The sequence below is a fragment of the Streptomyces sp. NPDC014870 genome (assembly GCF_043081505.1).
GTDB lineage: Bacteria > Actinomycetota > Actinomycetes > Streptomycetales > Streptomycetaceae > Streptomyces.
Genome location: NZ_JBIBWQ010000006.1, coordinates 62,262 through 177,604, shown reverse-complemented (window position 1 = coordinate 177,604; position 115,343 = coordinate 62,262). Strand labels below are relative to the sequence as shown.

General features: G+C 72.3%; 88 protein-coding genes and 3 tRNA genes (1 of these 91 only partly in view). 51 read left to right on the top strand and 40 right to left on the bottom strand.

Annotation, left to right across the window (positions count from 1 at the left end):
• Both ACF09C_RS18750 and ACF09C_RS18745 read right to left on the bottom strand, forming a co-directional pair.
• On the bottom strand, nt 1–517 hold the 5' portion of the coding sequence (locus tag ACF09C_RS18750; RefSeq protein ID WP_392092533.1) for an ATP-binding cassette domain-containing protein. It extends 461 nt beyond the left edge of the window; only the first 517 of its 978 coding nucleotides appear in the window; the start codon lies at nt 515–517; its stop codon lies off the left edge, out of view.
• Nucleotides 518–554: 37 nt separating this feature from the next.
• On the bottom strand, nt 555–1,226 hold the full coding sequence (locus ACF09C_RS18745) for a DUF4097 family beta strand repeat-containing protein (protein ID WP_392092532.1): 672 nt from the start codon (nt 1,224–1,226) through the stop codon (nt 555–557).
• 398 nt (nt 1,227–1,624) lie between these two features.
• On the opposite strand from ACF09C_RS18745, the gene ACF09C_RS18740 reads away from it, so the two are divergent.
• Complete coding sequence (locus tag ACF09C_RS18740; protein ID WP_392092531.1) at nt 1,625–2,155, top strand: flavoprotein; 531 nt, start codon at nt 1,625–1,627, stop codon at nt 2,153–2,155.
• 122 nt (nt 2,156–2,277) lie between these two features.
• Here the strand turns inward: ACF09C_RS18740 and ACF09C_RS18735 are convergent.
• Nucleotides 2,278–2,350: transfer RNA gene (locus tag ACF09C_RS18735), tRNA-Arg, on the bottom strand.
• A 302-nt stretch (nt 2,351–2,652) separates the two neighbouring features.
• Between ACF09C_RS18735 and ACF09C_RS18730 the strand changes: the two genes are divergently transcribed.
• The 4 genes from ACF09C_RS18730 (at nt 2,653) to ACF09C_RS18715 (ending at nt 8,456) form a co-directional block, all read left to right on the top strand.
• Nucleotides 2,653–4,257: a dynamin family protein gene (locus tag ACF09C_RS18730; RefSeq protein ID WP_392092530.1), complete on the top strand. Its 1,605-nt coding sequence runs from the start codon at nt 2,653–2,655 to the stop codon at nt 4,255–4,257.
• A 6-nt stretch (nt 4,258–4,263) separates the two neighbouring features.
• Nucleotides 4,264–6,048 (top strand): GTPase, encoded by a 1,785-nt coding sequence (locus ACF09C_RS18725; RefSeq protein WP_392092529.1) that lies wholly within the window; start codon nt 4,264–4,266, stop codon nt 6,046–6,048.
• Nucleotides 6,049–6,232: 184 nt separating this feature from the next.
• Nucleotides 6,233–6,754 (top strand): single-stranded DNA-binding protein, encoded by a 522-nt coding sequence (locus ACF09C_RS18720; protein WP_392092528.1) that lies wholly within the window; start codon nt 6,233–6,235, stop codon nt 6,752–6,754.
• A 280-nt stretch (nt 6,755–7,034) separates the two neighbouring features.
• A complete protein-coding gene (locus tag ACF09C_RS18715; RefSeq protein WP_392092527.1) occupies nt 7,035–8,456 on the top strand; it encodes a Cys-Gln thioester bond-forming surface protein in 1,422 nt (473 codons plus the stop codon).
• A 175-nt stretch (nt 8,457–8,631) separates the two neighbouring features.
• Here the strand turns inward: ACF09C_RS18715 and ACF09C_RS18710 are convergent, their stop codons facing one another.
• Nucleotides 8,632–9,423, bottom strand: a complete 792-nt coding sequence (locus ACF09C_RS18710; RefSeq protein WP_392092526.1) for an SDR family NAD(P)-dependent oxidoreductase — start codon at nt 9,421–9,423, stop codon at nt 8,632–8,634.
• A 129-nt stretch (nt 9,424–9,552) separates the two neighbouring features.
• On the opposite strand from ACF09C_RS18710, the gene ACF09C_RS18705 reads away from it, so the two are divergent.
• The 4 genes from ACF09C_RS18705 to ACF09C_RS18690 all read left to right on the top strand — a co-directional run bounded on the left by ACF09C_RS18705 (nt 9,553) and on the right by ACF09C_RS18690 (nt 13,507).
• The gene (locus ACF09C_RS18705) at nt 9,553–10,629 is read left to right on the top strand and encodes an RNA polymerase subunit sigma-70 (protein ID WP_392092525.1); all 1,077 of its coding nucleotides are present in this window, start codon (nt 9,553–9,555) and stop codon (nt 10,627–10,629) included.
• Nucleotides 10,630–10,761: 132 nt separating this feature from the next.
• A complete protein-coding gene (gene ettA, locus ACF09C_RS18700) occupies nt 10,762–12,426 on the top strand; it encodes an energy-dependent translational throttle protein EttA (RefSeq protein WP_362425995.1) in 1,665 nt (554 codons plus the stop codon).
• Nucleotides 12,427–12,431: 5 nt separating this feature from the next.
• Complete coding sequence (locus ACF09C_RS18695; protein WP_392092524.1) at nt 12,432–12,863, top strand: acyl-CoA thioesterase; 432 nt, start codon at nt 12,432–12,434, stop codon at nt 12,861–12,863.
• On the top strand, nt 12,860–13,507 hold the full coding sequence (locus ACF09C_RS18690) for a hypothetical protein (protein WP_362426001.1): 648 nt from the start codon (nt 12,860–12,862) through the stop codon (nt 13,505–13,507). The genes ACF09C_RS18695 and ACF09C_RS18690 overlap by 4 nt, the downstream gene beginning before the upstream one ends.
• A 69-nt stretch (nt 13,508–13,576) precedes the next feature.
• Here the strand turns inward: ACF09C_RS18690 and ACF09C_RS18685 are convergent, their stop codons facing one another.
• From ACF09C_RS18685 to ACF09C_RS18670, 4 genes are all read right to left on the bottom strand, one after another.
• Nucleotides 13,577–14,530 (bottom strand): ABC transporter ATP-binding protein, encoded by a 954-nt coding sequence (locus ACF09C_RS18685; RefSeq protein WP_392092523.1) that lies wholly within the window; start codon nt 14,528–14,530, stop codon nt 13,577–13,579.
• Nucleotides 14,527–17,388, bottom strand: a complete 2,862-nt coding sequence (locus ACF09C_RS18680; protein WP_392092522.1) for an FtsX-like permease family protein — start codon at nt 17,386–17,388, stop codon at nt 14,527–14,529. The genes ACF09C_RS18685 and ACF09C_RS18680 overlap by 4 nt, the downstream gene beginning before the upstream one ends.
• Nucleotides 17,385–20,831 (bottom strand): ABC transporter permease, encoded by a 3,447-nt coding sequence (locus ACF09C_RS18675; protein WP_392092521.1) that lies wholly within the window; start codon nt 20,829–20,831, stop codon nt 17,385–17,387. The genes ACF09C_RS18680 and ACF09C_RS18675 overlap by 4 nt, the downstream gene beginning before the upstream one ends.
• Before the next feature lie 192 nt (nt 20,832–21,023).
• Complete coding sequence (locus tag ACF09C_RS18670; RefSeq protein WP_392092520.1) at nt 21,024–21,428, bottom strand: globin; 405 nt, start codon at nt 21,426–21,428, stop codon at nt 21,024–21,026.
• 143 nt (nt 21,429–21,571) lie between these two features.
• On the opposite strand from ACF09C_RS18670, the gene ACF09C_RS18665 reads away from it, so the two are divergent.
• Nucleotides 21,572–22,567 (top strand): methyltransferase domain-containing protein, encoded by a 996-nt coding sequence (locus ACF09C_RS18665; protein ID WP_392092519.1) that lies wholly within the window; start codon nt 21,572–21,574, stop codon nt 22,565–22,567.
• A gap of 28 nt (nt 22,568–22,595) precedes the next feature.
• Here the strand turns inward: ACF09C_RS18665 and ACF09C_RS18660 are convergent, their stop codons facing one another.
• The 14 genes from ACF09C_RS18660 to ACF09C_RS18595 all read right to left on the bottom strand — a co-directional run bounded on the left by ACF09C_RS18660 (nt 22,596) and on the right by ACF09C_RS18595 (nt 41,489).
• Nucleotides 22,596–23,813: an FHA domain-containing protein gene (locus tag ACF09C_RS18660; RefSeq protein WP_392092518.1), complete on the bottom strand. Its 1,218-nt coding sequence runs from the start codon at nt 23,811–23,813 to the stop codon at nt 22,596–22,598.
• A 41-nt stretch (nt 23,814–23,854) separates the two neighbouring features.
• Nucleotides 23,855–25,183, bottom strand: coding sequence for a VWA domain-containing protein (locus ACF09C_RS18655; protein ID WP_392092517.1), 1,329 nt, complete (start codon nt 25,181–25,183; stop codon nt 23,855–23,857).
• 56 nt (nt 25,184–25,239) lie between these two features.
• The gene (locus tag ACF09C_RS18650) at nt 25,240–26,667 is read right to left on the bottom strand and encodes a PP2C family protein-serine/threonine phosphatase (RefSeq protein WP_392092516.1); all 1,428 of its coding nucleotides are present in this window, start codon (nt 26,665–26,667) and stop codon (nt 25,240–25,242) included.
• A 2-nt stretch (nt 26,668–26,669) separates the two neighbouring features.
• A complete protein-coding gene (locus ACF09C_RS18645) occupies nt 26,670–29,228 on the bottom strand; it encodes a tetratricopeptide repeat protein (protein ID WP_392092515.1) in 2,559 nt (852 codons plus the stop codon).
• Nucleotides 29,222–30,523, bottom strand: a complete 1,302-nt coding sequence (locus ACF09C_RS18640) for a hypothetical protein (RefSeq protein ID WP_392092514.1) — start codon at nt 30,521–30,523, stop codon at nt 29,222–29,224. The genes ACF09C_RS18645 and ACF09C_RS18640 overlap by 7 nt, the downstream gene beginning before the upstream one ends.
• Before the next feature lie 15 nt (nt 30,524–30,538).
• On the bottom strand, nt 30,539–31,600 hold the full coding sequence (locus ACF09C_RS18635) for a glutamate ABC transporter substrate-binding protein (protein ID WP_392092513.1): 1,062 nt from the start codon (nt 31,598–31,600) through the stop codon (nt 30,539–30,541).
• Between the two features lie 11 nt (nt 31,601–31,611).
• A complete protein-coding gene (locus ACF09C_RS18630) occupies nt 31,612–33,117 on the bottom strand; it encodes a hypothetical protein (RefSeq protein ID WP_392092512.1) in 1,506 nt (501 codons plus the stop codon).
• Nucleotides 33,118–33,414: 297 nt separating this feature from the next.
• A complete protein-coding gene (locus tag ACF09C_RS18625) occupies nt 33,415–34,395 on the bottom strand; it encodes an N-acetylglucosamine kinase (RefSeq protein ID WP_392092987.1) in 981 nt (326 codons plus the stop codon).
• Nucleotides 34,392–35,699, bottom strand: a complete 1,308-nt coding sequence (locus ACF09C_RS18620; protein ID WP_392092511.1) for a 6-phospho-beta-glucosidase — start codon at nt 35,697–35,699, stop codon at nt 34,392–34,394. The genes ACF09C_RS18625 and ACF09C_RS18620 overlap by 4 nt, the downstream gene beginning before the upstream one ends.
• A gap of 9 nt (nt 35,700–35,708) precedes the next feature.
• A complete protein-coding gene (locus tag ACF09C_RS18615) occupies nt 35,709–36,605 on the bottom strand; it encodes a carbohydrate ABC transporter permease (protein WP_392092510.1) in 897 nt (298 codons plus the stop codon).
• A gap of 2 nt (nt 36,606–36,607) precedes the next feature.
• Complete coding sequence (locus ACF09C_RS18610) at nt 36,608–37,573, bottom strand: carbohydrate ABC transporter permease (protein ID WP_392092509.1); 966 nt, start codon at nt 37,571–37,573, stop codon at nt 36,608–36,610.
• A gap of 19 nt (nt 37,574–37,592) precedes the next feature.
• Nucleotides 37,593–38,930 (bottom strand): ABC transporter substrate-binding protein, encoded by a 1,338-nt coding sequence (locus tag ACF09C_RS18605; RefSeq protein WP_392092508.1) that lies wholly within the window; start codon nt 38,928–38,930, stop codon nt 37,593–37,595.
• 107 nt (nt 38,931–39,037) lie between these two features.
• The gene (locus ACF09C_RS18600) at nt 39,038–40,255 is read right to left on the bottom strand and encodes an ROK family protein (RefSeq protein ID WP_392092507.1); all 1,218 of its coding nucleotides are present in this window, start codon (nt 40,253–40,255) and stop codon (nt 39,038–39,040) included.
• A 172-nt stretch (nt 40,256–40,427) separates the two neighbouring features.
• Nucleotides 40,428–41,489, bottom strand: coding sequence for a mechanosensitive ion channel family protein (locus ACF09C_RS18595; protein ID WP_392092506.1), 1,062 nt, complete (start codon nt 41,487–41,489; stop codon nt 40,428–40,430).
• Between the two features lie 246 nt (nt 41,490–41,735).
• Here ACF09C_RS18595 and ACF09C_RS18590 point away from each other — a divergent pair, with 246 nt between their 5' ends.
• Nucleotides 41,736–42,299 carry an HNH endonuclease gene (locus ACF09C_RS18590; RefSeq protein ID WP_362006681.1) on the top strand — a complete coding sequence of 188 codons (564 nt, stop codon included), beginning with the start codon at nt 41,736–41,738 and terminating at the stop codon, nt 42,297–42,299.
• A gap of 100 nt (nt 42,300–42,399) precedes the next feature.
• On the opposite strand, the gene ACF09C_RS18585 is transcribed toward ACF09C_RS18590, so the two are convergent.
• The gene (locus ACF09C_RS18585) at nt 42,400–45,507 is read right to left on the bottom strand and encodes a beta-N-acetylglucosaminidase domain-containing protein (protein WP_392092505.1); all 3,108 of its coding nucleotides are present in this window, start codon (nt 45,505–45,507) and stop codon (nt 42,400–42,402) included.
• Between the two features lie 222 nt (nt 45,508–45,729).
• On the opposite strand from ACF09C_RS18585, the gene ACF09C_RS18580 reads away from it, so the two are divergent.
• Genes ACF09C_RS18580 through ACF09C_RS18570 form a run of 3 tightly spaced genes read left to right on the top strand, consistent with a single transcriptional unit; the run spans nt 45,730 to nt 48,356 of the window.
• The gene (locus ACF09C_RS18580) at nt 45,730–45,945 is read left to right on the top strand and encodes a hypothetical protein (protein ID WP_392092985.1); all 216 of its coding nucleotides are present in this window, start codon (nt 45,730–45,732) and stop codon (nt 45,943–45,945) included.
• 60 nt (nt 45,946–46,005) lie between these two features.
• Entirely contained in the window at nt 46,006–48,099 is a 2,094-nt protein-coding gene (malQ, locus tag ACF09C_RS18575; protein ID WP_392092504.1) for a 4-alpha-glucanotransferase, read from the top strand.
• Between the two features lie 20 nt (nt 48,100–48,119).
• Complete coding sequence (locus tag ACF09C_RS18570; protein WP_260226244.1) at nt 48,120–48,356, top strand: hypothetical protein; 237 nt, start codon at nt 48,120–48,122, stop codon at nt 48,354–48,356.
• 99 nt (nt 48,357–48,455) lie between these two features.
• Here the strand turns inward: ACF09C_RS18570 and ACF09C_RS18565 are convergent, their stop codons facing one another.
• Complete coding sequence (locus tag ACF09C_RS18565) at nt 48,456–48,992, bottom strand: MarR family winged helix-turn-helix transcriptional regulator (RefSeq protein ID WP_392092983.1); 537 nt, start codon at nt 48,990–48,992, stop codon at nt 48,456–48,458.
• A 162-nt stretch (nt 48,993–49,154) separates the two neighbouring features.
• Here ACF09C_RS18565 and ACF09C_RS18560 point away from each other — a divergent pair, with 162 nt between their 5' ends.
• From ACF09C_RS18560 to alc, 4 genes are all read left to right on the top strand, one after another.
• On the top strand, nt 49,155–50,099 hold the full coding sequence (locus tag ACF09C_RS18560) for an EamA family transporter (protein WP_392092503.1): 945 nt from the start codon (nt 49,155–49,157) through the stop codon (nt 50,097–50,099).
• Between the two features lie 26 nt (nt 50,100–50,125).
• Nucleotides 50,126–51,109 (top strand): DMT family transporter, encoded by a 984-nt coding sequence (locus ACF09C_RS18555; protein ID WP_392092502.1) that lies wholly within the window; start codon nt 50,126–50,128, stop codon nt 51,107–51,109.
• A 35-nt stretch (nt 51,110–51,144) separates the two neighbouring features.
• Nucleotides 51,145–52,065, top strand: coding sequence for a LysR family transcriptional regulator (locus ACF09C_RS18550; protein WP_392092501.1), 921 nt, complete (start codon nt 51,145–51,147; stop codon nt 52,063–52,065).
• A gap of 86 nt (nt 52,066–52,151) precedes the next feature.
• A complete protein-coding gene (alc, locus tag ACF09C_RS18545; RefSeq protein ID WP_392092500.1) occupies nt 52,152–53,291 on the top strand; it encodes an allantoicase in 1,140 nt (379 codons plus the stop codon).
• A 135-nt stretch (nt 53,292–53,426) separates the two neighbouring features.
• Here the strand turns inward: alc and pepN (ACF09C_RS18540) are convergent, their stop codons facing one another.
• From pepN (ACF09C_RS18540) to ACF09C_RS18525, 4 genes are all read right to left on the bottom strand, one after another.
• Nucleotides 53,427–56,009, bottom strand: coding sequence for an aminopeptidase N (gene pepN, locus ACF09C_RS18540; protein WP_392092499.1), 2,583 nt, complete (start codon nt 56,007–56,009; stop codon nt 53,427–53,429).
• A 150-nt stretch (nt 56,010–56,159) separates the two neighbouring features.
• Entirely contained in the window at nt 56,160–57,176 is a 1,017-nt protein-coding gene (locus ACF09C_RS18535; protein ID WP_392092498.1) for an aspartate-semialdehyde dehydrogenase, read from the bottom strand.
• Nucleotides 57,177–57,378: 202 nt separating this feature from the next.
• Complete coding sequence (locus ACF09C_RS18530) at nt 57,379–60,699, bottom strand: S8 family serine peptidase (RefSeq protein ID WP_392092497.1); 3,321 nt, start codon at nt 60,697–60,699, stop codon at nt 57,379–57,381.
• 197 nt (nt 60,700–60,896) lie between these two features.
• On the bottom strand, nt 60,897–61,439 hold the full coding sequence (locus ACF09C_RS18525; protein WP_392092496.1) for a CGNR zinc finger domain-containing protein: 543 nt from the start codon (nt 61,437–61,439) through the stop codon (nt 60,897–60,899).
• Between the two features lie 119 nt (nt 61,440–61,558).
• On the opposite strand from ACF09C_RS18525, the gene ACF09C_RS18520 reads away from it, so the two are divergent.
• From ACF09C_RS18520 to ACF09C_RS18500, 5 genes are all read left to right on the top strand, one after another.
• Nucleotides 61,559–62,014 carry a VOC family protein gene (locus ACF09C_RS18520; RefSeq protein WP_392092495.1) on the top strand — a complete coding sequence of 152 codons (456 nt, stop codon included), beginning with the start codon at nt 61,559–61,561 and terminating at the stop codon, nt 62,012–62,014.
• A gap of 79 nt (nt 62,015–62,093) precedes the next feature.
• Nucleotides 62,094–62,978 (top strand): pyridoxamine 5'-phosphate oxidase family protein, encoded by an 885-nt coding sequence (locus ACF09C_RS18515; protein ID WP_392092494.1) that lies wholly within the window; start codon nt 62,094–62,096, stop codon nt 62,976–62,978.
• The gene (locus tag ACF09C_RS18510) at nt 62,975–63,457 is read left to right on the top strand and encodes an HPP family protein (protein ID WP_392092493.1); all 483 of its coding nucleotides are present in this window, start codon (nt 62,975–62,977) and stop codon (nt 63,455–63,457) included. Before ACF09C_RS18515 ends, ACF09C_RS18510 begins: the two co-directional genes overlap by 4 nt.
• Before the next feature lie 32 nt (nt 63,458–63,489).
• Nucleotides 63,490–63,957: an NUDIX hydrolase gene (locus ACF09C_RS18505; protein WP_392092492.1), complete on the top strand. Its 468-nt coding sequence runs from the start codon at nt 63,490–63,492 to the stop codon at nt 63,955–63,957.
• Nucleotides 63,958–64,064: 107 nt separating this feature from the next.
• Entirely contained in the window at nt 64,065–65,234 is a 1,170-nt protein-coding gene (locus ACF09C_RS18500; RefSeq protein ID WP_392092491.1) for a serine hydrolase domain-containing protein, read from the top strand.
• 12 nt (nt 65,235–65,246) lie between these two features.
• Here ACF09C_RS18500 and ACF09C_RS18495 read toward each other — a convergent pair whose 3' ends face one another.
• Both ACF09C_RS18495 and pepN (ACF09C_RS18490) read right to left on the bottom strand, forming a co-directional pair.
• Entirely contained in the window at nt 65,247–66,101 is an 855-nt protein-coding gene (locus ACF09C_RS18495) for a hypothetical protein (protein ID WP_392092490.1), read from the bottom strand.
• A gap of 184 nt (nt 66,102–66,285) precedes the next feature.
• Nucleotides 66,286–68,880, bottom strand: coding sequence for an aminopeptidase N (gene pepN / locus ACF09C_RS18490; protein WP_392092489.1), 2,595 nt, complete (start codon nt 68,878–68,880; stop codon nt 66,286–66,288).
• 136 nt (nt 68,881–69,016) lie between these two features.
• On the opposite strand from pepN (ACF09C_RS18490), the gene ACF09C_RS18485 reads away from it, so the two are divergent.
• Nucleotides 69,017–69,652 carry a DsbA family protein gene (locus ACF09C_RS18485; protein WP_392092488.1) on the top strand — a complete coding sequence of 212 codons (636 nt, stop codon included), beginning with the start codon at nt 69,017–69,019 and terminating at the stop codon, nt 69,650–69,652.
• Between the two features lie 139 nt (nt 69,653–69,791).
• Here the strand turns inward: ACF09C_RS18485 and ACF09C_RS18480 are convergent, their stop codons facing one another.
• The 3 genes from ACF09C_RS18480 to ACF09C_RS18470 form a co-directional block, all read right to left on the bottom strand.
• Nucleotides 69,792–70,436 (bottom strand): superoxide dismutase, encoded by a 645-nt coding sequence (locus ACF09C_RS18480; protein WP_392092487.1) that lies wholly within the window; start codon nt 70,434–70,436, stop codon nt 69,792–69,794.
• A 193-nt stretch (nt 70,437–70,629) separates the two neighbouring features.
• On the bottom strand, nt 70,630–72,051 hold the full coding sequence (locus ACF09C_RS18475) for an amino acid permease (RefSeq protein ID WP_392092486.1): 1,422 nt from the start codon (nt 72,049–72,051) through the stop codon (nt 70,630–70,632).
• 115 nt (nt 72,052–72,166) lie between these two features.
• Nucleotides 72,167–73,564, bottom strand: a complete 1,398-nt coding sequence (locus tag ACF09C_RS18470; RefSeq protein WP_392092485.1) for an amino acid permease — start codon at nt 73,562–73,564, stop codon at nt 72,167–72,169.
• Between the two features lie 286 nt (nt 73,565–73,850).
• On the opposite strand from ACF09C_RS18470, the gene ACF09C_RS18465 reads away from it, so the two are divergent.
• On the top strand, nt 73,851–74,444 hold the full coding sequence (locus ACF09C_RS18465) for a biotin transporter BioY (RefSeq protein WP_392092484.1): 594 nt from the start codon (nt 73,851–73,853) through the stop codon (nt 74,442–74,444).
• A 21-nt stretch (nt 74,445–74,465) separates the two neighbouring features.
• On the opposite strand, the gene ACF09C_RS18460 is transcribed toward ACF09C_RS18465, so the two are convergent.
• Together ACF09C_RS18460 and ACF09C_RS18455 are read right to left on the bottom strand one after the other, a co-directional pair.
• Complete coding sequence (locus ACF09C_RS18460) at nt 74,466–75,773, bottom strand: FAD-binding oxidoreductase (RefSeq protein WP_392092483.1); 1,308 nt, start codon at nt 75,771–75,773, stop codon at nt 74,466–74,468.
• 108 nt (nt 75,774–75,881) lie between these two features.
• Nucleotides 75,882–77,345 (bottom strand): amino acid permease, encoded by a 1,464-nt coding sequence (locus ACF09C_RS18455; RefSeq protein ID WP_392092482.1) that lies wholly within the window; start codon nt 77,343–77,345, stop codon nt 75,882–75,884.
• A 184-nt stretch (nt 77,346–77,529) separates the two neighbouring features.
• On the opposite strand from ACF09C_RS18455, the gene ACF09C_RS18450 reads away from it, so the two are divergent.
• Together ACF09C_RS18450 and ACF09C_RS18445 are read left to right on the top strand one after the other, a co-directional pair.
• A complete protein-coding gene (locus ACF09C_RS18450; protein WP_362411226.1) occupies nt 77,530–78,018 on the top strand; it encodes a ribose-5-phosphate isomerase in 489 nt (162 codons plus the stop codon).
• Nucleotides 78,019–78,139: 121 nt separating this feature from the next.
• Entirely contained in the window at nt 78,140–78,949 is an 810-nt protein-coding gene (locus ACF09C_RS18445) for an Fpg/Nei family DNA glycosylase (RefSeq protein ID WP_392092481.1), read from the top strand.
• A 31-nt stretch (nt 78,950–78,980) separates the two neighbouring features.
• On the opposite strand, the gene ACF09C_RS18440 is transcribed toward ACF09C_RS18445, so the two are convergent.
• A complete protein-coding gene (locus tag ACF09C_RS18440) occupies nt 78,981–80,210 on the bottom strand; it encodes a GNAT family N-acetyltransferase (protein WP_392092480.1) in 1,230 nt (409 codons plus the stop codon).
• Between the two features lie 107 nt (nt 80,211–80,317).
• On the opposite strand from ACF09C_RS18440, the gene ACF09C_RS18435 reads away from it, so the two are divergent.
• From ACF09C_RS18435 to ACF09C_RS18415, 5 genes are all read left to right on the top strand, one after another.
• Complete coding sequence (locus ACF09C_RS18435) at nt 80,318–81,463, top strand: PP2C family protein-serine/threonine phosphatase (protein ID WP_392092479.1); 1,146 nt, start codon at nt 80,318–80,320, stop codon at nt 81,461–81,463.
• 120 nt (nt 81,464–81,583) lie between these two features.
• Nucleotides 81,584–82,405 carry an ABC transporter ATP-binding protein gene (locus ACF09C_RS18430; RefSeq protein WP_392092478.1) on the top strand — a complete coding sequence of 274 codons (822 nt, stop codon included), beginning with the start codon at nt 81,584–81,586 and terminating at the stop codon, nt 82,403–82,405.
• Entirely contained in the window at nt 82,405–84,840 is a 2,436-nt protein-coding gene (locus tag ACF09C_RS18425; RefSeq protein ID WP_392092477.1) for an FtsX-like permease family protein, read from the top strand. Before ACF09C_RS18430 ends, ACF09C_RS18425 begins: the two co-directional genes overlap by 1 nt.
• Before the next feature lie 27 nt (nt 84,841–84,867).
• Nucleotides 84,868–85,317, top strand: coding sequence for an HD domain-containing protein (locus ACF09C_RS18420; protein WP_392092476.1), 450 nt, complete (start codon nt 84,868–84,870; stop codon nt 85,315–85,317).
• 186 nt (nt 85,318–85,503) lie between these two features.
• Nucleotides 85,504–85,698, top strand: coding sequence for a hypothetical protein (locus tag ACF09C_RS18415; protein ID WP_352187837.1), 195 nt, complete (start codon nt 85,504–85,506; stop codon nt 85,696–85,698).
• 52 nt (nt 85,699–85,750) lie between these two features.
• Here the strand turns inward: ACF09C_RS18415 and ACF09C_RS18410 are convergent, their stop codons facing one another.
• Nucleotides 85,751–86,152, bottom strand: coding sequence for an amphi-Trp domain-containing protein (locus ACF09C_RS18410; protein WP_392092475.1), 402 nt, complete (start codon nt 86,150–86,152; stop codon nt 85,751–85,753).
• Nucleotides 86,153–86,299: 147 nt separating this feature from the next.
• A tRNA-Gly gene (locus ACF09C_RS18405) sits at nt 86,300–86,370 on the bottom strand.
• Between the two features lie 131 nt (nt 86,371–86,501).
• Here ACF09C_RS18405 and ACF09C_RS18400 point away from each other — a divergent pair.
• The 5 genes from ACF09C_RS18400 to clpX all read left to right on the top strand — a co-directional run bounded on the left by ACF09C_RS18400 (nt 86,502) and on the right by clpX (nt 91,149).
• Nucleotides 86,502–86,578: transfer RNA gene (locus ACF09C_RS18400), tRNA-Pro, on the top strand.
• Nucleotides 86,579–86,739: 161 nt separating this feature from the next.
• On the top strand, nt 86,740–88,125 hold the full coding sequence (gene tig, locus ACF09C_RS18395; protein ID WP_392092474.1) for a trigger factor: 1,386 nt from the start codon (nt 86,740–86,742) through the stop codon (nt 88,123–88,125).
• 252 nt (nt 88,126–88,377) lie between these two features.
• Complete coding sequence (locus tag ACF09C_RS18390) at nt 88,378–88,983, top strand: ATP-dependent Clp protease proteolytic subunit (RefSeq protein WP_392092981.1); 606 nt, start codon at nt 88,378–88,380, stop codon at nt 88,981–88,983.
• A 63-nt stretch (nt 88,984–89,046) separates the two neighbouring features.
• Nucleotides 89,047–89,709: an ATP-dependent Clp protease proteolytic subunit gene (locus ACF09C_RS18385; RefSeq protein WP_362006950.1), complete on the top strand. Its 663-nt coding sequence runs from the start codon at nt 89,047–89,049 to the stop codon at nt 89,707–89,709.
• A 156-nt stretch (nt 89,710–89,865) separates the two neighbouring features.
• A complete protein-coding gene (gene clpX, locus ACF09C_RS18380) occupies nt 89,866–91,149 on the top strand; it encodes an ATP-dependent Clp protease ATP-binding subunit ClpX (protein WP_137989313.1) in 1,284 nt (427 codons plus the stop codon).
• A gap of 63 nt (nt 91,150–91,212) precedes the next feature.
• Here the strand turns inward: clpX and ACF09C_RS18375 are convergent, their stop codons facing one another.
• Nucleotides 91,213–92,160, bottom strand: a complete 948-nt coding sequence (locus tag ACF09C_RS18375; RefSeq protein WP_392092473.1) for a hypothetical protein — start codon at nt 92,158–92,160, stop codon at nt 91,213–91,215.
• A 138-nt stretch (nt 92,161–92,298) separates the two neighbouring features.
• On the opposite strand from ACF09C_RS18375, the gene ACF09C_RS18370 reads away from it, so the two are divergent.
• Together ACF09C_RS18370 and ACF09C_RS18365 are read left to right on the top strand one after the other, a co-directional pair.
• Nucleotides 92,299–94,920, top strand: a complete 2,622-nt coding sequence (locus ACF09C_RS18370) for a valine--tRNA ligase (protein WP_392092472.1) — start codon at nt 92,299–92,301, stop codon at nt 94,918–94,920.
• A 173-nt stretch (nt 94,921–95,093) separates the two neighbouring features.
• A complete protein-coding gene (locus ACF09C_RS18365; RefSeq protein ID WP_392092471.1) occupies nt 95,094–96,236 on the top strand; it encodes a sensor histidine kinase in 1,143 nt (380 codons plus the stop codon).
• 9 nt (nt 96,237–96,245) lie between these two features.
• On the opposite strand, the gene ACF09C_RS18360 is transcribed toward ACF09C_RS18365, so the two are convergent.
• Complete coding sequence (locus ACF09C_RS18360) at nt 96,246–97,265, bottom strand: rod shape-determining protein (protein WP_392092470.1); 1,020 nt, start codon at nt 97,263–97,265, stop codon at nt 96,246–96,248.
• 100 nt (nt 97,266–97,365) lie between these two features.
• On the opposite strand from ACF09C_RS18360, the gene ACF09C_RS18355 reads away from it, so the two are divergent.
• The 12 genes from ACF09C_RS18355 (at nt 97,366) to ACF09C_RS18300 (ending at nt 115,223) form a co-directional block, all read left to right on the top strand.
• On the top strand, nt 97,366–98,892 hold the full coding sequence (locus tag ACF09C_RS18355; RefSeq protein WP_392092469.1) for a bifunctional folylpolyglutamate synthase/dihydrofolate synthase: 1,527 nt from the start codon (nt 97,366–97,368) through the stop codon (nt 98,890–98,892).
• A gap of 5 nt (nt 98,893–98,897) precedes the next feature.
• Nucleotides 98,898–99,269 carry a DUF4233 domain-containing protein gene (locus ACF09C_RS18350; RefSeq protein ID WP_392092468.1) on the top strand — a complete coding sequence of 124 codons (372 nt, stop codon included), beginning with the start codon at nt 98,898–98,900 and terminating at the stop codon, nt 99,267–99,269.
• Between the two features lie 186 nt (nt 99,270–99,455).
• Nucleotides 99,456–99,869: a nucleoside-diphosphate kinase gene (ndk, locus tag ACF09C_RS18345; RefSeq protein WP_362411154.1), complete on the top strand. Its 414-nt coding sequence runs from the start codon at nt 99,456–99,458 to the stop codon at nt 99,867–99,869.
• Nucleotides 99,870–100,227: 358 nt separating this feature from the next.
• Complete coding sequence (locus ACF09C_RS18340) at nt 100,228–101,247, top strand: rod shape-determining protein (RefSeq protein WP_033201091.1); 1,020 nt, start codon at nt 100,228–100,230, stop codon at nt 101,245–101,247.
• 138 nt (nt 101,248–101,385) lie between these two features.
• Nucleotides 101,386–102,483 carry a rod shape-determining protein MreC gene (mreC, locus tag ACF09C_RS18335; protein ID WP_392092467.1) on the top strand — a complete coding sequence of 366 codons (1,098 nt, stop codon included), beginning with the start codon at nt 101,386–101,388 and terminating at the stop codon, nt 102,481–102,483.
• 3 nt (nt 102,484–102,486) lie between these two features.
• Nucleotides 102,487–103,152: a rod shape-determining protein MreD gene (gene mreD, locus ACF09C_RS18330; RefSeq protein ID WP_392092466.1), complete on the top strand. Its 666-nt coding sequence runs from the start codon at nt 102,487–102,489 to the stop codon at nt 103,150–103,152.
• A 19-nt stretch (nt 103,153–103,171) separates the two neighbouring features.
• Nucleotides 103,172–105,364 carry a penicillin-binding protein 2 gene (mrdA, locus tag ACF09C_RS18325; protein ID WP_392092465.1) on the top strand — a complete coding sequence of 731 codons (2,193 nt, stop codon included), beginning with the start codon at nt 103,172–103,174 and terminating at the stop codon, nt 105,362–105,364.
• Nucleotides 105,365–105,368: 4 nt separating this feature from the next.
• Nucleotides 105,369–106,568: a rod shape-determining protein RodA gene (gene rodA, locus ACF09C_RS18320; protein ID WP_392092464.1), complete on the top strand. Its 1,200-nt coding sequence runs from the start codon at nt 105,369–105,371 to the stop codon at nt 106,566–106,568.
• A 105-nt stretch (nt 106,569–106,673) separates the two neighbouring features.
• Nucleotides 106,674–108,188, top strand: coding sequence for a CHAD domain-containing protein (locus tag ACF09C_RS18315; protein ID WP_392092463.1), 1,515 nt, complete (start codon nt 106,674–106,676; stop codon nt 108,186–108,188).
• A gap of 50 nt (nt 108,189–108,238) precedes the next feature.
• Complete coding sequence (locus tag ACF09C_RS18310; RefSeq protein WP_362411137.1) at nt 108,239–110,167, top strand: TIGR03960 family B12-binding radical SAM protein; 1,929 nt, start codon at nt 108,239–108,241, stop codon at nt 110,165–110,167.
• A 310-nt stretch (nt 110,168–110,477) separates the two neighbouring features.
• Entirely contained in the window at nt 110,478–111,254 is a 777-nt protein-coding gene (locus ACF09C_RS18305; RefSeq protein WP_392092462.1) for a TIGR03936 family radical SAM-associated protein, read from the top strand.
• A 234-nt stretch (nt 111,255–111,488) separates the two neighbouring features.
• Nucleotides 111,489–115,223, top strand: coding sequence for a ribonuclease E/G (locus ACF09C_RS18300; protein WP_392092461.1), 3,735 nt, complete (start codon nt 111,489–111,491; stop codon nt 115,221–115,223).
• Nucleotides 115,224–115,343 lie beyond the last annotated feature (120 nt).

Sequence of the window (115,343 nt, the reverse complement as noted above, 5' to 3'; positions counted from 1 at the left end):
GGCGGCTGCGCGGGTCGAGGCCGGTGGTCGGTTCGTCGAGGAAGATGATCCGCGGGTCGCCGACCAGGGTCATGGCGATGTCGAGGCGGCGCTTCATGCCGCCGGAGTAGGTGGAGGCGGGCTTCTTCGCGGCCTCCACGAGGTCGAAGCGCTCCAGGAGTTCGGCGGCGACCCGCCGTCCTTCCTGCTTGGACAGGTGGTTGAGGTCCGCCATGAGGAGCATGTTCTCCTCGCCGGTGATCAGACCGTCGACGGCGGAGAACTGTCCGGTGACGCCGATCGCGGCGCGCACGGCCTGCGGCGCGGTGGCGAGGTCGTGGCCGCCGACGCGGACCTCACCGCTGTCGGCGGAGACGAGCGTGGAGAGGATCTTCACGGCGGTGGTCTTGCCGGCGCCGTTCGGCCCGAGCAGGGCGAACACGGATCCGGCGGGGATGCGCAGGTCGACTCCGTCGAGGACGGTCTTGTCGCCGTAGGACTTGCGCAGTCCGGTCGCCGAGATGGCGAGGTCGGTCATGGGGGTCACTCCTTCTCGAAGGCTGGGGCTCGGGCGCTCAGAGGCTGCGGGCGGTGATGTCGCCGAAGGCGGTGGTCGCGTGGACGGTCAACTCGGCGGCGCCGCCGCCGGAGTTCTGGAGCGAGTTGTGGATCCGGCCGTGGGCGGTGCCGGCGTCCAGGGCGGCGGAGACCCCGCGGGCGGCGCCGACGGTGATCCCGCCGGCCTCGGTGCGCAGGGTGACCGTGCCGCGCACGGCCTCGGCGACCTGGATGTCGCCCTTCTGGGTGCTGATCTCGGCGGAGCCGCCGAGGCGGGCCACCGACACGTCGCCGGCCTGGAGGACGAGCCGGGCGCCGACGACCTCGTCGAGCTCGACCGTGCCCTGCTGGCCCTCGAACGCGACGTCACCGAGCGGCCCGGTGGAGCGGAACTCGCCGGCGGCCGCCTTGGCCTCGACCCGGGAGCCGGCCGGCACCTTGACGGTCACGTCGATGAAGCCGCCGTTGCCGAGCACCCGGCTCTTCGCCTCGGGGACCTCGACCCGCAGGACACCGTCGGCGTAACCGACCTCGGTCTGCTCGGCCGCCTTCACGTCGCGGCTCTTGCCCGGGTCCGCGGGCCGGACCTCGACGGTGGCCTCGGCCTGGTCGGCGGCGACGATCCGGATGACACCGGCGGGGATGTCGAGGACGGCGGTGACGGGGGCGGTGGTGGCGAAGGTCTGCATGGTTCTCTCCTGGTTTCCGTTGCCGGGCCCGTTGCCGGGCTCGTCGTTTCCGATGAGTGAAACACTACGTTGCGTTCGAGGGTGTGGCAACAAGCCTGTTGCGCAAGAAACCGGTAATCGCAGGTAGTTGCGGCAATTTCGTTGCAACGGGATTGATTGCAATGCAACGCACCCCTGTCATAGCGTTGCAATGGAACGAGATTGAACGCTATGCGGGCGACAACGAGAGGGCCCTCCCGGGGGAGGCCCTTCTGGCTGTGCCGCGGAGCCGGTGACTCCCCGGCCGCAACAGACGCTCACGGCAAGGCGCCAGGCGCCTGGTCGCCGGCGCGGCGGCCCCTGACCGGCGACGTACGCTGCACGAACTCCACCGACTGAGCCGCCCACTGGGAGTCCGCGTGACCACACAGCCATTCCTGTATGTCGTCGTCTGCGCCGCGGGCATCGCGGGCGACGCCCACAAGCTGATCACCGCAGCGCAGGAGCGGGGATGGGGCGTCGGTGTCATAGCCACACCACAGGGCCTCGGCTTCCTCGACACCGAGGCGGTCGAGGCGCAGACCGGCTTCCCGATCCGCTCGGCCTGGCGCAGCCCCGGCGACCCGCGCCCCCTCCCACCCGCCGACGCCATCGCCGTCGCGCCGGCCACCTTCAACACCATCAACAAGTGGGCCGCGGGCATCACCGACACCCTCGCCCTGGGCGTCCTGTGCGAGGCGTACGGCACGGGCGTCCCGACGGTGGTCCTGCCGTACGTGAACGCCGCCTTGGCCGCCCACCCGGCGTACCGCCGGAGCCTGGACCAACTGCGAGAGATGGGCGTCCTGGTCGGCTCGTACGAGCCGCATCGACCGAAGGCCGACGGGGGCGCGGAGGAGTTCCGGTGGGAAGAGGCACTGGATCTCCTCGGAGACGCACCGTCTGGATGAGCCGCACCCCGAGCGGGGCGGTGACGCACGAACCGCCGTACCGGGCCACCCGCCCGCCCCCACCGCCCAGAACCGGCCACCACCAGCAAAAAGACCCTCCCGAAGGAGGGTCTCGCGCGGTGCGCCCCCGGCAGGACTCGAACCTGCGGCCAAGTGCTTAGAAGGCACCTGCTCTATCCACTGAGCTACGGGGGCCGGGTGGTGGATCGGTGGCCGGGAGCCCCTGGTGGGTGGGGCTTGGCCGGTTGGGTCAAGGATAGGGCTCTGATCCCCTTGGCCCGGTTGCTTCACCTGCGTGCCACGATGTGGAGGTTCGGTGAAGCGGAACGATAATCGCAGGCAGGTGCGATTCCCGCAGTGTTTTTCACGCCACTGGGCCCGGGTGTTGTGCACTCGTTATGCCTGAGGCTCCCGTCATCCTTCGTTCGGTCGGCGCGCAGGGCCCTTATACGCTTCAAAAAGGCTCCAAAATTGGGCATTCTTCGCATGTGGTGACCTTGGACGAACGGCCTCAGCTGATCGACGCACTCTCCGCCCTGCGCGACTGTGTCGCGGCCGTGCGTCTCCCCCTTCCCCTCCCGGGCGCCCCACGCGCCCGCCAGAGCCGGGCCGAGCTGCTCGCCCAGCTCGACGACTATCTGGTGCCCCGGCTGAAGGACCCCCACGCCCCCCTGCTCGCCGTCGTCGGCGGGTCCACCGGGGCCGGGAAGTCCACGCTCGTCAACTCCCTTGTGGGGCGCCGGGTCAGCGAGGCCGGCGTGCTCCGGCCCACCACCCGTACGCCCGTGCTCGTCTGCCACCCCGACGACCACCACTGGTTCGCCGGCATGCGCATCCTGAACCAGCTCACCCGCGTCTGGCTGCCCCAGCAGGACGAGGAGGCCGCCGAGGAGCCCCCCGAGGAGAACGCGCTGCGCGTCGAGACCTCCTCCGCCCTCACCCCCGGGCTCGCCCTGCTCGACGCCCCCGACATCGACTCCCTCGTCGTCGAGAACCGGCTGCTGGCCTCCGAGTTGATCTGCGCCGCCGACATCTGGGTCATGGTCACGACCGCCTCCCGGTACGCCGACGCCGTCCCCTGGCACCTGCTCCGTACCGCCAAGGAGTACGACGCCACGCTCGTCACCGTCCTCGACCGCGTCCCGCACCAGATCATCGGCGAGGTCTCCCGGCAGTACGAGGCACTGCTCGACAAGGCCGGCCTCGGCGACGTACCCCGGTTCACCATCCCCGAGCTGCCCGAGTCCGCGGGCGGCGGCAGCGGGCTGCTGCCCGACACCGCCGTCGCCCCGCTCCGCGCCTGGCTCGCCCACCGCGCCCAGGACCCCGCCGCGCGCCAGCAGGCCGTCGGCCGGACCGCCACCGGCGTCATCGACTCCCTCGACTCCCGGATGCCCGAACTCGCCGCCGCGGTCGCCGCCCAGTACGCCGCCGCCGTCCGGCTCGGCGGCGCCGTCGAGGGCGCGTACGAGGAGCAGGGCGAACGCGTCCGGCAGCAGGTGCGGCGCGGCGCCGTCCTCGCCGGTGACGCCCGCACCCGCTGGCGCGGCTACCCCCGCGACAGCTCCGCCGACGAACTGCTCGACGCCCTCGTCGAGTCGCTCGCCGCCCTGCTCCAGTGCGCGGTGGCCGCCGCCGACGAACGTGTACGGGACGCCTGGCGCCGCGAACCCGCCGCGGCCGCCCTCGGCCCCGTCCACGCGGCCCCCGACCGCGAGGCGACCGAGCGGATCGAGCTGACCGTACGGCGCTGGCGGCGCGAACTCGACGAGCTGGCCGAGGAGGAACTGCGTACCACCGAGCGGCCCGGCACCGCCCGTACCGCCGCGCCCGACGCCGACACCGTCGCCGCCCTGCTCTCCGCGGCCCTCCTCGGCGGCCGCCGCACCCGCAGCGCCGGCGAGCGGCTCGCCGAACTCCTCGGCGCCCAGGCCGCCCTGCGCCTGCGCGACAAGGGCGGCGCGCTGCTCACGACGTGCCTCGACCGCGCGCTGCACACCGAACGCGACCGGCGCATCGCCCCCCTCGACGCCCTCGACGTGACCCCCGAGCCGCAGGCGGAGCTGATCGCCGCGCTCTCCGTACTGCAGAAGGAGAAGTGAGGACCGGTGAGCAGCAGCACGGTGGACGATCGTTGGGACGACGGGCTCATCGCGCGGAGGGCGGCCGAGCGGGCCGCGCAGCCGCCGGGGGAGGCGCAGGCCGACCCTGAGGAAGACAGCCTTCCGCCGCTCGGCGGGCAGTACGGCGGCTCCCTGCGGACCCGCCTCGACGCCCTCCACGAACTCGTCGGCCTCTCCCGTACGCGCCTGGCGGGCGACACGCTCTCCGAGGCCGGACGCGTGCTCGACGAGGCCGCCGCCCGCCAGCGGCTCTCCGCCCGGCACACCGTCGTCGCGATCGCAGGCCCCACCGGCAGCGGCAAGTCGACGCTCTTCAACGCCCTCGCCGGCGTCCCCGTCTCCGAGACCGGCCTGCGCCGCCCCACCACCTCCGCGCCCATCGCGCTCAGCTGGTCCGAGGGCTCCGCCGGTCTCCTCGACCGCCTCGCCGTCCCCGGCCGGCTCCGCCGCCGCCCCCTGGCGGGCGGGGCGGCCGACGAGGACCTCCAGGGGCTCGTCCTGATCGACCTGCCCGACCACGACTCGGCCGTCACCGCGCACCGCGACCAGGTCGACCGCGTCCTCGCCCTGGTCGACGCCGTGATCTGGGTCGTGGACCCGGAGAAGTACGCCGACGCCGCGCTCCACGAGCGCTATCTGCGTCCGCTCGCCGGCCACGCCGAGGTCACCTTCGTGGTCCTCAACCAGGTCGACCGGCTGGGGCCCGACGCCTCCGACCTCGTCCTGGACGATCTGCGCAGGCTCCTCGACGAGGACGGCATGGCCCTCGGCGAACACGGCGAACCCGGCGCCACCGTCCTCGCGCTCTCCGCGCTCACCGGGGAGGGCGTGGGCGAACTGCGCGAGCTCCTCGGGCGGTTCGTCACCGAGCGGACAGCGCCCGCGCTCCGCCTCTCCGCCGACGTCGACGCGGCCGCGGCCCGGCTCCGGACGGCATACGTCTCCGACGGCCAGACCGGCCTGGGGGAGCGGGCCCGGGAGGACTTCTCGGCCCGGCTCGCCGTCGCCGTCGGCGCCACCGCGGCGGGCGAGGCCGCCGAACGCGTCTGGCGCCGGGGCGCCATCCGCGCCTGCGGCACGCCCTGGCTGCGGCTCTACCGCTGGTACGAACGGCTCCGCGCGCACGGTTCCACCGACCCGCGCCTCCAGGCACCCCTGGAGGACGAACTCACGGCGAGGCAGCGGGTCGAGCAGGCCGTGCGGGTCGTCGCCGACGACGCCTCGCGTGGACTCCCGGCGCCGTGGGCGCAGGCGGTGCGCGAGGCGGCGGCACGGGGCGCCGACGGGCTGCCGGAGGCGCTCGACGAACTCACCGCGACCATCGGCGACCCGGCCGCCCGGCCCCCGCGCCCCGCCTGGTGGCCCGCGGCCGTCCTGGCGCAGGTCCTGATGACGCTGCTGCAGATCTTCGGCGCGCTGTGGCTGGTCGGCCAGATCGTCGGCGTCGTGGAGCCCGGGCTGCTGCCCCCCGTCCTCATCATGCTCGGCGGCATCGTGGGCGGTCCGCTGGTGGAGTGGGCGTGCGCGGCGGCGGTGAAGGGACCCGCGCGGCGGTACGGGCAGGAGGCCGAGCGGAAGCTGCGGGAGGCGGCGGCCGCGTGCGGACGGGCCCGCGTCCTGGACCCGATCGCGGCCGAGTTGATGCGCTACCGGGAGGTCCGCGACCAGTACGTGACGGTGTCGGGGACGCGCTCGGGGGCCCGGGTGGCGCGGCTGGGCGCCGTCGGCATGCGCTGGGGCGGTACGAGGCCGGGGGCGCGGGTGCGGTGAGCCGTCGGCGCCTGCCCGGTCGGACGTCACCCTCCGGGGTGACGGAGTTTTCCCCAACCCGCCCTCCCCGCACAGGCTTCGGCGCGCTTCGCCGTACTGCTCCACCATGAACGCCATGGAGCGCATCGAAGCGCACCGAAGAGCACTGAACCACTCTCAATGGGTGTGAAGCGGGGGGAACGGCATGAACGACACGATGGTGACGCTTGTCGGGAACGTGGCGACGAGCGTGGAGTACCGGGACACGGCGACGGGCGGGGTGGCCCGGTTCCGGTTCGCGGTGACCGCGCGCCGCTGGGACCGGGAGCGCGGCACCTGGTCGGACGGACACACCAGCTTCTACACGGTGTTCGCGTGGCGGACCCTCGGCGCCCACCTCGCGGCCTCGGTCTCGGTGGGGGAACCGCTGATCGTGCACGGCCGGTTGCGGGTGCGGGAGGAGGAGTTCGCCTCCGGGCCCGGGGAGGAGGGCGCCGCCGGGGCGGAGGTCAGGCGCAGGACGTTCGTGGACATCGACGCGGTGGCGGTGGGCCACGATCTGACCCGGGGAACGGCGGCATTTCGGCGGGCGGTGAAGGCCGAGCCACGCACGACGGAACGTCAGGGAAACGGAGCCGGGGGCACGGTGGAGCGCGACCTCTGGGAGGCTCCGAACCCCCCGAAAGCGGCAGCCCGTGCAGCCCAGGAGCTGGAACCCGCGCACTGAAAGGGAGTTGTGGGGGGGGATTTGTCGACACCGCGACCTGTGCATACAGGGCTGTGGGTGCCCGCTGATAACGATTCTGAGTCGGTATGGTTATCAGCTCGTATGGGCGGGCACCGGGGGCTTCCGCGTCCCTAGGATTCCCAGGTACTCATACGGGACTTGAGTAAGCACTTGAGTCGACAGTGAGTCAACCGGGTCTGTGATTCTGCTGGCGATGCGCTCCCCCCACGTGTCATGTCATGACGGACGGCACGGAGCACCTCGCCTGGAGGGGAAATTCATGTTTTCTGTTCGGAGGCGCGGCGTCGCCCGCCTTGCCGCCGCGACCGTGGTCTCTGGCCTCGTCGCGGCCGGCGCGATAGCCGTAGCGGGACCGGCGCTGGCCGAGGATGGGGCTGACGGCACCGGCGGCGCGACCGCCACGCTGGGCAAGCTCACCGTCTTCGACACGGTCAAGATCAAGGGCAAGGGCGAGATCTCCGCCGGCCTGTTCCAGATGCAGGCCACGCCCGGCGGCACGCTGCAGACCTACTGCATCGACCTGTACACCGGCGCCAAGACGGGCCAGGAGTACAAGGAGGTCGGCTGGGACCAGTCGTCCCTCCACAACAACGCGAACGCGGGCAAGATCCGCTGGATCCTGCAGAACTCCTACCCGCAGGTGAACGACCTCGACGCGCTCGCGAAGAAGGTCGGCGCGAAGAACCTGACCGAGAAGACCGCCGCCGCCGCCACGCAGGCCGCGATCTGGCACTTCTCGGACAACGTCGACGCCAAGCCGGTCAACAAGGACGCCAAGAAGCTGACCGAGTACCTGGAGAAGGAGGCGGTGAACCTGGAGGAGCCGAAGGCCTCCCTCAGCCTCTCGCCGTCCTCCGTCGCCGGTAAGTCGGGCGAGCGCCTCGGCCCGATCACCGTCGACACCAACGCCGCCTCCGCCGCGGTCTCCCTCGCCCCGGGCGCCCCCGCGGGCGTCAAGCTGGTCGACAAGGACGGCAAGGTCGTCACCAACGTCGCCAAGGGCGGCCAGGTGTTCTTCGACATCCCGGCCGGCACCCCGGACGGCGCCGCCGAGCTCAAGGTGCAGGCCGACACGACCGTTCCGATCGGCCGTGCCTTCGTCTCCACCAAGGTCAAGAGCCAGACCCTGATCCTGGCCGGCACCAGCACCTCCAGCGTCACCGCCAAGGCCAACGCCACGTGGGCCAAGAAGGGCGCGATCCCGGCCGTCTCGGCCGAGAAGAACTGCGCCAAGGGCGGCCTGGACGTCACGGCGTCCAACGAGGGCGACGAGGACTTCAACTTCGAGGTCAAGGGCCAGAAGGTCACCATCGGCGCCGGCCAGTCGAAGACGGTCACGATCCCGCTCGCCGAGGACGAGGCCTACGACTTCACCATCACCGGCCCGAACGGCTTCGAGAAGAACTTCAAGGGCGTTCTCGACTGCAAGACGGCCACCCCGGGCCCGCTCCCGTCGGAGACCCCGTCGACCGAGCCGTCCGTCTCTCCCACCCCGTCCGCGGGCACGGCCGGTGGCTCCACCACCGGTGAGACCACCGGCTCCACCACCGGTGGCGGCGACCTCGCCGAGACCGGTAGCTCCAACGCCACCCCGATGATCGCCGGCATCGCCGCGCTCCTCGTGGTTCTCGGCGGCGGCGCGGTCTTCTTCCTCCGCAAGAAGAAGACGGCCGGCCAGTAAGGGCCAGTAGGCACAGGTAGTACCCCGCCTCACGGCGGCCGACGGCCCCGACGCGCACTCCGCGCGCCGGGGCCGTCGCACGTCCATCGCACGCCCGCGCCCGTCCGCCGTACGTCCATCGCACGCCCGCGCCCGTCCGCCGTACGTCCGCGCCCGTCCGAGTGCGTGCAAGCCCTCAGTCGTCCAGGCTGCCCATGGTCAGGTTGACCGTCGTCCCCGTCAGTCCGCTCGCGCGGTCGGAGGCCAGGAAGGCGGCGACGCCCGCCAGTTCGTCCAGGCTCATGAGCCGTCGCGGGTGGGTCCGGGCCGCGAGGGACTCCTGCCACTGCTCCCACGTCAGACCCGAGGCCGCCGCGCGCGGTTCGAAGGCCTCGCGGATCGTGCGGGTCTCCGGCATCGCCTGGGGCCGCAGCCCCACCACACGGAGGCCCAGCGGGGCGAGTTCGGCGGACAGGGCGCGGGTGAGAGCCTCCTTCGCCGCCATCGCGGGGCCGTAACCGCCCACCAGGGGGATGCCCGTGCGGGAGTGGAGCGCGGTCACAGTCATGATCACCCCGGATCCCCGCTCGACCATCCGCCGGGCCGCGAGCCGCGCGGTCAGGAAGTACGCGCGGGTGCACGCCGCGATCGGCAGGGCGAAGCGCTCGGCCTCGAGGTCCGTCAGCGGGACGCCCAGGATCTCGGCGTTCGGGATGCCGACGGCGTCGAAGGAGACGTCGAGCCGCCCCGCCCGCTCGGTCACCGACCGCAGGTACCGGTCCACCGCCCCCTCGTCGAGCGCGTCCACAGCCGCGGCCCGGGCGGACCCGCCGGCCGCGACGACCTCCTCGGCGACGGCTTCGACGGGGCCCGCGCGGCGCCCGCTCAGAAACAGCTCCGCGCCCTCCGCCGCGAAGGCCCGCGCGACGGCGCCCCCGATCGCGCCCCCGGCTCCGTGGACCACCGCGACCTTGTCCTTGAGCAGCATGGCCGACTCCCTTCATGAGCGGGTGAGCCCCGAAGAGGCAGACACCGCGGCCGCCGGAAACCGGGCGCCCGCCGACCGCCCGGTTCGCCCCTCCACCGGTGTCCGTACAGGATGGAGGTGGTGGAACCCATGCCAGCCGACCCGACGACAGCCGACCTGACCGCAGCCGACCCGACCACGGCCGCCCCGATCACAGCCGACCTCGTCACGAGGGCGCGGGACGGCGACGGCGAGGCGTTCCGTGCGCTGACCGAGCCACACAGGCGCGAGCTGCACGTGCACTGCTACCGGATGCTCGGCTCCCTCCAGGACGCCGAGGACGTCCTCCAGGACACGCTGCTTGCCGCCTGGCAGGGCCTCGGCGGCTTCGAGGGCCGCGCCTCGGTCCGTACCTGGCTCTACCGGATCGCCACCCACCGCTGCCTCAACGCGCGGCGCTCGGCTAACCGGCGCCGCGCCCGCGCGTGGGACATGCCCGGCGTCGTACCGCCCGAGCCCACCGGGCACGGCGAGGTCCCCTGGCTCGAACCCCTCCCCGACGCCCTCCTCGCCGGGGCGGCCGACACGCCGCTCGGCCCCGAGGCGCGCTACGAACAGACGGAGTCCCTCACCCTGGCCTTCGTCACGGCTCTCCAGACCCTGCCGCCCCGCCAGCTCGCCGTCCTCGTCCTGCGCGACGTCCTCGGATTCCACGCGGCCGAGGTCGCCGAGATGCTGGACACGACCACCGGCGCGGTCGACAGCGCCCTCAAGCGCGCCCGGGCCACGCTGAGCCGCCGCGCCGAAGCACCGACCGCGCAGGCCACCCCCGGCAGCCCCGCCGAGCAGGCACTCGTGACGTCCTTCGTCCGCGCCTACGAAACCGGTGACCTGGACGCGCTGCTCACCCTGCTCACCGAGGACGTCCTCGTCTCCATGCCGCCGATCCCGCTCACGTACGCAGGCCGGCCCGCCGCGGCCCGCCTCTTCGCGGCGATCTTCGCCTCCGGTCGCCGCGTCGACCTCGTCCCCACCCGAGCCAACGGCCAGCCCGCCTTCGCCGCCTACCTCCGCACCGCCACCTCCACCGGCCCCCGCCCCGGCGCGGGCCTCTTCGTCCTCACCCTCACCCCCACCGCCGACCGCATCACCGCCTTCACCCGCTTCGACGCGACCCTGCTCCCCCGCTTCGCCCTCCCCACCGCCCTCCCCGCCCACGAGGCGTGACCGCGCGGTCACCGAACCCGCCCCTCGAAGCCCCAGGTCAGCGGAGCCGGGGCGGACTGGTTTCCGTCACGGGGTGGCGGTCAGGCAAGATGGGGTGTATCTGCCCACTCACTCTTTGCCGGACGGTTTCTCTTGGCTGAGTACATCTACACGATGCGCAAGACGCGCAAGGCGCACGGCGACAAGGTCATCCTCGATGACGTGACGCTGAGCTTCCTGCCCGGTGCGAAGATCGGTGTGGTCGGCCCGAACGGTGCCGGTAAGTCCACCGTCCTCAAGATCATGGCCGGTCTTGAGCAGCCGTCCAACGGTGACGCGTTCCTGTCGCCCGGGTACAGCGTCGGCATGCTCCTCCAGGAGCCCCCGCTCGACGAGTCCAAGACGGTCCTGCAGAACGTCCAGGACGGCGCCGCCGAGATCATGGGGAAGCTGCACCGCTTCAACGAGGTCGCCGAGCTCATGGCGACCGACTACTCGGACGCGCTCATGGAGGAGATGGGCAAGCTCCAGGAAGACCTGGACCACGCCAACGCCTGGGACCTGGACGCGCAGCTGGAGCAGGCCATGGACGCGCTGGGCTGCCCGCCCGGTGACTGGCCGGTCGTCAACCTCTCCGGTGGCGAGAAGCGCCGCGTCGCGCTCTGCAAGCTGCTCCTGGAGGCCCCCGACCTGCTGCTCCTCGACGAGCCCACCAACCACCTGGACGCCGAGTCCGTGCAGTGGCTGGAGCAGCACCTCGCCAAGTACCCCGGCACCGTCGTCGCCGTCACCCACGACCGGTACTTCCTCGACAACGTGGCCGAGTGGATCCTGGAGCTCGACCGCGGTCGCGCCCACCCCTACGAGGGCAACTACTCCACCTACCTCGACGCCAAGGCCTCCCGCCTCAAGGTCGAGGGCCAGAAGGACGCCAAGCGCGCGAAGCGTCTGAAGGAAGAGCTCGAGTGGGTGCGGTCCAACGCCAAGGGGCGTCAGGCCAAGTCCAAGGCCCGTCTGGCTCGTTACGAGGAGATGGCGGCCGAGGCCGACAAGATGCGGAAGCTGGACTTCGAGGAGATCCAGATCCCGCCGGGCCCGCGCCTGGGCTCCATCGTCGTCGAGGTCGAGAACCTCTCCAAGGCCTTCGGCGACAAGGTCCTCATCGACGACCTCTCCTTCACGCTGCCGCGCAACGGCATCGTCGGTGTGATCGGCCCGAACGGCGCCGGCAAGACCACGCTCTTCAAGATGCTGCAGGGCCTGGAGACCCCGGACTCCGGCTCCGTCAAGGTCGGCGAGACCGTCAAGATCTCGTACGTCGACCAGAGCCGCGCCAACATCGACCCCAAGAAGACGCTGTGGGCCGTCGTCTCCGACGAGCTGGACTACATCAACGTCGGCCAGGTCGAGATGCCGTCCCGCGCCTACGTCTCCGCGTTCGGCTTCAAGGGCCCGGACCAGCAGAAGCCCGCCGGCGTCCTCTCCGGCGGTGAGCGCAACCGCCTCAACCTCGCGCTCACCCTCAAGCAGGGCGGCAACCTGCTGCTCCTCGACGAGCCGACCAACGACCTCGACGTCGAGACGCTCTCCTCCCTGGAGAACGCCCTGCTCGAGTTCCCGGGTGCGGCCGTGGTCATCTCCCACGACCGCTGGTTCCTCGACCGAGTCGCCACGCACATCCTGGCGTACGAGGGCGACTCGAAGTGGTTCTGGTTCGAGGGCAACTTCGAGTCCTACGAGAAGAACAAGATCGAGCGCCTCGGCCCGGACGCGGCCCGTCCGCACCGCGCCACGTACAAGAAGCTGACCCGAGGCTGAGCAGCGTGCGACATATCTACGACTGTCCCCTGCGCTGGTCGGACATGGACGCCTTCGGGCACGTCAACAACGTCGTCTTCCTGCGGTACCTGGAAGAGGCGCGGATCGACTTCATGTTCCGGCTCGCGCCGGGCGACGGTTCGCCGTCGTTCTCCGGCGGGTCCGTCGTGGCCCGGCACGAGATCGACTACGTACGGCCGCTGGTGCACCGGCACGCGCCGGTCACCATCGAGTCGTGGGTCACGAAGATAGGCGCGGCGTCCCTGACGATCGCGTACGAGATCAAGGACCCCGACACCACGTACGTACGGGCGTCCACCGTCGTCGTCCCCTTCGACCTGGAAGCCCAGCGGCCGCGCCGCATCTCCGCCGAGGAGCGGTCCTTCCTGGAGGAGTACCTGGACGACGGCATGCGGGGCGGGGCCGCCGCCGCATGATCGCGCCGCTGCACTTCGCCGATGCCAGGGAGGCGGCGGACCTCGCCGCCTTCCTGGCCCGGCTGATCCACTACGACCGCGCCGCCGCCGTCCGTCTCCAGGCCGGTGGCGGCGCGCTCGCCGTGTTCGGACGGCCGCCGTCGTTCGAGGTGCTCGCGATCCGTACGGCACGGCTCGTCGACGCCGTGGATCTGGACGTCACCGTCTCCGCCGGTGAACTCCTCGAAGGCATCGAGGAGTCGGCGGGCAAGGCCGTCGTCCCCGACACCGTCACCGGGCCGCCGTGGGCCGGCGTCCTGCCGCCACGGGGTGGCTGGGAACCGGTCGCCGGACTGCCCGGCGCGGCCGGCCTGCGCGGCGCGGTCGCCGCGGCCGTCGCCGAATTCCGGGCACGCGACGAGGAGTTGCCCGAGGAGCGGCGCACCAGGGCCGAGCGGGACCGGATCGGGCGCGAGATCTGGTCGCGCACGGTCGAGGCGACCGGGCTTCCGCTGCGGGCCGTCCACGCGGCGCAGTCCCTGGGCTTCCTGCCCGGGGAGGGCGTACCGGTGGCGCTGCTCGCCTCGGGACCGTGGCTCCGGCTCCGTACGCCCTACGGCTCGATAGCCGTACGGACCCTCCCGTCCTCCCTGCCCTTCGCCTGACCGGCGGCAGGGGCGAACCGGGGCCCGTGGCCCGAGCCCTCGAAGCCCGTGGCCCCCACGCCCCCCCGCTCAGCCCTTCGCGTCGTCCGGCCACACCCCGATGTGGTCCGGCTCCAGTTCGAGCAGGACGCGGTGTTCCATGCCCAGCGACTCCGTGTACTCCGCCGGGAGTTGCAGTCGGCCCGCGCGGTCGAGCATCGCGTACTCGCGGGACACGAGTGACTCCTGGCCCTCCGCGTCGACCTCCGTGCGGCGCAGCACCTCCGAGGAGGTGCGGCCGTCGCGGATGGCGACCGTGCGGCGGACCTCGGAGGCGACCGCCTGGTCGTGGGTGACGATCACGATCGTCGTACCCAGCTCCTCGTTCGCGCGCCGGAAGGCGGCGAAGACCTGCTCGCCCGTCGCCGAGTCCAGCTCACCCGTCGGCTCGTCGGCGAGCAGCACCGAGGGGGAGTTGGCGAGGGCCACGGCGATCGCCACCCGCTGCTGCTGGCCGCCGGACATCTGGTGCGGCCTGCGGTCCCGGCAGTCCGCCACCTCCAGCATCGCGAGCAGCTCCTCCGCCCGCTCCGCCTTCGCCCTGGACCGCACCCGGCCGCCGCGCAACTGCATCGGCAGCGCCACGTTCTGAGCGGCCGTCAGGTACGGCAGCAGGTTGCGCGCCGTCTGCTGCCAGACGAAGCCCACCACGTCCCGCCGGTACCGCAGCCGCGCCTTCGCGTCCATGGCGAGCAGGTCGCAGCCCGCGACCTTGGCCGCGCCGGCCGTCGGCACGTCGAGGCCGGCGAGGATGTTCATCAGCGTCGACTTGCCGCTGCCCGACGCCCCGACGAGGGCCATCAACTCGCCCTCCTGGACGAGCAGATCGAGGCCCTGGAGGGCCTGCACCTCCACCCCGTCCGTGGTGAAGATCCGGACCAGCCGATCGCAGGCGATCAGGGCGTCGTGCCCGTACGAGGGCCGGTCGCGGTGCGCCGTCGCCCGCTGCTCCAGCTCGGCCAGCGTGGTGTCGGTCGTCGTCATCGTGCGTCTCCTGCCCTGAGTTCCTTGATCGATCCGGTCCGCGCCGACCACCACGCCTGAAGGCCCGCCGCGAGCGCGGCGAGCAGCACCACGCTCGCCGCCGGGAGCACGAGCGACCACGCGTCCGCCCGCAGCGGCGCGCTGTCGAGCGTGGCGACACCCGGCGGCGCCGCGAGCGAGAGCCGCACCAGGTCCACGCCCGGCGCGAGCAGCAGGATCGTGGCCCAGCCGACGAGTGTGCCGCCGGCCGCCGCGAGCAGCGCCTGCGGCAGCGCCTCCAGGCCGAGCAGTCGCCTGCCCTGGCGCCGGGTGAGGCCCATCGTCCGCAACCGGGCGAGCAGCGTGGCCCGTTCCGGCGCGGACTGCATCAGCGACAGGAGCAGGGCGAGGACGGCGTAGCCCGCGCCCGCGGCGATCGCCGCCAGGTAGATCCGTTCCGCGCCCGTCTGCATCGGCGAGTCGACGTAGGCGGCGCGGCGCTCGGTCCGCAGCACCACCGAGAAGTCGGACGAGTTCGCCCTGACCGCCTTCCGCAGCGCCGTCCCGTCAAGGGCGGGCCCCGTGGCCAGCAGCACGGTGGGCTCGCCGCGGGGCAGGTCGGCGCCGTTGACCAGCAGGAAGTCCCGCTCGGGCAGGGCCGGCGTGTTCGTCCGTACCGCCACGATCCGTACGGTGAACTCGCCCGCCGCCCCCGCAAGGTCCCGCGGCTGCGTGCCGAGGCGCTCCGCGACCGCGGGCGAGGCGATCGCCGACAGGACCCGCTTGCCCGAGGATCCCTGGCCGGCCGCGGACGTCAGGAGCTCCGGCGGGAAGGGGCCGTAGCCGGTCCGGTCGGCGAGCCGGGCGTACGACTCCGGGTCCACGCCGAGGAGCGCCGTGGATTTCAGCTCCGGCGACCGGCCCGTACCGCTGGGCAGTTCGACGTCGTACTCGACCTGGGCGGTGGTCACGTCCGTCACCCCGGCCGTCCGCCGCACCGCCGTCACCAGCCCGTCCGTGAGCGGCACCAGGTCCGCGTTCCCCGTCACCCGCGCGTCCGCGCCGGTCTCCAGGAGTGCCGCCCGGTCCCGCGCCTCGGCGACCCCGGAGAGCACCGAACCACCGAACGCGGCCGTCGACAGCGCCACGAGCAGCGCGAGCAGCGGCAGCGCGCCCGTCGCCGACGAACGCCCGGCCCGGGCGACCGAGAGGAAGCCGACCGCGCCGCGCAGCCGCCGGGCCGGCCGGGCCGCCCACCGCAGCGGCAGCGGATACAGCCGTACGAGGACGAGCGCGGCGATCAACGCGACGAGGACCGGCGCCGAACTCACCAGATAGTCCCCGGAATCACCGGTGCCGCGGCGGCGCAGTGCGACGACCGCGCCGACGGCGAGGACGAGGACGGTGAGTTCGGCGATCGTACGGCCCTGGGAGGGGCGGGCGTCCGCCATGTCCTCGCGCCCGCCGTGGGCGAGCGGCCTGCGGTGCAGGAACAGCGCCCGCAGGGGCAGCGCCAGGGTGGCGAGCAGCCCGACCGTGGCCGCGGCGGCCAGCGCGGGCAGGAAGCGGGCATCGGGGAGCGCGAGGGCCGCGAGCAGCAGTCCGAGCGCCGCCGTGGGCAGCGCCAGGACCCCCGTCTCGCCGAGCAGCCGGACGCCGATCCCGGCCAGCGACCCGCCGCGCGCCCGCAGCAGGGCGAGTTCGGCGGCCCGCCGGGCGGCGAACAGACCGCCCGTCATGGCGAGGACCACGGCCGCGACCGTGCCGATGCCGAAGGCGGCGACGGCGACGACCGGCGTGATCGCCGAGCGCATCGCGTCGTACGCCTCGACGATCTCGTCGAGGCCGCTCGATGCCGAGGCGGTCCCGCCGACCGTCGCTCTGATCCGCACCAGGTCGGGGCCCGCGGAGACGGAGGCGAGGGCGGCGGTCAGCCGGGGCGCGTCCTGCGCGGTCAGCTCGCTCGCGTCGGCGGCGAACCGCCAGTACACCTCGGGCTCGCCGGTGCTCGCCAGGAGCGTGGTGGCGGCCGGGGGCGGCAGCAGCAGGCCGGCCTGCCAGTAGAAGTACGTGCCGCCGCCGCTGACCTTCGACGCGAGCACCGGGGTGCGCAGCAGCGGGTCGGCGGACCAGTACGAGCCCTGCGGGCGGCGCGGTTCGACGATCCCGACGACGGTCAGGGCGAGCGGTTCCTTGGCGAAGCGCTCCGGGATGTGGACGACCGAACCGACCTTCAGCTGGAGCGACGCGGCGGTCTCCCGGGTGACGGCGACCTCGCTCGAACGGCCGGCTTCGGCGCGGGTGGGCAGCCTGCCCTCCCGTACGGTCGTGTGGCGGTCCAGACCCGGGAGCGTGGTGAGGGTGAACTCCGGGGGCAGCCCTGACGGTTTGGGGAGCCAGGGGTCGAGCCCGGGGATCCGCTGGGTGGTCCGGACGCCGTGCGCGGACTGCTCCAGGTCGAAGCGGAGCGGCGCGGGCAGCAGCTCCAGGAGCTCCGTCCGCTTCTCGGTCAGCCGCTCCGGGGCGACCACCGTGGCGCGGGCCTCCGGGGGGACGTCCCCGGACGGTTCGGCGGCGGTGATGTCGAGGACCGACGTGCGGGGCGGCGCGGTCACGATGTCGTGGCGCAGCCCCTCGGTCTCGTACCGGTCGACGGTCCGGGGGAGCGCGGCGGCGAGGAACGCGGTGACCAGGACGAGCAGCGCGAAGGCCGCCGCCGTTCCCGGCGCGGTCCGCAGCCTGGTCCGCACCCAGGGGGCGACGGCGCGGGCGGGGCGGCCCCGGCGGGCGGTGGTCGGCTCGCCGGCTCTGCCGTCCTTGCGGGGCATGGTGTCGTTCGCCTTCCTCGCGGATGCCTTGCGGGTCGTGTCGCGCTTCACTGGTCCCCCTGGTGGCGCAGGGTCGTGACCGGGTCCGTGCGGCGCAGGGCGATCCCGGCGACGATCAGCAGCGGCAGCGCGCTGACCCCGGCGAGCAGTAGCGCCACGTGCCCGGGCGGGAGTTCGACGAGGACGCGGGGGACGGGCTGGGCCGCCTGGCCGGTCAGCACGATCAGGGGCACGACGGCCCGGGTCAGGACCGTGCCGAGCGCCGCGCCGACCAGCAGGCCGATGCCCACGAGCAGGCCCTGCTCGGCCGCGATCAGCCGGGCGAGCTGACGGCGCGGGGCGCCGAGCGCCCGCAACACCCCGAACTCCGCCGCCCGTTCACGGGTCGAACCGGCCGCGCTCACCGCGAAGCCGACCGCCGCGAGCGCCGCGGCGGCCACCGCGACCGCCATCAGCGCCGCGTTGGGTCCGGCGCCGAGCGGGTCGCCGAGCAGCTCGGCCGCCGCCTCCTCCCGTACGAGCACCTGCGCCGGGTCCGCGTCGGGCCGGGCGCGCAGGACATCGGCGACCTCGTCGGCGCGGCCGGGCGCGGTCGTCAGCCACCACTCGGTGGGCGCAAGGGACGCGAGGGGGTCGGCGGACAGGAACTGGTTGGCCGCCGCCAGATCCACCAGGAGCGCGCCCCCGTCGTCGGGCGTGGCGGCCGGCGAGCCCGCCGTCACGGCCGTGGCACCGGGGCCGGTGGTCGGCAGTTCGCGGACCGTGTCCGCGATGGTCACGTTCAGCCGCAGGCTGCCGAGGGACACCTCGACCCGGTCGCCCTGCTTCGCCCCCGCGGCGGTCAGGAAGGCGTCCGTCGCCACCCCGCGCAGCGTCGCGGGCGGTGCGGGGCGCGGGGCGGCGAGCCGCAGCGTGTACTCGTGCTCGCCCCACAGGGGGTTCCGTGGCTCCGTCCCGGCGGACCAGCCGACGCGGAACCCGACGGTGTAGGGCGTCGCAGCGGCGGAACGCCCGGTCAGCGCGACCGGCTTCGACGGTTCGCCGTCCTCGATGACCTGGTGGCGGGTGGGCCAGTCGACGAGCGAGCGCACGGCCTCGACCGGCCGTTCGGCGCCGTCCTCGTGCCGGGACAGGAGCGCCTCGACCGCGAAGGTCTGCGGCCCGCCGCTGCCTTCGAGGACCGTGCCGTCGAGCTCGACGCCGGTCAGCCGGAGCGGCCCGAGGGGCGTGGCGGGCGTCCCGCCCAGGTCGAGGGTGAGCCGGTGGCGCTGCCCGTCGGAGGGCAGCCGGCCGGCCGCCCGCCGGTACGGAACGCCGTACTGGTCCTCGACGACGACCGTCACCTGGACCGGCGCCGTGCCGGGCGGCGCCGTGCGCCGCAGGTCGAGGGCGAGGCCGCGGGTGCCCTTCGGCAGCGCGATCCCGGGGAGCGGAGCGTCCTTCGGCCTCAGGGAGGTCAGCAGCGCGCGGGGCGCGGCGTCCGCGAGGTCCTGGCGGAGCCGGAAGCCGTCGGCCGCGTGACGGGTGTCGAGGGCGAGGACCGTCCCGGTGCGGTTGCCCGCGAGGCTCGTCGTGGCGCGGTGCGCGGGGGCGACCGAGCCGACCCCGGGCAGCGCGGTGAACTGCCCCGCCTGCGCCGGTTCGGCGGCGCCGCTGGTGAGGACCCGTACCGCCGTTCCCGTACGGAAGTCGGCCCGGTCCTCCTGCGAACGCTCCCAGGAGGCGCTCTGCCCGATCGCCAGCATGCCCATGGCGACCGCGAGCACGAGCAGCAGGACCGGGCCCGCGCCGCGCAGCGGGCGGCGGCTGAACTGCCAGCCGGCCAGCGCGGCCGGCAGGCCCCGGCCGCTCGCGGCGTACCGCTCGGCGAGCCGGGCCGCGGGCGGCAGCAGACGCAGGGTCAGGACGGTGCCGGCGAGCAGCGCGAGCGCGGGCGCCGCGACGAGCAGCGGGTCGATCCCCAGCGCGCCCGTGCTGTCACCGGTCAGCGCGCCGGAGCCGCCGGAACCGCCCGGGACCACGGATCCACCGCTGTCCTCGGACACGTCCGCCGCGACGCCGCCGGTCTGCCGGTCGAGCTGCCAGTACGCGACGGCCGCGACGACCAGCAGGCCGATGTCGGCGCCGGCCCGCACCGGCGCCGGCAGCGACGCGGCCCGCTTCTTGCGCAGGCTGACCCCCGCCCCGTCCCCGGTGCCGAGCGCGGGCGCCACGACGGCGGCCGCGCAGCACACGGCGACCAGCGCCGCGACCAGCCACACCTGGCCCAGCGGGATGTCGTCGAGCCGGACCCCGAGCGCGCCGAGGGCGGAACGGTCCGCGAGCAGCCGGGTCAGCGGGCCCGCGAGCAGCGGGGCGATCACGGCGGCGGGCAGCGCGAGCAGCAGCGCCTCCACGGCGGCGAGCCCGGCGATCCGGCGCCGCGAACCGCCGCGGGCCCGCAGCAACGCGGTCTCGCCGGACCGCTCGGTGCTGAGCAGCCGGGCGACGAGCAGCAGGGCGTACGCGGCGAGCAGCACCAGCTGCACGGCGACGATCATCAGCGTGGACCGGGAGACGAGCAGCGCCCGCTCGGTCTGCGCCAGGACGGTCGGCAGTGAGGTGCGCGCGGTGACGGTCGTGCCGAACGGAGCCGTGTCGGTGAGGAGCGCTTTCGGCTCGGCCGACGCGGCGGCGCTCAGCGCCCCGATGCGCTCGGTCGTCAGGTCGCCGTAGTCGGCGGAGGCCAGCCAGGACGTCTCGCCGGAGCTGACCCGGCCGGAGGCGAGGACGGCGGGGTCGGCGAGCAGCGGGCCGTAGGTCGTGAAGACCACGGTCCGCACGCCGCGCCCGCCCGCCGGGTCCAGCTGCCAGTACAGGTCGCTCGGGTCGAGCGGCCGGTAGAGCCCGGTCACCCGGGCCCGCACGGGCTTCCCGCCGAGCCGGTCGGTGAGGTCGAGGACGGTTCCTGGGCCGATCCGCAGCCGCTTCGCCGCCTCCTCGGGGACGGCCACGTCGACGGAGGCTGGTGCGCTGCCGGAGGCCGGTACGTCGGTGGAGGCCGGTGCACTGCCCGAGGACGCCGTGCCGCCGCCGGGGCCGGGCCAGCCGCCCGCGACGAGCGCGAGCCGCGACCGGTCGAGGGCCGCGATGTGCGTGAGATCGGGTTCGCCCTGCCGCGCGGCGGGGCTCTGGAGCGTGCGGGGCAGCGCGTACGGGCCCGAGCGCTCCAGCTTCCGTACGCTCACCGGCAGCCCGTCGAAGGTCCGGCCCGCCGACGCGCGCACGGCGGCGTCGGCGCTCTCCCGCTTGTCCGGCGGCACCTGCCCGGCGACGACGAGCGCGGCGCCGGGCGCCGCCCGGCCCTGCAGGGTGCCCCGCAGGGCGGCGTTGCCGACCGAGCCGGAGAAGGCCGCGAGGGCGGCGAGGACGGATGTCGTCAGGAGGACGGCGAGCAGCGCGGCGGCAAGCAGCAACCGGTGCGCCCTGACACGCAGCAGTACAAAACCGGTCACGCATCCCCCTGAACCCCGCCGAACGTTCGTCCGATGTTTTCAGAGGGCACCAGTCGCTGGAAACCGCTTGCAGGCGGACCTTGACTGGATCGTGACCGTTATCCGGGCCTCAGGCTCCGGAATCCGTCAGTCCGCGCTCAGTCCCCGCTCAGTTCGTGCTCAGTCCGCGGTCAGTCCGTGCTCAGTCCGTGCTCAGTCCGCGGTGTTCACCATCGAGGCCGCCGCGTACGTCAGGTACTTCCACAGCTGGCTCTCGTGCTCGGGGGCGAGACCGAGCTCGTCCACCGCCGCGCGCATGTGCTTCAGCCAGGCGTCGTGCGCGGCCCGGTCGACCTGGAACGGCGCGTGCCGCATCCGCAGCCGGGGGTGGCCGCGGTGGTCGCTGTACGTGCGGGGGCCGCCCCAGTACTGGATCAGGAAGAGCACGAGACGCTCCTCCGCCGGTCCGAGGTCCTCCTCCGGGTACATCGGGCGCAGCAGGGGGTCCTCCGCGACTCCCTGGTAGAAGCGGCGGACGAGACGTCGGAAGGTCTCCTCGCCACCCACCTGCTCGTAGAAGGTCTGCTCCTGAAGCGTGCCGCGCGGAATCTCGTTCACCGTTCCATCGTCTCAGATGCTCCGACCGAGGACCGGAGGTCTAGGACCATCGCCGGGACCGCTCGTTGTGGACCGCTCGCGGGAACCACGACCTGGCGCCGGGACCGCTCGCCTCCCCGGCGCCCGCGCAGGACAGTGGAGGCATGGGCGCTCAGCGGGAGCGGGACGGGTTCGCCGGGGACGCCTTCGCGGAGGACGGGGCGCGGGCGCGACGGGCCCTCGTGCGGGAGATCGAGGCGTACGGCGCGCTCCGCGACCCCGCCTGGCACGCGGCCTTCTCCGACGTGCCCCGGCATGTGTTCGTCCCCTCCTACTATGTCTCCGGAACCGGCGGCTACGAACGCCTCTGGTCCGGCGACCCGGACCCCGCCCGCCGGTCCCGCTGGCTGCGCGGGGCCTACCGGGACGTCCCGCTGGCCACCCGGGTACGGGACGGGGAGCTGGTCACCTCCTCCAGCCAGCCCTCCCTCATGGCGCAGATGCTGGAGGCGCTCGACGTACGCGACGGGGACGACGTCCTGGAGATCGGCGCCGGCACCGGCTACAACGCCGCGCTGCTCAGCCACCGGCTCGGCGCGGAACACGTCACCACCGTCGACATCGACGAGGACATCACCGAGTCCGCCCGCACCCATCTCGCCGTCGCCGGGTACCGGCCCGCCGTGCTCACCGGCGACGGCGCCCGGGGCTGCCCGGGGCGTGCTCCCTTCGACCGGATCGTCGCGACCTGCACCGTGCCGTCGGTGCCGTACGCCTGGCTCGCGCAGTGCCGCCCCGACGCGCTCGTCCTCACCCCGCTCTCCACGGGGCTGCTCCTGCTCAGGGTCGCCGACGAGGCGCACGCCGAGGGGCGCTTCCTGGCGACGTCCGCGTACTTCGTCGCCCTGCGCGGCGGCAACGCCCGCTTCCCGCGCGCGCGGCCGATGGGGCTGCCCCGGCACGTCTTCGACGACGACCGCTTCCAGTTCCTGCGCACGCTGACGGAGGAGACCCTCGACGTGCGCGAAGCGCTCTCGCTCTGGCAGCGCGAACGGCGGCCGGAGCGGGAGCGCTTCGGGGTGACGGTGAGCGGCGGCCGGCAGTGGGCCTGGCTGGACGACCCGGCGGGGCCGTACGCCTGGCCCCTGCCGAGCGGCTGACGGGGGCGTCCGGTCCCGGTGGCGCGGGCTAGCCGCGCCGGATCGTGATCGTCGTCCAGGCGCCGACGTGCACCCGGTCGCCGTCCTGGAGCTGGACCGGCACGTAGGGCTGAATCGGTTCCTCGGCGCCGTTGATCGTCGTGCCGTTGGTGGAGTTCTGGTCCACCACCGCCCACGAGCCGTCCGGCTGCTGGACCAGCACGGCGTGCTGGTGCGAGACGCCCGGGTCCTCCGGCGGCACCGACAGGTCGATGTCCGGCGACTCGCCGGTGGAGTGGCGCCGACGGCCGATGCTGACCTGGTTCCCCTGCAGCGGCAGGTGCTGCGCGGGGGAGTACGCGGGCAGGTTCAGGCCCGAGGCCTCCGGACCGCTGCGCTGCATCATCGCCATGAAGTAGTCGCGGTCAGGACCGATGTACGCCGCCCAGCCCCCGGCGGGCCGAGGCGGCTGGTACTGCGGCTGCGGGGCCTGAGGAGCCTGCGGGGGCTGCGGAGCCTGGGCGGGCGCCTGCGGCTGCGAGGGCGGGGGCAGGACCCAGTCGTCGCCACCGGGCGGCGGCGCCTGGTGCTGCGGCGGCACGGGAGGCGCGGGCACCTGCGGCGGGGCGGGCGACTGCGGCGGCGCCTGGAAGAAGGCCGGCGGAGGCGGCGGCGGTGCCTGCTGGAACCCCTGCGGCGGCTGCGCGTGCGGCTGCGGCGCCTGAGGGGGCTGCACCAGCGGCGGCGGGGTGGGGTCGGCGGAGAGCGGCTCGGCCGGCCGGTTCATCTGCGAGGGCCGCGAGCCCTGGTACTCGTACGGATCCGGCTGCGGCTGCGGCGGCTGGGGCTGCGGCGGCGCGGGCCGGGGCGGGTTCTGGAAGCCCGGCGGCAGATTGAGCCCGGGCGGCGGGCCCTGCTGCGGCGTGGCCGGCGCGACCGGGGTGTACGAGGTCGCGGTGTTGGTCAGGAAGTTCCAGCGGCACTCCTCGCAGAACGGCGCCATGGCCTCGCGCGGGGTGCGGCACTGCGGGCAGAGCTCCGCCTGGGCGGTCGCGTTCGGGTCGTAACCCCCGGGACCGGGACCCTGGCCGGGACCGGGACCGGGACCCTGGCCGGGGCCGCCGGGCCCCGGGTAGCCGTACGCGGGCGGCGGCGGGGGAGGCGGCGGTACGGCACCCGCCGGCGCACCCGCCCCGGTCATGCGGTGTCCGCAGACCTCGCACCAGTCGTCGGAGACCGACTGATGTCCGTTCGGGCAGGTCGGCATGTCGGTGCTTCCCCCTCTCGTCGTCCGGCCCCCTGGCCGGGCTACTTCTTGACGCGAACCGTCTTGGTGGAGCGGGTCTCGAGAGTCATCTCGTCCGCTTCCGCGACCTTCGCCTTCAAACGCACAGTACCCGTCGCCGCGTCGACCACGTCCACCACCTTCGAAAGCAGTTTCGCGGTGTCCTCGTTGCCGGAGGCGGCCGCCAACTGCACCGCGCGGCCCAGCTTCGCCGTCGCCCCGTCGTGGTCGCCGGACTTGCGGGCGTCCAGGCCCTGCTGGATGACCCGGGCCAGCTCGGCCTGGCCCGTGTAGTGCGCGACCTGCGGATTGATCGAGGTGGACATCGCCATGTCGTCCGTCCACACGGCCCGCACGAGGCCCTGGCCGAGCGCCGTCGGGGTCCCGCCCAGACGGTCGGGCGCGATCAGCGAGACCCGGGCGGCGAGCATCTCCTGCCCGATCCCGGCCTGCGGGACCCGCACGCAGACGTGGTAGTCGCGGGACTCGTCGCCCCACGAGCCGGTGGGGTAGTCCCCGGCGCGCGGCCCGGCCTCCGTGCGGCGCGCGGTCAGGTCGGCGACCGTCGGGGCGACCTGCTTGACGAAGACGATCTCCACGCCGACCGGGGTCCACAGGCGGAGCGCGACGTCCGCGACCTCCTTGCCCATGGCGTTCTCCATCATCACCGTGAAGTCGGTCGCGAGGCCCTGCGGATCGGCCACGATGTCGGCCGTGCCGAGCAGCGCCGAGGCGATCTGGGTGACCTCCTTGACCTCCCAGTCCGTACCGACGCCACGCGCGTCGCAGGTGAATCGGCCGGCGCTCGCGTCGAGGGCGACCCGCAGGTCCTCGGGGGACTCGTGCTCGTTGCGTCCGTCGGTCAGCAGGATGCCGTGCCGGATCGACACGTCGGCCGAGGCGAGCAGTCGGTCGGCGAGGCGCAGCCAGGTGCCGATCGCCGTACCGCCGCCCGCGCTCAGCCGGCGCAGGGCGTCCTTCGCCTGCCCGCGCGTGGCCGGTCCCGCGACGGCGAGCCCGCCGTTGCCGGGATACACCTCGTTCGCCACGTGCGTGCCGGCGACGACGGCGAAGGAGGTGCCGTCGCGGAGGGCGTCGATGGCGGCGGCGGTCGCGTCCCGGGCGCCGCGCATCTTGGTCGGGGGGTAGTCCATGGAACCCGAGCAGTCGACCATGATCACCACGGCCGCGTCCGCGCCGCCGCCGTTCGGTCCCGCGCCGCCGCTGGTGCCGCCGCCGGTCGAGGTGACCGTGACGATGGCGCTGACGTCCCGCCCGCCCTCGGGCAGGAACTCGTTCTGGTACACGTCCACCGAGAACGGGGGCCGTTGCGGCTTGGAGAAGTTCGCCATGAGTTGAGGCTCCTCGACAAACAAGTGTGAAGGGGGACAAGAAGGCCGGCGACCGCTCAGGCCGATCCTGCCCCTTGTGAAGAGAGGGCGAACGGCAGCAGCGCCACTGTTACGTTGTCGTGGCCACCGCCGTCCAGGGCGTGGCCGACCAGCACCTGGGCCCCGTGCAGCGGCCGCCCCGCGGCGTCCGCGGGGACGACCCGGGCCATCTCCTCGGCGGCCTCGGCGTAGTTCCAGAGTCCGTCGGTGCAGACCACGACCACGCCGGGGCGGTCGGGCTTGAACGCGGCGGTGTGCGGCTCCAGTTCGTACGCGTCGGCGCCGAGCCAGCCGGTGATGGCGTGGGCGCGCTCGTCCGCGTACGCCTCCGCCTCGTTCATCAGCCCCGCCGCGACCATCTGGGCCGCCCAGGAGTCGTCCTGGGTGAGCCGCGCGGGCGGCGCGGTCCGGTCGTCCGGCACCCAGTAGGCGCGGCTGTCGCCGACCCAGCCGACGATCAGCAGTCCGTCGGCGACGACCGCGCCGACGATGGTGCAGGCCGGGGCGTTCTGGTGGCGGTGCGGGTCGTGGTCCGGGGCGTCCTGGCCGGGCTCCTCCGCCAGGGAGTTGACCGCCTCGGAGGCGGCGACGATCGCCTCGTGCATCGCCTGCTGCGGGTGCGTGCCGAGCGGGAGGGCGGTGAGCAGGGCCTGTCCGGCGGCGCGGGCGGCGGCGGCCGAGGCCTCGTCGGGGCGGGTCGCCGAGGAGACGCCGTCGCAGACGATCGCGAGGACGGCGGGGGAGCCGTCGGGCAGCGCGGTGGCCGAGACCGAGAACGCGTCCTCGTTGCGGTGGTGGCGCAGGCCCCGGTCGCTCACGGCGGCGACCGAGGAGAGCTCCTCCTCCATGTGGTCGCGCTCGCGCGGCTGGGCGTGCCCGCAGTTCTCGCAGTAGCCGTCGGGGTCCACGACGCCGGACCTGCAGGCCACGCAGAGCTTGCTCCCGGCGGGCGGGGTGGCGGCCGACTGCGCGGCGGCGGCCCGCGGGTCGGGTGCGGCGAGCGTGAAGTCCCCCTCCGGCGCGGCCGCCTCCGGAGCGGAGGTGGCCGACGGCGCGGAGGCGGACGGCGCGGAGGCGGACGGCGCGGTGGTCGACGGCGCGGTGGCCGGCGGTGCGGCGGGCATCGGCGCGGCGGGCGTCGAGGCGGACGGCTGCGGGAGGTCCGTGCGGACCGCCATCGTCGGCAGGTCGCGGCCGCCCGAGTCGGTGCCCGGGAGGTCGCCCGGGTGCTGGGTGGCCGTGGAGAGCGAGTTCGGGTCGCGGGACGGGGGCTCGGGCCAGTCCACGGGCGTGCCGATGGCGACCGTCGGACGGTCCTGACCCGGAGCCGTCGCCGGTACGGCGGCGAGGTCGTAGCCGCACGCCCCGCAGTACCGGTCGCCCGAGGCCGGCGGCTCCGCGCAGCCCGGGCAGGCCGACAGGTCGTTCTGGGGCATCTGGGACATACTCACACCCACGTCCGGGGGCGGAAACGGTTGGCCCGCTCCACCAGTTCGATCCTCTCCTCGCCCCGCCGCGCGAGCCGGGCGAGCACCCGGTACGAGCGTTCGAGGCCGAAGCGCAGCCCGCGCTCGTCCAGTTCGCTGCCGAGCAGCCGCGCGCCGTCCGGAGCCGCTCCGGGACTACCGGAGAGTACCCAGTCGAGCGCCGAACCGAGGACCTCCGTCGAAAGACGCTCGTGGCGCACCGCGTCGAGGCCGAAGTCCTGGAGCGCGGAGACCTGCGCGGCGGCGGCCGTCAGATCCGCGCCGAGCGGCTCGTGCGCCGCCCGTCGGCGCAGCCGCGCGCGCACGGCCGCGACCCGGGCCGCGGTGTAGTGGATGGACGACTCGGGGACGGACTCCAGGGTCCGTACGGCGCCGGCGCGGTCGCCCGCCGCGAGCCCGACCCGGGCCAGGCCGAAGGCGGCGCTCACATGGCTCGGGTCCGTGGCCCACACCAGGCGGTAGTACTCGGCCGCGTTGTCCAGCTGGCCGAGCACCTCGGCGCAGATGCCCAGGGCCAGCTTGGGCGCGGGCTCGCCGGGGAAGGCGTCGTAGATCGCGTCGAACGACAGCGCCGCGTTCTCGTGGTCGCCGGTCACCAGCGAGGTCACGCCCCGGTACCAGACGACCCGCCAGTCGTCCGGGTGCCGCTCCTCCAGGTTGGCGAGGGCACGGCCCGCGGCGCCGAGGTCGGCCATCTCCAGGCGGGCCCGCAGCTCGCGCAGCCGCAGCTCCAGGGAGGGCGCGGGCGCGCTCTGGAGGGCGCTGATCAGCTCGGCGGGCGCCGAGGCCAGCAGACCGGCGAGGAATCCGGCGTTCGGGTCTCCCGGATCCACGCGCGGCACCGGCAGCGCGAGCGACGCGGCCCGCCCGTCGAGCGGCGCGAGGAAGGGCCCGTCCGGCACGGCTCCCGGCAGCCCTCCCGGTACGGCTCCGGGGGCGCCGGCCTGCGCCGGGATCGGCGCCGGAAGCGCCCCGCCGCCCTGCCCGGCCGGCAGGGCCTTGCGGCGGCTGCCGCGCCCGCCGCCGCCCTCCCGGGCGCCAAGGGCGGAGACGTCCCCCGTCAACTCGGCGAACAACTCCGTGTCGGTGACCCGCAGTTCGATCCCGAACAGCGTCGAGAGCGCGGGGCGCGGGCGGCCGGTCTGGAGGGCGACGACCTCGCGCAGGACGCCCGTCAGCTGCTCCGCCATCTCCTGGGCGGAGGCGAACCGGCGCGCCGGGTCGGGGTCCGTCGCACGGACCAGGAAGCGGTAGAACGACTCGTACGTCCGCAGGACCTCGACGCTCGAAGGGTCGGGCAGCGAGTCGACGAAGACGTTGGTGTAGCCCTGGAAGTCGAAGGTCAGCACGGCGAGCGTGCGCGCCACCGTGTACAGGTCGCTCGCCACCGACGGGCCGACCTCGGCCACCTCCGGCGCCTGGTAGCCGACCGTGCCGTAGATCGCGGACTCGTCGTCGTCCATGCGCCGGACCGCGCCCATGTCGATCAGCTTGAGCTGGTCCTCGGTCTGGATCGCGTTGTCGACCTTGAAGTCGCAGTACAGCAGGTTCCGGCTGTGCAGGTGCCCGAGCGCCTCCAGGGCCTCGATCCCGTACGCGCAGGCCTGCTCCACCGGCAGCGGATCGCGCCGGCCGTCCGGCGTGCGGCGGTCGTTGGCGATCTCCTTGAGCGACTTGCCGCCCACGTACTCCATGACGATGTAGCCGTCGAGGGAGCCGGTGCGCGGGTCGAGGTGCTCGACGAAGTTGTAGATGCGGACGATGTTGGAGTGCTCGATCTCGGCGAGGAAGCGGCGCTCGGAGATCGCCGCGGCCATCGCGTCCTGGTCGCCGGTGTCGAGCAGGCCCTTGAGGACCACCCAGCGGTCGGAGACCGCCCGGTCGACCGCCAGGTAGACCCAGCCGAGACCGCCGTGCGCGAGACAGCCCGCGACCTCGTACTGGCCGTGCACGACGTCCCCGCCGCGCAGCTTCGGCACGAAGGAGTACGGGTGGCCGCACTTGGTGCAGAACCCCTCCGTGCGGCCCGCCCGCTCGCCCCGCGCCCGGCCCACCGGGGCGCCGCAGTCGGAGCGCGAGCAGAATCGCTTCCGCTCGGGAACCTCGGGGTTCGCCATGACCGCCGCGCGCGGGTCGGGGCGCGGCACCTCCGGGATCGTCACCAGACCCGCGCCCAGCCGGTTCCGGCCGGACTGCGCCGTCGAGGAGCCGGAGCTGCGCACCGAGACCGAACGGCCGCTCGTCCCGCCCGACAGCGAGCGCGACAGCCGACCCGAGACCGAGCGGCGCGAGGTCGAGGAACGGGACGAGGCGCGGGAGGAGGACCGGGACGAGGCGCCCGAACCCGTGCGCGCCGAACCGGACTCCTTGCCGGACACGGCCATGCCGGTCGGATTGGACTGGAGCATGCCCCCGGGCGACACCACGGGGGCGAGCCCGCAGGTGTCGCAGTACAGCTCGCCGCCACCCATGTCCTCGTACGAACCCTCGCACGAAGGCCGCTGACAGGTACTCACCACTGACTCCCCCTCGCGTCTCTCGGGCCGGACAGCACCTCGGCCGCCGCCTGCTGGTACCGCAACACCGCCTGCTCGGCGACCCGCAGGTCGCAGGGCGCGCTCCACAGCATCCGTCGCGCCGCGTCGTACCGCTCGATCAGCAGCGGATCCTCCGCCGCGCCGAGCCGGGCCACCTTCGCCTTGTAGGCGTCGAGCCGGCCGCGTAGCTCGGCGCGGACCGCGAGCGGCGCGGTGACGGCGGTCAGGGACGCGCGGGCGCGCTGCAGTTCGTCCTCGGCCTCCACCTCCAGGGACTCCAGGAGCGGCGAGAGCCGGTGCCACTGGGCGTGCCTGCGGTACTCGGCGGCGGTCGCCAGGCGCTCCTGGAGGACCGTCGGCGGGCCGCTCACGGCGGGCACCTCGGAGGCGGCGATCTTGGCGAGCACCTCGCCGCGCGCCGCCCGTGCCTCGGCGAGCGTCCGGTCGGCGCGCGAGAGGACGTCCCGCAGCCGCAGCAGCCGCTCCTCCGAGTCCTGGCGGACCGCCAGGACCGCCTCGATCTCCCGCCGGATGTCCTCCAGGGCGCGCGCCGCCCGGTCGTACCGCTCGGTGTCAGGACGTCCGCCGCCCGGCGCCGAACTCCCGGCGGCGGGCCGCCAGAAGGCCAGCGGGTCGGTGACGACCTGGGACCGCAGCGCGGTCAGCTCCGCCGTGATCGACTCCAGCTCGTCGCCGGCCGGATGCTCGCCGGGCCGGACCCCGACGGAGTGGGCGAGCGAGCGCGTGCGCCCGAGTTCGGCGGCGAGGAGGTCTATCCGCGCGGGCAGCGCGGACCACACCGCGTCGGCCGTCACGACCATGTCGAGCGAGGAGGCGTACAGCTCGTTCATCCGGGCCACGAGCCGCTCCAGGCTGAACCGCTCGGAGAGCCGGGCGGGCCCGGTCAGCGTCGGCGCGGCGGGCGCCTGCGCCCCGCCCGCGACCAGCACGCTCTCCCCGCGCAGCCGGTCGGTCAGCTCCACCAGGTCCTCGCGGCTGGCCCAGCGCCGGCGCGCCCGCAGCTCACGGGCGCCGTACAGGGCGCCGGTGTACGCCTCGAAGTACGTCCAGAGCAGGGTGATCGTGCGCTCGGTGGACTGCCAGCGGTCCCGGGTGGTCCCGGTCAGCTCGGCGCCTTCGAGCAGCCTGCGGCCCGCGTGGTCCTGGAGCGCCAGCAGCGAGTCCTCGATCGCCTTGTGCTCCGCGCCGAGCCGCGCCAGCGCACGGTCCACCTCGTCCCGGTCCATCACAGGGCCGGGGGTGCCCGCGACGCCCATCGATCACCTCTCGCTCTACTTGTACAGGGGTGCGGGCGGCCCGGATATCCCGGGCAGGTCCGCCTTCAGCCACTCGTCGTACGCCGCGAGCCACGCGCTCCTGCGGTACTCGACGAGGACCTGGTTGACCCGGCGCACCAGGTCGTCGTTGCCGAGCTTGGCGGCGACTCCGTAGTACTCGGTGGTGAACGGCTCGCCCTTCAGCTCCACTGCCGGGTCCTGCGCGGCCTGTCCTGCCGCCAGCGCGTTGTCCGTGACGACGGCGTCGACCTCGCCCATCTGGAGCCGGGCCAGGCAGTCCAGCTGGTTCGGGACGGTGAACCGGTCCCGGTCCGCCTTCGTGCCGTCGCCCTCGTCCTTGAACGTGGCGCCGAAGGAGTTCTTCTCCAGGGCTTCGTACGCCGTGGAGCCCTCGGCCGTGCAGATCCGCTTCCCGGTGAGGGAGGAGTCGTACCCGGTGATCGTGGCGTCGTCCTTGGCCGCCAGGACCTGCTGGCCGGCCTGGAAGTAGGCGGTGGAGAAGGCGACCTGCTGGATCCGCTTGCAGTTGATCGTCATCGTGCGGACGACGAGGTCGACCTTGCCCGACTCCAGGGCGGCGACCCGCTGGTTGGTGGGGATCGTGCGGTAGATGATCGCGTCCTCGCTGCCCAGCAGATCCTTGGCGATCGCCTTCGCCAGCGCGATGTCGAAACCTTCCAGCTGTCTGGTCTCGGGGTTGAGGTACCCCCAGTTGTAGCTGTTCTGGTCGACGCCGACGACGAGCTTGCCGCGTGCCTTGATCGCCTGGACCGCCGGGCCGTCCTGGGTGGACGGGGTGAGCGAGGCCTCCGGGTTCTGGCAGCTGTCCGCCTTGACCTGGACGCCCGTGCCGACACCGGGACCGGTCGCCGCGGGCGCCGCCGCGGGGCCGCTCCCGCCGTGCGCGAGCGGCAGCAGGGTCAGCGAGGCCGTCAGACCGCAGGCCACCGCCATCGCGGCCACCCCGCCCCAGCCGCGTGGGCGTGCCAGGGGGCGGCGGCCGCTCAGGAGCGCGGCCAGGCCGTGCCTCCTCGTGCCGTCGACGCTGCTGTGCATCTCGCCCCCTCTCACCGGTACTCCGACAGCCTGCGGTTGATGCCCATGATCGCGCCCGCCGCGCCCAGGACGCCGAGCACCGCCGCCCCGAGCGGCAGGGCGGTCAGCGCACGGCCGCCACCCTCCGCCGCCCGGGTGAACTCGCGCTGCTCGTGGTCCAGGGCCTTCTTCAGGGCCGCGTCGACCCGGTCGAAGGACTGCCCGGTGGACTCGTCGGGTCCGGAACCGGCGTCGTCCGGCCCGACGACGCCGATGCGCGCGCCTTCGTAGTCGCCGGCGTCGTCCTTCTCCCGGGCCTTCTCGTGGCGGGTCTTCCACTCGGCCGTGTGCTCGGCGACCGCTTCCAGCGGATCGCGTCCCGCGTCGTCGTCGGCGAGTTCGCGGGCGTCGGCGAGCGAGTCCGTCAGCGCGTTCATGCTCGCGGTGTAGTCGGTCTCGTACTTGTCGTTCTTGCCGTCGTCGGTGAGGACCGCGCCGCGCGCGACGAGCGTCAGGTTCTCGTTGGCCCGGGCCTTCAGGGAGCTGATCCGGGCGGTGTTGAGGACCTGGAGGGAGCTCTGGCCGTGCGCGCGGGCGTCGTTCAGACCGGCGCGGGCGACGGTGTGCGCCGCCGTCAGCCAGAGCAGTACGACGACGGAGGCGGCCGTCGCGGCGAGCAGACCCTGGTTGAAGACCCGGTTCGTCCGCGCGTACGTGCGGCGCTGGGCCCAGACCAGGACGGCGAGGACGGCGAGCCCGAGGGCGAGCGAGAGGAACGGCCAGTCGCGGGCGTCCTCGTCGTCCCTCGCGAGGCGCGCGGTCTCCGCCTCGTACAGCCGCTCGGCGGCGGGCAGCAGCTGCGTGCTCATCAGCTGGTTCGCGTACCGCAGATAGGCGCCGCCGAGCGGGAGGCCCTGCCGGTTGGCGGCGCGGGCCCGCTCGATCAGGCCGGTGTAGCGCGGCAGCTGTTCGTTCAGGGTCGTGATCTCGCGGGCCGACTGCGCCGAACCGTCGGTGCTCGCGGCCGCCTTCACCAGCAGCCGGGACGCGGTGCCGATGTCGTCCCGGTACCGCTGCGTGAGGTCGGCGGGGTCCCGCTCCTTGGAGAGGAAGCCGCCGGCGGCGGCGGTGTCGGCGTCGGCGAGCGAGCGGTAGATCGCGGCGGCGTCGGCGCTCAGCGGCTGGCTGCGGCTCACCACGTCGTCGGCGGAGCCGGCCCGGTCGGACACCTCGTAGGCGGTGACCGCCCCGAACGCGACGACCAGCAGGGCCAGTACGGCGCCCAGGATCTGCAGCCGGCCCGGCTCCGTCGTCGCGGCGCGGCGCAGCACCACCCGGACCTCGCCCCAGGCCCCGCGCCCGCCGGGCGCGCCCGCGGGCGTGGAGACGGGGGAGCCGGAGGCGGCCGAGGCGCGGGAGACGGAGGCGGTGGACGGCGGCGCGCTCGGCGGCAGCGCCTGCGCGGGCAGGCCGGTCCCCGGGTGCGCGGGCGTGGAGCCCGCGGCCGAGACGGCAGGCGTGTTCGGCGGGTGTGTCAACGTGGCCTCCCCCTCGGTCCGACGTTCCCGGCCAGCAGTATGGCGTCAGGGACCCTGCCCGCACACCAGGATTGACTGGATCTTGTGCCTATCGTGCCCCATCGCGCGCCACCCCCGTGGGCGAATCCCCTGCCATGAATACGCTTTTCGGACGTGATCGGTTCCCTCGCGCGCCTCCCCGAACGGGTGAAGAACAAACGCGTCGCACGACGACCGGGGCGCACGACGAACGGGGCCAACGACGACCGGGGCGCCCCCGCGCAGGGAGCGCCCCGGTGCCACCACGCCTGTGGGACGTCAGGCGTAGTGCTCGCGCAGCCGCGCCACGGCCTCGGGCCCGGCCGCCACGGCGTCCAGGGCGAGGAGCGCCGCGCCCAGCACCGGCGGGGACGTGACCACCCCGATCACGGCCTTCGGCGCCTTGGCCGCGAGGAGTTCGGCGATCCTGCCCTCCAACTCCGGGTGCCGCGCGGCCAGCACGCTGCCACCCAGCATCACCGGCGCCTCCTCGTCGAGCAGTTCGAGCCGCCCGAGCGCGACCGTCGACAGCGCGACGACCTCCTCGGCCAGCCGGTGCACCAGCGAACGGGCGACGGCGTCGCCCTCCGCGCTCGTACGGAACAGCACGGGGGTCAGCTCGTGGCGCCGCTCGAAGGGGATGGTCCCCAGGTGCAGCGCCTCGATCAGCGCGTACATCGTCTCCAAGCCGAAGTGCGCGGGCAGTGACCGTGCCAGGGCCGTCGGCTCGCCGCGTCCGTCCTCCGCCCGGGCGGCGAACCAGAGCGCCTCCTCGGCGAGTCCGCTGCCGCCGCCCCAGTCGCCGGAGATCTTCCCTATCGCGGGGAACCGGGCGGTGCGCCCGTCGGGCAGCATCCCGACGCAGTTGATGCCCGCCCCGCAGACCACGGCGACCCCGCGCGGCTCGTCGAGCCCGGCGCGCAGGATGGCGAAGGTGTCGTTGTACACCCGGACCGAGCGACTCCAGTGCCTGGCGTACAGAGCCCGCTCCAACTCCACCTCCTCCACCGCCAGGTCGGCGTTGGCGAGGCAGGCGGAGACGTGTGCGAAGCCTGGCGGAATCCCCGCCCCGCCCGCGTCCTCCCACGCCCGCCCGACGATCTCCGCGAGCGTGTCGACCGCCGCCTCGACGCCCACGACCGGCGGCTGGAACCCGCCGCCGCGCGCCGAGCCGCGCACGCTGCCGTCCGCGCCCACGACCGCCACGTCGGTCTTGCTGTTGCCCGCGTCGATCGCCAGCAGCGCGCCGTTGAGGTTCACGCCCACGCCAGGTGCTCCCGGTTGTGCGCGACGAGCCGGTCGGTGAGCCCGTCGGCGTAGGCGTGCTGTCCGACCAGCGGGTGCGCGAGCAGTGCCTTGAACACCCGGTCCCGGCCACCCCGAAGCGCCGCCTCCAGAGCCAGGTCCTCGTAGGCGGTGACGTTCGCGATCAGCCCGGCGAACAGCGGGTCGAGCGGGGCGACGGGCAGCGGAACCGGACCGCTCGGCCCGACCGCCGCCTGCACCTCGATGACGGCGTCGTCCGCGAGGAACGGCAGCGTCCCGTTGTTGTACGTGTTGACCACCTGGTACGGCGAGCCTCCCGCGCCGAGGAGCGAGGCCGCCAGGTCCACGGCGGCCTCCGAGTAGAAGGCGCCGCCGCGCTTGGCCAGCAGGGTCGGCTTCTCGTCGAGCGCCGGGTCGCCGTACATCGCGAGCAGTTCCTTCTCCATCGCGGCGACCTCGGCCGCCCGCGAGGGCTTGCTGCCCAGCTCCCGCACGACCTCGTCGTGGGCGTAGAAGTAACGCAGGTAGTACGAGGGGACGACACCGAGGCGGTCCACCACCGACAGCGGCAGGCGCAGGTCCTCGGCGACGGCCTCGCCGTGCTCGGCGAGGAGCCGCGGCAGTACGTTCTCGCCCTCCGGGCCGCCGAGGCGGACGCCGGTCTCCCAGGTCAGGTGGTTGAGGCCGACGTGGTCGAGATGAACCTCGGACGGGGCGACGTCCAGCAGCTTCGCGAACTTCCGCTGGAAGCCGATGGCCACGTTGCACAGGCCGACGGCCTTGTGACCGGCCTGGAGCAGCGCGCGCGTGACGATGCCGACCGGGTTGGTGAAGTCGATGATCCAGGCGTCCGGGTTGGTGCGCCGGACCCGCTCGGCGATGTCGAGGACCACCGGCACGGTCCGCAGCGCCTTGGCGAGACCGCCGGCGCCGGTGGTCTCCTGGCCGACGCAGCCGCACTCCAGCGGCCAGGTCTCGTCCTGGTTCCGGGCGGCCTGTCCGCCGACCCGGAGCTGGAGCAGGACGGCGTCCGCGCCCTCCACACCGGCGTCGACGTCCGAGGTGGTGACGATCTTCCCGTCGTGGCCCTGCCGGGCGAAGATCCGCCGGGCGAGCCCGCCGACCAGTTCGAGCCGGTCGGCGGCCGGGTCGACGAGGACGAGTTCGGTGATGGGCAAGGTGTCGCGCAACCGCGCGAATCCGTCGATCAGTTCGGGGGTGTAGGTGGAGCCGCCCCCCACGACAGCGATCTTTGACGCCCGGGGGTTCGGGGGTTGGCCCCCGATTGACTGCAGCATATCGTTCAGCTAGCCCTTCACTCCGGTCAGTGTGACGCCCTCGACGAACGCCTTCTGGGCGAAGAAGAAGACGAGGATCACGGGGGCCATGACCAGTACGGTCGCGGCCATGGTCAGGTTCCAGTCGGTGTGGTGCGCGCCCTTGAAGGACTCCAGGCCGTAACTCAGCGTGTACATCGCCGGGTTCTCCGAGGTGTAGATCTGCGGCCCGAAGTAGTCGTTCCAGCAGTAGAAGAACTGGAACAGCGCCACGGCGGCGATGCCGGGCTTCGCCATCGGCAGCACGACCTTGAGGAGGGTGCGCAGTTCGCCGCAGCCGTCCAGCTTCGCGGCCTCGATGTACTCGTTCGGGATCGTCAGCAGGAACTGCCGCAGCAGGAAGATCGCGAAGGCGTCACCGAACGCCATCGGAATGATCAGCGGCCACAGGGTGCCGGAGAGGTCCATCTGCTTGGCCCAGAACAGGTACATCGGAATGATGATCACCTGCGGCGGCAGCATCATCATCGAGATGACGAGCAGCAGCGACAGATGCCGGCCCCGGAAGCGGAACTTGGCCAGCGCGTACGCCACCGGGATCGAGGACACCACCACGAGCGCGGTGCCGAGCCCGGCGTACAGCAGGGAGTTCCTCCACCAGTCCAGGAAGCCCGGGGTCTGGAAGACCCGGACGTAGTTGTCCCAGTGCCAGGTGTTCGGGGTCAGGTCGCGGGTCAGCGCCTGCTGGTCGCTCATCAGCGAGGTCAGGAAGACGAAGACGAACGGCAGCACGAAGAACAGGGCCGCGGCTATGCCGAGGGAGTGCACGGCGATCCAGTGCAGCAGCGCCTTGCGGCGCGCCGTCTTCTCGGCGGCGCCAGCGGACGCCTCGCGCACGGGCCGGTCGAGCGTGGAAAGGGAGCTCATGGTCAGTCACCCGAGCCGATCAGTCCGCCCCGCCGGCGCATGAGCAGCGCGGTGAAGGCCATGGAGAGCGCGAACAGGACGAGGGCCACGACGCAGGCCGCGCCGTAGTCGAAGCGGCCGAAGCCGAGGTTGTAGACCAGCTGCGGCAGCGTCAGCGTCGAGTCGTCCGGGTAGCCCGGTTCGAAGGTCTGGCCGGAGCCGCCCATCACGCCGGACGCGACCTTCGCGGCCACGATCGGCTGCGTGTAGTACTGCATCGCGCCGATGATCCCGGTGACGACCGCGAAGAGGACGATCGGCGAGATGTTCGGCAGCGTGACGTAGCGGAACCGCTGCCAGGCCGAGGCCCCGTCCAGCTCCGCCGCCTCGTACTGCTCCTTCGGTACGTCGAGCAGCGCGGCCATGAAGATGACCATCAGGTCCCCGACGCCCCACACGGCGAGGACGGTGAGGGCCGGCTTGGCCCACGCGGTGTCGTTGAACCAGGAGGGCGCGGGGATGCCGACGGCCTCCAGGAGCGAGTTGACCGGCCCCGTGCCCGGGTTGAGCAGGAAGACGAAGGCCAGCGTCGCGGCGACCGGCGGGGCCAGGTACGGCAGGTAGAAGAGGGTGCGGAAGACTCCCGCGCCCAGCTTGATCTTGGTGATGAGCAGGCCGATGCCGAGCCCGAACGCGACCCGGCAGGCGACCATGACGACCGCGAGCCAGAGGGTGTTCTGCATCGCGGGCCAGAACTTCGGCAGGTCGGAGAAGACGTACGTCCAGTTGTCCAGGCCCCGCCAGGTCGGCGGGTTCAGCCCGTCGTACTTCATCAGGGAGAAGTAGACGGTCGAGACGAGCGGGTACGCGAAGAAGACGCTGAAGCCGATCAGCCAGGGCGACATGAACGCCGCGGTGCGAAGCGCGTTGCGTACGCGCTTCGACCGCAGCGCCGCCTGACGCCCGTCGAGGGTGTCGGAGGAGGACATCAGATACCGGTCCCGGGTCCTACTTCGCCTGGGCGATGTCGCGGTCGATCTGGGCGGCCGTGTCCTCGAGGCCCTTCTTCAGGTCCTTGACCTGGCCCTTCTCGTACTTCTGGGCGAAGTCCTGGAAGGTGTCCTGGTACGTCGAGCCGTTCACCGCGCCGTCGGAGGTGGACGACGCGGAGTGCTGGGCGATGTCCAGGAAGACCTTGAAGTTCGCGTCGGCCTTCAGCTTCGGCGACTTCAGCGCCTCCAGGGTGGAGGGGACGTTGCCGATGGCGTTGGCGAACTCCACCACCGCGTCGGTGTCCATGGTCATGTACTTGATGAGTTCCCAGGCCGCGTTCTGCTTCTTGCTCTGCGGCGCGATGCCGATGATCGTGCCGGAGAGGTAGCCCTTGCCGTACTCGGCGACCTCGTCGTCGGCGACCGGCAGCGGCGCGACGCCGACCTCGAAGCCGACCTTGGCCTCCTTGATGAAGTTCAGCCGCCACTCGCCGTCCAGCTGCATGGCGACCTGGCCGGTGTGGAAGGGGTGCTTCGCGCCCCACTCGTCACCGAAGGTGGTGCGGTACTTGTCCAGCTTCGCGAACCCGCCCAGTCCGTCGACCAGCGACTTCTGGTAGGTCAGCATCTCGGCGAAGCCGGGGTCCTTGGCGAGGAGCGACTTGCCGCTCTCGTCGAAGTACGTGTGGTTCCACTGCGACATGTAGTGGGAGGGGACGGTCTCGTAGCCGAGGTAGTTCGGCATGAAGCCGAGCTGCTCGTAGCTGTCGCCCTTCTCCTTGGTCAGCTTCTTCGCGACCTGGGAGAACTCCGACCAGGTCTTCGGCGGGGCGGTGATGCCCGCCGCCTTGAAGGCGTCCTTGTTGTAGTAGAGGCCGTACGCGTCGGAGAGCAGCGGCAGGGAGCAGCGCTTGCCCTCGAACTGGGTGTAGTTCTGCAGGACCTTGGAGAAGGTCTTGTCCAGGTCGACCTTGTCCTTCTCCAGGAAGGGCTTGAGGTCGGCGAACGAGCCGGTGTGGCAGAACTTGCCGACGTTCGACGTGGTGAAGGAGGCGGCCACGTCCGGACCGTTCGAACCGCCCGCGCGCAGCGCCTGGCTGAGCTTGTCGTCGTTGATGTTGCCGACGACCTTCACCTTGATGTTCGGGTGGGCCTTCTCGAAGCGGGCGACGTTCTCCTGGATCGCCTTGACCTCCGAGGGGGCCGACCAGCCGTGCCAGAAGGTGATCGTGGTCTGCGCGTTCGGGTCGTCGCCCGCCTTGTTGTCCGCCGAGCCGGTACAGGCCGAGGCGAGGAGGGCGACGGAGGCGGTGGCGGCGAGCGCGACGGCGGCTCTGCGCGTGCGTGCGGGCATGACGAGGACTCCCTGGGGCGGACGGAGCGGAACTGAGGGGGCAAGGGAAGTGCTGGCTTTTCTCGGTGACGCGGTGACGCGGTGGCTCGGTTGCTGTGTGGTCCGGCCTACCGGGACGTGTCGAAGACCTCGTCGCGGGTGGTCGCGAGGGCGCTCTCGAGGGCCCCGCGCAGGACCGGGTCCCGGTCCACGTCGGCGAGGACGAGCCGGGGGCGGGAGGCGGCGAGCTCGGCCAGTTCGGACTGGACGCGCTCGCGCAGGGGCTCCCCGCCGGCGGCGATCACGCCACCGGAGAGGACGACGAGTTCGGGGTCGAGTACGGCGACCAGGGAGGCGAGACCGGTGGCGAGGCGCTCGGCGTACTGGTCGAGCAGCGCCGCGTACCGGGGGTCGTCGCCGTGCTGGGCGGCGGCGTGGCCGAGCAGCCGGGTCGCGGTGGACACGTACGGCTGCTCTGCGGTCTCGATGCCCAGGGACCGGGCGATCCTGGGGACGGACTGGACGCCGGCGAGCTCCTGGAAGCCGCCGGAGTTGGCCTTGGTGACCTGCCGTACGAGCGGGGTGCCGGGCACGGGCAGGAAGCCGACCTCGCCGGCGCCGCCGGTGAAGCCGCGGTGGAGCCGGCCGCCGAGGACGAGGGCGGCGCCGAGGCCCTCCTCGTTCCACAGCAGCACGAAGTCCTCGTGGCCGCGGGCGGCGCCCAGGCGCTGCTCGGCGACGGCCACCAGGTTGACGTCGTTCTCGTACTCGAACGGCATCGGCAGTACGGCCGCCAGCTCCTCCAGGAGCGTGGGGGAGTGCCAGCCGGGCAGGTGGGAGGCGTACCGCAGGCGGCCGGTGGCCGGGTCGAAGGCGCCGGGGGTGCCGATGACGAGCCGGTGCACGTCGGCGCGGGTGATCCCGGCGTCCTTGACGGCGCCGTCGAGGGCGGTGGTGACCTGGCGGACGACGCCTCCGTCGGGGCCGCGGCCGGGGGTGGGCAGCTCGAACTCGCCGACGACGGTGCCGGTGATGTCGGCGACGGCGGCCCGGATCCGGTGCGGGCTGGCGTCGATGCCGGCGGCGAAGGCGGCCCGGGCGTTCACCGCGTACAGCTGCGCGCTCGGTCCCGGCCGGCCCGCGGTGGTGCCGGTGGCGACGACGAGTCCGGCGGCCTCCAGACGGGCAAGGAGCTGGGAGGCGGTCGGCTTCGACAGGCCGGTGAGCTTGCCGATCCGGGTGCGGGACAGGGCGCCGTGCTCCAGGAGCAGGTCGAGGGCGGCGCGGTCGTTCATGGCCCGCAGGACGCGCGGGGTGCCGGGGGTGCCCGGGGTCGTACCGGCCATCGCGACGCACCGCCTCTCTGCACATGAGGTGCACTGTTAGGAAAGTTTCCTATTCGGTGGGAGGACCGTAGGGCGGGCGTCGCCGGGGCGTCAATACCCGGGAACGCACGGAGCCCCCGAAGGCAACCAAAGCGTTACCTGGGGGGCTCCGTGCGATGACGTACGGGGTGGGCTACTTGGTCAGGTCCGGCTTGGGGAGCGGGCTTGCCGCCATGCCCTGCGGGGACGTCGCCGAGGCGAAGGCCGAGGGCGCCGCCATGCCGGCCGTGGGGTCGGCAGGGGAGTCCTCCGCCTGCAGCGGGAGGCCGCCGACGATCCGGATGCCGGCCTCGTCCAGGCCCCGCTTGATCCGCCAGCGCAGCTCGCGCTCCACGCCCAGCGCCTTGCCCGGCATGGTCTTCGCCGAGACCCGCACGGTCATGGAGTCGATCAGCACCTCGGTGAGGCCGAGGATCTCCACCGGACCCCACAGCCGCTCGTTCCACGGCTCTTCCTTCGCCATGGACGCCGTCGCCTCGTCGATCACCGACTTCACCCGGTCCAGGTCCTCCGTCGGGCGGACCGTCACGTCGACCCCGGCCGTGGCCCAGCCCTGGCTCAGGTTGCCGATCCGCTTGATCTCGCCGTTGCGGACGTACCAGATCTCCCCGTCGACGCCGCGCAGCTTCGTCACGCGCAGACCGACCTCGATGACCTCGCCCGAGGCCACCCCGGCGTCCACCGAGTCACCGACGCCGTACTGGTCCTCCAGGATCATGAAGACACCGGAGAGGAAGTCCGTCACCAGGTTCCGCGCGCCGAAACCGATCGCCACACCGGCGACACCCGCCGAGGCGAGCAGCGGCGCCAGGTCGATCTGGAACGCGCCGAGGATCATCAGCCCCGCCGTGCCCAGGATCAGGAACGACGCGACCGAGCGGAGCACCGAGCCGATCGCCTCCGACCGCTGGCGCCGCCGCTCGGCGTTGACCAGGAGGCCGCCGAGCGCGGTGCCCTCCACGGCCTGCGCGGAGCGGTTCATCCGCTCTATCAGCTTCGTCAGGGCCCGCCGGATCGCCATCCGCAGCAGCAGCGCGACGACCAGGATGAGCAGGATCCGCAGGCCGGTGTTCAGCCAGGTGGACCAGTTCTCCTCCACCCAGCCCGCGGCGTTCGTCGCCTTCTCCGCGGCCTCGTCGAGGGTGACGGGCACCCTCTGCGGATCGTCGGCGGTCGACAAGGCGGACCAGGACACGGGGAACCTCCAGGCGTGGCGTACGCGAGCATCCACACTAACGGGGCACAAGGAGTGCTCCTGTTGTGCTGTTCGAGGGAGAGACCGACCTCACGCGGGGATGTACCCGGAGACGATGCCGATGTGGTCGAGAACACTCCAAGCCCGTTACGGGTACGTGGTGGCGCTCCGACCAGGCATGAGGAGAGACTGAGAGCAGTTCGTCCCGGCGCGAGCCACGCGCCGCCGGCGTATTAGGAGGCATCCGTGCCGCATGTCCTGGTCCTCAACGCGTCGTACGAGCCCCTCGGCGTCGTACCGCTCCGCCGCGCGCTCGTCCTCGTCCTCGAGAACAAGGCACTCTGCCTCGAGGAGTCCGGCGCCTTCCTGCACAGCGAGACCCGCGTCATCCCCGCACCCAGTGTGGTCCGGCTGAAGCGGTTCGTGCGGGTCCCCTACCGGGGGCCCGTTCCTCTGACCCGCAGAGCCCTCTTCGCCCGTGACGGCGGGCGTTGCATGTACTGCGGTGGCGTCGCAACCAGCGTCGACCACGTCATTCCGCGCAGCCGCGGGGGTACGCACGCCTGGGAGAACGTCGTGGCGGCCTGCCGCCGCTGCAACCACGTCAAGGCCGACCGGCACCTGCACGACCTGGGCTGGCGGCTGCGCCATCAGCCCGCCCCGCCCAGTGGCCTGGCCTGGCGGATCATCGGGACCGGACATCGGGACCCACGCTGGCTGCCGTACTTGCAGCCGTACGGCGCGGACGACGTGATGGCCCGGATCGACGCCGTCTCCACCGCCCCCACGGGGGCCGTGAAGGCGGGTTGAGCCGGGCCTTCGTCGTCCGTGCACGGTCCGCACGTCCCAGGGGCGCCTCGCCGAGGCGCCCCTGCTCGTACGGGTGTCCCCGGGCGTACCGGGGCTCCCGCTACGGCGGCCCGGGCCGCTCCGGCGGTTCCGTGCCGGCCGGGGGCTCGGGGGTCTCCGGGGCGGCCGGAGGGGCCACCGCGTACGTCTCCACCGACCAGAGGGAGTAGCCGTACTGCGTCGCCCGCGCGTCGCCCTGCACCCGCAGGAAGCGGGTGTCGGCCGCGTCCATGCGGACGCTCTCGCGGCCGCCCCGGCCGTCGGCGACCGTGGCCGCCGTGCGCCAGGTGCGGCCGTCGGGAGAGACCTGGATGCGGTAGCGGGTGGCGTACGCGTCCTGCCAGTGCAGGACCACCTGTCCTATCCGGGCCGGGTCCGCCAGCTCCAGCTGCCACCAGGCGCCGTCCTCGGCCGGGGAGGACCAGCGGGTGGCCGGATCGCCGTCCAGGGCCGAGACCGCGGGGAAGTCCGGCGTCTCGTCACCGGACGACGAGGCCGTCGCCGTGCGCGCCAGGTCCGGGCCCGCCGTGCGCGGGAACGCGCGGACCGTCAGGACCCGCTCCTCGCCCGCGAAGGAGACCGGCACCACGTACTCGCCCACAGGCAGGTCCGGGGCCACCGACACCTCGAGCGGCACCGTCGCGCGCGTGCCGCGCGGAATCCGGGCCTCCGCGGGCAGTCGCACCTGGATGCCCCGGGGCGCCCGCGCCGTCAGCGCCCCGCGCACCTCGTCGGTGGACCGGCCCACCAGCCGGACGTCCACCCGCTGCGCGGGCCCGCCGATCTCGACGTCCGTCGCGGAGCGGGCCAGCTCGAGCTCGGCGCGCGGCTCGTCCGCGAACCACGGCACCAGGGAGCGCACCTTCGGGGCGGCGTGTCCGGCCGCGCCGTCCCAGACGATCCGGACGGCCTCCGCGCGCAGCCCCTTCACGTCCGTCTGGGTCCAGCCGGTCGGGGAGACCGGGCCGAGCGCCCGCCAGCCCTCGCCGGGCACGTACGCCTCCACGCGCGCGGAGTCGCCCGAACCGGGCTCCGTCATCACGGTCACCGTGTCCACGGGCCGCGAGCGGTCCAGCCGCAGGGTGTACGCGTCCGGTGCCACGGCCACCTCGGCGGGCCGGCCCCCGGTCCGCTTCTCGCGGTCGGCGCCCGTCCAGGCGGAGGCCTCCGTCACCGCGCGCGTGAGGAAGGGGTCGAGGACGCCGGTGCCGACGGTCGCCCCGCTCGCCCTCGCCGCCTCGCGCAGCGGTTCCAGACGCAGCTGCGCCTGCCAGGCCTCCGCGCCGTCGCCGCGGCCCTGGGCGAGCAGCATGTCGACGGCGGTCTCGCCCGCGAGGCCGTAGCGCGACAGCTGCTCCAGCCACGGGCCGACCTCGTCGTCCAGGGTCCCGTCGGCGGTCGCCGCGAGGCGGCGCGGGGCCTCCCGCATCACGGTGAACGCCGCGCGCAGCTCGCGCGCCGCCTTCTCCCGTACCGCCCGGTCCTGGGACGTACGGGTCGTCCAGAAGGCGGTCATCAGCGGCTTCAGGTACGTCGACTCGCCCGCCGGGTCGAGCAGCGAGGAGGCGTCGTTGCCGGCCAGCGCCCGCAGGGCCTCGCGGGCGGCCGGGTCGGGTCCCGCCAGGTCGTCGACGGCGGCCCGCCAGGACTCCTGGGGCCGGTAACCCTTCGGGTTCCAGGCGTAGTCGGCGGCGGTGAAGAGCGGGACGCGGGAGGCCGCGGGCTGCTCCATGGCGTTGGCGAGGAACGCGGCCGAACCGGCCGCCACGGCCGGCTCGCGGCCCAGGGAGGGGCCGAGGAACAGCCGGTCCTGGGCGTAGTCGTTGACGGGGTAGTTGTCCATCGTGACCAGCGGGTGGCCCAGTGCCTGGCGGGCGCCGGCCAGGTCGCGTCCTGTGATGGCGCGCGGGACGGCGCCGACGCCCGTCCAGGCGACCTGCACCCCGGTGTCGAGACCCGCGCCGAGGGCCGTGCGGTAGGCGGTCGCGCCGTCCTGGTAGTACTCCGTCGGCATCAGCGAGAGCGGCTCCGCCTCCGGGTACCGCTCGGCCAGGTGCCGGGCCACCGCGTTCGCCACGCGCGCGTGGGCGGTCGCGCCCGCCTCGGGGCCGCGTCCGAAGGTGTCCCTGTCCTTCGAGCAGTGCCACTCGCTGTAGCTGACGTCCTGGAACTGGAGCTGGAAGGAGCGCACACCCAGCGCCCACATCGCGTCGATCTTGCGGGTCAGCGCCTTCAGGTCGGCGTCCGACGCCAGGCACATGGACTGGGCGGGCGCCACGGCCCAGGCGAGGGTCACGTGGTTGGCGCGGGCCCGCTCGGCGAGCGCGCGGAACTCGGCGCGCTGCGCGGCGGGGTAGGGGTCGCGCCACTGGGTCTGGCGGTACGCGTCGTCGCCGGGCGCGTAGAGATACCGGTTCTGCTTGGTGCGGCCCATGAAGTCGAGCTGGGCGAGTCGCTGTTCATGGCTCCAGGGGCGGCCGTAGAAGCCCTCGGTGAGGCCGCGCACGGCGGTGGCGGGCCAGTCGCGGACGACGACGCCGGGGATCGCCCGGTCCTCCCCGCCGCGTCCCCCGACTCCCTCGACCCCCTTGACTCCCTCGACTCCTTCGACCCCCTTGACTCCCTCGACTCCTTCGACCCCCTTGACTCCCTCGATGAGCTGACGGAGCGTCTGGACGCCGTGGAAGAGACCGTCCGGACCGACGCCGTCCAGGGCGACCGTGTCCCGGCCGTCCACCCGGCCCGTCGCGAGCCGGTAGCCGCCGCGCGGCAGATCGCCCCGGTCGGCCACGCGCAGCGCCCGCAGGGCCCCCTGGGAGGCCGCGGAGCCCACGCGGAAGACCGTCCCGCCGCCCGGCAGGGTGGTGTGGACCGTCCCCACGCCCGCCGTCCGCAGCACCTCGCGGAGCGCGGCGACCGCGTACGGGTCGGCGTCAGGGGCCGCGAGCAGCGTCACCTCGCCGCCGAGCCGCACGGACTGGCCCGCGGTCCGCAGGGACTGCGGGCGCGGCCACACGGCCGGCTCGGCCGGACTCTGCGGCACGTCGGGGGTGGTGACGGGGGAGACCGGGGCGGCCTGGGCCGCTCCGGGGACACCGCCGCCGAGGAGCCCGCCGATCACGGCCGCGGCCACGGCTGTCGCCGTCCGCTTCCTGCGCCCGAGGTGCACGCCGAACTCCTCTCCGCTCCCCCATTTGGTCACGAGTGGGTCACGAGCCCACCACCCGTACGGCGGAGGTGTCAACGTGCGTGGCCGAAGTGCCCGGTTTGCCCGCCGGGCTTTCGGCGAGGTGGCGCCGCCGCGCCAACTTCCGCCGGTAAAACGGGGTGCGGTGGGTAGGGCTTGGTCGTTCCACCTGTCGAGACGAAACCGGGAGTACCCCCCGTGACCATGACCACCCCCCACCTCGCCGAGATACCGGTACCGAAACAGGGCCCGCTGACCAGCGAGCCGCCCCTCGCCGACACCGCGCCGCTGACCAGCGAACCGCCGCTCGCCGACACCGCGCCCCTCACCAGCGAACCGCCCCTGACCCAGGCGGCCCCGCTCACCAGCGAACCCACCGCCCCCTGGACCTCGGGCGGCACGGAGTCCCCCGTGATGTGACGCGGGGAAGCCGGGCCGCCCGGGGAGGCCCACCAGCGACCCAGACCTCTGGAGTGTGAAGTGACCCTGGCCCGCCTCGCCGCCCTCCACGGCGTCGCCACCGCGTACGAGCCGTCCGAGGGCGTCACCGTCCAGGTGCCCGACGCCACGGTCGTGGCCGTGCTCGCGGCCCTCGACGTCGACGCCGGTACGCCGGAGGCGGTCGCCGCCGCCCTGGAAGCCGCCCGGCGGGGCGCGGAGGCACGGCTGCTCCCGCCGACGCTGGTGCGGTGGCAGGACGGCCCCCCCCGGCTCCCGGAGGGCCTGCCGCCCGGCACCCGGCTCCGCGTGACGACCGAGTCGGGCGGGACGGTGGAGGGCGCGGAAGGCGCGGCCTGGGACGCGCTGCCGCTCGGGGTCCACCGGATCGAGGCGCTGGCCCCCGACGGGCGGCGCGACACCGGCACGCTGATCGTGGCCCCCGCGCGCGTGCCCCGGCCCGAGCGGCGGGTCTTCGGACTGCTCGCCCAGCTGTACTCGGTGCTCTCGGACCGCTCCTGGGGCATGGGCGACCTCGGCGACCTGCGCGAACTCGCCGACTGGGCGGGCCGGACGCACGGCGCGGGCTTCCTCCAGGTGAACCCGCTGCACGCGGGCGTGCCCGGGGCGCCCAGCGACCCGTCCCCGTACCGCCCGTCCTCCCGCCGTTTCGCCGACCCCGTCCATCTGCGGATCGAGGACGTCCCGGAGTACGACTTCGTGGACCCGGTCCACCGCGACCGGCTGGACGCGATCGTCGCCGACGCCGCCGAGCTGCGCGAACGCGTGCTGCGCAAGGGCGCGTTGATCGACCGGGACGCGGTGTGGGAGCTCAAGCGGCGCGCCCTGGAGCTCGTGGCGGCGGTGGAGCTCGGCCCCGGCCGGCGCGCCGCGTACCGCGACTTCCTCGCCGAGCGGGGCCGCGCCCTGGAGGACCACGCCACGTACCAGGCCCTCGCCGAGCGGCACGGCCACCACTGGCGGTCCTGGCCCGAGGAGCTGCGCGATCCGCGCTCGGCCGCGGCGGCCGTCCGCGCCGACGAGGAGCTGACGGCCCGGGTCGACTTCCACTGCAGGCTCGCCTGGCTGACGGACGACCAGCTGGCCGCCGCGAGCACGGCCGCGCGGGAGGCCGGGATGGCGGTCGGGATCGTCCACGACCTCGCGGTCGGCGTCCACCCCGACGGCTCCGACACCTGGGCGCTCCAGGACGCGTTCGCCGCGGGGATGTCCGTGGGCGCCCCGCCGGACGCCTTCAACTCGCGCGGCCAGGACTGGGGCCTGCCGCCGTGGCGCCCCGACGCCCTCGCCGCCTCCGGCTACGCCCCGTACCGCGGTCTCCTGCGGGAGCTGCTGCGGCACTCGGGCGCGCTGCGGCTCGACCACGTCATGGGGCTGTTCCGGCTCTGGTGGGTCCCCGAGGGCCGCGAACCGACCGAGGGCACCTATGTCCGGTACGACGCCGAGGCGATGCTCGCGGTCCTCGCCCTTGAGGCCCATCGGGCCGGCGCGGTCGTCATCGGCGAGGACCTCGGCACGGTCGAGCCGGGGGTGCGCGAGGCGCTCGCCCGGCGCGGGGTGCTCGGCACCTCCGTGCTCTGGTTCGAACGGGACTGGTCCGGCACGGGCCGCCCGCTGGCTCCCGAGGAGTGGCGCACCGACTGTGTGGCCACGGCCACCACGCACGACCTGCCCTCCACCGCCGCCCGGCTCTCCGGCGACCATGTCGCCCTGCGCCACCGGCTGGGGCTGCTCACCGGTGACCTGGGGCAGGAGCGGGCCCGTGACGCGGCGGAGGCCGCCGAGTGGCTGGCCTGTCTTGAGCGGCTCGGGCTGCTGCCGGAGGGCCCGGGCGACGAGGAGGCCGAGGTCAGGGCTGTCCACCGGTTCCTGCTGCGGACGCCGGCCACGATGGTGGGGGTGTGGCTGCCCGACGCGGTGGGGGACCGGCGGCCCCAGAACCTGCCCGGGACCTGGGACCAGTACCCCAACTGGCGGCTGCCCGTGGCGGGCCCCGAGGGGCAGCCGATGACCCTGGAGGAGGTGGCCGCCTCGCCCCGGGCGCACCGCCTGTTCGAGGTCTTCGGAACCCTGCGGGAGGCCCGTACGGCACCCCCGGACGCGCGCCCGGTTTAGCTGTTCGCTACGTTTGCACCGTGGACAAGAAGAACGCCCTGCGCGCCGGTGCTGTCGCGGCCGGTACGACGCTGATGATGCTGCTCATGTCGTCCCCCGCGCTCGCGCTGACCCGCGACGACGGTGACGACCCGGCCCCCAAGCTGAGTGTCGTGGAGACCCTCGGCCTGTTCGTGGCCGCGCCGATCGTGCTGTTCCTGGTGATCGCCGGTCTCGTGATGGTGCTCGACAAGTCCGACAGGCCCAAGAAGGCCTGACGCCCCCTTCACTTCGCGAGGGCGCCGCGCCGGGACGCACGTACCGGCGCGGCGCCCTCGTGTGCGTCCAGGGGTCAGGGTGGCCCCTTCACGCCACCGTCACGTCACTGTCGTGGCCAGGAGCTTGCGGAGCAGGCCCGCCAGCTGCTCCGCCTCCTCGGGCGTGAGCGCGGCCTCCAGCGCCTCCCGCTGCTGTGCGAGCCCGGCGCCGACGGCCTGGTCCACCAGCTCCTTCCCGTGCTCGCTGAGCGTCACCCGTAGCCCGCGCCGGTCGTTCGGATCGGGGCTGCGGCTGAGCAGCCCCGCCTTCTCCAGCTTGTCGAGACGGCCCGTCATCCCACCCGTGGTGATCATCAGGGTCGCGGTCAGCTCGCGCGGCGAGAGGGTGTAGGGCGCTCCCGAGCGGCGCAGGGTCGCCAGGACGTCGAACTCCCCGAGCGACATGCCCCCGTAGGGGGAGTACGCCTTGTCGACGCGGCCGCGCATCGCCGCGGCCAGCCGGTAGATCCGCCCGAAGACGGCCATCGGCAGCGTGTCCAGGTCGGGGCGGACGACCGCCCACTGGTCGGCGATGGCGTCGACGGCGTCGTGCGCGGGTTCTTCGCCTGCTCCGTTAGGGCTGTCCGTCGGATCCATGCGGTCGCTGCTGTCGATGCGGTCCATGGCGGAAGCATCTCACGGGAAAGTATCTCAAGAGGAAGCGTCTCACTGAGAAGCCTCTTGCGTGTAAGTAGCTTACTGCTAAGCTACTTACCAACAAGTCGCTCGGAACCACTCCGAACAAGGGGGGGACCTGCCATGTCCCGCAAGGCCGCCGTCGTCGCGCTGACCGCGCTCGCCCCGATCTCCTGGGGCTCCACCTACTTCGTCACCACCGAGTTCCTGCCGCCCGACCGGCCGCTCTTCACCGGCCTCATGCGGGCCCTGCCCGCCGGGCTCCTGCTGCTCGCCGTCACCCGCAAGCTGCCGCAGGGCGCCTGGTGGTGGAAGGCGGCGGTCCTCGGAGCGCTCAACATCGGCGCCTTCTTCCCGCTCCTCTTCCTCGCCGCCTACCGGCTGCCCGGCGGGGTCGCGGCGGTCGTCGGCTCCGTCGGCCCGCTCTTCGTGGTCGGCCTCGCCGCCCTCCTCCTCGGCGACCGGCCGACCGTCCGGACCCTGCTCACCGCCGTCGCCGCCGCCTTCGGCGTCAGCCTCGTCGTCCTGAAGGCGGGCGCCGCTCTCGACCTGGTCGGCGTGCTCGCCGGACTCCTGTCGGCGCTGTCGATGTCCGCCGGCACCGTGCTCACCAAGCGCTGGGGCAGGCCCGAAGGGGTGGGCGCGCTGGCGCTCACCGGCTGGCAGTTGACCACGGGCGGCCTGGTGATCCTGCCGATCGCCGCCCTGGTCGAGGGCGCCCCGCCGGCCCTGGACTCCACCAACCTGCTCGGCTACGCCTACCTCGCCCTCGGCAACACCGCGATCTCCTACTTCCTCTGGTTCCGGGGCATCGAGCGGCTCAGCGCCTCCTCCGTGACCCTCCTCGGTCCGCTGTCGCCGCTCACCGCGGCCGTCGTCGGCTGGGTGGCCCTCGGTCAGGCGCTCGGTCCCGTGCAGCTCGCCGGCATGGCGATCGCCTTCGGCGCCACCCTCTTCGGCCAGCTGAACCCCCGTACCCCGGCGAGGAAGGTCGAATCGTTCAGCTCTGCTGAACGGATCGATCGGAAAGTTTCGATGGACCTGGAGGTTTCCTCGGTGCGACGGTAGAGGCCGCACCGACCGAAAGGATCACCGTGGCCCTCCTGGACCGTGTCCGCACCGTCCGCACCGCCGAGCGCACCACCACACCCACCGCCCCCACGGGCGAGCCCACCACCGAACCCACCGCCCCGCGCCTCCTCGCGCGGGGCGCGGGCGTCGGGCTCCTCCTCGCACTCGTCGCCACGGTCGTCTGGTCCGGCAGCTTCGTCGCCACCCGGGACATGGCCGACTCCGTCCCGCCGATCCAGGCCGTCTTCTGGCGCTGGGTCATCGCCCTCGTCGCCGTCGCCCCCCTCGCGGCCCGCCAGGCATGGCGGCAACGGCACCTGATCCGCCGCCACTTCGGCTACGTCGCCCTGGCCTCACTGTTCGGCGTCGCCCTCTACAACACCCTCGTGCACCAGGCCGGACTGACCACCTCCGCCTCCAACATGGGCATGATCATGGCCGCCTCCCCGGTGATCATGGCGCTCTTCTCCCGCCTGGGCGGCGAACGTCTCGGCGCCCGCCGCACCGCCGGGATGCTCCTCGCCGCACTCGGTGTGCTGCTCCTGGTCGGCAAGGGCTCCCTCGCCGTCGACCTCACCGCCGGCGACCTGTGGATGTTCGCGGCCGCCCTCTCCTTCGCCTCGTACAGCGCCCTGCTCAAGCGCAAGCCGACCGAGATCGGCGCCCTGCCCTTCCTCTTCACCACCTTCGTGCTCGGCGCCCTGATGCTGCTCCCCGCCTACGGCGTCAGCCTCGCCGTCCAAGGCGGCTTCGAGCCCACCCCCGGCTCCGTCGGCGCGCTCCTCTACGTCGGAGTCTTCTCCTCCGCCGTCGCCTTCTTCGCCTGGAACAAGGCCATCACCCTGATCGGCGCCGCCCGCGCCGGGGTCGTCTACTACCTCCAGCCCGTCTGCGTGGCCCTCCTCTCGTACGCCCTCCTCGGCGAGGAACTCGGCCTCATCGGCGGCGCCTGCATGGCCCTCATCCTGGGCGGGGTCGCGCTGGCGAGCGCCCGGTCCCGGACGTGAACGATCCCCGGAGCGCGCCCGGTAGGTTGCGCCCCATGACCGAGTGGGACATCAAGAAGCTCCAGATCCTCCGCACCCTCCGCGACCGCGGCACCGTCACCGCGACCGCCGAGACGCTGCTCATGACCCCCTCGGCCGTCTCCCAGCAGCTCACCAACCTCGCCAAGCAGCTCGGCGTCCAGCTCCTCGAGGCGCAGGGGCGCCGGGTCCGGCTCACCGACGCCGCCCATCTCGTGCTGCGGCACGCCGAGGCCGTCTTCGCCCAACTGGAGCGCGCCGACGCCGAGCTGGACGGCTATCTGCGCGGCGAGGCCGGTCAGGTGCGGGTGGCCGCGTTCTCCACGGCCGTGCCCGCCCTCGTCGTCCCGGCCGTGCAGCAGTTGCGCACCGCCCACCCCGGGCTGGACGTCAAGATCCGCGAGGCCGAGGCGGCGGAGGCGTACGAGCTCCTCGCCACCGGCGACGTCGACCTGGCGCTCTCGCTCGCCGCCCATGCCCCCTCCGCGCGCGACCCCAAGTTCAGCCGCGTCCCGCTCCTCGCCGACCCGCTCGACGTGGCCCTGCCCGCCGGGCACCCGCTCGCCGACGCGCCCGGGCTCCGGCTCGCCGACCTCTCCGCCGAACCGTGGATCTTCGGCGGCTCGGGACCGTGGTCCGAGATCACCACCGCCGCCTGCGAGGCCGCCGGGTTCGTCCCCGAACAGGCCCACAGCGCCGCCGGCTGGACCGCGATCCTCGCCATGGTGGAGGCCGGGATGGGCGTCGCGCTCGTCCCCCGGATGGCCTCCGCCGAGCGGCGCGGCGAGCGCGGGATCGTCATGCGGGTCCTCTCCGCCGACCAGCCGCGCCGCCATGTCGTCGCGGCGGTACGGCGCGGGGCGGAGGAGGGACCGGCCGTGGCCCGGGTCCTCGCCGCGCTCCGGCAGGCGGCCGTCCAGCGCGAGACGGTCCAGTAGGAGCACTCAAACGTTCAGTTCGACTGAACATACCTGTCGAAAACATTCGATGGACCCGCCGCGTCATGGAAGCGCACAGTCGTGCCATGAGCCTCGACGAGACGAACGCCGCGAACGCCGACCCGCACGCCAACGACGCCGCCCCCTACGGTGGCGGCGACCCGTACGCCGACTACCGCACCGGTGACTTCCCCTTCACCGAGCTCGTCGACCTCGCCGACCGTCGCCTCGGCGGCGGTGTCGTCGCCGCCAACGACGAGTTCTTCGCCGAGCGCGAGAACCTCCTCGTCCGCGAGCGCGCCGTCTTCGACCCGGAGCACTTCGGGCACAAGGGCAAGATCATGGACGGCTGGGAGACCCGCCGCCGCCGCGGCGCCGACGCCGAGAACGTCTTCCCCGCCCCCGAGGACCACGACTGGGCGATCGTCCGGCTCGGCGCCCCCGGCGTGATCCGCGGCATCGTCGTCGACACCGCCCACTTCCGCGGCAACTACCCGCAGCGGGTGTCCATCCAGGCCGCCGCCGTCGAGGGTTCCCCGAGCCCGGAGCAGCTGCTCGCCGACGACGTGAAGTGGGAGGAACTCGTCCCGCCGACCCCCGTGCGCGGCCACGCCGCCAACGGCTTCCAGATCGACGTCGAGCGCTGCTTCACCCACGTCCGGGTCTGCCAGCACCCCGACGGCGGCATCGCGCGCCTGCGCGTCCACGGCGAGGTCGTGGCCGACCCCGAGTGGCTGGAGCTGCTCGGCACCCTCGACCTGATCGCCGTGGTCAACGGAGGCGTCTACGAGGACGCCTCCGACAAGTTCTACTCCTCGCCCACGCAGATCATCCTGCCCGGCACCTCCCGCAAGATGGACGACGGCTGGGAGAACCGCCGCCGCCGGGTCCGCGGCACCAACGACTGGGTCCGCTTCCGGCTCGCCGCCCAGGGCGCCGTACGCGCCGTCGAGATCGACACCGCGTACCTCAAGGGCAACTCGGCCGGCTGGATCGCGCTCCAGGGCCGCAACGGCGAGGCGGGCGAGTGGTTCGAGATCATCCCCCGGACCAGGCTCCAGCCCGACACCCTGCACCGCTTCAAGCTCCCCGCGCAGGCCGTCGTCACCCACGTCCGCCTGGACGCCTTCCCCGACGGCGGTGTGGCCCGCATGCGGCTGCACGGCGCGCTGACGGAGCAGGGCGCGGCCGACCTGCGCGCCCGCTACACGGCGCTCGGCGGCTGACGGACGCCGCCGCCACCAGATCTCCGCCCGGCGGGCGGCAGCGCACGAACGCCCGCCCGCCGAGCGGATCACAACGGGCGAAGGGGCACCTCCGTGGGGGAGGGTGCCCCTTCGTCTTTCAGCCGATACGACCGGCTACGCGGCGGCCGCGTCCGCCGCCTGCGCCTTCAGGGCGCGCTCGACGCCCGCCCGGCACTCCGTCACCAGGCGCTTCAGCGCCGGCGCCGGGTTGTTCGCCGCGATCCACGCGTCCGTCGCCTCCAGGGTCTCCTGCGAGACCTGGAGCGTCGGGTAGAGCCCGACGACGATCTGCTGGATCATCTCGTGGCTGCGCGTCTCCGAGACGCCCTTGATCGACGCGAAGTACTTCGTCGTGTACGGGGCGAGCAGCTCACGCTGGTCGGTCTGGACGAAGCCGCCGATCACCGCCTCCTGCACGGCGTTGGCCAGCTTGTCGGACTCCACGACCGACGCCCACGCCTCGGCCTTCGCCGCCTCCGTGGGACGCGCCGACCGCGCGGTCGCCGCGTGCCGCTCACCGGCCGCGGTCCTGTCCCGCTCCAGCTCCGCCGCGATCTCCGGCTCGTCGAAGACACCGGTCGCCGCGAGCCGCTGCACGAACGCCCAGCGCAGCTCGGTGTCGACGGCCAGGCCCTCGATCGTCTCGCCGCCCTCCAGGAGGGCCGCCAGCAGGTCCAGCTGCTGCGGCGTGCGCGCCGTCGCCGCGAACGCCCGCGCCCACGCCAGCTGGTGGTCGCTCGCCGGCTCGGCAGCGCGCAGGTGCGCCAGGGTCGCGTCGGTCCACCGGGTCAGCCCGGCCTCCCGCCACTCCGGCGCCGCGTACAGGTCGAGAGCCGCCTTCACCTGGCCCTGCAGCGACTGCACCACACCGATGTCGCTCTCCTTGGCGATGCCGGAGAGGACCAGGTCCAGGTAGTCGCGGGTGGCCAGCTCGCCGTCCCGGGTCATGTCCCAGGCAGATGCCCAGCACAGCGCGCGCGGCAGCGACTCGGCGAAGTCGCCGAGGTGCGCGGTCACGTTCTTCAGGGACACCTCGTCGAGCCGGACCTTGGCGTACGACAGGTCGTCGTCGTTGAGCAGCACGACCGCCGGACGGGGCTTGCCCGCCAGCTGCGGTACGGCCGTCAGCTCGGCCGCCTCGATGTCCAGCTCCAGACGGTCGGAGCGGACCAGCTTGCCGGCCGCGTCCAGGTCGTAGAAGCCGATCGCGATCCGGTGCGGACGCAGCGTCGACTCGCCCTTGGCGCCCGCCGGCAGCGCCGGCGCCTCCTGCTTGACCGCGAAGGAGGTGATGACACCGTTCTCGTCGGTCTCGATCTCCGGGCGGAGGATGTTGATGCCGGCCGTCTCCAGCCACAGCTTCGACCAGGCCTTCAGGTCACGGCCCGAGGTCTCCTCAAGCGCGCCCAGAAGGTCGGTCAGACGCGTGTTGCCGAAGGCGTGCGCCTTGAAGTACGCCTGCACGCCCTTGAAGAACTCGTCCTGGCCGACGTACGCCACCAGCTGCTTGAGCACCGAGGCGCCCTTGGCGTAGGTGATGCCGTCGAAGTTGACCAGCACGTCCTCGAGATCGTTGATCTCGGCCATGATCGGGTGCGTGGACGGCAGCTGGTCCTGGCGGTACGCCCAGGTCTTCTCCGCGTTGGCGAAGGTGGTCCAGGCGTTCGGCCAGCGGGTGCCCGGCACGGAGGCCTGGCAGGCGACCGAGGTGAACGTCGCGAACGACTCGTTCAGCCACAGGTCGTTCCACCACTCCATGGTGACCAGGTCGCCGAACCACATGTGCGCGAGCTCGTGCAGGATCGTCTCGGCCCGGCGCTCGTACGCCGCGTCCGTCACCTTCGAGCGGAACACGTACTGGTCGCGGATGGTCACCGCGCCCGCGTTCTCCATCGCGCCCGCGTTGAACTCCGGCACGAAGAGCTGGTCGTACTTGGCGAAGGGGTAGTCGTACGCGAACTTCTCCTGGAACCAGTCGAAGCCCTGGCGCGTGACGTCGAAGATGTGGTCCGCGTCGAGGAACTCGGCAAGCGACGGACGGCAGTAGATGCCGAGCGGGACGGTCTGGCCGTCCTTCTCGTACGTCGAGTGCACCGAGTGGTACGGGCCGACGATGAGCGCCGTGATGTAGGTGGAGATGCGCGGGGTCGGCTCGAAGTGCCATACAGTCAAATCGGGGCCCTTGGGCTCCGGGGTCGGCGAGTTGGAGATCACGCTCCAGCCGCTCGGCGCCTTCACGGTGAACTGGAAGGTCGCCTTCAGGTCCGGCTGCTCGAACGAGGCGAAGACCCGGCGGGCGTCCGGCACCTCGAACTGGGTGTAGAGGTACGCCTGGTCGTCGACCGGGTCGACGAAGCGGTGCAGGCCCTCACCGGTGTTCGTGTACGCGCAGTCGGCGACGACCTTCAGCTCGTTCGGGCCCTGGTGCAGATGGGCCAGCGCGATCCGCGAGTCGCGGAAGACGGCGGCGACGTCGAGCGCGTGGCCGTTGAGGACGACCTCGTGCACGGCGGGGGCGACGAGATCGATGAAGGTCTCGGCGCCGGCCTCGGCGGAATCGAAGCGGACGGTGGTGACGGACCGGTAGGTGCCGCCCTCCTGCGCACCGGAGAGGTCGAGGTCGACCTCGTACGCGTCCACGGTCAGCAGCTTCGCCCGCTGCTGCGCCTCTTCACGGGTCAGGTTTGTGCCAGGCACCCGGTCATCTCCTAGATTTCGTGACGTTTGGGCCATCCTTCCACGCGGCGGCTCCACCCCGCACGGCACATTTCGCAGGGCCGCGAGAACGCCCGAAGGGGCGGCCACCGTCCCGGGTGGCCGCCCCTTCTCGTCCGCGTACGGTCCGCGTCAGCCCTTCAGCTCCGCCGCGACCAGCTCCGCGATCTGCACCGCGTTCAGCGCGGCGCCCTTGCGCAGGTTGTCGTTGGAGAGGAACAGCGCCAGACCGTTGTCGACGGTCTCGTCCACGCGGATGCGGCCCACGTACGAGGCGTCCTTGCCGGCCGCCTGCAGCGGGGTCGGGATCTCGGAGAGCTCGACGCCCTCGGCGTCCTTGAGCAGCTCGTAGGCGCGCTCGACGCTGATCGGACGCTCGAAGCGCACGTTCACCTGGAGCGAGTGGCCGGAGAAGACCGGGACGCGCACACAGGTGCCGGAGACCTTCAGCTCGGGGATCTCCAGGATCTTGCGGGACTCGTTGCGGAGCTTCTGCTCCTCGTCGGTCTCGAAGGTGCCGTCGTCCACGATCGAGCCGGCCAGCGGGACGACGTTGAAGGCGATGGGGCGCTTGTAGACGGCGGGCTCGGGGAACTCCACGGCCTCGCCGTCGAACGCCAGCTGGTCGGCGTTCTCGGCTACGGCGCACGCCTGGGTGCGCAGCTCGGCGACGCCGGCGACACCGGAGCCGGAGACGGCCTGGTAGGTCGTGGCGATCAGCGCAGTGAGGCCGGCCTCCTGGTGGAGCGGCTTGAGCACCGGCATCGCGGCCATCGTGGTGCAGTTCGGGTTGGCGATGATGCCCTTGGGGCGGTCCTTGATCGCGTGCGGGTTGACCTCGGAGACCACCAGGGGCACCTCGGGGTCGCGGCGCCACGCGGAGGAGTTGTCGATCACGACGGCGCCCTGGGAGGCGACCTTCTCGGCGAGGGCCTTGGAGGTCGCGCCGCCCGCGGAGAACAGGACGATGTCGAGGCCGGTGTAGTCGGCGGTGGCGGCGTCCTCGACCGTGACCCCGTCGAGGACGGTGCCCGCGGAGCGGGCGGAGGCGAAGAGCCGCAGCTCGTCGACCGGGAACTCCCGCTCGGCCAGGATCTTGCGCATGACTGTGCCGACCTGACCGGTGGCTCCGACGATTCCGACCTTCACGGGGACTCCTCCGTACGTTTGTGCAGGCTGCTGCCGTCCATGATGCGTATGTCCCGGCCCGCCTTGTCCAATCCATTGTCCGAGGATCGGGACGGGTGTCGGGACGGACACGGGCCGTGGGCGGAGACGGAGAAGGGGCGGGCACCGGTTCCGGTGCCCGCCCCCTCACGCGACGTCACGGGACGTCACGCGTACCGCGGTGTTACGGGGTGACCTTGCCGATCACGACGCTGCCGGCGCCCGCGACCGTGCCGCGCGCGTTCACCAGCTGGACCTCGCCGAAGAACTGCCGGCCCTCGGGCGCGGCACCGGCGACGAGCACCGAGGCGCCGACCTTGGCGGAGGCGCCGTTGGCCAGCGGGTAGCTCTTGGCGGCGTCGACCTGGACGCTGCCGAGCGCTGCCGAGTAGTACACGTCCTTGTAGTCGAAGGTCGTGCCGCCCTCGGCCTGCACCGAGTAGCCGTCGATCACGATCGTGTAGGTACCGGCGGCCGGCTTGACGAGCGAGACGGCCTCCTCCGAGTCGCCGTCCGCGGCCTGGCCCACCTGGACGCCGTCGCGCAGGACCGTCAGGTCCAGGTCGGCGGCCTTGTCCGAGGTGTTGCCGATCGCCACGTCGAGCCGCTCGACACCCTCACCGATGGTGACGGTCTTCGTCTGCTGCTCGTGGTGCTTGATCGTCGGCGTCTCGGCCTTGAGCGAGCCCAGCGGGCCGCCCTTCAGCTTGCCCTCGAGGCCGGCGAACTTGTTGGTGACGGTCCACTCGACGGCGGCCGGGGTGCCGACCTTCGCCTCGGCGACGGTCTGCGTGGCCGGGTCGAACTCGGCGCCGAGCACCGAGACGTCGAGCTTGTACGGGTTGTCCAGGTCGGGCGAGGTGCGGCGCGCCTCGACCTCGATCTCCCAGACGCCCGGCGTCGGGTTGGCGTACGAGCGGAGGTCCGCACGGCAGCCGTTGCCCGGGTTGTAGTGCGGGTAGCACACGTTGGACGCGGTGGACTCGAAGGCCACGCCGTACGGGTGGATGGAGATGAACCGGGTCTGGCTCTTCTCCTTCAGACCGCCGAGGGCGACCTCGAGGGTCTTGGCGCCCTCCGGCACGGTGATGAAGTACGACTTGTGGCTGTTGCGCTGGACCGAGCCGTTGGCGGAGAAGCCGTAGCCGGGCGCGGTCAGGTCGGACGCGACGACCGAGGTGGCGAGGATCTGCTTGTCGACACCCTCGGTGCGGTCGTCGTCGGCCTCCAGGATCACGCTGTGCACACCGGCGGTGGTGGGCTTCGCCTGGATCTTGACGGTGACCGGCTGGTTCAGCGGCAGGTCGATCTCGTCGTCGCCGAGGATCCGGAAGGTGCCGTCGTTGTACTTCAGCTCCAGGTCGTGCTCGATCGGCCGGTTCGGGCCGTTCGTGCGCGTGATGGTGACGTCGTAGACCTTCTTCTGGCCGACCTTGAGGCCGCCCTCACGGTCGTACACACCGGTGCCGGTGTGCGGGGCCGGGAAGATCGCGGTGTCGACCGGGGCCTGCACCTTGTAGTCGTGGGCGGTCGCGCCGTCCTTGATCGACTCCCAGGCCTCGTTGATGTCGATGAGGCCCGAGCCCTGCTCGTGCGCCGCGACACCGGGGATCCGCTGGGCGGTCGAGGTGAGGGCGGTGCGCAGGGTCAGCGGGTCGAGCTCGATCCGCTTCTGCTTCGCGGCCGAGATCAGCAGCGCGCTGGCGCCCGCGACCTGCGGGGAGGACATCGAGGTGCCGTTGAGCATCCCGTATCCGGCGGGCAGCGTGTAGCCGGACTCCGGAACGCCGGAGCCCGCCTGCCAGGTCGGGATGGTGTTCACGGACGAGCCCGGACCGGAGATGGTCGGGGTGAAGCCACCGTCCTCACGCGGGCCGCGCGAGGAGAAGGGGAACATCGCGTACGACTTGGTGACGGCCGAGCCGTAGTTGGAGGCCCAGGTCGACTTGGAGATCGCCGCGCCGACCGAGATGACCTTGTCGGCCAGGCCGGGGTCGCCGATCGTGTTGATGCCAGGGCCGGAGTTGCCGGCCGAGATGATCAGCTGGACGCCGTACTGGTCGATCAGCCGGGTGTACAGGCGGGCGCGGACGTTGTCGCCGTCGTTCTGCGCGGGCAGGCCGCCGATCGACATGTTGACGATGTCGACGCCGCGGTTGACGACGAGGTCCGTCATGCCCTCGGTGAGGGCGGTGTTGGTGCAGCCGCCGGTCCAGGTGCACGCGCGCGAGGAGACGATCTTCGCGCCGGGCGCCGCGCCGTTCATCCGGCCGCCGAAGAGGCCCTTGGCGGCGGTGATGCCGGCCACGTGCGTGCCGTGGGAGGACTCGACGATGCCGATGTTGACGAAGTCGCGCTTCTGGCCGACCCAGGAGCCGCCCAGCGGGTCCATCGCGACGTCCTTGCGGATCTCGACGACGAACGGCGTCTTCTCGACGACCTCGGTGGCCGGGTTGTCGGTACCGAAGTAGCCGATCTGGTACCCGTCCTTGTACGGCTTCATCGGCGCGTTGTCCGTGAAGTCGTTGTTCTGGTCGGTGTCCACGCGGACGGTGCCGGCGGCCGGGTCGTACAGCATGCCGAAGAGGTCGGCCGTGTCGCCGTCGCGGTTGATGTCACCGGCCGGGTCGCCGCCAGCGGTGATCGCCTCGTTGAAGCGGCTGAACTGGTAGGAGCCCTCGGGCGCCTTCCAGGACTGCGAGGAGGCGGTGAAGACCGGGCCGGCGACCGGGGTGATCTGGGCACGCCAGGTGCCGTCGCCCTCGGTCAGCGGGTCGGTGGAGGTGACCCAGTCGACGATCTTGCGCTCGCCGGTGGTGGTCTTCTGCAGCGCCGGGTGGCCGAGGTCCACGCCGGAGTCGAGGACGCCGATGGTGACACCCCGGCCGTCGGCCTTGGGGTGGTCCTCGACGAAGTCGACGGCGCCCGTCTCGTGCGACGGGTTGTACGGGTTCTTCGCCGGCGTGCTCTTGCCCGGGGCCGGGTACGTCGTGGAGACGGTCGTGCCCTCGACGGCGCCGGCGGTGCCGGCGTCGGGGGTCGGGTCGTCCAGCGGGATCTCGGCCTGCAGGTCGATCGCCTGGACGCTGGAGAGCTTGGCGGCCGCCTTGATGGCGGCGTCGGCCTTGCCGGTCGGGATCGTGGCGCGGACGTAGCCGAGCTTGTCCTCCTGGCGGCCGACCGAGGCGCCCTGAACCGCGTCGAGCTGGCCGGCGACCTGCTCGGTGGAGCCGGGGGCGGTGGCCACGAGGATCGTGACGTTCTTCTCGCCGGTCGCCTCGGCCTCGCTGAGGCGCTGGGCGTCGGTCGGGCCGAGCTTGTCGCCCGACCCGGCGGACTTGACCGGGGGAGTGGTGGTGGCCGGGGCCTCGACGGCCAGGACCGGCGCGGCGCCGGCCGCGATCAGCGCGGTGACGAGTCCCGCGGCGGCGGCGATCCGGGCTGCGCGTCTGTGCCCGGAGGTCGAGCGCCCGGATATGGAGCTCTGAGTTTCGGGGGTGGTCATTTACATCCCTGATTGTGAAAGAAGAGGGTCCGGATTTCGGTACCGGATGACCGCTCAGCCTTTCGCAAGTGACAGGGGTTTGTGGAGAGTTGAATTCGGCGGGATGTGGTCATGGCACACATCCGCCACCGGGCGCGATACGCCACAGAGAACGTATCGGTGTCAAAGGTGACGAGTCGACCCCCGTTTACCGCTGGTTAGTTCTCCTTTGTACGAGCGTAGTGGCGGGAGGCCTTGGCCCGGTTGCCGCAGATCGCCATCGAGCACCAGCGTCGGGTGCCGTTCCGCGAGGTGTCGAAGAAGTGCAGGATGCACGCCTCGTGGGCGCAGGAGCGGATCCGGTCCGGGGCGGTGCGCAGGAGGTCGAGGTAGTCCCGGGCGGCGGTCCAGCCGGGGCCCCAGGCCGCTTCCGCGAACTCGGGCAGCTCTCCCGGGCCCTCGGCGGTGAGGGTGGCGCGGATGCGGCCGTGGCCGAGAACGGCGTCGACGCGGGCGACGGCGTCGGGGTCGCCGGGCCGGTCGACGAGTCCGGAGAGGGCCTCGCGGGCGGTCAGCGTGTGGCGCAGGGTGGTCGCGTCGGCGGCGAAGCGCGCGTCGAGCCCGTTGGCGCCGAGCCAGACGGCGAGGCCGTCGGTGTCGGTGAGCAGGTCCTGGCGTACGCCGTCCGTCATCCAGCGGGTGTTGAGCAGGTCGAGGGAGACCGGCTCGCCGACCAGGGGCCGCGGATCGGAAACGGTCATGACGGGCACCCTCCTCGTGGAACTAACCCCTCAAGGTTACGTGACCGGTTGCACTCTCGTGACCTAACCTTTAAAGTGAATTTCAATGGTTAGCGCTTGTCGATGAGAGGGGAACCGCCATGGCGGCGATCGGAACGCTGAAGACCAACCATGTGGGGCTGAACGTCACGGACCTGGAGCGTTCGCTCGGCTTCTACGGGGACGTGCTGGGCTTCGAGGTGCTCGGCGAGGGCAAGGAGGAGGGCAGGCGGTACGCCTTCCTCGGCCAGGGCGGACAGCTCGTCCTCACCCTCTGGCAGCAGGCGGAGGGGGCGTACGACTCCGGCCGCGCGGGGCTGCACCACCTCGCGTGGGAGGCCGAGTCGAGCGAGGCGGTCAAGGCGGCGGAGGCGGCCCTGAAGGCGCGCGGGACGGACTTCGCGTACGAGGGCGTCGTCCCGCACTCCGAGGGCGGCCACTCCGGCGGCATCTTCTTCCACGACCCGGACGGCACTCGCCTGGAGATCTTCGCCCCGACCGGCGGGGAGGACGCCGAGGCCCCCACCGAGGGCGCCCCGACCTGCGGCTTCTTCTAGGCAGCGGACGCGCCGCCCGAGGCCGGGGGCCCGCACCCCGGACCCCCGCCCTCGGGCCCGTACACGAAAGGCCCAACCCATGGACGCGTACGACGCGTACAACGCAGGCTCCCGCGCCGTCCAGGAGCGAACCGGCGTCACCGACATCGCCGCCCACGTCGGCCGTTCCATCACCGACGGCATCCGCCCCGTCGCCGCCGCCTTCCTCGAACTCCAGCCGATGCTGGTGCTCGCCGCGGCCGACGGCGACGGCCGGGTCTGGAGCTCGCTCCTCACCGGCACCCCCGGCTTCGCCCGGGCGACCGGCCCGCACACGATCTCCGTGGCGGCCCCGCCGCCGGGGCCAGGACCCGCACCCGTCGGGACCATCGCCCTCGACCCGCGCACCCGTCGCCGCATGCGCCTCAACGGCATCGCCCGCCCCAGTGCCCGCGGCTTCACCGTCGAGGCGGAGCAGGTCTTCTCCAACTGCCCGAAGTACATCCAGAAGCGCGAGCTGTACGCGCCCGACCTCGCCACCCCGCCCGGCGCCCCGTGCCACTCCACCGCGCTGACCCCGGCCCAGGAGGAGTTCGTCCGGGCCGCCGACACCTTCTTCATCGCGACCACCGCCCCCGACGGCATGGACGCGAGCCACCGGGGCGGCTTCCCCGGCTTCGTGAGCGTCGACTCGCCCACCGAGCTGAGCTGGCCGGACTATCCCGGCAACGCGATGTTCCTGACCCTCGGCAACCTGGAGACCGACAGCCGCGCGGGCCTGCTCTTCCTCGACTGGCGGACCGGCACCACGCTCCAGCTGTCCGGCACGGCCCGCACGACGTACGGCGAGGAGGGCGGCCGGACCACCGGGCTCCGCGTGGAACGGGTCGTCGAGACCCCGGCCGCGAGCCCCCTGCGCTGGTCCGGGCCCGACTTCTCGCCCGCCAACCCGCCCCTCGACGCCCACCCCCAGGACCCCGCATGACGACCGCCGCCCCGCCCGCCCGACCGCACCCCAGGACCGTGGCCCTGGCGACCACCGTGAGCGTCACCGCCCTGCTCGCCCTGGTCGCCCTCGGCACCGTCCTCGAGCAGCCGCTGCTGATCCCGCCCCTGGCGGCCAGCATGGCGCTGGTGGCCGGCGCGCCCGACCTGCCGCTCGCCCAGCCCCGCTCGGTCGTCGGCGGTCAGCTCCTCTCCGCGCTCACCGGCTTCGCGGTCCTCCTGGTCACCGGTCCGTCCCTCTGGGGCGCCGCTCTCGCCGGCGGCCTCGCGCTCGGCGTCATGATGGCGGCCCGCACCCCGCACTCGCCCGCCGCCGCCACGGCCGTGATCGTCACCCTCCAGAATCCGCCGTTCTGGACCTTCCTCGCGCTGCTCGCCCTCGCCAGTGCCCTGCTGGTCGCCGTAGGCCTCGCGGGCGCCCGCGCGACCGGCCGGCCGTACCCCGTGTACTGGTTCTGACGCCCGCGTCCCGCTCCCTCTAACCTCACTCCATGAAGCAGGAGTTGAGGGTGGCGGCCTACGCCGTGTGTGTCCGTGACGACGAGATCCTCCTCGCCCGCTGGGTGGACCGGGCCGGCGCCAGGCGCTGGACGCTGCCCGGCGGCGGGATGGACCACGGCGAGGAGCCGGTGGACACCGTCGTCCGCGAGGTCGAGGAGGAGACCGGCTATCTGACCGAGCCGGTCGCCCTGCTGGGCATCGACTCCATCCGGCGCGGCTGGCTGCGCAGGCTCGGCGGCCCCGGCGACTTCCAGGGCCTGCGGATCATCTACGAGTCCCGGATCACCGGCGGCTCCCTGCGCAACGAGACCGGTGGCTCCACCGACCTCGCCGCCTGGCACCCCCTCGCCTCCGTACCCGACCTCGCCAGGGTCGAACTCGTCGACATCGGGCTGCAGTTGTGGCGCGAACGGCCGCCCGTCGGCCGCTCCCGCCTCGCCGATCCGGCAAACGGCTGAATACCGCTCAACCGGAGCAACCCCGCTCAACCCTCCGCCCCGCCTCCCGGGTCCCCTCCCGCGACCGCAGTACACCCGCAGGACCGCACAGAAACAGGGGAACCCGCATGACCTCCGCACGCCTCGCCCGCACCCTCCTCGCCGCGACGGCCGCCACCGCCGCGGCCGCGCTCACCGCGGGAGCGCTCGCCGCGCCCGCCGTCGCCGCCGCCGCGCCGAAGAAGCCCGACCACACCGCCACCCAGCGGGCCCTCGACGCGGCGGTCGCCGAAGGGGTGCCCGGGGCCGTGGCCCAGGCCCGCTCCGGCCGGTCCGGCTGGACCGGGACGGCGGGCGAGCGCGGCGGACAGGACCGCTACCGGGTCGGCTCGATCACCAAGACCTTCGTCGCCACCGTCCTCCTCCAGCTCCAGGCCGAGGGCCGGCTCGACCTGGACGACCCGGTCGAGAAGTGGCTGCCGGGCGTCGTCCGGGGCAACGGCCACGACGGCAGCAGGATCACCGTCCGCCAGCTCCTCAACCACACCAGCGGCGTCTACGACGTCACCTCCGACCCCGGCTTCCAGCAGAAGGTCTTCGGCGAGGAGTTCCTGAAGAACCGCTACGACACCTGGACCCCGCGGCAGCTCGTCGGCATCGCGATGACCCACGCGCCGGACTTCGCGCCGGGCACCTCCTGGTCGTACTCCAACACCAACTACGTCCTCGCGGGCATGGTGATCGAGAAGGTCACCGGCCGTCCGTACGGAAAGGAGGTCGAGCGGCGGATCCTCAAGCCGCTGAAGCTGCGGGCCACCAGCGTCCCCGGGACCAGGGCGACGATGCCGCAGCCGGGTTCACGCGCGTACTCGAAGCTCTCGGTCGACCCGAACGCGACGAAGGTGTACGACGTCACCGAACTGAACCCGTCTCTCGCGTACGCGGCGGGCGAGATGATCTCCGACTCCAACGACCTGCAGACGTTCTACCGGGCCCTGCTCAAGGGCAAGCTGCTCCCGAAGGCCGAGATGCGTGAGCTGACGCGGGCCGTGCCGGTGGGCGAGATGGCCCCCGACATCCACTACGGCCTGGGGCTGATGCAGGTGAAGCTGAGCTGCGGCAAGGAGGTCTGGGGCCACGGCGGTGGCATCCACGGCTCCTCCTCGCAGGCCGTCACCACCCGGGACGGCGAGCACTCGCTCGCCATGAACTTCAACGCGGACTGGACGGGTGACAGCGACACCGTCGTCGAGGCCGAGTTCTGCGGTACGGCTCCGAAGGGCGCTCCGAAGAGCTGACGCGGCACCCGCTCAGCGGGGCAGGACGACGACGTAGGCGGCGGGCTGCCGGTCCGACGCGGCCATCAGGGCCGTACGGACCACGGTGGCCTGCTGGTCCATCGCCTCGCGCAGCTTGCGCGGGGTGATGTGGACGACCGTGATGCCGAGCCGCTCCAGGTGCTCGCGCTTGCGGGTGTACTCCGACCAGAGCGCGTCGTCGTCCTGCCGGGGCGCCCGGGTGTCCAGCTCCAGGGCCACCGCCTGGTCGGGCCAGTAGGCGTCCACGCCGCCGAGGTGCGGGCCGCCCGGCAGCCGCAGGTCCACGTTCCACATCGGGTCCGGCAGCCCGAACTCCCGGACCATCTCGTACAGCCGCTCCTCGGCGATGCCGCGGCCCTCCGCGAGCAGCGAGTCGACGGCGTCCACCACGTGCGGCCGGTTCAGCAGCCGTGCGCGGTTCAACTCCCGCACCACCGTGCCGGGTTCGCAGTGCCCGCCCCGTACCGCCTCGGTGAGCAGCCCGCGCACCGTGGGCGCGTCGGTCAGCGCGGACACCGCGTCCGCGAGCGCCCGGGCGACCGGTGCGACAGGAACCCCGCCCAGCTTGAGCGGCTCGGGCATGTCGTGCGCGCGCACCACCCTGACCGTGTGGGTGGAGCGCAGCCGGCGGGTGCGCGGGACCAGGACGTCGATCCGGTCCAGGGCGAGCAGCGGGGGAGCGGAGGAGAAGCCGTGCACGGCGAGCGCCGCGAGCCCGGTGATCATCGCCTCGGCCTCCCGGGCCGCGGGCGCGGCGCCGGGCCGGTGCGCGTGGAGCAGCGCGGCCCGCAACCGGTCGGAGGTGAGAGGGAGGGGTCGGGGGGTGATGGGGGTGTTCTGGTTCATGCCGGGGGTCTTCCGCTCCCGGAGGCCCCGCTAACCGCTGTTACAAGCGCGTCGCCGAACCGGGACAACTTCGCCCTAAAGTACGCGCGTTCGAGTGCCGATGAGGGTTGCTCGCCACAACGCCGTGGGCGGCGCCCCACCAGGAGCGCCGCCCACGAGAGCCGTACGGGGATTCGCCCCCGCCCTACGCGTCAGCGCCCGCGTCGCAGACCTGCGCCCGCAGCGCGCGCGCCAGGTCGTCGCGCGACTCCAGGACGAGCCGCCGCAGCGCCGGCGCCGCGTCCTCGTGCGCGCCCAGCCAGGCGTCCGTCGCCGTCAGCGTCGACTCGTCGTCCTGGAGGCCCGGGAACAGCCCGCGGACCACGTCCATGCCGATCTGGATCGAGCGCTCCGACCAGATCCGCTCGATCGCCGCGAAGTACTTCTCCGCGTACGGCGCGATCAGCTCCCGCTGCGAGGGCTGGACGAAGCCCGCGATCGTCGCCTCCACCAGCGCGTTCGACAGCGTGTCCGACTCGACGACCTGCGCCCAGGCCTGCGCCTTGACCGCCGCCGAGGGCCGGGCGGCCAGGCAGCGCACCTGGTGCCGCTTGCCGGTCGCCGTGTCGTCGCGGGACAGCTCCTCGCCGATCCGGGCCTCGTCCGCGCGGCCGTGCGTGGCCAGCGGCTCCAGGAACGCCCAGCGCTGCTCCTGGTCGATCTCCAGGCCGTCGATCTTCGCCGAGCCGTCGAGCAGACCCTCCAGGAGCTGGAAGTCCGCGTCCGACGCGGCCGCGGCCGCGAAGAACCGCGCCCAGGTCAGCTGGTGCTCGCTGCCTGGCTCGGCCACCCGCAGCTCGCGCAGTCCGCCCTCGGCGAGCAGCCGGCCGCCCTCCGCGCGCCACGCGGGCGCCGCGTAGTGCGTGACCGCCGAGCGCGCCCAGGCGTGCACCATCTGGAGCACGCCGATGTCCGTCTCGCGGCCCGCGAAGCCGAGCGCGACCGCGACGAAGTCACGGGCGGGCATCAGGCCGTCCCGCGTCAGGTTCCACAGCGCCGACCAGCACAGGGCCCGGGCGAGCGGGTCCGTGATGTCGCCCAGGTGCGCCCGCAGGGTCGCGAGCGAGCCCTCGTCGAAGCGGACCTTGCAGTACGTCAGGTCGTCGTCGTTGACGAGCACCAGGTCGGGCCGGTCCGACCCGGCCAGCTCGGCCACGACGGTCCGGGCGCCGACGACGTCGGCCTCGGCCCGCGCGTACCGCACCAGCTCGCCGTCCGCCGAGAGCCGGTACAGACCGACGGCCGCCCGGTGCGGGCGAAGCTCGTCCCCGCCCTGGACGACGGCCAGCTCGGTGATCCGGCCCTCCGCGTCGTACGTCACCTCCGGCGTCAGCGTGTTGACGCCCGAGGTCTGCAGCCAGGACCGCGACCAGGCCTTCATGTCGCGCCCGGAGGTCTCCTCCAGGACGGAGAGAAGGTCGGCCAGGCGCGTGTTCCCGTACGCGTGCCGCTTGAAGTAGCGGCGCGCGCCCTCCAGGAACGCGTCCCGGCCGGCGTACGCCACGAGCTGCTTCAGGACGGAGGCGCCCTTGGCGTAGGTGATGCCGTCGAAGTTCAGCTTGGCGTCCTCCAGGTCACGGATGTCGGCCGTGATCGGGTGGGTGGACGGCAGCTGGTCGGCGCGGTACGCCCAGGACTTGCGGTTGTTGGCGAAGGTGACCCAGCTGTTGGTGAACCGGGTCGCCTCGGCCAGCACGAAGGAGCCCATGAAGTCGGCGAAGGACTCCTTCAGCCACAGGTCGTCCCACCACACCATGGTGACGAGGTCGCCGAACCACATGTGCGCCATCTCGTGCAGGATCACGTTGGCGCGGCGCTCGTACGCGGCCCGCGTGACCTTGCCCCGGTAGATGTACTCCTCGCGGAAGGTCACCATGCCCGGGTTCTCCATCGCGCCGAGGTTGTACTCGGGGACGAAGGCCTGGTCGTACTTCCCGAAGGGGTACGGGAAGTCGAAGTTGTCGTGGAAGAAGTCGAAGCCCTGCTTGGTGATCAGGAAGACGTCGTCCGCGTCGAAGTGCTTGGCGAGCCCCTTGCGGCACATCGCGCCGAGCGGGATCTCAAGATCGGTCCCGTCGGCCAGCGTGCGCCGGTAGGTGTCCGTGACGTAGTGGTAGGGACCGGCGACGACGCAGGTGATGTACGTCGAGATCGGCGCCGTCTCCGCGAACCGCCACACGCCCTCGGCGTCCCGCTCCCCGGCGCCGTTGCTCCACACCGTCCAGCCCTCGGGGGCCTTCACCGAGAAGAGGTGCGGGGCCTTCAGGTCGGGCTGCTCGAAGGTGGCGTACACGCGGCGGGCGTCGGCCGGCTCGTACTGCGTGTACAGGTAGACCTCGCCGTCCTCCGGGTCGACGAAGCGGTGCATGCCCTCGCCGGTCCTGCTGTAGGCGCACTGGGCGTCCACGACGAGCACGTTCTCGTCGGCGAGCCCGTCCAGGGCGATCCGCGCGCCGTCGAAGACGGCGGCCGGGTCGAGCGCGCGGCCGTTCAGCTCCACCGAGGTGACGGCGGGGGCGATCAGGTCGACGAAGGTGGTGCTGCCCTCGCCCGTGCGCCGGAACCGGATCGTCGTCACCGAGCGGAAGGTGCGGACCTTCCCCCTGCCTTCGGCGGTGGTGTCCCCATCGCTCGACTCCCCGACCGCCGAGCGCAGGTCCAGGGCGACCTCGTACCCGTCGACGGACAGCAGCTCGGCCCGCTCGCGGGCCTCGTCGCGGGACAGATTCTCACCGGGCACGGTCACTCCTTCGTGGCTCGTTCGAAACAGCACCGATCCTCCCATGTGCCACTGTCGCGCGGCGATCGGGGAATGCCCCGGCCGGGGCATGGCGTTGCTCCATGCGGCGCACCGGTATCCATCCATGAGGAGTGACATGTCCGAGAGCAGGACCACCGCCGACTTCTGGTTCGACCCCCTGTGCCCCTGGGCCTGGATGACCTCCCGCTGGATGCTGGAGGTCGAGAAGGTCCGCCCGGTCGACGTCCGGTGGAAGGTGATGAGCCTGGCGGTCCTCAACGAGGACAAGCTCGACGAGCTTCCGGCGGAGTACCGCGACATGCTGGAGACCAAGGCCTGGGGCCCGGTCCGCGTGGTGATCGCGGCCCAGCAGCTGCACGGCGACGAGGTCGTCGGCAAGCTCTACACCGCGCTCGGCACCCGCTTCCACAACAACGGCGAGGGCCCGACGCGTGAGGCGATCACCGGCGCCCTCGCGGACGTCGGCCTGCCGGCCGAGCTTGCGGACTACGCCGACAAGGACACCTACGACACCGAGCTGCGCGCCTCCCACAAGGAGGGCATCGAGAAGGTCGGCCAGGACGTCGGCACGCCGGTCATCTCCGTGCCGGGCTCCGACGGCGACGAGGTCGCCTTCTTCGGCCCGGTCGTCACGCCGACCCCGCGCGGCGAGGCGGCGGCCCGGCTGTGGGACGGCACGCTGCTGGTGGCGGCGACGCCCGGCTTCTACGAGATCAAGCGGACGCGGACGGCGGCCCCGAGCTTCGAGTGACCGCCCCCGGGCATGGAAGGACCCCCGCGATTCACGTCATCGCGGGGGTCCTTCTTTCATCCGCCTGCGAGTGAAGGTTGAGAAGACGATCACGAGCAGGACGAGCGGGGTCCGGTCCGGACGGGGACCGGGACGCCGATCAGAAGGAGATCAGCGGTACGGAGTTCTTGGCCGCCTGGTAGCGCTTGTTCACGTCCTGCCAGTTGACGACCTGCCACATGGCCTCGATGAAGTCCACCTTCTGGTTCTTGTACTGCAGGTAGAAGGCGTGCTCCCAGGCGTCGAAGACGAGGACGGGGATCGAGCCCTGGCCGACGTTGCCCTGGTGGTCGTAGACCTGCTCGACGATCAGCCGGCCGCTGATCGGCTCGTAGGCGAGGACACCCCAGCCGGAGCCCTGCGTGGTCGCGGAGGCCTTGGTCAGCTGGGACTTGAACTTGGCGAAGGAGCCGAACGACTCGGTGATCGCGTCGGCGAGGTCGCCGACCCCGTCGGCGGCCAGCGGCTCGCCGCCGCCACCCTCCTTCGGGCTGTTCATGTTGTTCCAGTAGATGCTGTGCAGGATGTGGCCGGAGAGGTGGAACGCGAGGTTCTTCTCCAGGCCGTTGATCGAGCCCCACTGGTCCTTGTCGCGGGCCTCTTCCAGCTGCTCAAGGGTGTCGTTGGCACCCTTGACGTACGCGGCGTGGTGCTTGTCGTGGTGCAGCTCGATGATCTGGGGGTTGATCACCGGCTCCAGAGCCGCGTAGTCGTACGGCAGTTCCGGAAGGGTGTAGATCGCCATGTGCCGAGCCTCTCGCTGCTACTGAGTTATTGCAACCTATATGCAGGTGCAGGCTAACAGCAGCACTGCCCCCGAGTTGATCAGTCATCGGTCCTAGGACTCGTGGCGGAGAAACACGGAGAATCACGGAGAAACGCGGAAGCCCCCGCGACCGAGACCGGTCCGGGGGCTTCCGTGCGGAGGCGTCGTGCGCTCAGGCGTCCTGGGGCTCCCGCGTCCCGCGCTTCTTCTGCAGCGCGAAGCCGACCGCCGCGAGCAGCGCCGTGAGGCCGCCGGTCCAGTACAGCTGGACCCGGGTGCCCTCCTCGCGGGCCATCAGGAAGAAGATCGCCGCCATGCCCGCGAGCGCCACCCAGGTCAGCACCGGGAAGGCCCACATCTTCACGACGAGCTTCTCCGGCGCCTCGCGCTCGGTGCGGCGGCGCAGCAGCAGCTGCGAGACGGCGATGAAGAACCAGACGACGAGGATGATCGCGCCGATGGTGTTGAGCAGCCAGATGAAGATGTCCTCGGGCCGCCAGTAGCTCAGCAGCACGCAGAGGAAGCCGAAGACCGAGGAGACGAGCACCGCCGGGCGCGGGACGCCGCCGAAGGTCCGGCCGAGCGCCTTCGGGCCCTGGCCCCGGGCGACCAGCGAGGTGGCCATCCGGGAGGCGCCGTAGATGTTGGCGTTCATCGCCGACAGCAGGGCGATCAGCACGACCACGTTCATGATCTGGCCGGCCGCCGGGATGCCCAGGTGGTCGAGGGTGGCCACGTACGGGCCCTTCTCGACGACGGCCTTGTCGCCCCACGGGACCAGGGTCACGATGACGGCCATCGAGCCGATGTAGAAGAGCGCGATGCGCCACATCGCCGTGCGGACCGCCTTCGCGACGCCCTGCACGGGGTGCTCGGACTCGGCGGCGGCGATGGTGACGGTCTCCAGACCGCCGTACGCGAAGACCGAGGCGAGCAGACCGACGATCAGCCCCTCGGAGCCGTTCGGGAAGAAGCCGCCGTCGCCGGTGAGGTTCGCGGTGCCGGGGGCGTCCGAGCCGGGCAGGACGCCGACGATGGCGAGCACGCCGATGCCGAGGAAGAGGACGATCGCGCCGACCTTCAGGGCGGCGAACCAGAACTCGAACTCGCCGAAGTTCTTCACCGCCGCCAGGTTGGTCGCGCAGAAGACCAGCATGAAGAGGGCCACCCAGGCCCACTCCGGGCTGTCCGGGAACCAGCCGGTCATGATCTTCGCCGCGCCGATGCCCTCCAGGCCGACGGCCACGCAGAGCAGGAACCAGAAGGACCAGCCCGCCGTGAAGCCGGCCCACGGGCCGATGGCGCGCTCGGCGTGGACGGAGAAGGAGCCGGAGGCCGGGTTGGCCGCCGACATCTCGCCGAGCATGCGCATCACGAGCATGACGAGCAGCCCGGAGATGGCGTACGCGACCACGATCGAGGGACCGGCGGCGGCGATGCCGGCACCGGAGCCGACGAAGAGGCCGGCGCCGATGACGCCGCCGAGGGCGATCATCGAGAGATGACGCTGCTTGAGGCCGTGCGTGAGTCCCTGGGAGGGGGGCGTCCCGTCGGCCTTGCGGTCGACGGGCTCGGGCGCGGTGGTCCGTGACATGGGCAGCCCTGTTCATTGCCTGAGACGGGGGAACGGCCCACAGTCTGGGTGGGAGTACCGCTTACAGGGAACAGATGTCCGCTATACGGGCACGAGCTTCACACAAGGTGAAGGATTACCTCCGCTTCGTGCGCACCTCGCGCACCCACGCCACGAGCAGTACGGCCCCGGTGGCCGCGCCCGACCACAGCACCTGCGGCCGGGCCCCGTCGTCCGTCAGCATCAGCACCAGGACGGCCGCCATCGCGGCCAGCGCCGTCCAGGTCAGCCAGGGGAAGCCCCACATCCGCAGCGTCAGCGTCTCGGGGGCCTCACGCTCGATCCGGCGGCGCAGCCGCAGCTGCGAGACCGCGATCAGACCCCAGACGAAGAGGAGCACCGCGCCGACGGCGTTGAGCATGTAGAGGAAGACGGAATCCGGCCACTTCAGATTGAGCAGCACGGAGACGAACCCGAACGCCACCGAGGCGAGCACCGCCCGGCGCGGCACGCCGCCGCCCGACACCTTCAGCAGCCCCTTCGGCGCCTCACCGCGCTCCGCGAGCGAGAAGACCATCCGCGAGGAGCCGTACAGATTGGCGTTGAGTGCCGAGAGCAGCGCCACGAAGACCACGATGTTCATGATCTGGCCGGCCGCCGGGACCCCGATCGAGTCGAGGACGGCGACGTACGGCGACTGACCGGGCGTCATCGAGGTCCAGGGCAGCAGCGTCACGATGACCAGCATCGAACCCACGTAGAAGAGGAGGATGCGCCAGACGGCGCTGCGCACCGCGCGGGCCACGTTGCGCGCCGGGTCGTCCGACTCGGCGGCCGCGATCGTGACGACCTCGAGGCCGCCGAAGGCGAAGACGACGGCGAGGACACCGGAGACGACCCCGCCCCAGCCGTTCGGCAGGAAGCCGCCCTGGCCTGTGAGGTTCGCCAGGCCCACCGGGTCGGTGTCCGGGAGCCGGCCGAGGATCGCGAGCGTCCCGAGGGCGAGGAAGAGCACGATCGCGCCGACCTTCAGGGCCGCGAACCAGAACTCGAACTCGCCGAAGTTCTTCACCGCCGCCAGGTTGGCGACGGTGAACACGATCATGAAGATCAGCACCCAGCCCCACTGCGGGACCCCTGGCACCCAGCCGTGCGCGATCTGCGCCGCGCCCGTCGCCTCCACCGCGAGGACCACGACCAGCAGGAACCAGTACAGCCAGCCCACCGAGAAGCCCGCCCAGCGGCCGAGGGCGCGCTCGGCGTGCACGGAGAAGGCGCCGGAGGCCGGCATCGCCGCCGACATCTCGCCGAGCATCCGCATGACCAGCATGGCGAGCGTGCCCGCGATCAGATACGACAGGACGATCCCGGGCCCCGCGACCGCGATGCCCGCGCCCGAGCCGACGAAGAGCCCGGCACCGATCACCCCGCCGAGCCCCAGCATCGTCAGATGACGCTGCTTCAGCCCGTGGGAGAGCGGCTCGGGTTCGGGAGCCGGGGGAGCGGGGGCGGCGGCAGGAGGTGCGTCGTGCATGGGGGGCTCGTGCCTTCGGGAGCGGTGCGGAGACCCCAGGGCAGGCCCTGGAGGTGTTTATGGAGAACCCACAGTCTCTCTGCTGACCTGCCCTTGGCGCAAAATGGCCCCCGGTCCAGCTCATCGCCGTGACAAGCGTCACGTGGCGCGAGGCATGGACCCGCTTCTTTGTGTGATCCCCACCAAGCGCTCAAGCTCCCCTTTGTGGGCGGCTGATGGTGATCGCGCGTTCACCCCTCGACTACGGTCGACCTGTCCTGACCTCCCTCACCCCCGCGGAGTACCGATGAGCACCGCCACCGCCCCCGTCCGTCCCCTCCGCTCAGGGACGGTCCTGGCCGACCTGCTGCCGTCCTCCCGCGCCCGGGACATCGCCCTCGTCGTCGGCGGCGCCGCGCTCACCGGCATCGCCGCGCAGATCGCCGTCCCGGTCCCCGGCTCGCCGGTCCCGGTCTCCGGCCAGACGTTCGCGGCCCTGCTCGTCGGCACGGCCCTCGGCGCCCGCCGCGGCTTCCTCTCCCTCGCGCTGTACGCGGTCGTGGGCATGGCGGGCGTGCCGTGGTTCGCCCAGGCCTCCTCCGGCTACGCGATGCCGAGCTTCGGCTACATCCTCGGCATGCTGCTCGCCGCCACCGTCGTCGGCGCCCTCGCGCGGCGCGGCGCCGATCGCTCGGTGCTCCGCACCGCCGGCACGATGGTGCTCGGCTCCGCCGTCATCTACGCGGTCGGCGTGCCGTACCTGGCCTTCGCCACCGGCATGACCCTCCCGCAGGCGGTCGCCGCGGGACTGACCCCGTTCCTGATCGGCGACGCCCTCAAGGCCGCCCTCGCGATGGGCGCGCTGCCCACCGCCTGGAAGCTGCTCGGCCGCAAGGGCTGAGCCTCAGCTCCGTCACACGCTTCATCCGAAGAGGTTCGCCGGGTCGAGTTCCGACTTCAGCCGGGCGAGCCTCTTCCGCGTCTCCGCGTCGTACAGCCCCTCCTTCGCCCGTCCGTCGCCGAAGACGAAGTTGACCGCCCGGCCCAGCGCCCACGGCGCCAACGCCTCCTCCACGCGCGCGTGGAGCGCGCGGACCGGCTCCACGCCGTCCGCGTCCAGCGGATAGAGCGCGCGCACCAGGAAGGCCGCCTCGCGGTACGGCACGGAGTTCGACCGCTCCTTCGCGAGCGCCCCGCCCAGGTGGTTGAGCTGCACGATCGCCATCCGGCCGGCCTTCGGCCCGGTCACGTCGAGCACCGAGGCGGCCGCGTCCGGGTCGAGCGCGCTCAGCGTGATCCCGTCGCCCCAGTAGGCGTGCGGGAAGTCCGGGTCGCTGTGGATCGTGTGGCTGTCGGTGTACGGCAGCTCCCGCAGCGAGTCGGAGAGCGCCGGGCCGATCGCGCGCAGCGGGGCCACCAGGCGTTCACCCTCGGCGGCGTCCCCGGTGAAGGCGACCCGTACGGAGATCACGTACCGGCCGCGCAGCTGCGGCGGCAGCATCGGGAGGTCCGGGTAGGCGACCGCGGCCAGCGACGAGGTCAGGGTCTCCGGCAGGGTCCCGGTCCACTCCGCGTACGCGCGCAGGACCGCGCCCGGGTCGGTCCGGGCACCGTCGAAGGCGATCGCCCCACCGTAGAGCCGGGCCACCGGGACCAGGCCGATCTCCAGGGCGGTCACCACGCCGAGGCCGTGCCCGCCGCCGAGCAGGCCCGCGAACAGCGCCGGGTCGCTCGACGCGGTCACCTCGCGCAGCGCGCCGTCGGCCGTGACCAGGTCCAGGGACCGCACATGGTCGGCCGCCCAGCCGTACTCCCGGGCGAGGATGCCGAGCCCGCCGCCGAGCGTGTACCCGACCGCGCCGACGCTCGGCGCGGAGCCGTTCAGCGGGGCGAGGCCGTGCGCGGCGGCCGCCTCGACGACCTGGGCCCAGCGCACCCCGGCCGCGAGCCGCGCGACACGGGCGTCCGGGTCGATCCGTACCTGGTCCATCCGGCGCGTGGTGATCAGCAGCCCGCCCTCGGCGGCGCCGGGGAGCCCGTGCCCGGTGGCGTGGACGCCGACCGGCAGCCCGCGCTCGGCGGCGTACGCGACGGCCGCCCGGACCTCCTCGGCACCGGTGGCGCCGACGATCAGCTCGGGGCGGACGGCGAAGCCGGTCTGGTAGCCGGCGAGCTCGTCGTCGTATCCGGCGTCGCCGGGGCGGAAGACGTGCTGGGCGGTGAGGGACATGAGAAAGCTCTCCGTTCCTTGGGGGATTCCCTGGGACACGGAGAGCTTCTCGCCGATACCTGACAGAACCCGTCAGGTATGGATGCGCCGTTGGGCGCGCGTGCGGATTCAGTCCTTCGCGGCGGTCTCCACGGCGTCGGCCGGCTGCGCGGTCTTGCCGAAGCGGTCGCGGATCACGGCGACGGCCACGACCAGGCCCGCCACGAGCAGCGACAGGACGACCTGCTCACGGGCCGAGCCGCCGTTGTAGAGCATGTAGCCGAGGACGAAGACGATCATCGCGATGGTCGCCCAGGTCAGGTACGGGAAGAGCCACATCTTGACCAGCAGCTTCTCCGGGGACTCGCGCAGGATGATCTTGCGCATGCGCAGCTGCGAGAAGCAGATGACCAGCCAGACGAAGAGGGCGATGGCACCGGACGCGTTCAGCAGGAAGGCGAAGACGGTGTCGGGCCACTTGTAGTTGAAGAAGACCGCGACGAAGCCGAAGACCACCGAGCCGAGGGTGGCGGCCTGCGGCACGCCCTTCGAGTTGAGCTTGGCGAAGGCCTTCGGCGCGTCACCGCGGCGGCCGAGGGAGAAGGCCATGCGGGAGGCGGTGTAGAGGCCCGAGTTCAGGCAGGACAGCACCGCGGTCAGGATGATCACGTTCATGATCTGGCCGGCGTGCGGGATGCCGATGGAGTTCAGCGCCGCGACGTACGAGCCGTCCTTCTCCAGCGACGGGTCGTTCCACGGCAGCAGCGAGACGACCACCAGGATCGAGCCGAGGTAGAAGATGCCGACGCGCCAGATGACGCTGTTGGTGGCCTTGGCGACCGCGCGGCGCGGGTCCGAGGACTCGCCGGCGGCGAGGGTGACGATCTCGCTGCCCATGAAGGAGAAGACGACCATCAGGATGCCGGTGAGGATCGCGCCGTAGCCGTTGGGCAGGAAGCCGCCGTGCTCGGTGAGGTTGCTCAGACCGGCGGCCGAGGTGTCCGCGCCCGGCAGCACGCCGAAGATCGCGAGCCCGCCGACCACGATGAAGGCGGCGATGGCGACGACCTTGATGCCCGCGAACCAGAACTCGAACTCGCCGTAGGAGGCGACCGAGCCGAGGTTGGTGGCGGTCAGGACGACCATCACGATGAGCGCCCAGGCCCACTGCGGGACGGCCGGGATCCAGCCGTTGAGGATGTCCGCGCCCATGGTCGCCTCGACGGCGAGCACGACGACCCAGAAGAACCAGTACAGCCAGCCGATGGAGAAGCCCGCCCAGCGTCCGAGCGCCCGGTCGGCGTGCGCCGAGAACGAGCCGGAGGTCGGGTTGGCGACCGACATCTCGCCGAGCATCCGCATCACGAAGACGACCATGGTGCCCACGAGCGCGTAGGACAGCAGGATGCCGGGGCCGGCGGCCTTGATGCCGGCGGCGGAGCCGCCGAACAGTCCGGCGCCGATGACGCCACCGATGGCGATCATGGAGAGGTGACGGTTCTTGAGACCGGCCTTGAGTCCGTCGGACGACTGCGAATCACCGGGGTTTCCGGTGGCGCTGCCTTCCTTCGCAAGGGTCGGCTGCGTGTTCATGAACGCTTCCTTACGTCTGTGGGGCACTCGGGTCACGAGCCCGAGCATTGAACACCGGACTGCGGCGAGATCGGAAGAGCCGACTCCGGATCGTTGCGTAAGGGCCAAAGGTCCATACCGCTCCGGACCAAGGCCCCGACCCCGCTGACCGCTACCCCGCCCCGCGCGTGCCACACTCGGAACCATGCGCGTGTACCTCGGCTCCGACCATGCCGGCTTCGAACTCAAGAACCACCTCGTCGAGTGGCTGAAGGCCCATGGCCACGAGCCCGTCGACTGTGGTCCCCACATCTACGACGCCCTGGACGACTACCCGCCGTTCTGCCTGCGTGCCGCCGAGAAGACGGCCGCGGACCCGGACAGCCTGGGCATCGTCATCGGCGGCTCCGGCAACGGCGAGCAGATCGCCGCGAACAAGGTGAAGGGGGTCCGCGCCGCCCTCGCCTGGAGCGAGCAGACCGCCGCCCTCGGCCGCGAGCACAACAACGCCAACGTCGTCTCCATCGGCGGCCGGATGCACACCGAGGAAGAGGCGACGAAGTTCGTCGAGATCTTCCTCAACACCCCGTACTCCGGTGAGGAGCGTCACACCCGCCGGATCGAGATGCTCTCCGCGTACGAGACCACCGGCGAGCTCCCCCCGATCCCGGCCCACCACCCGCAGCAGGGCTGACGCCCCCGCCTCACCCGTGCCGCCGGCCGAGTCCGGCGGCACGGTCGTGCCGTCCCGTGCCGCCACGTCCCGTCGGCTTCCGTTCCGCCGGGTTCCGTTCCGTTCCGCCAGGAGAGCAGCTGTGCCCGAGGGGCATACGATCCACCGCCTCGCCCAGGACCACCTGACGCGCTTCGGCGGATGGTCCGTACGCGTGAGCAGCCCCCAGGGCAGGTTCACCGACAGCGCGGCGCTCCTCGACGGCCGGGTGCTCGACGGCGTCGACGCCCACGGCAAGCACCTCTTCCTCGGCTTCCAGGACGCCGGCTGGGTCCACATCCACCTCGGCCTCTTCGGCAAGGTGAACTTCGGCGACGCCCCCGCCCCGGCGCCCACGGACACCGTGCGGCTCCGGCTCGCCAACCCCGAGGCGTACGTCGACCTGCGCGGCCCCACCACGTGCGCCCTGATCACCGACCCCGAGAAGCGGGCGATACACGAGCGCCTCGGCCCCGACCCGCTGCGCGACGGCGACGATCCCGACCGGGCCTGGCGCCGGATCTCCACGTCCCGTACGACGATCGCGGCCCTCCTGATGGACCAGAAGGTCGTCGCGGGCGTCGGCAACGTGTACCGGGCCGAGGTCCTCTTCCGCCACGGCGTCGACCCGTACCGCGCGGGCAAGGACCTCACGCGGGCCGAGTGGGACGCGATCTGGACGGACCTGATCGCCCTGATGCGCGAGGGCGTCCGCCACAACCGCATCGACACCGTCCGCCCCGAGCACACCCCCGAGGCGATGGGCCGCCCGCCGCGCGTCGACGACCACGGCGGCGAGGTCTACGTCTACCGCCGGGCCCTGCAGGCCTGCCACATCTGTGGCGGCGAGATCCGCACCGCCGACCTCGCCGCCCGCAACCTCTTCTGGTGCCCGGGCTGTCAGCAGCGCTGACCGGCCCGGGGCCCCACGGCCCGAGGCTCGGTCAGAACCCGTGCGGCAGCCACGGCGCCACGGGCGAGCCGAACGCCACCGACGCCTCGACCAGCGCGCCCGCCCGCAGCTCCCGCACCCGACCCGCCGCGGCCAGCGACGTCAGACTCACGCCCCCGAGATAGGCGGCGCCCAACTCCCGTACGGACAGGGCGAGATCGGCCGGATCGTCCGTACGGGCGCAGACCGCTCCCTTCGCGTCCCCGGTCAGCCGCCAACGCCCCTCGTTCCACGGGCAGAACGCGTCCGCGACCTCGAACACCACGTCCACCGGCGCCTGGTACGTCCGCGCCTCGAGCGCCGCGCCCACCTCCACCAGGCGCAGGTGCAGCCCGTCCCGCTGCGTCGGCGAGCAGCGCCGCACGTCCGAGACCAGGTGCTGCCACGCGTCGTCCACCGGCCGGCTGTGGATCCGTACCGTCGACGTCAGGTCGACCGAGCAGAGGAACCGCCACAGCGCCGCCTCCGCCGCCGGATCGAGCGCCTCCAGGTCCCGCACAAGCACCACACCCTCGGCGCCCGCGGGCGACCAGTCGGGCTTGACCGCGTACCGCGCGAAACCGACGACCTCCCCGGCCCGCTCGGCGAGCACACACATCTGCGGCGACGCGCCGCCCCGCTCGCTCGCCGGGTCGCACAGCGCCTGCTTCTCCCAGCCGGGCTGCCGGGCGAGCATCCCGGGCCGGGTCGGCACCTTCCGCGCGTACACCGCCTCGCACGCCCCCAGCGCCTTCGCCGGATCCGCCAGTCGCAGCGTCACCTCGTCCGTGCCCTCGGGCACGGTCAGCCGCACCCGGTTGGTGTCGATCTCCGCCCGCGTCGCGTACGCGGTGACGCCGTAGCCGAACCGGCCGTAGATCTCCGGCTCCGAGGCCGTCAGGACGGCCAGCGGCTCGCCGCCCGCCCGCACGTCGTCGAGCTGGCGCCGCATCATCGCGGTCAGGATCCCGCGGCGGCGGTGCGTCGGCGCCACCCCCACCATCGTGACGCCCGCGGCCGGCACGAGCGCCCCGCCGGGCACCGACAGCCGGAACGAGAACGCCCCCGAGGTCCCCACACAGCTCTCGCCGTCCCAGAACCCGTACGAGCGCTCGCACTCGGTCAGCTCCCGGTACAGCGCACGTTCCTCCGGCGACTCCGCCACTCCGCCGAAGGCGAGCTCCAGCATCCCGTACCACTCGTCCCACTCGGCCGGCTCGAGTACGCGCAGTTCAGTCGTCATATGCCATCGATACCAGCGCGCGGCAGCCCGAGGCGACCCGTTTTCGCTCGCAATGTCTCAGGGGTCCCCCTGCACGAGGTCCGCGCGGGTGGATAGGGTCCAGGCCAATGAGAACTCGCGCCGGTGTCGATTCGTACCCGGCCCGGATGCGCAGGAGCGCACACCGGGCCCGCGTCGCGCTGCGCAGATCCGGCGTCGACTACTTCCGCGGCGAGGGCTCCGACTGGCTGGCCTTCGGCGCGCTGCTGCTGACCATCCCGGCCATCACCGCCGGAACCCTGGCCGACCCGGTGTGGTGCGCGCCCGCCACGCTCGTCCTGCCGATCGTCGCCGGCGGCCTGCTGCTGCGCCCCGCGAGCCTGCTCGCCCTGTACGCGGCCGCCGCCGGCGCCCTGATCGTCGAGTCGCTCGTGCTCGGCCCCTACACGCAGGGCCCCGCCCGGGTCACCCCCGGCACGGTCCTCGTGGTCGCCGCCTGCGGCTTCTTCGGGCTGCTCATCGCCCAGTTCCGGGCCCGCGTCGGCGTGCCCTGGCGGCGCGGCGGCACCATGCTCTTCGACCTGCGCGAACGGATCAGGGCCCAGAGCGCCCTGCCCCGGCTCCCCAAGGGCTGGCACCGCGAGATGGCGCTCCGCCCGGCCGGCGGCCAGTCCTTCTCCGGCGACTTCGTCGTCGCCGCCCGCACCCACGGCGGCCGCACCCTGGAGGTCCTCCTCACGGACGTCTCCGGCAAGGGCATGGACGCGGGATCCCGCGCGCTGCTGCTCTCCGGGGCGTTCGGCGGACTGCTCGGCTCCCTGCCCCCGCACGCCTTCCTGCCGGCCGCCAACGGCTACCTGCTCCGCCAGGACTGGGACGAGGGCTTCGCCACCTCCATCCACCTGGTCCTCGACCTGGAGTCCGGGGACTACGAGCTGCTCTCCGCCGGCCACCTGCCCGCGCTCCAGCTCCACGCGGGCACCGGACGCTGGGAGGAGAAGGCCGGCGAGGGCCCGCTCCTCGGCGTCTACGACGGCGCCGAGTTCCACCCGGTCAAGGGCTCCCTGCGCCCCGGTGACGTCCTGATGCTCTTCACCGACGGACTCGTCGAGTCCGCCGACCGGGACATCGCCGAGGGCATCGACCGGCTCACCGGCGAGGCCGACCGCTATGTCGCCACCGGCTTCGAGGGCGCCGCCTGGCACCTGATCGAGGCCTGCGCCAAGGACGTCAACGACGACCGCGCGCTGCTGCTCATCAGCCGCAAGGGCTGAGGACCCGAAGGCCGGGGGTGGGGGAATCCCCACCCAAGATCGACCGGCAGCCGCCATGGTTCCCGTACCGCCCCGATCCGTACGTTCGAGACATCGTCACGGACCCACGGAGGAACCCCCATGGCTGCCCTGCGCCGCACCCAGCGCACCGAGCACCCCGCACCGCCCGCGCACACCGGCGTCGCCGGCACCGGCCTCGCCGTCGAGCTGACCGGCGTGCGCCGCCAGTACGGCAGGGGAGCGGGCGCCGTCCACGCGCTCCGCGGGATCGACCTGGCCCTGCCGCACGGCAGCTTCACGGCCGTGATGGGCCCCTCCGGCTCCGGCAAGTCCACCTTCCTGCAGTGCGCGGCGGGCCTCGACCGCCCCACCGCCGGATCGGTCCGGCTCGGCGGCACGGAGATCACCGGAATGAGCGAGAACAGGCTCACCGAACTGCGCCGCAGCCGCCTCGGCTTCGTCTTCCAGGCGTTCAACCTGCTGCCCTCGCTGACCGTCGAGCAGAACGTGCTGCTGCCGATGCGGCTCGCCGGGCAGCGGCCCGACCGGAGCCGCGCGGCCGAGGTCCTCGGCCAGGTAGGCCTCGGCGACAAGGGCGCCCGCCGCCCCTCCGAGCTCTCCGGCGGCCAGCAGCAGCGGGTCGCCCTCGCCCGCGCCCTGGTCACCCGGCCCGACGTCGTCTTCGCCGACGAACCGACCGGCGCCCTGGACACCACCACCGCCGCCGAGGTCCTCGCCCTGCTCCGCAGCGCCGTCGACCGCCTCGGCGCGACCGTCGTCATGGTCACCCACGACCCCGTCGCCGCCGCCCACGCCGACCGCGTTCTTTTCCTCGCCGACGGGGCCATCGCCGACACCCTGCCCCGCACCAGCCCGGCGCGGATCGCCGACCGCATGCGCACGCTCACCGCGCCCGCCGCGCACGTCGGGGTGGCCGCCTGATGAGTCTCCTCCGCCCCAACGGGCTCGCCCGCGCCGCCGTGCGCTTCAAGCCCTCGTCCTTCGTGGGCACCTTCGTCGCCCTGTTCCTCGCCGCCGCCATCGTCTCCGGCTGCGGACTGCTCCTCCAGACCGGCGTGACCGCCACCGTGCCGCCCGAGCGGTACGCGGGCGCGCCGGTCGTCGCCGCCGCCGACCAGGAGGTCCACCGGACGGTGACCTTCAGCGGCGAGAAGGAGACCGAGTCGGCCGCCGTCCCCGACCGGGCCCGGCTCGACGCCTCCCTCGTCGCGAAGGCCGCCGACGCCCCGGGCGCCGCCCGCGCGATCGGTGACGTGAGCTATCCCGTACGCCAGGACGGCACGCCCCGCACCGCCCAGGGCTGGTCCTCCACCGCCTTCACCGGCGTGACCCTCGCCTCCGGCCGGGCCCCGGGCCCCGACGAGGCCGTCGTCGCCACCGGCACCGCCCGCGTGGGCGAGCGGATCACCCTCGCCACCCCGGCCGGCGAGCGCGCGTTCACCGTCTCCGGCCTCACCGCGAGCCCCGGCGTCCAACTCTCCGACGCGCAGGCCCTCGCCCTCTCCGGCCACCCCCGCACCGTCGACGCCATCGCCGTCCTGCCCGAGTCCGGCACCGGCACCGACGCGCTGGCCGCCGCCGTGGCCCACGCCCTCGGCGACCGCGCCCAGGTGCACACCGGCGACGACCGCGCCCGCGCCGAAGGGGCCGCGCTGCCCGCCGCCAAGGAACTGCTCACCGCGCTCGGCGGCTCCTTCGGCGGCATCGCGACCCTCGTCGCGATCTTCACCGCCGCCGGGACCGTCGCCCTCTCCGTCGCCCAGCGCGCCCGCGAGTTCGCCCTGCTCCGCGCCATCGGCGCGACCCCGCGCCAGCTCCGGCGCTCCATCGCCACCGAGGCCCTCCTCGTCGCGCCCGTCGCCGGCCTCCTCGGCTGCCTGCCCGGCGCCGCCCTCGCCGCCTGGTGGCTCGGGCAGCTCAAGGAGAAGGGCGCCGTCCCCGAGGCCCTCGCCCTGAACCTCGGCCCCATCCCGTTCGCCGCCGCGCTCGTCGCCGTCGTCGCCACCGCGCTGCTCGCCGGCCGCATGGCCGCCCGCCGCCCCTCCCGCACCAAGCCGGGCGAGGCGCTCGCCGAGGCCGCCCTCGAACGCCGCGCCCTCGGCAAGGTCCGTACCCCGCTCGGGCTCGCCGCCGCCGTCGGGGGAGTCGCCCTCGCGGGCGTCGCCGCCTCGCTGTCCGGTGAGGACGCCGCCAACACGGCCCTGGGCGTCGTCATGCTCTTCATGCTGGCCGTGGCCCTGCTCGGGCCGCTCCTGGCCCGGCTCTGCGCGAGCCTCTTGGGGCTGCCGCTGCGCGGCTCGGGCGCCGCCGGCTACCTGGCCGCCGCCAACTCCCGCAGCAACGCACGCAGGCTCGCCTCCGCGCTCACCCCGATCGTGCTCGCGATGTCCTTCGCCTCCACGCTTGTCTTCCTGCACACCAGCACCGACCGCGCCACCGCCGACCAGCAGCGCGCCGCCGTCGTCGCCGACCACGTGGTCACCGCGCCCGGCGGCCTGCCCACCGACGCGCCGCGCCGCGCCGCCGACACCCCCGGCGTCACCGCCGCCGTCGCGGTCCAGCGGACCTCCGTCCTGCTCCCCTCCGACAGCCAGGGCTTCCGCACCGCCTCCGCCCAGGCCGTCTCCGGCGACCCGTCCCCGGTCCTCGACCTCGGGATCCGTACGGGCTCCCTGGCGGCGCTCGCCCCCGGCACGATCGCCCTGGACGCCCGGCTCGCGGACGCGTACGACGTGAAGACCGGCGACCCCGTCGAGCTCCTGCTCCCCGACGGCACGAAGACCACCCCGCGCCTGGTCGCCACCTACACCCGCGGTCTCGGCACGGCGGAGGTCACCCTGCCCGGCGCGGCCCTGACCGGCCACGTCACCGCCCCGTACGCCACCGAACTCCTCGTCCGCGGCGGTACGGCGACGGCCCTGACCGGCCTCGGCACGGTCACCGACCCGGCAGGCTGGACCACCGCGCAGAGCACCGAGCGCGCGCTGAACGCCTGGGCCAACTACACGATGGCAGCCGTCCTCGGCGGCTTCGCCGCCGTCGCCGCGGCCAACACCCTGGTGATGACCGTCCTCGACCGCCGCCGCGAACTCGGCACCCTCCGGCTGATCGGCACCACGCGCCGCCAGGTCCTGCGCATGATCCGCTGGGAGGCCCTCCTCGTCACCCTGGCGGGCCTGGCCCTCGGCACCGGGATCGCGCTGGCCACCCTGGTCCCCATGACCAACGGCCTGACCGGCGAGGCCCCCACCGTCCCGCCGCTCCTCTACGGCTCCTTCGCGGGCGCCGTCGTGGTCCTCGGCCTGCTGTCCACGGCCCTGCCCGCCCGCGCCGCCCTCCGCGGCCCGGCGACGTAGCGCCCGGCGCCGCCGTACAGTCGGCGCATGCCGTACCTCACGCTCGCCCAGGTCGAGTCCCTCGCCGTCGCCGCCCACGCGGGCCAGACCGACAAGGCCGGCCGCCCGTACGCCGAGCATCTTCGGGCGGTGGCCGAGGGGGTACGGGCGCGCGGCGGCAGCGAGGAACAGATCGCGGCGGCCTGGCTGCACGACGCCGTCGAGGACGACGCCCTCTCCGCCGAGTGGCTGGATTCGGCCGAACTCCCGTGCTCGGTCAAGGACATGGTGCTGGCTCTCACCAAGCGGCCGGGCGAGGAACTGGAGGCGTACACCCAGCGGATTCTCGCTGTCCCCGGCGCTCTGCTCGTCAAGGAGGCCGACCTCGCGCACAACGCCGACCCGGCCCGCCTCGCCGTTCTCGACGAACCGACCCGCACCCGGCTGACCGGCAAGTACGCCACCGTACGGGCGCTGCTCGGGCTCACCGCCGACTGAGTCCCGGCCGCCGACGCCTCGAATCGATCAAGACGAAAACCGTTCGCCCTGGCTCGATTCATACGCCGACGATTCGTCACCCGGCGTCGGTGGGCAAGAAGTTGGTGGCACGATGGATGCAGCGGGGGTGTTCTGTGACGTGCGCTCCCGGGCGGCTAGGTGGGACCGACCGAGGGTGTGATCAGTATGGCCATTTCGCTATCCGTGGTGCTGCTGCTGGCGATCGTTCTGGTGGTGCTGATCCGCGGCGGGAGCCTGAAGGGCGGCCCGGCCGTCGTGGCGGTCCTCTTCGGCTTCTTCCTCGCCTCCACGGGCATGGCCGACGACATCCAGCGCTTCCTCGACTCGATAACGCAGACGGTCGGCGCCATCAAGTTCTGACCCGGGCGAGCCCGTCCCGGGCCGCGCCCGGGCCCTCGCCGTCCGTCGCCGCTCAGGCCTTCTTCGCCGCCGCCCGCTTCGTCCTCGTGCCCCCGCCGGCGCCCGCGCCGCTCCGCGCGCGCTTGGCGGGCGCCTTCCGCGTCCGCGCGCCCGGGGCGGCCTTCTTCGCACCCGCCGTGCCCTCGGCGCCCGCCGTGGCAGCGGCCACGGAGGGGGCCTTCCGCGCACCCCCGGTGGGCCACTTGAACTCGATCTCCAGCTCGACCTCGCCGTCGCCGATCTCGAACTCCACCTCGGCGAGGAGCTCGTCGGGGACCCTCAGCTCCAGCGTTCCGCCGATGAGCTCCACCTCCGCCTTGTCGCCCTTCCTCAGCGCCTCCGCGAACGCCGTCAGCAGGTCCGCCGCGTCGAGACGTGACATCGGGTGCTTCTGCTCGAACTTCAGATCCTTCACGACTGCCTCCGATGGGGCGTCCACGCCGACGGGCACCGACAGGAACAAGGAACAAAGAGGACAGTTCCCATCCTGCGACCGCACCACGGAAAACGCCTCGGGGCCGGGCCGGAGGAGTGATCTCCGGCCCGGCCCCGAGGCCGGAAGAGCGGGCGACGGGAATCGAACCCGCGTAGCTAGTTTGGAAGACTAGGGCTCTACCATTGAGCTACGCCCGCAAAGGACGCGCCGCAGGTCACGAGGGCCGCGGCACGGACAGCATCGTAGCGGGTTCCGGGCGGTCCCCGCACGCCCCATAAAGAGGGGGCGTCGCACTGTCTCCGTGCATGTACCCTACGTGTCGCACCGACGGGGTGTGGCGCAGCTTGGTAGCGCGTCCGCTTTGGGAGCGGAAGGCCGTGGGTTCAAATCCCGCCACCCCGACCACCGAGATCACGCATCGCATGATCGCGTTGTGGGCCTCATCCCGCTTGCGGTTACTATGCAAGCTGCGTGCCCGTGTGTCTCTCTGACCGGGCCGATCGGCCGGAACCGCCACCAAGCGGCATCGGCAGAATCCAAGAATCAGCCACCAAGGAGACCGAACCGTGAAGAGCGCCGTGGAGACCCTGAACCCGACCCGGGTTCGGCTCACTGTCGAGGTGCCCTTCGAGGAGCTCAAGGACAGCCTCGACGCGGCGTACAAGAAGATCAACCAGCAGGTCACGGTCAAGGGCTTCCGCAAGGGCAAGATCCCGGCTCGTGTCATCGACCAGCGGTTCGGCCGTGGTGCGGTGCTGGAGGAGGCCGTCAACGACGCCCTCCCGAAGTTCTACACCGAGGCCGTCAACGAGGCCGAGGTCAACCCGCTGGGTCAGCCCGAGGTCGACATCACCGAGCTGAAGGACGGCGAGCTGCTGGCCTTCACCGCAGAGGTCGACATCCGCCCGACGATCGAGATCCCGGACTACTCCGGCATCGAGGTCACCGTCGACGCGGTCGAGGTCACCGACGAGGACATCGAGAAGTCCGTGCAGCAGCTGCGCGAGCGCTTCGCCTCCACCAACCCGGTCGAGCGCGCCGCCGCCGACGGTGACGTCGTCACCATCGACCTCGAGGCCAAGGTCGACGGCGAGGTCCTCCCGGACGGTGTCGCCCAGGGCGTCTCGTACACCATCGGTTCCGGCGAGCTCCTCGACGGCATCGACGAGGCCGTCACCGGCCTGGAGGCCGGCGGCGAGGCCACCTTCACCTCGCAGCTGAAGGGCGGCTCCGCCGAGGGCAAGGACGCCGAGGTCACCGTCAAGGTCACCGCCGTCGCCGCCCGTGAGCTCCCCGAGCTGGACGACGACTTCGCGCAGCTCGCGTCGGAGTTCGACACCCTCGACGAGCTCAAGGCCGACAGCCGCAAGCGCCTCGAGAACATGAAGCAGTTCGACCAGGCCACCCAGGCCCAGGAGCGCGTCCTCGACGAGCTGCTGAAGCTGGCGGACGTCCCGATGCCCGAGAAGCTGCTCGAGGACGAGATCAACACCCGCAAGCACAACCTGGAGCACCACCAGCTCGGCCAGATGGGCCTGACCCTCGAGAAGTACCTGGAGATCCAGGGCAAGACCGAGGAAGAGTTCCTGGCGGAGACCAAGGAGCAGGCCGAGAAGGGCATCAAGACGCAGTTCATCCTCGATGAGCTCGTCAACAAGGAGAAGCTGAACGTCAGCCAGGAGGAGCTCACCGAGCACCTCATGCGCCGCGCGGCCTCCTCCGGCATGTCCCCCGACCAGTTCGCCCAGGCCGTCGTCGAGGGTGGCCAGGTGCCGATGCTCGTCGGCGAGGTCGCCCGCGGCAAGGCCCTCGCGGTCGTCGTCGAGGCCGCCAAGGTCGTCGACACCAACGGTGAGACCGTCGACCTCGAGGACGAGGACGAGGACACCGAGACCGCCGCCGAGACGGTCGAGGCCGTCACCGGTGAGGCCGAGGTCGCCGAGGAGAAGTAAGCGGCCCTTGGCCTCGCGCCGAACCGCTGGTCCACGGGCCCGGACGCACTGCTGTGCGCCGGGCCCGTGGCCGTCCTCGGGGCCTGTGGGACCCCGCGTAACCTTGCGCTCCCAGCGAACAGTTCGGGAACCGGGATGGCGTTGTCCTACCTGCGCGTTAGGGTCCATGAATACGAGGGCACTGCCCTCTGAACGAGACGCTGAGACGGCCGGAGCCGTCGGAGACGAGCAGGTGGATACGTGACGAATCTGATGCCTTACGCCGCGGGTGAGCCGTCCATCGGTGGTGGCCTCGGCGACCATGTCTACAACCGACTGCTCGGCGAGCGGATCATCTTCCTCGGCCAGCAGGTCGACGACGAGATCGCCAACAAGATCACCGCGCAGATGCTTCTCCTGGCCGCTGACCCGGAGAAGGACATCTACCTCTACATCAACAGCCCCGGTGGCTCGGTGACGGCCGGCATGGCCATCTACGACACCATGCAGTACATCCCGAACGACGTCGTCACCATCGGTATGGGCATGGCGGCCTCCATGGGCCAGTTCCTGCTCACCGGCGGCGCCGCCGGCAAGCGCTTCGCGCTGCCGAACACCGACGTCCTGATGCACCAGGGTTCCGCCGGCATCGGCGGTACGGCCTCGGACATCAAGATCCAGGCCGAGTACCTGCTGCGCACCAAGAAGCGCATGGCCGAGATCACCGCGCTCCACTCCGGGCAGACCGTCGAGACGATCATCCGCGACGGTGACCGCGACCGCTGGTTCACGGCGGACGAGGCCAAGGCCTACGGCCTCATCGACGACATCATCACGCACGCCGCGGGCGTTCCCGGCGGCGGCGGCACGGGCGCCTGAGCCCGGCAGTCCGCTGAAGAGCCCCAGCCACCACCGAACGCCACCAGGACGGTGAACAACCAGATGCAGAACAACCTCTCCGCGAGCGGCCTCTACACGGGCGCGCCGATGGACAACCGCTACGTGGTCCCGCGCTTCGTCGAGCGCACCTCGCAGGGCATCCGTGAGTACGACCCGTACGCGAAGCTCTTCGAGGAGCGCGTGATCTTCCTCGGCGTGCAGATCGACGACGCCTCCGCCAACGACGTCATGGCGCAGCTGCTGTGCCTGGAGTCGATGGACCCGGACCGCGACATCTCGATCTACATCAACAGCCCGGGCGGCTCCTTCACCGCCCTCACGGCCATCTACGACACGATGCAGTTCGTGAAGCCGGACATCCAGACGGTCTGCATGGGCCAGGCGGCCTCCGCCGCCGCGGTCCTGCTCGCCGCCGGCACCCCGGGCAAGCGCATGGCCCTGCCGAACGCGCGCGTCCTGATCCACCAGCCGTCCGGCGGCACCGGCCGTGAGCAGCTCTCCGACCTGGAGATCGCGGCCAACGAGATCCTGCGCATGCGCACCCAGCTGGAGGAGATGCTGGCCAAGCACTCCTCCACGCCCATCGAGAAGATCCGCGACGACATCGAGCGCGACAAGATCCTGACCGCCGAGGACGCCCTCGCGTACGGCCTGGTCGACCAGATCGTCTCGACCCGCAAGAGCACGGCCGCCGCGGCAGCCTGACGCTCGACCTTCCCCTGGCACGGCTCGTGTGGCCGAATCCCGACCATGTGAACCGTGCCAAGGGGGGCCCGAACGGGGGGCCCGGCAAGGTACCGTCGAATATGAGGCACCAGGAGTCGCTGAACCAAGCGCTCCCAGGCGAAGGGGAAGCACCTCGTGGCACGCATCGGTGATGGCGGCGATCTGCTCAAGTGCTCGTTCTGCGGAAAGAGCCAGAAGCAGGTGAAGAAGCTCATCGCGGGACCCGGTGTGTACATCTGCGATGAGTGCATCGACCTCTGCAACGAGATCATCGAGGAAGAACTCGCCGAGACGAGCGAGGTGCGCTGGGAAGAGCTTCCCAAGCCTCGCGAGATCTACGAGTTCCTCGAGGGCTACGTGGTCGGCCAGGAGCCGGCCAAGAAGGCCCTCTCGGTCGCGGTGTACAACCACTACAAGCGCGTCCAGGCCGGCGAGAACGGCGGCGGCGCGGGCCGTGACGACGCCATCGAGCTGGCGAAGTCCAACATCCTGCTGCTCGGCCCGACGGGCTCGGGCAAGACGCTCCTGGCCCAGACGCTGGCGCGCATGCTGAACGTCCCGTTCGCCATCGCCGACGCGACGGCGCTGACGGAGGCCGGCTATGTCGGCGAGGACGTCGAGAACATCCTGCTGAAGCTGATCCAGGCGGCGGACTACGACGTCAAGAAGGCCGAGACCGGGATCATCTACATCGACGAGATCGACAAGGTCGCCCGCAAGAGCGAAAACCCGTCGATCACGCGTGACGTCTCGGGCGAGGGCGTCCAGCAGGCCCTCCTGAAGATCCTGGAGGGCACGACGGCCTCGGTCCCGCCCCAGGGCGGCCGCAAGCACCCGCACCAGGAGTTCATCCAGATCGACACGACGAACGTGCTCTTCATCGTGGGCGGCGCCTTCGCCGGCCTGGAGAAGATCATCGAGTCGCGTGCGGGCGCGAAGGGCATCGGCTTCGGCGCGACGATCCGCTCGAAGCGGGAGATCGAGGCGAGCGACCAGTTCCAGGAGGTCATGCCGGAGGACCTGGTGAAGTTCGGGATGATCCCGGAGTTCATCGGCCGCCTCCCGGTCATCACCTCGGTCCACAACCTGGACCGCGAAGCCCTCCTGAAGATCCTGGTCGAGCCGCGCAACGCGCTGGTGAAGCAGTACCAGCGCCTCTTCGAACTCGACGGCGTGGAGCTGGACTTCGACCGCCCGGCCCTGGAGGCCATCGCCGACCAGGCGATCCTGCGCGGCACGGGCGCGCGCGGCCTGCGCGCCATCATGGAAGAGGTCCTGATGTCGGTGATGTACGAGGTCCCGTCCCGCAAGGACGTGGCCCGCGTGGTCATCACCGCCGACGTGGTCCACAACAACGTGAACCCGACGCTGGTGCCGAGGATCGTGAAGAACGACGGCAGGCACGAGAAGTCGGCCTGAACGTCCAGCACTTGAAGAGGGGCGCCCCCGATGGGGGCGCCCCTCTTCGTGCGCGGTGCGTCGTCAGAGCTTGACGCGGACTTCCTTACGGAACTTGGCCGTGATGGATGCCGCCTCTTCGGCGGAGCCTGCCTTGCCCGAGAGCATGGAGGCCATGTCGAGCGGGACCACGAAGCCCACGGTGCTGTGGTCGGCCCAGACGCAGAACGTCATGCCCATGGCCGGAGTTCCTTCTGAGGCGTTGGCCTCGGCCTTGGCCTGCTGGCACTTGAGGACGGCATCGCCGAGCTCTGCGGGCTCGTACGCCTGCGGGCTACCTTCGAGCCGGGGCTCGCCAGCCTTGCCCTTGTCCTTGTCGGCCTCCGCCTTCATCGAGGCGAAGACATTGTCGACGACCTTCTCCGGGTCCTCGATCTCGCCGTAGAGGCCGCTGAACGAAATCAGCTTGCCCCCGAGCGGGTTCGCCTTGTCCTCGACCTTGTACGAGGCACTGACCTGCTTGGCGTTCTTGACGCCGTCCTTCTCGGCCGCCGCCATGGAGTCCTTGCCTGCGCCGCCCTTGTCCGAGGAGTCCTTCTTGTACTCGGTGAGCACGGTCTCCGGAGTGATCAGCTTGTGCGGGCCGTCGTTCGCGACCGACGAGCCGCCACCGCCCGAGGTGAAGAACCAGACGCCGCCGCCGATCAGCGCGAGGGCCACGATCGACGCGCCGACGACCAGCCCCGTCTTCGACTTCTTCACCGGCGGCGGGGGCGGCATGTAGCCGCCCGGGCCCTGGGGGGCGCCGTACGGGGGCTGCTGGCCGTACTGGGGCTGCTGTTGCGGGTAGCCGTACGGAGGCTGCTGCGGCGGGACGCCCTGCGGGGCCTGCTGGGGGTAGCCGTAGCCGGGCTGCGGTGCCTGCGGCTGCTGGCCGTACGGGCCGGGCTGCTGACCGTAGGGGCCAGGCTGGCCGTACGGCCCAGGCTGCTGCGGCTGACCGCCGTACGGTCCCGGCTGGTTGTAGCTCATCGACAGGTTCCCCTCACAAGATGTTTATGCCTGGCGAACATCCTGTCGGAAGCCGTGCCCCACATGGGCGGCGGGGGGCACACCGTTACGGAACAAACGCGTTTCGGGACACCCCCGAGACACCCCTAAACTGACCCCGTGACCGAGAACACTCAGCAGCAGACAGCGCCCACCACCGAACTGCCGACCCAGTACGCGCCGGCCGAGGTAGAAGGGCCGCTGTACGAGCGCTGGGTAGAGCGCGGTTACTTCGAGGCCGACGCGAAGAGCGAGAAGCCCCCGTACACCATCGTCATCCCGCCGCCGAACGTCACCGGCTCGCTCCACCTGGGCCACGCCTTCGAGCACACGCTGATCGACGCCCTCACCCGCCGCAAGCGCATGCAGGGTTACGAGACGCTGTGGCAGCCCGGCATGGACCACGCCGGCATCGCCACCCAGAACGTCGTCGAGCGCGAGCTCGCCAAGGAGGGCAAGTCCCGCCACGACCTGGGGCGCGAGGCGTTCGTCGAGCGCGTCTGGCAGTGGAAGGCCGAGTCCGGCGGCCAGATCAGCGGCCAGATGCGCCGTCTCGGCGACGGTGTCGACTGGTCCCGTGAACGCTTCACCATGGACGAGGGCCTGTCCCAGGCTGTCCAGACCATCTTCAAGCGGCTCTACGACGACGAGCTGATCTACCGCGCCGAGCGCATCATCAACTGGTGCCCGCGCTGTCTGACGGCCATCTCCGACATCGAGGTCGAGTACCAGGACGACGACGGCGAGCTGGTCTCCATCCGCTACGGCGACGGTGACGCCTCCATCGTCGTCGCGACGACGCGTGCCGAGACGATGCTCGGCGACACGGCCGTCGCCGTCCACCCGGACGACGAGCGGTACAAGCACCTGGTCGGCACCGAGATCGAGCTGCCGCTGACCGGCCGCCGGATCCCGGTCGTCGCCGACGAGCACGTCGACCCCGAGTTCGGCACCGGCGCCGTCAAGGTGACCCCCGCCCACGACCCGAACGACTTCGAGATCGGCCAGCGCCACGGCCTGCCGAACCTCGCCGTCATGGACGAGCGCGCCGTCATCACCGCCCACGGCCCCTTCCAGGGCCTGGACCGCCTCGAGGCCCGCTCGGCCATCGTCGCCGCCCTGCGCGCCGAGGGCCGGATCGTCGCCGAGAAGCGCCCGTACGTCCACTCCGTCGGCCACTGCTCGCGTTGCAAGACGACCATCGAGCCTCGCCTGTCGATGCAGTGGTGGGTCAAGGTCGGCCCGCTCGCCAAGGCCGCGGGTGACGCCGTCCGCGACGGCAAGGTCAAGATCCACCCGCAGGAGATGGAGAAGCGGTACTTCGACTGGGTCGACAACCTCCACGACTGGTGCATCTCGCGCCAGCTCTGGTGGGGTCACCGCATCCCCGTCTGGTACGGCCCGAACGGTGAGATCGTCTGCGTCGGCCCCGACGAGGAGCCGCCGACGGGCGAGGGCTGGCACCAGGACACCGACGTCCTGGACACCTGGTTCTCCTCCGGCCTGTGGCCGTTCTCCACGCTCGGCTGGCCCGAACAGACCGAGAGCCTCGCGAAGTTCTACCCGAACTCCGTCCTGGTCACCGGCTACGACATCCTCTTCTTCTGGGTCGCCCGGATGATGATGTTCGGCCTGTACGCGATGGACGGCACCCCGCCGTTCCACACCATCGCCCTGCACGGCATGGTCCGCGACCAGTTCGGCAAGAAGATGTCGAAGTCCTTCGGCAACGCGGTCAACCCGCTGGACTGGATGAACGAGTACGGTTCCGACGCCGTCCGCTTCACCCTGGCCAACGGCGCCAACCCGGGCGTCGACGTCCCGATCGGCGAGGACTGGGTCAAGGCCTCCCGGAACTTCGCCAACAAGATCTGGAACGCCACCCGCTTCGCGCTGATGAACGGCGCCACGGTCGAGGGCCCGCTGCCCGACGCGTCGGAGATGTCCGCGACGGACCGCTGGATCCTCTCGCGGCTCAACAAGACCGTCGCCGAGGTCGACGCCTTCTACGACGACTACCAGTTCGCGAAGCTCGCCGACGCGCTCTACCACTTCGCGTGGGACGAGGTCTTCGACTGGTACGTCGAGCTGTCGAAGACCACGTTCTTCGCCGGCGGCGAGCAGGCGAAGGTCTCCGGCCGGGTCCTCGGCGAGGTCCTGGACGTGATGCTGCGGCTGCTTCACCCGATCGTCCCGTTCGTCACGGAGACGCTCTGGACCACGCTCACCGGCAAGGAGTCGGTCGTCATCGCCGACTGGCCGACCGACTCGGGCTTCCGCGACGAGGCCGCCGAGAAGGAGATCGAGCTGGTCCAGCAGGTCGTCACCGAGGTCCGCCGGTTCCGTTCCGACCAGGGGCTGCAGCCCGGCCAGAAGGTCCCGGCCCGCCTGGACCTGACCGGTACCGCGCTCGCTTCGCACGAGGCGGCCATCCGTCAGCTGCTGCGCCTCCAGCCGGAGGGCGAGGGCTTCTCCGCCACCGCCTCCCTCCCCGTCGCCGGCGCCACCGTCGCGCTCGACCTGTCCGGGACGATCGACGTGGCGGCCGAGCGGAAGCGCCTCGCGAAGGACCTGGCCGCCGCCGAGAAGGAGAAGGCGCAGGCCAACGGGAAGCTCGGCAACGAGGCGTTCCTCGCCAAGGCGCCGGACAACGTCGTGGACAAGATCCGTACCCGGCTCGCCAAGGCGGACGAGGACATCGCCCGCATCCAGGCGCAGCTGGAGCGGCTGCCGCAGGCCTAGAGCGACACAAGGAGGAGGGCCCGGAACCGAACGGTTCCGGGCCCTCCTCCGTTTCTGGGGTGATTCATGCGTATTCATTGATCAAACAGCAGATTGACTGGAGTGCCCGATCTCACACCTGAAGTGACTTAAGTCCGGTACGGAGGGTCGAAGGACCCTGGATGATGGAGGGCATGTCCCGACTGCCCGCCTTCCCCGCGCTGCGGCGCCGCGTGGACCGGTGGGCGGGTTCGCCGCGCGCGCTCGACGTCGTGACGGCGGTGAGCGCCTTCGCGCTGATGTCCCTCGACGTGCCGGGCCTGGCCCGCGCCGACAACTCCCTGACCGGTGCCACCGCCTCCCTGGTCCTGGCGGCCGGGGCCGCGACGCTCGTCCTGCGGCGCCGGCTGCCCTGGGTGCCGTACCTGGTGGCGCTCGCCCTCATGGGCTGGCTGCACGAGCTGACGATGATCCAGTTCGCGCTGTACTCCCTCGGCCGGTTCCGGGGCCGCGCGGTCGCCGTCGTCGCGACCGTGCTCTACGTGGCCGTGGCCTACTCCCTGTTCCTGATGCCCGGCTGGCCGGCCCGGCACGGCGAGACCCTCAGCGACTTCCTCAGTCTCGTCGTGCCCATCGGCGTCCTCGCGGCAGGTGTCGGCATCGGCGCGAACCGCCAGGACCTGGTGCGCGCCCTGGAGTCACAGCGGGCGGAGGCGGCGGCCCGGCAGGCCGTCCAGGAGGAGCGGATCTCGGTCGGGCGGGACGTCCACGACCTGGTCGGGCGCGAGCTGACCGTGCTGGCCGTACGGGCCGAGGTACTCGCCGTACGGGCCAGGGGCGCGACGTACCAGTCGGACTTCGAGGAGCTCGCGGACACCGCGCGGCGGGCCCACCACATGCTGAACGAGACCATCGTGCGGCGTGCCGACGGGGGCGCGGCGACGCCCGGCCTCGAAGGGCTCGACGCGCTCGCGGCGGAGAGCGAGCGGATGGGCGGGCCGGTCGACCTCGTGGTCGCCGAGGAGGCGAAGGCGCTCTCGCCGCTGCGTCAGGCCGCCGTGCACCGCGTCGTCCAGGAGTGCCTGACGAACGCCGCCAAGCACGCGCCGGGGCTGCCGGTGACGGTCACGATCGAGGTGGTGGGCCGCGACCTGCGCGTCGAGGTCCGCAACCCGCTCCCCGAGAACCCGCCGGACCGCGCCCCGGTCTCCACGGGCACCGGCCTGTTCTCCATGGAGGAGCGGGTCACGAGCATGGGCGGCAGCCTGTCGGCGGGCCCGGCCGGCGGTACGTACACGGTGACGGCGCTCCTGCCGACGGGCTTCGACCGGACGTAGTCCCTGACGTCAGCGTCCGCTCTCCGCCCGCCCCAGCACCCGCTGCAGGCTGTCGAACTCCTCCACGCAGCGGCCCGAGCCGAGGGCCACGCAGTCCAGCGGGTCGTCCGCGACGAAGACCGGGATGCCCGTCGCCGAGGCCATCCGCAGGTCCAGGCCCGGCAGCAGCGCGCCGCCGCCCGTGAGGACGATGCCGTGCTCCATCACGTCGCCCGAGAGCTCCGGCGGGCACTCCTCAAGGGTCGCCCGCACCGCCGCGATGATCGCCTCCACCGGCTCGTCCAGGGCTGCCCGCACCTCCGCGACCGTCAGTTCGAGCGTCTTCGGGAGCCCGCTGACCTTCTCCCGGCCCCGTACCGTGAACGTCGCCCGCTCCCGCTCCTCCTCGCCCGGCACCGGCCACGCCGAGCCGATCGCCACCTTCACGTCCTCCGCCGTGCGTTCCCCGATCAGCAGCGAGTGCTCCTTGCGGACGAAGTCGGTGATCGCCGCGTCAAGACGGTCGCCGCCCACCCGCAGCGACTGCGCCGTGACGATGCCGCCGAGCGAGATCACCGCCACCTCCGTCGTACCGCCGCCGATGTCCACGATCATCGAGCCGCGCGGGGAGGCGACCGGCAGCCCCGCCCCGATCGCGGCCGCCATCGGTTCCTCGATGAGATGGACCGCGCGGGCGCCCGCCGAGCGCGAGGCGTGCACGATCGCCCGCCGCTCCACCGGCGTCACCCCGCTCGGCACGCAGACCACCATCCGGGTCCGCGGCCTGCGCCCCTTCACGGCCTTGCGGACGAAGTGCCGGATCATCTCCTCCGCGGCCTCGTAGTCGCTGATCACCCCGTCCCGCAGTGGCCGGATCGCCGTGATCGAACCGGGCGTCCGGCCGATCGTCTCCTTCGCCTCCGTGCCGACCGCGAGCGCCGAACGCGAGCCCTCCTGGACCGCCACCACCGACGGTTCGTTGAGCACGATGCCCTGGCCACGGGCGTAGAGAAGGGTGTTCGCGGTGCCGAGGTCGATGCCTATGTCCATGATCGCCAAGTTTGCCCGGCCCGTTCGCCGGACGGTGGGCCGAAAGTCCCGAAAGGGGTGGGTCCAATGTCCTGTCGGTGCCGCTCCGTAGACTGGGCCCGTGAGTGAGCCCCGCGACCAGTTCGACGAGTCCGACGAGTTCGGCGAGTCCGACCAGTTCGACGACATCGTCGCCGCCGAGACCGACCGAGACCCCGACCTGGCGGTGATCGAGGCCGGCAGCCGCACCCTGCGCGCCCAGGCCGGTCCGCCGCAGGGCGACCCCGTGCCCGCCCGGCCCGCCGACCCGGAGGTGGACAAGGCGCTCCGCGAGGTCGAGACCGAGCTGTCGACCCGCTGGGGCGAGACCAAGCTCGAGCCCTCCGTGACCCGTATCGCGGCGCTCATGGACGTCCTGGGCGAGCCCCAGCGCGCGTACCCCTCGATCCACATCACCGGGACGAACGGCAAGACGTCCACGGCCCGGATGATCGAGGCGCTGCTCGCCGCGTTCGACCTGCGCACCGGCCGGTACACCTCGCCGCACGTGCAGACGATCACCGAGCGCATCAGCCTGGACGGCGCCCCGATCTCCGCCGAGCGGTTCATCGAGACGTACCAGGACATCAAGCCGTACGTGGAGCTGGTCGACTCCCGCGAGGAGTACCGCCTCTCCTTCTTCGAGGTCATCACGGGCATGGCGTACGCGGCCTTCGCCGACGCGCCCGTCGACGTGGCGGTCGTCGAGGTCGGCATGGGCGGCACCTGGGACGCGACGAACGTGATCGACGCGCAGGTCGCCGTCGTCACCCCGATCGACCTGGACCACACCGACCGGCTCGGTGGGACGCCCGGCGAGATCGCGGTCGAGAAGTCCGGGATCATCAAGCAGGGCGCGACCGTCGTCCTGGCCCAGCAGCCGGTGGACGCGGCCCAGGTCATGCTGAAGAAGGCCGTCGAGGTGGACGCGACGGTGGCCCGCGAGGGCATGGAGTTCGGCATCGTCTCCCGCGAGGTCGCGGTCGGCGGCCAGCTGCTCACCCTGCGCGGACTCGGCGGCGAGTACGAGGAGATCTTCCTGCCGCTGCACGGCGCGCATCAGGCGCACAACGCGTCGGTCGCCCTCGCCGCGGTCGAGGCCTTCTTCGGGATCGGCGCGGAGCACGCCCGCACCCTGGACATCGACACCATCCGGCGCGCCTTCGCCCAGGTCGCCTCCCCGGGCCGCCTGGAAGTCGTCCGGAAGTCCCCGACGGTCATCCTGGACGCGGCGCACAACCCGCACGGCGCGCGGGCCACCGCCGAGGGCATCAGCGAGTCCTTCGGCTTCTCCCGGCTCATCGGCGTGGTCTCCACCAGCGCCGACAAGGACGCCAAGGGCCTGCTCGAAGCCTTCGAGCCGATCTTCGCCGAGGTCGTCGTGACGGCGAACTCCAACCCGCGCGCCACGGACGTCGACGCGCTCGCGGCCGTCGCCGTGGAGGTCTTCGGCGAGGACCGGGTGGTCGTCGAGCCGCGTCTGGACGACGCGATCGAGGCGGCCATCACCCTCGCGGAGGAAGAGGGCGAGTACAGCGGCGCGGGTGTCCTCGTGACCGGTTCGATCTTCACGGTCGGGGACGCCCGGCTGCTGCTCGGAAGGCGCTGAATCCGATGCGTACGCTCTGTGCCTCGACGCTGATCGGCGAGTTCTTCGTGATCGGCTTCGCCGGGCTCGTCGCCATGAAGGACGCCAGTCTGTCGATGGCCACGGTCTGGTGGGTCTGCGGTGTCGCGATGCTGCTCTCGGTGCTGCTGTGCGGGATGATCACCCGCCCGGGCGGCGTCCAGCTCGGCTGGGCGCTGCAGATCGCGCTGATCGCGAGCGGTTTCGTCGTCCCGGTGATGTTCTTCCTCGGCGCGGTCTTCGCGGCGCTGTGGTGGGCCTCCTGCCACTACGGCGCGAAGATCGACGAGGCCAAGGCCCGCTGGGCCGCGCAGGCGGAGGCCGCGGAGGCCGGCACGCCGGCCCCGGAGGCGGGCTAGCGCCGGCCCGGCCTTCCGCCTCCGGACAGGCCCAAGGGGCTGTCCGGAGGCGGGCCGCGGGCCCCGCGCGGGGGCCTGCCGGCGGCCTTCCGGGGGCGGGCTGGGGAGGGCCTGACGCTGAGTAATCGGTGGCCGGACAGGCCCTGTAGCCTCTGAGTCCCGCACACCGCACTAAGGAGCCCCACCGTGAGCCAGCGCACGCTCGTCCTGCTCAAGCCCGACGCCGTCCGCCGTGGCCTGATCGGCGAGATCATCGGTCGTATCGAGCGCAAGGCCGGCTGGACCATCTCCGCGCTCGAACTGCGCGAGCTGAGCCAGGAGACGCTGGAGCAGCACTACGGAGAGCACAAGGGCAAGCCCTTCTACGAGCCGCTGATGGGCTTCATGCAGTCCGGCCCGGTCGTCGCCCTGGTCGTCGACGGCGAGCGTGTCATCGAGGGCCTGCGGACCCTGGCCGGCCCGACCGACCCGATCGCCGCCGCCCCCGGCTCCATCCGTGGCGACTACGGCACCATCGTCCGCGAGAACCTGATCCACGCCTCGGACTCCGAGGAGTCCGCCGCCCGGGAGCTGAAGATCTTCTTCCCCGGCCTGGCCTGATCCGCCGACGGCGGACCACCTGGCGGACCACGCGGACGGGCCGGACAGGGCCGACCGGGTACATCCCGTTCTGACCCGAAGTCAGCCATCCACCGCAACGCGCCTGGGGCGACCGAAGGAATTTCGGTCGCCCCCGGGCATATGAACGGCGGGACCGGGAACGCGTAGCACCGTCCTGTCGTCACCTGTACAGAGGTGGACCACCGCGCGGTATCCGGGTGGGCGGCACTACGATGGAAAACTCCACGCCGTAGCACCCGAACACCCACCACTTCGCACCACCTCGCCTACCTGAGAAGCCGTCAACGCTCCGATTGGGAAGGCTCGACGCATCCTCATGGGAAACAAGGGGAACTCAATGTCGTTCATCGGCCGTGACATGGCTGTCGACCTCGGGACCGCCAACACGCTGGTGTACGTCAGGGGTCGAGGCATCGTTCTGAACGAGCCGTCCGTCGTCGCGATCAACACCAACACCGGCGGCATCCTGGCGGTCGGCTCCGAGGCGAAGAAGATGATCGGCCGGACTCCCGGCAACATCGTCGCCGTCCGGCCCCTGAAGGACGGCGTGATCGCCGACTTCGAGATCACCGAGCGCATGCTGCGCTACTTCATCCTCAAGATCCACAAGCGCCGCTACCTGGCCCGCCCCCGGGTCGTCGTCTGCGTGCCCTCCGGCATCACCGGAGTGGAGCGCCGCGCCGTCATCGAGGCCTCGACGCAGGCCGGCGCCCGCCAGGTGCACATCATCGAAGAGCCCATGGCCGCCGCCATCGGCTCGGGCCTGCCGGTCCACGAGGCCACGGGCAACATGGTCGTCGACATCGGCGGCGGCACCACCGAGGTCGCCGTGATCTCGCTCGGCGGAATCGTCACAGCACAGTCGATCCGGGTGGCCGGCGACGAGCTCGACAACGCGATCATCCAGCACATCAAGAAGGAGTACTCGCTCCTCCTCGGTGAGCGGACCGCCGAGCAGATCAAGATCACCATCGGCTCGGCGTACGACCTCGACAAGGACGAGCACACCGAGATCCGCGGCCGTGACCTCGTCTCCGGTCTGCCCAAGACCGTGGTCATCTCGGCCGCCGAGGTCCGCAAGGCCATCGAGGAGCCGGTCAACGCGATCGTCGACGCCGTGAAGACGACGCTCGACAAGTGCCCGCCCGAGCTCTCCGGTGACGTGATGGACCGCGGCATCGTTCTCACGGGTGGCGGCGCCCTGCTGCGCGGCCTGGACGAGCGGCTCCGCCGTGAGACCGGGATGCCGATCCACATCGCCGAGGATCCGCTGGACTCCGTGGCGCTGGGCTCCGGCAAGTGCGTGGAGGAGTTCGAGGCCCTCCAGCAGGTCCTGGACGCCCAGCCCCGCCGATAACAAGTGCGCAGCATTCGGCGCGCGATCGGCCGCACGGGTGGCAAGACCGCCCGTACGGCCGATCGTTGATATAACGACACGAACCCGCACGAACCGCACGGAACAACCGAACCACGAGGAAAGGCACGGCCGCCGCACGTGAGGGACACACGAGAGAGCCGGCTGCTCCTGGTGCTGCTGATCGCCATCGCGTTCGCACTGATCACGGTGGACATCCGCGGCGGCGAGGAGTCACCCGTCGACGGCGCCCGACAGGCGGCCGCGGCGGTCTTCGGACCGGTCGAGAACGGTGTCGCGGCGGCCGTCGACCCGATCGGCAACGCCATAGGCGCGGTGCGCGACTCGGGGGAGCGGCACGACCGCCTCGCCGCCCTGGAGCGCGAGAACGCCGCCCTCAAGGCCAAGCTCGGCAGCGACGACCGCAACCGCAGCCGCCTCCGTGAGCTCGACACCCTCCTCAAGACGGCCGGCGCCGGGCAGTACGGCATCAAGGGCGCCGAGGTCATCGCCATAGGAGCGGCCCAGGGCTTCTCCTGGACGGTCACCATCGACGCCGGCGCCAACGACGGCATCGAGCGGGACATGACCGTGCTCAACGGCTCCGGTCTGGTCGGCCGCGTCACCACCGTCGGCCCCTCCACCGCGACCGTGCTCCTCGCCAGCGACCCCGACTTCACCGTCGGCACCCGCATGGAGAAGTCGGACGAGCTCGGCTTCGCCACGGGCCAGGGCAACGGGCCGCTCCTCGTCCAGCTCCTCAACGGCAAGGCGAAGGTGAAGAACGGCGACCGGCTCGTCACCTTCGGCTCGCAGGCGAGCAAGCCCTTCGTGCCCGGCGTCCCGGTCGGCGAGGTCGTCCGCGTCGACCCGCTCGGCGGCGGCCTCACCCGCAACATCTACGTCCGCCCGTACGTGAGCTTCTCCAAGCTCGACATCGTCGGCGTCGTCGTCCAGGCCCCGCGCACCAACCCGCGCGACATGGTCCTGCCGCCCAAGCCGAAGCCCGCGCCGACCGTCACGGTCACGGTCACGCCGCCGCCCCCGGCGGGGGAGCAGCAGCCGCAGGGCCAGGTCGAGGGCCAGGTGCAGGGCGACCAGCCGCAGGGCCAGGCGCAGGGGGAGCAGCAGCCGGGACAGCAGCAGCCGGGGGAGCGGCAGCCCGGGTTGCAGCCAGGCCAGCCACAGCAGGGGCAGAAGCCCGAGAACGAGCAGCCGAACGATCAGCAGGGGGACTGAGCCATGAAGTTCAACCGGATCCTGCTCTCCGCCACGCTCGTCGTCGTCGCCCTGGTCATCCAGGTCTCCGTCCTCGCGCGCCTCCAGCTCCCCGGCGCCGTACCCGATCTCGTCCTGCTGACCGTCCTCGGTCTCGCGCTCGTGTACGGCCCGGTCAGCGGCTCCCTCATCGGCTTCGGGGCCGGCCTCCTCGCCGACCTCGCCCCGCCCGCCGACCACGCCGCCGGCCGCTACGCCCTGGTCCTCTGCGTCATCGGCTACCTCGCCGGACTCGCCCGCCCCGACAACGGCAAGCTCAAGTCCGCCAGCGGCCCGATGGCCGTGGTCGTCGCCGCGTCGATCGGCTCCACCCTGCTGTACGCGGGGGTCGGCGCCCTCGTCGGCGACACCGCCGCCCGCCACGTCGGCCTCGGCTTCCTGCTGTTCACCGCGGCCCTCTACGACCTCCTCCTCGCGCCCTTCACCGTGCCGCTGATCATGGCGCTGGCCCGGCGCGCGGAGAACGACCCGCTCGCCGCCGACACCTCGGCCGGGACGGACGTCGCCTCCGGCTGGCTCAAGTCCGGCACCGGCCTGCAGATCGGCAACCAGCGCGGCGGCCTGCGGGTCAAGGCCGCCCGGACGAGAGCGGCGCGCGCCGGACGCATCAAGGGAGTCAAGCGACTGTGAGCGAGGGGGCACCGGCAGCATGAGCAACATCCCGGAGACCGGGCGGACCCCCAGGGTCCAGGTCCGGCTCGTGATCATCCAGATCCTCGTCTTCTCCCTCCTCCTCACCCTCGGCGGACGCCTCTGGTACCTCCAGATCCGCAACGGCAAGGAGTACGCCGAGGAGGCGAAGAGCAACAACATCCAGCGCGTCGTCCAGCCCGCCGTCCGCGGCTCGATCCTCGACGCCCGGGGCGTCCCGCTCGCCGACAACGAGACCCGGCTCGTGGTCTCCGCGTCCCGCACGGACCTGATGAAGATGAAGGACGACGGCAAGGCCGTCCTCACCCGTCTCGCGGGCGTCCTCGGCATGACGCCCAAGGACGTCATGGACAAGGTCCGGCTCTGCGACTCCCAGACTCCGAAGCCCTGCTGGAACGGTTCCCCCTACCAGCCGATCCCGATCACCGACGAGGCCACCACGCAGCAGGCCCTGCGGATCCGGGAGTCCACCGAGGACTTCCCCGGCATCTCGGCCGAGCTGACCGCCGTACGCCGCTACACGGCACCCGGCAAGGCCCGCACCGCGCAGGTGCTCGGCTACCTCTCGCCGGTCACCGACGACGAGATCCAGAAGGCCAAGGACACCGAGTCGCCCTACCTCCGCTCCGACCAGGTCGGCCGCTCCGGCATCGAGCGCACGTACGACAAGGAGCTGCGCGGCAGGGCGGGCGTCACCTCCTACGAGGTGGACAAGGTCGGCCGGGTCATGGGCCAGACCCAGGCCGATCCGGGTGTGCCCGGCTCCACCCTCGTCACCAGCATCGACGCCCGCGTCCAGGCCGTCGCCGAGTACGAACTCGCCCAGGCGATGAAGACGGTCCGCGGCGAGACCGACAAGATCACCGGCCGGAAGTACGAGGCCGACGCCGGCGCCGTCGTCGTGATGGAGTCCAAGACCGGCCGCGTCGTCGCCATGGCCTCCCAGCCCGACTACGACCCCAACGCCTGGGTCGGCGGCATCTCCGGCAAGGACTACGCCCAGCTCACCAGCAAGGACTCCAACTACCCGCTGCTCAACCGGGCCATCCAGGGGCAGGCGCCCGCCGGCTCCGTCTTCAAGGTCGTGTCGGCGAGCGCGGCCGTACGGGCCGGCTACGACTTCAACGACAAGTACCTCTGCAGCAGCTCCTACAGCATGGGCAACCGGAGCTTCGCGAACTTCGAGTCCCAGGGGCACGGCCCCATCACTCTCGGGGACGCCCTCAAGTACTCCTGCAACACGGTCTTCTACCGTCTCGGCCACCAGGAGTGGAACCGCGACGGCGGCCTCAAGCCCAAGAAGGACGCCCACGACTGGTTCTACCGGACCGCCCGTGACTTCGGCTTCGGCTCCGAGACCGGCATCGACGTGCCGAACGAGGTCACGGGCCGTATCCCGGACCGCCAGTGGAAGCAGAAGTTCTGGGAGGCCAACAAGGACGCCTGGTGCAAGCAGGGCAAGAAGGGGGGCAGCTACGTCGAGCAGATCGCCTATGAGAGCTGCCTCGAGGGCAACCAGCTGAAGGCCTACGACAGCATCAACTTCTCCATCGGTCAGGGCGACGTCCTCATCACGCCCGTCCAGCTGGCCACCGCCTACGCCGCCATCAGCAACGGCGGCACGCTTTTCAACCCGACCATCGGCAAGGCCGTGATCAGCCCCGACGGCAAGAAGATCGAGGAGATCAAGCCCGAGTCCCACGGCAAGCTGCCGGTCAACGCCCAGACGATCAAGGACCTCGACAAGGGGCTCCGCTCGGTCGTCGAGCCCGGCGGCACCGCCGCCTGGCGGTTCGGCGGCTGGCCGCAGGACAAGATCCCGATGCGGGCCAAGACCGGTACCGCCCAGGTCTACGGCAAGCAGACGACGTCCTGGTTCGCCACGTACACCGACGACTTCACCATCGTCATGACGATCTCCCAGGGTGGTACGGGCTCCGGTGCCTCGGGTCCCGCGGTGCGCAACATCTACGACGCGCTCTACGGCCTCGACGACGCCGGGAACCAGGACCTCAAGCGCGCCCTCCTGCCCAAGCCGCAGGCGGCGCTGCCGAAGATCCAGCCGGACGGCACCATCGACGCGCCGGACATCAAGGCGTACGACCCGAAGTCGCAGCTGGTCGACCCGGAGAAGCAGGGAGACGGACAACAGCCGCTCGCGGGACCGCCGCACGCCAGGACGGGAGACTGAACCGATGACCGCACCGCACGGCTTCTCCGTCTCCCGGTACGCCCCCGAGCGCGGCACCCTCGCCAAGCTCACCGCCCGGGACTCGGTGCTGCGCCGGCTCGACTGGCCGATGCTGCTCTCCGCGCTCGTCCTGTCCTTCCTCGGCGCGCTGCTCGTCTGGTCCGCCACCCGCGGCCGCACCGAGCTCAACGGCGGCGACCCGTACGCCTTCCTGTTCCGGCACACGCTGAACACCGGCATCGGCTTCGCGCTGATGATCGGCACGATCTGGCTCGGCCACCGCACCCTGCGCGGCGCGGTGCCGATCCTCTACGGCATCTCGATCGTGCTGATCCTCGCCGTGCTCACCCCGCTCGGCGCGACCATCAACGGCGCGCACGCGTGGATCGTGATCGGCGGCGGCTTCTCGCTCCAGCCCAGCGAGTTCGTGAAGATCACGATCATCCTCGGCATGGCGATGTTGCTCGCGGCCAAGGTCGACGCCGGTGACCAGGTGCACCCGGACCACCGGACCGTCGCCAAGTCCCTGCTCCTGGCCGCGCTTCCGATGGCCATCGTCATGCTGATGCCGGACCTCGGCTCGGTGATGGTCATGGCGGTCATCGTGCTCGGTGTGCTGCTCGCCTCCGGCGCCTCCAACCGCTGGGTCCTCGGTCTCATCGGGGCCGGCGTCGCGGGCGCGGTCGCGGTCACCGCGCTCGGCCTCCTCGACGAGTACCAGATCAACCGCTTCGCCGCCTTCGCCAACCCCGAACTCGACCCGGCAGGCGTCGGCTACAACACCAACCAGGCGCGGATCGCGATCGGCTCCGGTGGGCTCTACGGCGCGGGGCTCTTCAACGGCCACCAGACCAGCGGCCAGTTCGTGCCCGAGCAGCAGACCGACTTCATCTTCAGCGTCGCCGGCGAGGAGCTCGGCTTCCTCGGTGGCGGACTGATCATCGTGCTGCTCGGTGTGATCCTCTGGCGCGCCTGCCGGATCGCCCGCGAGACCACCGAGCTGTACGGCACGATCGTCGCCGCCGGCATCATCGCCTGGTTCGCCTTCCAGTCCTTCGAGAACATCGGCATGGCCCTCGGCATCATGCCGGTGGCGGGTCTGCCCCTGCCGTTCGTGTCGTACGGCGGCTCGTCGATGTTCGCGGTGTGGGTGGCCATCGGACTGCTCCAGTCGATCAAGGTGCAGCGCCCGATGACGGCCTGAGGCGGCCCGAGGCGGCCTGGAGGCGGCCCGAGGCGGCCTGGAGGGGGCCCGAGTCGGGCGCGGGGCACCCTCCCGTTCCGTTCACTTCCCGTCTAGATTCGATTCATGGCGGAGACGAAGCGCGAGATCGAGCGGAAGTACGAAGCCACGGCACGGACGGAGCTGCCCGACCTGACGAGGGCGCCCGGCGTCGCCTCGGTCGAGGACCGGGGCGTCGCCGAACTCGACGCGGTCTACTACGACACCCCCGACCTGCGGCTCGCCGCGGACGCGCTGACCCTGCGCCGCCGCACGGGTGGCGGGGACGCGGGCTGGCACCTCAAGTTCCCGGTCGCCTCCGGGATCCGCGACGAGATCAGGGCCCCGCTCTCCGACACCCTCCCCAAGGCCCTGGCGGGCCTGGTCCGCTCCCGCACGCGCGCCGAGACCGTCGTCCCGGTCGTCCGCCTCCGCTCCACCCGCCGGGTCCACCACCTCGTGGACGACGAGGGAGCCCTCCTCGCCGAACTCTCCGTCGACACCGTCCGAGCGGAACGCCTCCCGGAGGGCCCGGACACGTCCTGGACGGAGATCGAGGTCGAACTCGCGGACGACGCCGACCCGACCGTCCTCGACGCGGTCGAGAAGCGCCTGAAGAAGGCCGGGATCCGCCCGTCCGCGTCCGCGTCGAAGGTCGCGCGCGCGCTCGCGGAGACGGGACCGGAGCCCGAGCCCGAGTACGCGTCGCCGCCGGCCGACACCGCCGGCGCCCGCGTCCTCGCGTACGTACGGGAGCAGGTGGAGGCGATCGTCGCCCTCGACCCCGCCGTGCGGCGCGACCTTCCCGACTCCGTGCACCAGATGCGCGTCGCCTGCCGGCGCCTGCGCAGCGCCTTCAAGAGCTACCGCAAGGTCCTCGACCGCGCCGCCACCGACCCGATCGGCGACGAACTCAAGTGGCTCGCCGGCGAGCTGGGCGTCGCCCGCGACCAGGAGGTCCTCACCGAGCGCCTCCGCACCCGCCTCGACACGATCCCCCGCACCCTCGTCCTCGGACCGGTCCGCGCCCGACTGCGCGTCTGGGACAAGGCCCACGGCGGCGGGGCCCGCCGCAAGACCCTCGCCGCCCTCGACTCCGCCCGCCACCTCGCCCTGCTCGGCGCCCTCGACGCGCTGCTCACCGACCCCCCGCTGCTCAAGGCCGCCGCCGACGCCCCGGCACCCGTCCTCGCCGCCGCCGTCCTCAAGGACTACGACCGCCTCGCCACGTGTGCCGATCACGCCCTCGCCCTGCTCCCCGGCCACGACCGCGACCTGGCGATGCACGAGGCCCGCAAGGCGGCCAAGCGCGCCCGGTACGCCGCCGAGGCAGCCACCCCCACCCTCGGCAAGCCCGCCAAGCGCTTCGCCAAGCGGATGAAGGACGTCCAGACCGTCCTCGGCGAGCACCAGGACAGCGTCGTCGCCCGCGAGGCCCTGCGCGACCTCGCGATCCAGGCCCACGCGGCCGGCGAGTCCGCCTTCACCTGGGGACTCCTGCACGGCCAGGAGGAGGCGGCCGGCGCGGCGGGCGAACGCGCGTTTCCCCAGGTCTGGGCCAGGGCCTCGGCCCCGGAACTGAGGGCGCCACTCACCCACTGAGCACCGGGTACGCTTGAGAGTCGCCCCCTGCCAGCTCACGAAGGTTCGAGATGTCTGCTGCCGAGTCTGTCTTCCCGCAGCTCGAAGCTCTGCTCCCGCACGTGCAGAAGCCGATTCAGTACGTCGGTGGAGAGCTGAACTCCACGGTCAAGCCGTGGGAGTCCGCCGACGTCCGCTGGGCACTGATGTACCCGGACGCGTACGAGGTCGGTCTGCCCAACCAGGGCGTCATGATCCTCTACGAGGTACTGAACGAGCGCGAGGGCGTCCTGGCCGAGCGTACGTACAGCGTCTGGCCGGACCTCGAAGAGCTGATGCGGGAGCACGGCGTCCCGCAGTTCACCGTCGACAGCCACCGCCCGGTCGGCGCGTTCGACGTCTTCGGCCTGAGCTTCTCCACGGAGCTCGGCTACACCAACATGCTGACGGCCCTCGACCTGGCGGGCATCCCGCTGGAGTCCAAGGACCGCACCGTCGACCACCCGATCGTGCTCGCCGGCGGTCACGCCGCGTTCAACCCCGAGCCGATCGCGGACTTCGTCGACGCGGTGATCATCGGCGACGGCGAGCAGGCCGTCCTCGACATGACCGAGATCATCCGCGCCTGGAAGGCCGAGGGCCGCCCGGGCGGACGCGAGGAGGTCCTCCTCCGGCTCGCCAAGACCGGCTCGGTCTACATCCCGGGCTTCTACGACGTCGAGTACCTGCCGGACGGCCGGATCGCCCGTGTGGTCCCGAACCGCTCGGGCGTGCCGTGGCGCGTCTCGAAGCACACGGTCATGGACCTCGACGAGTGGCCCTACCCGAAGCAGCCGCTGGTCCCGCTCGCCGAGACGGTCCACGAGCGGATGTCGGTGGAGATCTTCCGCGGCTGCACCCGCGGCTGCCGTTTCTGCCAGGCCGGCATGATCACGCGCCCCGTGCGGGAGCGAAGCATCACCGGCATCGGCGAGATGGTCGAGAAGGGCCTCAAGGCGACCGGCTTCGAGGAGGTCGGCCTGCTCTCCCTGTCCTCCGCGGACCACACGGAGATCGCCGACATCGCCAAGGGCCTGGCGGACCGCTACGAGGAAGACAAGATCGGCCTCTCGCTCCCCTCCACCCGGGTGGACGCCTTCAACGTCGACCTCGCGAACGAGCTGACCCGCAACGGCCGCCGCTCCGGTCTCACCTTCGCCCCCGAGGGCGGCTCCGAGCGCATGCGCAAGGTCATCAACAAGATGGTCTCGGAGGAGGACCTGATCCGTACGGTCGCCACGGCCTACGGCAACGGCTGGCGCCAGGTGAAGCTGTACTTCATGTGCGGCCTGCCGACGGAGACCGACGAGGACGTCCTCCAGATCGGTGACATGGCGGTCAACGTGATCGCCAAGGGCCGCGAGGTCTCCGGCCAGAACGACATCCGCTGCACGGTCTCCATCGGCGGCTTCGTCCCGAAGCCGCACACCCCGTTCCAGTGGGCCCCGCAGCTGTCGGCGGAGGAGACGGACGCGCGCCTGGCGAAGCTCCGGGACAAGATCCGCGGCGACAAGAAGTACGGCCGTTCGATCGGCTTCCGCTACCACGACGGCAAGCCCGGCATCGTCGAGGGCCTCCTCTCCCGCGGTGACCGCCGCATCGGCGCCGTCATCCGCGCGGTCTACGAGGACGGCGGCCGCTTCGACGGCTGGCGCGAGCACTTCTCGTACGACCGCTGGATGGCCTGCGCCGACAAGACGCTCCCCGAGCAGGGCGTCGACGTCGCCTGGTACACCACCCGCGAGCGCACCTACGAGGAAGTCCTCCCCTGGGACCACCTGGACTCCGGCCTGGACAAGGACTGGCTCTGGGAGGACTGGCAGGACGCCCTCGACGAGACCGAGGTCGACGACTGCCGCTGGACGCCGTGCTTCGACTGCGGCGTGTGCCCGGCCATGCAGACCGAGATCCAGGTCGGCCCGACCGGCAAGAAGTTGCTGCCGCTGACGGTCGTCAAGTAGCCGCACAGCACTCCGACGACGGCCCGGCGCGAGGGAGACCCCGCGCCGGGCCGTCGCCGTGCCGCCTCCCCCGGGTGACCGAGCCTGGGGAACCGGTGGTGGCCTCTACGCGTACTCTGGGTAGTACAACAACCGCCTCCGGCGCGGTGCCCGCATCCGAGATCTCCCCGCGAAAGCGGGGGTGAGCCGGGCGGGCCCCCCAGAGGCCCCCTGTCTGTTCGAGGGCGGCGCGGCACCCGCGCCCGCCCCGCACCGAGGAGAAGAACCACTGGGCAAGCGACAGCCCGAAGGCCCGCCGCCCGCACCGGCGGTGCAGCGCATCCGACTGCGCTACACCAAGCGCGGCCGCCTCCGGTTCACCAGCCACCGTGACTTCCAGCGCGCCTTCGAGCGCGCGCTGCGCCGCGCCGAGGTGCCCATGGCGTACTCGGCCGGATTCACCCCGCACCCCAAGGTGTCGTACGCCAACGCCGCCCCCACGGGTACGGGCTCCGAGGCCGAGTACCTGGAGATCGCCCTCACCGAGGCACGGGACCCCGAGACCCTGCGGGCCCTGCTCGACGAGTCGCTCCCGGCCGGCCTCGACATCACCGACGCCGTCGAGGCCCGCACCTCGGGACTCGCCGACCGGCTCACCGCCTCCGTGTGGGAGCTCCGGCTCGACGGCGTCACCGCCGAGGACGCGCAGAAGGCCGTCGACGCCTTCCTCGCGGCCGAGACCGTGGAAGTACAGCGCAAGACCAAGAACGGCATCCGTTCCTTCGACGCCCGCTCGGCCGTCGCCGAGCTCCAGGCACGTTCCGCGGCTGATAGGCCGCTGGACAATGCCTGTGCGATACTGCGGCTGGTTGTTCGGCACGTGACACCTGCCGTGCGACCCGACGACGTCCTGTCCGGTCTCCGAGCTGTGGCCGACCTGGCGCCGCCGGTCCCCGCAGCGGTGACCAGGCTGGCGCAGGGGCTCTTCGACGAGGAGTCCGGCACGGTGACCGACCCGCTCGCGCCCGACCGCGAGGCAGTCACGGCCGCTCCACCCACGGCCGCCGCGACCGCCTCAGCGACGGCGCCGGGTACCGGTTCCGCGTAGGGAGCGGTCGTCGTAGCGCAGCCCTGGCACTCGGGAGCCACCTGGGTCCGGCAGCGCACTGACCAGGAGACTTTCGCCAGGCCGTACGTACAACGCGTACGGAACCGGCGAGCCAGACATCAGCTCCCGTGCGGCGCCCGCGCCCCGGACGGCGGCACCGCGCATCGTGCGTGATCGTGCCGCCGGACCGGATCAAGACGCGGCGCCCGGGGGCGTGACGGGAGAACCGCCCGCATGCTCGAGCAGCACGAAGAAAGCAACGAGAACAACAACGCACCTGGTGACAAGCTGCCGCCGCGCCGCAGGCGCCGCGCCGCTTCCCGCCCCGCCGGTCCGCCGGTCGCGGCGGAGGTCACCGAGACCGTGGCCGAGGTCGTCGTGGAGACGCCGGAGACCACCCCGGCCGCCGCGCCGGAGCCCGTGGAGGAGCCCGCCGCTCCCGCGCGCCCGCGTCGCCGCGCCACCCGCAAGGCCACCGCCCCGGCCCCGGTCGCCGAGACCGTCGAGACCGAGGCCCCCGTCGCCGAGGCTCCCGTCGAGGAGCCCGCCGCCCCGGCCCGTACGCGTCGCCGTGCCACCCGCAAGGCCACCACGCCCGAGCCCGTCGCCGAGGTCGTCGAGACCGAGGCCCCCGTCGCCGAGGCTCCCGTGGAGGAGCCCGCCGCCCCGGCCCGTACGCGTCGCCGCGCCACCCGTAAGGCCACCACGCCCGAGCCCGTCGCCGAGGTCGTCGAGACCGAAGCCGCCGTGGCAGCCCCCGTCGCGGAGGCCCCCGCCGTGGAGGCTCCCGTGGAGGAGCCCGCCGCCGCCCCGGCCCGTACGCGTCGGCGCGCCACCCGCAAGGCCACCTCGCCCGAGGTCACCCCCGCCGGCGGCGAGAGCCTGCCGCAGGAGACCGTCGCACAGATCACCGCCGAGGCCGCCGAGCCCGAGGTCGCCGCCGCCGAGAAGGCCGCCACCCGGGGCCGCACCCGCCGCCGCGCCACCTCGCCGCAGTTCACCTCCGAGCCCCCGGCGCCCGCCGTGGCCGAGGAGGAGCCCCGCGGCCGCCGTGCCGCGCGCCCCGCCGTCGCCGTGTTCCAGGCCCCGGTCTTCACCGAGCCCATGTTCCAGACCCCGGAGACCGCGGCCGCCGCCGCTGCCGCCGAGGTCGTGGAGGAGGACGAGGAGGAGACGGTCGAGGCCGAGGAGACCGCCGCGCCCGTCGAGGCCGTCGAGCGTCCCGAGCCCGCCGGCCGTCGGCGCCGTCGTCGTCGTGGCGAGCCCGCCGAGCCCGTGGCCGTCGAGCCGGTGCCCGCCACCGTCGCCGACGAGCCCGAGGTCGAGGCCGAGGAGCCCGAGGCGGAGGCCGAGGAGTCCGACGAGTACGGGGACCGCCCGTCCCGCCGTCGCCGCCGTGGTGGCCGTCGCCGTCGCCGCGGTGAGCTCGCCGAGGCCGAGGAGGCCGAGGAGAGCGACGAGACGGACGAGGCCCGCGCCGAGGACGAGGAGTCCGAGGACGAGGAGTCCGACACCGACGAGTACGAGGGCGGCGCGCCGTCCTCCGGCAGCAGCAGCTCGCGCCGCCGTCGCCGCCGTCGCCGCCGCAGCGGTGACGCGGGTGGCGAGCACGAGGCGGGCGACGAGGACGGCGTCCGTACGGTCGTCAAGGTCCGCGAGCCCCGCCCGGCCCGCGAGAAGGCCGAGCCGTCCGACGAGGTCCAGTCCATCAAGGGCTCCACCCGCCTGGAGGCGAAGAAGCAGCGCCGCCGCGAGGGCCGCGAGCAGGGCCGCCGCCGCGTCCCGATCATCACCGAGGCCGAGTTCCTGGCCCGCCGTGAGGCCGTCGAGCGCGTCATGGTCGTCCGCCAGAACGGCGAGCGCACCCAGATCGGCGTCCTGGAAGACAACGTGCTCGTCGAGCACTACGTCAACAAGGAGCAGGCCACCTCGTACGTCGGCAACGTCTACCTGGGCAAGGTCCAGAACGTGCTGCCGTCGATGGAGGCCGCCTTCGTCGACATCGGCAAGGGCCGCAACGCCGTCCTGTACGCCGGTGAGGTCAACTTCGAGGCTCTCGGCATGGCCAACGGGCCGCGCCGCATCGAGACCGCCCTCAAGTCCGGCCAGTCGGTCCTCGTGCAGGTCACCAAGGACCCGATCGGGCACAAGGGCGCGCGTCTGACCAGCCAGGTCTCCCTGCCGGGCCGCTACCTCGTGTACGTCCCCGAGGGCTCGATGACCGGCATCAGCCGCAAGCTCCCGGACACCGAGCGCGCCCGCCTGAAGACCATCCTCAAGAAGATCGTCCCCGAGGACGCGGGCGTCATCGTGCGCACCGCCGCCGAGGGCGCGAGCGAGGACGAGCTGCGCCGTGACGTCGAGCGTCTGCAGGCGCAGTGGGAGGACATCCAGAAGAAGGCGAAGAGCGGCAACGCCCCGACCCTTCTCTACGGCGAGCCGGACATGACCGTCCGGGTCGTCCGCGACATCTTCAACGAGGACTTCTCGAAGGTCATCGTCAGCGGTGACGACGCCTGGGAGACCATCCACGGGTACGTCAACCACGTCGCCCCGGACCTGACCGACCGCCTGTCCAAGTGGACGAGCGAGGTCGACGTCTTCGCGACGTACCGGATCGACGAGCAGCTGATGAAGGCGCTGGACCGCAAGGTCTGGCTGCCGAGCGGTGGCTCGCTGGTGATCGACAAGACCGAGGCGATGATCGTCGTCGACGTCAACACCGGCAAGTTCACCGGTCAGGGCGGCAACCTCGAAGAGACCGTGACGAGGAACAACCTCGAAGCGGCCGAGGAGATCGTCCGCCAGCTGCGCCTGCGCGACCTGGGCGGCATCGTCGTCATCGACTTCATCGACATGGTCCTGGAGTCCAACCGCGACCTGGTGCTGCGCCGCCTCCTGGAGTGCCTGGGCCGTGACCGGACCAAGCACCAGGTGGCCGAGGTCACCTCGCTGGGCCTGATCCAGATGACCCGTAAGCGGGTCGGCCAGGGCCTCCTGGAGTCCTTCTCCGAGACCTGTGTCCACTGCAACGGCCGTGGCGTCATCGTGCACATGGAGCAGCCGACCGCCCCCGGTGGCGGCGGCAGCGGCAAGCGCTCGAAGCGGCGTGGCCGCGGCGGCGCCGAGCACCACGAGCACGAGCACGTCGACGGCGCCGTCGAGGAGACGGAGTCCGAGACCGAGACGGTCGAGACCGAGGCCGAGGTGGCCGCGGAGATCGCCGCCCCGGTGGCCGTGGAGGAGCCCTTCCGCCCCGACGAGGAGCTGTACGGCAGCGCCGCCGAGGCCGAGGCCGCCGCCACGCGGGGCCGCGGTCGCCGTCGGGCGACCCGCAGGGTCTCCGCGCCGGTCGCCTCCACGCCCGCCCCGGCGGTCGTGACGGAGCCCGAGCCCGTCGTCGAGGCCGCGCCGGTCGTCGAGCCCGTGGCCGAGGCGCCGGCCGTCGAGGAGGCCGCCCCGGCCCCCCGTACGCGCCGCCGCGCCACGCGGAAGGCGACGGCCCCGGCCGGTTCGCCGGCCGCCGCGGAGCCGGTCGTCGAGACCGTCGTCGAGCCCGTCGCGGCCCCGGAACCGGTCGTCGAGGCCGCTCCCGAGCCCGTGGTCGAGGCGCCGGTCGTCGAGGAGGCCCCCGTGGCCGCCCCGCCGAGGGCCCGTCGTCGGGTCGTCCGCAAGGTGACCGCCCCCGCCGGTTCGCCCTCGGGTGCCGAGGAGGCCGCCGTTCTGGTGGTCGAGTCCCCGGTTGCCGCTGCCCCGGCAGAGGCGCCCGCCGCCGAGGCGCCCGCCGCGGACGGCGAGGCCGAGGCCGCGGCCCCGGCCAAGAAGACGGCCGCCCGCAAGACGGCGAAGAAGGCCACCGCGAAGAAGGCCGCCACCAAGAAGACGGCGACGGCCAAGAAGACCGCGGCGAAGAAGACGACCGCCAAGAAGGCCACCGCCAAGAAGACGGCAGCCCCGGCACAGGACTGACCCGGCCGGGGGGGGGCGGGGCGCGGCGGGGGGGCCCCCCCCCCCCCCCCCCCCCCCCCCCCCCCGGGGGGGCCCCCCATTTTACCCCCCCCGCCCCGGCCCGAAACAAGACCCACCGCG

Coding starts and splice junctions, on each gene's coding strand:
- ACF09C_RS18745 (WP_392092532.1), bottom strand. CDS start 1,226: ATGCAGACCTTCGCCACCACCGCCCCCGTCACCGCCGTCCTCGACATC.
- ACF09C_RS18720 (WP_392092528.1), top strand. CDS start 6,233: ATGAACGACACGATGGTGACGCTTGTCGGGAACGTGGCGACGAGCGTG.
- ACF09C_RS18715 (WP_392092527.1), top strand. CDS start 7,035: ATGTTTTCTGTTCGGAGGCGCGGCGTCGCCCGCCTTGCCGCCGCGACC.
- ACF09C_RS18710 (WP_392092526.1), bottom strand. CDS start 9,423: ATGCTGCTCAAGGACAAGGTCGCGGTGGTCCACGGAGCCGGGGGCGCG.
- ACF09C_RS18705 (WP_392092525.1), top strand. CDS start 9,553: ATGCCAGCCGACCCGACGACAGCCGACCTGACCGCAGCCGACCCGACC.
- ACF09C_RS18690 (WP_362426001.1), top strand. CDS start 12,860: ATGATCGCGCCGCTGCACTTCGCCGATGCCAGGGAGGCGGCGGACCTC.
- ACF09C_RS18685 (WP_392092523.1), bottom strand. CDS start 14,530: ATGACGACGACCGACACCACGCTGGCCGAGCTGGAGCAGCGGGCGACG.
- ACF09C_RS18665 (WP_392092519.1), top strand. CDS start 21,572: ATGGGCGCTCAGCGGGAGCGGGACGGGTTCGCCGGGGACGCCTTCGCG.
- ACF09C_RS18660 (WP_392092518.1), bottom strand. CDS start 23,813: ATGCCGACCTGCCCGAACGGACATCAGTCGGTCTCCGACGACTGGTGC.
- ACF09C_RS18655 (WP_392092517.1), bottom strand. CDS start 25,183: ATGGCGAACTTCTCCAAGCCGCAACGGCCCCCGTTCTCGGTGGACGTG.
- ACF09C_RS18650 (WP_392092516.1), bottom strand. CDS start 26,667: ATGTCCCAGATGCCCCAGAACGACCTGTCGGCCTGCCCGGGCTGCGCG.
- ACF09C_RS18640 (WP_392092514.1), bottom strand. CDS start 30,523: ATGGGCGTCGCGGGCACCCCCGGCCCTGTGATGGACCGGGACGAGGTG.
- ACF09C_RS18635 (WP_392092513.1), bottom strand. CDS start 31,600: ATGCACAGCAGCGTCGACGGCACGAGGAGGCACGGCCTGGCCGCGCTC.
- ACF09C_RS18620 (WP_392092511.1), bottom strand. CDS start 35,699: ATGCTGCAGTCAATCGGGGGCCAACCCCCGAACCCCCGGGCGTCAAAG.
- ACF09C_RS18615 (WP_392092510.1), bottom strand. CDS start 36,605: ATGAGCTCCCTTTCCACGCTCGACCGGCCCGTGCGCGAGGCGTCCGCT.
- ACF09C_RS18610 (WP_392092509.1), bottom strand. CDS start 37,573: ATGTCCTCCTCCGACACCCTCGACGGGCGTCAGGCGGCGCTGCGGTCG.
- ACF09C_RS18605 (WP_392092508.1), bottom strand. CDS start 38,930: ATGCCCGCACGCACGCGCAGAGCCGCCGTCGCGCTCGCCGCCACCGCC.
- ACF09C_RS18600 (WP_392092507.1), bottom strand. CDS start 40,255: ATGGCCGGTACGACCCCGGGCACCCCCGGCACCCCGCGCGTCCTGCGG.
- ACF09C_RS18580 (WP_392092985.1), top strand. CDS start 45,730: ATGACCACCCCCCACCTCGCCGAGATACCGGTACCGAAACAGGGCCCG.
- ACF09C_RS18565 (WP_392092983.1), bottom strand. CDS start 48,992: ATGGATCCGACGGACAGCCCTAACGGAGCAGGCGAAGAACCCGCGCAC.
- ACF09C_RS18560 (WP_392092503.1), top strand. CDS start 49,155: ATGTCCCGCAAGGCCGCCGTCGTCGCGCTGACCGCGCTCGCCCCGATC.
- ACF09C_RS18550 (WP_392092501.1), top strand. CDS start 51,145: ATGACCGAGTGGGACATCAAGAAGCTCCAGATCCTCCGCACCCTCCGC.
- alc (WP_392092500.1), top strand. CDS start 52,152: ATGAGCCTCGACGAGACGAACGCCGCGAACGCCGACCCGCACGCCAAC.
- ACF09C_RS18530 (WP_392092497.1), bottom strand. CDS start 60,699: ATGACCACCCCCGAAACTCAGAGCTCCATATCCGGGCGCTCGACCTCC.
- ACF09C_RS18525 (WP_392092496.1), bottom strand. CDS start 61,439: ATGACCGTTTCCGATCCGCGGCCCCTGGTCGGCGAGCCGGTCTCCCTC.
- ACF09C_RS18520 (WP_392092495.1), top strand. CDS start 61,559: ATGGCGGCGATCGGAACGCTGAAGACCAACCATGTGGGGCTGAACGTC.
- ACF09C_RS18515 (WP_392092494.1), top strand. CDS start 62,094: ATGGACGCGTACGACGCGTACAACGCAGGCTCCCGCGCCGTCCAGGAG.
- ACF09C_RS18510 (WP_392092493.1), top strand. CDS start 62,975: ATGACGACCGCCGCCCCGCCCGCCCGACCGCACCCCAGGACCGTGGCC.
- ACF09C_RS18505 (WP_392092492.1), top strand. CDS start 63,490: ATGAAGCAGGAGTTGAGGGTGGCGGCCTACGCCGTGTGTGTCCGTGAC.
- ACF09C_RS18500 (WP_392092491.1), top strand. CDS start 64,065: ATGACCTCCGCACGCCTCGCCCGCACCCTCCTCGCCGCGACGGCCGCC.
- ACF09C_RS18495 (WP_392092490.1), bottom strand. CDS start 66,101: ATGAACCAGAACACCCCCATCACCCCCCGACCCCTCCCTCTCACCTCC.
- ACF09C_RS18485 (WP_392092488.1), top strand. CDS start 69,017: ATGTCCGAGAGCAGGACCACCGCCGACTTCTGGTTCGACCCCCTGTGC.
- ACF09C_RS18480 (WP_392092487.1), bottom strand. CDS start 70,436: ATGGCGATCTACACCCTTCCGGAACTGCCGTACGACTACGCGGCTCTG.
- ACF09C_RS18475 (WP_392092486.1), bottom strand. CDS start 72,051: ATGTCACGGACCACCGCGCCCGAGCCCGTCGACCGCAAGGCCGACGGG.
- ACF09C_RS18470 (WP_392092485.1), bottom strand. CDS start 73,564: ATGCACGACGCACCTCCTGCCGCCGCCCCCGCTCCCCCGGCTCCCGAA.
- ACF09C_RS18465 (WP_392092484.1), top strand. CDS start 73,851: ATGAGCACCGCCACCGCCCCCGTCCGTCCCCTCCGCTCAGGGACGGTC.
- ACF09C_RS18460 (WP_392092483.1), bottom strand. CDS start 75,773: ATGTCCCTCACCGCCCAGCACGTCTTCCGCCCCGGCGACGCCGGATAC.
- ACF09C_RS18455 (WP_392092482.1), bottom strand. CDS start 77,345: ATGAACACGCAGCCGACCCTTGCGAAGGAAGGCAGCGCCACCGGAAAC.
- ACF09C_RS18450 (WP_362411226.1), top strand. CDS start 77,530: ATGCGCGTGTACCTCGGCTCCGACCATGCCGGCTTCGAACTCAAGAAC.
- ACF09C_RS18440 (WP_392092480.1), bottom strand. CDS start 80,210: ATGACGACTGAACTGCGCGTACTCGAGCCGGCCGAGTGGGACGAGTGG.
- ACF09C_RS18435 (WP_392092479.1), top strand. CDS start 80,318: ATGAGAACTCGCGCCGGTGTCGATTCGTACCCGGCCCGGATGCGCAGG.
- ACF09C_RS18430 (WP_392092478.1), top strand. CDS start 81,584: ATGGCTGCCCTGCGCCGCACCCAGCGCACCGAGCACCCCGCACCGCCC.
- ACF09C_RS18425 (WP_392092477.1), top strand. CDS start 82,405: ATGAGTCTCCTCCGCCCCAACGGGCTCGCCCGCGCCGCCGTGCGCTTC.
- ACF09C_RS18420 (WP_392092476.1), top strand. CDS start 84,868: ATGCCGTACCTCACGCTCGCCCAGGTCGAGTCCCTCGCCGTCGCCGCC.
- ACF09C_RS18415 (WP_352187837.1), top strand. CDS start 85,504: ATGGCCATTTCGCTATCCGTGGTGCTGCTGCTGGCGATCGTTCTGGTG.
- ACF09C_RS18390 (WP_392092981.1), top strand. CDS start 88,378: ATGCCTTACGCCGCGGGTGAGCCGTCCATCGGTGGTGGCCTCGGCGAC.
- ACF09C_RS18385 (WP_362006950.1), top strand. CDS start 89,047: ATGCAGAACAACCTCTCCGCGAGCGGCCTCTACACGGGCGCGCCGATG.
- ACF09C_RS18375 (WP_392092473.1), bottom strand. CDS start 92,160: ATGAGCTACAACCAGCCGGGACCGTACGGCGGTCAGCCGCAGCAGCCT.
- ACF09C_RS18365 (WP_392092471.1), top strand. CDS start 95,094: ATGTCCCGACTGCCCGCCTTCCCCGCGCTGCGGCGCCGCGTGGACCGG.
- ACF09C_RS18360 (WP_392092470.1), bottom strand. CDS start 97,265: ATGGACATAGGCATCGACCTCGGCACCGCGAACACCCTTCTCTACGCC.
- ACF09C_RS18350 (WP_392092468.1), top strand. CDS start 98,898: ATGCGTACGCTCTGTGCCTCGACGCTGATCGGCGAGTTCTTCGTGATC.
- ACF09C_RS18340 (WP_033201091.1), top strand. CDS start 100,228: ATGTCGTTCATCGGCCGTGACATGGCTGTCGACCTCGGGACCGCCAAC.
- mreD (WP_392092466.1), top strand. CDS start 102,487: ATGAAGTTCAACCGGATCCTGCTCTCCGCCACGCTCGTCGTCGTCGCC.
- mrdA (WP_392092465.1), top strand. CDS start 103,172: ATGAGCAACATCCCGGAGACCGGGCGGACCCCCAGGGTCCAGGTCCGG.
- rodA (WP_392092464.1), top strand. CDS start 105,369: ATGACCGCACCGCACGGCTTCTCCGTCTCCCGGTACGCCCCCGAGCGC.
- ACF09C_RS18315 (WP_392092463.1), top strand. CDS start 106,674: ATGGCGGAGACGAAGCGCGAGATCGAGCGGAAGTACGAAGCCACGGCA.
- ACF09C_RS18310 (WP_362411137.1), top strand. CDS start 108,239: ATGTCTGCTGCCGAGTCTGTCTTCCCGCAGCTCGAAGCTCTGCTCCCG.
- ACF09C_RS18300 (WP_392092461.1), top strand. CDS start 111,489: ATGCTCGAGCAGCACGAAGAAAGCAACGAGAACAACAACGCACCTGGT.